General features: G+C 41.0%; 63 protein-coding genes and 1 tRNA gene. 32 read left to right on the plus strand and 32 right to left on the minus strand.

What is annotated here, in order from left to right:
* Positions 1-220 precede the first annotated feature (220 nt).
* Genes UYC_RS0118360 through UYC_RS0118370 form a run of 3 tightly spaced genes read left to right on the plus strand, consistent with a single transcriptional unit; the run spans position 221 to position 1,875 of the window.
* Positions 221-961: a prolipoprotein diacylglyceryl transferase gene (locus tag UYC_RS0118360; RefSeq protein WP_016875859.1), complete on the plus strand. Its 741-nt coding sequence runs from the start codon at positions 221-223 to the stop codon at positions 959-961.
* Between the two features lie 3 nt (positions 962-964).
* Positions 965-1,540, plus strand: a complete 576-nt coding sequence (locus UYC_RS0118365) for an ABC transporter permease (protein WP_016875858.1) — start codon at positions 965-967, stop codon at positions 1,538-1,540.
* 26 nt (positions 1,541-1,566) lie between these two features.
* Positions 1,567-1,875, plus strand: a complete 309-nt coding sequence (locus UYC_RS0118370) for a hypothetical protein (protein ID WP_016875857.1) — start codon at positions 1,567-1,569, stop codon at positions 1,873-1,875.
* Between the two features lie 166 nt (positions 1,876-2,041).
* Here UYC_RS0118370 and UYC_RS0118375 read toward each other — a convergent pair whose 3' ends face one another.
* Entirely contained in the window at positions 2,042-4,315 is a 2,274-nt protein-coding gene (locus UYC_RS0118375; protein WP_016875856.1) for a RelA/SpoT family protein, read from the minus strand.
* Between the two features lie 364 nt (positions 4,316-4,679).
* Between UYC_RS0118375 and patD the strand changes: the two genes are divergently transcribed.
* Positions 4,680-5,024 (plus strand): heterocyst frequency control protein PatD, encoded by a 345-nt coding sequence (gene patD / locus UYC_RS0118380; RefSeq protein ID WP_016875855.1) that lies wholly within the window; start codon positions 4,680-4,682, stop codon positions 5,022-5,024.
* A gap of 340 nt (positions 5,025-5,364) precedes the next feature.
* On the opposite strand, the gene UYC_RS0118385 is transcribed toward patD, so the two are convergent.
* Positions 5,365-5,892 carry a hypothetical protein gene (locus UYC_RS0118385; protein WP_016875854.1) on the minus strand — a complete coding sequence of 176 codons (528 nt, stop codon included), beginning with the start codon at positions 5,890-5,892 and terminating at the stop codon, positions 5,365-5,367.
* 207 nt (positions 5,893-6,099) lie between these two features.
* A complete protein-coding gene (locus UYC_RS0118390) occupies positions 6,100-6,387 on the minus strand; it encodes a DUF5132 domain-containing protein (protein ID WP_016875853.1) in 288 nt (95 codons plus the stop codon).
* A 681-nt stretch (positions 6,388-7,068) separates the two neighbouring features.
* Here UYC_RS0118390 and UYC_RS0118395 point away from each other — a divergent pair.
* From UYC_RS0118395 to UYC_RS35615, 3 genes are all read left to right on the plus strand, one after another.
* Positions 7,069-8,745, plus strand: coding sequence for a dipeptide ABC transporter ATP-binding protein (locus UYC_RS0118395; protein ID WP_016875852.1), 1,677 nt, complete (start codon positions 7,069-7,071; stop codon positions 8,743-8,745).
* 14 nt (positions 8,746-8,759) lie between these two features.
* Positions 8,760-9,251: a GNAT family N-acetyltransferase gene (locus UYC_RS0118400; RefSeq protein ID WP_026087535.1), complete on the plus strand. Its 492-nt coding sequence runs from the start codon at positions 8,760-8,762 to the stop codon at positions 9,249-9,251.
* A gap of 128 nt (positions 9,252-9,379) precedes the next feature.
* The gene (locus tag UYC_RS35615) at positions 9,380-9,640 is read left to right on the plus strand and encodes a hypothetical protein (RefSeq protein WP_127011394.1); all 261 of its coding nucleotides are present in this window, start codon (positions 9,380-9,382) and stop codon (positions 9,638-9,640) included.
* 15 nt (positions 9,641-9,655) lie between these two features.
* Here UYC_RS35615 and UYC_RS0118405 read toward each other — a convergent pair whose 3' ends face one another.
* The 4 genes from UYC_RS0118405 to UYC_RS0118415 form a co-directional block, all read right to left on the minus strand.
* A complete protein-coding gene (locus UYC_RS0118405; RefSeq protein WP_016875850.1) occupies positions 9,656-11,716 on the minus strand; it encodes a ribonuclease catalytic domain-containing protein in 2,061 nt (686 codons plus the stop codon).
* A gap of 106 nt (positions 11,717-11,822) precedes the next feature.
* Complete coding sequence (gene rpsR, locus UYC_RS0118410; RefSeq protein ID WP_016875849.1) at positions 11,823-12,038, minus strand: 30S ribosomal protein S18; 216 nt, start codon at positions 12,036-12,038, stop codon at positions 11,823-11,825.
* 6 nt (positions 12,039-12,044) lie between these two features.
* Positions 12,045-12,239, minus strand: a complete 195-nt coding sequence (gene rpmG, locus UYC_RS36645; protein ID WP_071588451.1) for a 50S ribosomal protein L33 — start codon at positions 12,237-12,239, stop codon at positions 12,045-12,047.
* Positions 12,240-12,282: 43 nt separating this feature from the next.
* A complete protein-coding gene (locus UYC_RS0118415; RefSeq protein WP_016875848.1) occupies positions 12,283-12,825 on the minus strand; it encodes an RDD family protein in 543 nt (180 codons plus the stop codon).
* Between the two features lie 311 nt (positions 12,826-13,136).
* Between UYC_RS0118415 and UYC_RS0118420 the strand changes: the two genes are divergently transcribed.
* From UYC_RS0118420 to UYC_RS0118430, 3 genes are all read left to right on the plus strand, one after another.
* Positions 13,137-13,526 carry a C6orf136 family protein gene (locus UYC_RS0118420; protein ID WP_016875847.1) on the plus strand — a complete coding sequence of 130 codons (390 nt, stop codon included), beginning with the start codon at positions 13,137-13,139 and terminating at the stop codon, positions 13,524-13,526.
* Positions 13,527-13,569: 43 nt separating this feature from the next.
* Positions 13,570-14,757, plus strand: coding sequence for a TRC40/GET3/ArsA family transport-energizing ATPase (locus UYC_RS0118425; protein ID WP_016875846.1), 1,188 nt, complete (start codon positions 13,570-13,572; stop codon positions 14,755-14,757).
* 396 nt (positions 14,758-15,153) lie between these two features.
* Complete coding sequence (locus UYC_RS0118430; protein ID WP_016875845.1) at positions 15,154-18,474, plus strand: GAF domain-containing sensor histidine kinase; 3,321 nt, start codon at positions 15,154-15,156, stop codon at positions 18,472-18,474.
* Here the strand turns inward: UYC_RS0118430 and dnaN are convergent.
* Positions 18,464-19,633, minus strand: a complete 1,170-nt coding sequence (gene dnaN, locus UYC_RS0118435; protein ID WP_016875844.1) for a DNA polymerase III subunit beta — start codon at positions 19,631-19,633, stop codon at positions 18,464-18,466. The two genes, UYC_RS0118430 and dnaN, sit on opposite strands and share 11 nt — an antisense overlap.
* A gap of 464 nt (positions 19,634-20,097) precedes the next feature.
* The gene (gene dnaA / locus UYC_RS0118440; protein ID WP_016875843.1) at positions 20,098-21,477 is read right to left on the minus strand and encodes a chromosomal replication initiator protein DnaA; all 1,380 of its coding nucleotides are present in this window, start codon (positions 21,475-21,477) and stop codon (positions 20,098-20,100) included.
* 164 nt (positions 21,478-21,641) lie between these two features.
* Here dnaA and UYC_RS0118445 point away from each other — a divergent pair, with 164 nt between their 5' ends.
* The 9 genes from UYC_RS0118445 (at position 21,642) to UYC_RS0118485 (ending at position 31,429) form a co-directional block, all read left to right on the plus strand.
* Entirely contained in the window at positions 21,642-22,826 is a 1,185-nt protein-coding gene (locus tag UYC_RS0118445) for an HhoA/HhoB/HtrA family serine endopeptidase (protein WP_016875842.1), read from the plus strand.
* Between the two features lie 253 nt (positions 22,827-23,079).
* Positions 23,080-23,613 carry a peptide deformylase gene (gene def, locus UYC_RS0118450; RefSeq protein ID WP_016875841.1) on the plus strand — a complete coding sequence of 178 codons (534 nt, stop codon included), beginning with the start codon at positions 23,080-23,082 and terminating at the stop codon, positions 23,611-23,613.
* 94 nt (positions 23,614-23,707) lie between these two features.
* Positions 23,708-24,949 (plus strand): HMA2 domain-containing protein, encoded by a 1,242-nt coding sequence (locus UYC_RS0118455; RefSeq protein WP_016875840.1) that lies wholly within the window; start codon positions 23,708-23,710, stop codon positions 24,947-24,949.
* A gap of 77 nt (positions 24,950-25,026) precedes the next feature.
* Entirely contained in the window at positions 25,027-26,118 is a 1,092-nt protein-coding gene (locus UYC_RS0118460) for an HMA2 domain-containing protein (protein WP_016879609.1), read from the plus strand.
* Positions 26,119-26,281: 163 nt separating this feature from the next.
* Positions 26,282-28,537 (plus strand): heavy metal translocating P-type ATPase, encoded by a 2,256-nt coding sequence (locus tag UYC_RS0118465; protein ID WP_016875838.1) that lies wholly within the window; start codon positions 26,282-26,284, stop codon positions 28,535-28,537.
* A gap of 71 nt (positions 28,538-28,608) precedes the next feature.
* Positions 28,609-28,905: a DUF5132 domain-containing protein gene (locus UYC_RS0118470; protein WP_016875837.1), complete on the plus strand. Its 297-nt coding sequence runs from the start codon at positions 28,609-28,611 to the stop codon at positions 28,903-28,905.
* Positions 28,906-29,106: 201 nt separating this feature from the next.
* Positions 29,107-29,703, plus strand: a complete 597-nt coding sequence (locus UYC_RS0118475) for an HMA2 domain-containing protein (protein WP_026087534.1) — start codon at positions 29,107-29,109, stop codon at positions 29,701-29,703.
* A gap of 72 nt (positions 29,704-29,775) precedes the next feature.
* Positions 29,776-30,849 carry a dihydroxyacetone kinase subunit DhaK gene (gene dhaK, locus UYC_RS0118480; protein WP_016875835.1) on the plus strand — a complete coding sequence of 358 codons (1,074 nt, stop codon included), beginning with the start codon at positions 29,776-29,778 and terminating at the stop codon, positions 30,847-30,849.
* Between the two features lie 4 nt (positions 30,850-30,853).
* Entirely contained in the window at positions 30,854-31,429 is a 576-nt protein-coding gene (locus UYC_RS0118485; protein ID WP_016875834.1) for a 2'-5' RNA ligase family protein, read from the plus strand.
* Here UYC_RS0118485 and UYC_RS0118490 read toward each other — a convergent pair.
* The 3 genes from UYC_RS0118490 to UYC_RS0118500 all read right to left on the minus strand — a co-directional run bounded on the left by UYC_RS0118490 (position 31,426) and on the right by UYC_RS0118500 (position 34,207).
* Positions 31,426-32,400 (minus strand): N-acetylglucosamine kinase, encoded by a 975-nt coding sequence (locus UYC_RS0118490; RefSeq protein ID WP_016875833.1) that lies wholly within the window; start codon positions 32,398-32,400, stop codon positions 31,426-31,428. The two genes, UYC_RS0118485 and UYC_RS0118490, sit on opposite strands and share 4 nt — an antisense overlap.
* A 1-nt stretch (position 32,401) precedes the next feature.
* Positions 32,402-33,664 carry an AmpG family muropeptide MFS transporter gene (locus tag UYC_RS0118495; RefSeq protein WP_026087533.1) on the minus strand — a complete coding sequence of 421 codons (1,263 nt, stop codon included), beginning with the start codon at positions 33,662-33,664 and terminating at the stop codon, positions 32,402-32,404.
* 159 nt (positions 33,665-33,823) lie between these two features.
* Positions 33,824-34,207, minus strand: coding sequence for a GxxExxY protein (locus UYC_RS0118500; RefSeq protein ID WP_016875831.1), 384 nt, complete (start codon positions 34,205-34,207; stop codon positions 33,824-33,826).
* 130 nt (positions 34,208-34,337) lie between these two features.
* Here UYC_RS0118500 and UYC_RS0118505 point away from each other — a divergent pair, with 130 nt between their 5' ends.
* Positions 34,338-37,349 carry a valine--tRNA ligase gene (locus UYC_RS0118505; protein WP_016875830.1) on the plus strand — a complete coding sequence of 1,004 codons (3,012 nt, stop codon included), beginning with the start codon at positions 34,338-34,340 and terminating at the stop codon, positions 37,347-37,349.
* A gap of 48 nt (positions 37,350-37,397) precedes the next feature.
* Positions 37,398-37,841 (plus strand): hypothetical protein, encoded by a 444-nt coding sequence (locus tag UYC_RS0118510; protein ID WP_016875829.1) that lies wholly within the window; start codon positions 37,398-37,400, stop codon positions 37,839-37,841.
* Between the two features lie 14 nt (positions 37,842-37,855).
* Here UYC_RS0118510 and UYC_RS0118515 read toward each other — a convergent pair whose 3' ends face one another.
* Positions 37,856-39,886 (minus strand): ABC1 kinase family protein, encoded by a 2,031-nt coding sequence (locus tag UYC_RS0118515; protein ID WP_016875828.1) that lies wholly within the window; start codon positions 39,884-39,886, stop codon positions 37,856-37,858.
* Positions 39,887-40,251: 365 nt separating this feature from the next.
* On the opposite strand from UYC_RS0118515, the gene recN reads away from it, so the two are divergent.
* Entirely contained in the window at positions 40,252-42,006 is a 1,755-nt protein-coding gene (gene recN / locus UYC_RS0118520) for a DNA repair protein RecN (protein WP_016875827.1), read from the plus strand.
* 384 nt (positions 42,007-42,390) lie between these two features.
* Here recN and UYC_RS38615 read toward each other — a convergent pair whose 3' ends face one another.
* From UYC_RS38615 to UYC_RS0118575, 11 genes are all read right to left on the minus strand, one after another.
* The gene (locus UYC_RS38615) at positions 42,391-42,531 is read right to left on the minus strand and encodes a hypothetical protein (RefSeq protein ID WP_162139008.1); all 141 of its coding nucleotides are present in this window, start codon (positions 42,529-42,531) and stop codon (positions 42,391-42,393) included.
* A 355-nt stretch (positions 42,532-42,886) separates the two neighbouring features.
* On the minus strand, positions 42,887-43,465 hold the full coding sequence (locus tag UYC_RS0118530) for a hypothetical protein (RefSeq protein WP_016875825.1): 579 nt from the start codon (positions 43,463-43,465) through the stop codon (positions 42,887-42,889).
* An 84-nt stretch (positions 43,466-43,549) separates the two neighbouring features.
* Positions 43,550-44,539: an NAD-dependent epimerase/dehydratase family protein gene (locus UYC_RS0118535; RefSeq protein WP_016875824.1), complete on the minus strand. Its 990-nt coding sequence runs from the start codon at positions 44,537-44,539 to the stop codon at positions 43,550-43,552.
* A 570-nt stretch (positions 44,540-45,109) separates the two neighbouring features.
* Complete coding sequence (locus UYC_RS0118540) at positions 45,110-46,627, minus strand: thioester reductase domain-containing protein (protein ID WP_016875823.1); 1,518 nt, start codon at positions 46,625-46,627, stop codon at positions 45,110-45,112.
* 2 nt (positions 46,628-46,629) lie between these two features.
* Positions 46,630-48,300 carry a PfaD family polyunsaturated fatty acid/polyketide biosynthesis protein gene (locus UYC_RS0118545; protein ID WP_016875822.1) on the minus strand — a complete coding sequence of 557 codons (1,671 nt, stop codon included), beginning with the start codon at positions 48,298-48,300 and terminating at the stop codon, positions 46,630-46,632.
* 233 nt (positions 48,301-48,533) lie between these two features.
* Positions 48,534-53,168: a PfaB family protein gene (locus UYC_RS0118550; protein ID WP_016875821.1), complete on the minus strand. Its 4,635-nt coding sequence runs from the start codon at positions 53,166-53,168 to the stop codon at positions 48,534-48,536.
* Between the two features lie 305 nt (positions 53,169-53,473).
* On the minus strand, positions 53,474-55,213 hold the full coding sequence (locus UYC_RS0118555; protein WP_016875820.1) for an SDR family NAD(P)-dependent oxidoreductase: 1,740 nt from the start codon (positions 55,211-55,213) through the stop codon (positions 53,474-53,476).
* A 482-nt stretch (positions 55,214-55,695) separates the two neighbouring features.
* A complete protein-coding gene (locus UYC_RS0118560) occupies positions 55,696-56,148 on the minus strand; it encodes a carboxypeptidase-like regulatory domain-containing protein (protein ID WP_016875819.1) in 453 nt (150 codons plus the stop codon).
* 114 nt (positions 56,149-56,262) lie between these two features.
* Complete coding sequence (locus UYC_RS0118565) at positions 56,263-61,728, minus strand: type I polyketide synthase (protein ID WP_016875818.1); 5,466 nt, start codon at positions 61,726-61,728, stop codon at positions 56,263-56,265.
* Positions 61,729-61,932: 204 nt separating this feature from the next.
* On the minus strand, positions 61,933-62,211 hold the full coding sequence (locus tag UYC_RS0118570) for a hypothetical protein (protein ID WP_016875817.1): 279 nt from the start codon (positions 62,209-62,211) through the stop codon (positions 61,933-61,935).
* Between the two features lie 855 nt (positions 62,212-63,066).
* A complete protein-coding gene (locus UYC_RS0118575) occupies positions 63,067-64,428 on the minus strand; it encodes a ParB/RepB/Spo0J family partition protein (protein ID WP_016875816.1) in 1,362 nt (453 codons plus the stop codon).
* Between the two features lie 1,107 nt (positions 64,429-65,535).
* Here UYC_RS0118575 and UYC_RS0118580 point away from each other — a divergent pair.
* The 6 genes from UYC_RS0118580 (at position 65,536) to UYC_RS0118605 (ending at position 72,400) form a co-directional block, all read left to right on the plus strand.
* Positions 65,536-66,732 (plus strand): ABC exporter membrane fusion protein, encoded by a 1,197-nt coding sequence (locus UYC_RS0118580; protein ID WP_016875815.1) that lies wholly within the window; start codon positions 65,536-65,538, stop codon positions 66,730-66,732.
* Positions 66,733-66,783: 51 nt separating this feature from the next.
* Positions 66,784-67,962: an ABC transporter permease DevC gene (gene devC, locus UYC_RS0118585; protein WP_016875814.1), complete on the plus strand. Its 1,179-nt coding sequence runs from the start codon at positions 66,784-66,786 to the stop codon at positions 67,960-67,962.
* A 97-nt stretch (positions 67,963-68,059) separates the two neighbouring features.
* Positions 68,060-69,064, plus strand: a complete 1,005-nt coding sequence (locus UYC_RS0118590; protein ID WP_016875813.1) for an NAD-dependent epimerase/dehydratase family protein — start codon at positions 68,060-68,062, stop codon at positions 69,062-69,064.
* A 168-nt stretch (positions 69,065-69,232) separates the two neighbouring features.
* Positions 69,233-69,703, plus strand: coding sequence for a DUF2141 domain-containing protein (locus tag UYC_RS0118595; protein WP_016875812.1), 471 nt, complete (start codon positions 69,233-69,235; stop codon positions 69,701-69,703).
* A 133-nt stretch (positions 69,704-69,836) separates the two neighbouring features.
* Complete coding sequence (locus UYC_RS0118600) at positions 69,837-71,096, plus strand: glycosyltransferase family 2 protein (protein WP_016875811.1); 1,260 nt, start codon at positions 69,837-69,839, stop codon at positions 71,094-71,096.
* A gap of 38 nt (positions 71,097-71,134) precedes the next feature.
* On the plus strand, positions 71,135-72,400 hold the full coding sequence (locus tag UYC_RS0118605; RefSeq protein ID WP_016875810.1) for a glycosyltransferase: 1,266 nt from the start codon (positions 71,135-71,137) through the stop codon (positions 72,398-72,400).
* Between the two features lie 265 nt (positions 72,401-72,665).
* Here UYC_RS0118605 and UYC_RS0118610 read toward each other — a convergent pair whose 3' ends face one another.
* The 4 genes from UYC_RS0118610 to UYC_RS0118625 form a co-directional block, all read right to left on the minus strand.
* A complete protein-coding gene (locus UYC_RS0118610; RefSeq protein ID WP_016875809.1) occupies positions 72,666-75,680 on the minus strand; it encodes a type ISP restriction/modification enzyme in 3,015 nt (1,004 codons plus the stop codon).
* Positions 75,681-75,858: 178 nt separating this feature from the next.
* Positions 75,859-77,400 (minus strand): GMC oxidoreductase, encoded by a 1,542-nt coding sequence (locus UYC_RS0118615; protein ID WP_016875808.1) that lies wholly within the window; start codon positions 77,398-77,400, stop codon positions 75,859-75,861.
* Between the two features lie 703 nt (positions 77,401-78,103).
* A complete protein-coding gene (locus tag UYC_RS0118620; protein WP_016875807.1) occupies positions 78,104-78,937 on the minus strand; it encodes an SDR family NAD(P)-dependent oxidoreductase in 834 nt (277 codons plus the stop codon).
* 774 nt (positions 78,938-79,711) lie between these two features.
* Positions 79,712-80,941, minus strand: coding sequence for a tetratricopeptide repeat protein (locus UYC_RS0118625; protein ID WP_016875806.1), 1,230 nt, complete (start codon positions 80,939-80,941; stop codon positions 79,712-79,714).
* Between the two features lie 197 nt (positions 80,942-81,138).
* Here UYC_RS0118625 and UYC_RS0118630 point away from each other — a divergent pair, with 197 nt between their 5' ends.
* From UYC_RS0118630 to UYC_RS0118645, 4 genes are all read left to right on the plus strand, one after another.
* The gene (locus UYC_RS0118630; protein WP_016875805.1) at positions 81,139-81,729 is read left to right on the plus strand and encodes a chromophore lyase CpcT/CpeT; all 591 of its coding nucleotides are present in this window, start codon (positions 81,139-81,141) and stop codon (positions 81,727-81,729) included.
* A 103-nt stretch (positions 81,730-81,832) separates the two neighbouring features.
* Positions 81,833-81,904 (plus strand) — tRNA-Cys (locus tag UYC_RS0118635).
* Between the two features lie 273 nt (positions 81,905-82,177).
* Entirely contained in the window at positions 82,178-83,374 is a 1,197-nt protein-coding gene (locus UYC_RS0118640) for a tyrosine-type recombinase/integrase (protein WP_321164264.1), read from the plus strand.
* A 566-nt stretch (positions 83,375-83,940) separates the two neighbouring features.
* Complete coding sequence (locus UYC_RS0118645; protein ID WP_016875803.1) at positions 83,941-85,506, plus strand: hypothetical protein; 1,566 nt, start codon at positions 83,941-83,943, stop codon at positions 85,504-85,506.
* 305 nt (positions 85,507-85,811) lie between these two features.
* On the opposite strand, the gene UYC_RS0118655 is transcribed toward UYC_RS0118645, so the two are convergent.
* The 4 genes from UYC_RS0118655 to UYC_RS35620 all read right to left on the minus strand — a co-directional run.
* Complete coding sequence (locus UYC_RS0118655) at positions 85,812-86,327, minus strand: type I restriction enzyme endonuclease domain-containing protein (protein ID WP_016875802.1); 516 nt, start codon at positions 86,325-86,327, stop codon at positions 85,812-85,814.
* Between the two features lie 151 nt (positions 86,328-86,478).
* Positions 86,479-86,826, minus strand: a complete 348-nt coding sequence (locus UYC_RS39945) for a hypothetical protein (protein WP_127011393.1) — start codon at positions 86,824-86,826, stop codon at positions 86,479-86,481.
* 437 nt (positions 86,827-87,263) lie between these two features.
* Entirely contained in the window at positions 87,264-88,661 is a 1,398-nt protein-coding gene (locus tag UYC_RS0118665) for a type I restriction enzyme endonuclease domain-containing protein (RefSeq protein ID WP_016875800.1), read from the minus strand.
* Between the two features lie 60 nt (positions 88,662-88,721).
* The coding region (locus UYC_RS35620) for a hypothetical protein (RefSeq protein WP_235181623.1) at positions 88,722-88,992 on the minus strand (271 nt) is incomplete at its 5' end.

Here is an 88,992-nt window from a genome sequence, read left to right on the forward strand (position 1 = left end):
AACCCGACGCCAGGTGACGCCAGGTGCTACAACGCGCTTAACCCGACGCCAGTTGCTTTATGCCGGGGAACCCGTCCACCGCACTGGCTCCGCAACGCACTGGCTCCTTTATGCCGGGGAACCCTTTCGCCAGTCACCTGCGCTCGTGTTACCCTCCCGCAGTGCTGGCTCACCACCGCACTGGCTCCCCTACTAACCACTAACTACTAACCACCAAAAAATGACATTTCCAGTTTATTTTTATTTGGGATCTTTGCGAATTCACCCGCATATTTTATTTGAATCTTTGGCTTATACTGTAGCGTTAATTTTGATATTGCGTAATGTCCGTAATGATTTTATTACACCAGCGCAACGAACTTTTATTATTGTGGCTGGATTGCTCGGTGCACTTGTTGGTACCAAAGTACTAGTTTTACTACAACATATTGATTTATTGTGGCAACATTCCCAGCTTTTTTTATTACTATCTCTGCAAGGAAAAACAATAGTAGGAGCGCTATTAGGTGCGGTAATTAGTGTAGAAATTACTCAAAAAATTATTGGTATCAATCGCTCTACAGGTGATGTATTTGTTTATCCACTCATTGTCGGAACAGCAATTGGACGCATTGGTTGTTTTCTTACCGGATTGAGCGATCGCACTTACGGAATTGCAACTACATTACCTTGGGGTGTGGATTTTGGTGATGGCATTCTTCGCCATCCCACCCAGTTATATGAAATTATATTTTTAATCCTCTTATTAATATTTATACGTCTTCGTAGTAACTACCAATACAAAGAAGGGGATTTATTTAAATTTTATTTAATTTTGTATTTAATCTTTAGATTTTTGATAGATTTTATAAAACCAGATTTTCGTATTTTTTTGGGGATGAGTGCAATTCAAATTGCCTGTCTATGCGCTATTGTTTATTATTGGCGCAGCATTCCTCAGATGTTACGATTAAAAGCATAAAGCATGGGACATAGTATATTTTTAGACTTTTTATCTAGCTTGCAATTGTTATTTGTTGGCTACATTCCTGCCGCAATTTTAGGGATTTTAATTGGAAGTTTGATTGGAACTCATCCAGTGGTTTATCAAATAAGTAAGCGTTTTTTACAAATCCCTTATAGTATGCCTCCTATAGCTTTGGTACCGCTTGCTTTAATATTATTTCGAGAATTAGAAGTAGCAACAAGTGTGGTTGTGTTCTCAAGTGCTATTTGGCCGTTAACTATTAAAACGGCTACAGGGATGCGAAAATCTCGCATTGAAGGTAATAGTTTTAGGATTGCAATTAATTGTATATTTGATGCTTTAAAAATAGGTGTCTGGGTAGCTTGGTTTACAGTAATTGGCATAGAAATGTTGACAGTTGGGAAAGGATTGGGTTTTTTAATTTGGAATAGTTATAGGTCTGGTAACAACACTAGCCTCATTGAAGGTATAATTTACATCGGCACCATCGGATTTCTACTCAATCAAATACTAGAGGTTACAGGAAATATTCTTTCGCGGCTCGCACCAGAGGGTAAAAAATCTGAACTTTAAAATCTTCATCTAAGCGAGTAACAACCGTGGAAATTATTCATCTCAACTCACTGACTGAATTAGATCAGCTCGTTTCTGAACGCTTTACCTTACCTGTACGCCCCTATTCAAGCGACATTAGAGCAGCCTTGGAACTAAGCGTCTGGCATTTGGAAAATTCTGAGTGGTTTCACTTTGAAGTATTTCGCTCAGAAGTTGCTCAACCAGAAGAACCCTTTTTAGCTAGCTTTGAGCAAGATGCTTGGGATTCAGGTAAAACTGCTCCAATAGCAATTTGTAAATCTGCTCTACGTTACCTGAAAAAAGTCAGAGTAATTATCACAGAACACGATTAATCTCTTTAAAAATTAATTGTTTTCAGTAACGGAGTGATTCAAAAAATATCTGCGCCCCTCGGCGCTTCCTCTGGGTTCCTCTGCGTTGCAAAAAACTACCTATTTTCACGGCACATTGTACCGTCCCTGAAAGCACCCTGTAACTTTAATTAATTAACCAACGAAATTATTCATCAGTTTGCCCGACACGACGGATATTGAGAATATCGCTCATTTTCTTAATTTGAACAAAAGTATGTTCCAATTGAGCGCGATCGCGTATTTCGATCCCCAAATCAATCAACGCCGGTTGACCAAAAGCAGTTTTTACATTAGCATGGCGAACGTTGATACCTTGATCGCTCAACCGCGACAAAATATCTTTTAACACTCCCACCCGATCCAAAGCTTCAATTTGCACGTTTACCTGATAAGTTTGAGGACGACCGTTATTTTCTGCTGCTTGATTCCAACTTACTGGTACAAGGCGATCGCACTCTACTTTTTCTACGTTATGACATCCTTGGCGATGGATAGAAATTCCCTTACCCCGCGTGACTACACCAATAATTTGTTCGCCAGGAATTGGAGTACAACACCCAGCCAAATGATACATTAATCCTTCCACTCCCACAATCGGCGAGTCACTAGAACGGGAAGTTGTTGTACTGCCATCTCGTAGTGCTGCTTTGGCTGTAGTTGGCAGGTTTGGGGGAATTTCAGGCTCATTAACCACAGGCTGTTGTGCTTTGACTATTTCTCGCCAACGGTTAAGTACCAGATTGAGCGTTACTTCTCCATAACCCAAACCAGCGAGCAAATCTTCCACAGAGTGGTAGTTACACTTTTCTGCTACCGCCTGCATTGGCTCTGACTTCAAAAAACTTTCAAAACCTGTTTTTCCAAGTTCTTTTTCTAAAATTTCTCTACCGCGAGCCACATTTTCTTCTCGGCGCGATCGCTTGTACCATTGCTTAATGCGATTTTTAGCTGCACTTGTTCTGACAAAATTTAACCAATCCAAACTAGGATGGCTATTTTTTTGAGTAATGATCTCAACTATGTCACCATTGTGTAGTCGTGTCGAAAGTGGAACCATCCTCCCGTTTACCCGCGCTCCGGCACAGTGATTTCCAACTTCTGTGTGGATGCGATAAGCAAAATCCACTGTAGTCGAACCGGGGTTCAAAGCAACTAAATCCCCCTTTGGGGTGAAGACATAAACATCATCTTCAAATAGATTATCTTTGATGCTCTCTAAATATTCCTGAGCATCCTTGAGATCGCTTTGCCATTCAAGTAACTGCCGCAACCAAGTAAACTTTTCATCTGCCGCATTTAAATGCGTAAGGTTAGAACCTCCAGTTTCTTTATACTTCCAGTGAGCGGCGATCCCGTACTCGGCGATCCGATGCATTTCCAGTGTTCGGATTTGCACTTCCAAAGGTCGTCCCCAAGGGCCAATTACTCCAGTATGCAGCGATTGATAGCGGTTGGGTTTGGGCAGACCAATATAATCTTTAAATCTACCAGGAATTGGGCGAAATACATCGTGAACTACTGCCAAAGCACGATAACATTCCTCATTAGTTTGAACAATAATCCGCAGCGCTGCCAGATCGTAAATTTCGTGAAACTCCTTATTTTGCCGCTGCATCTTTTGATAAATACTATACAGATGCTTGGGACGTCCGCTAATATCGAGACAGCGAATTCCTGCTTCTGCCAGTCGTTCTCGCAAAGTTTCGGAAACCTTCTCCAATCTCTCTTCCCGCGCCGTTCGTTTTTCCGAAACCAGCTGCTGAATTTGGCGAAAAGGCTCTGGTTCCAAATACTTAAACGCCAAATCTTCCAATTCCCATTTAAAACGCCAAATCCCCAAGCGATTGGCTAGAGGAGCAAAAATTTCCCTTGTTTCTAAAGCAGTGCGTCGGCGTTTTTCCTCTGGCATAAATTCCAAAGTCCGCATATTATGCAAGCGATCTGCCAACTTCACCACAATCACGCGGATATCCTGCGCCATTGCTAAAAACATCCGCCGAAAATTTTCCGCTTGGCTTTCTGTTTTACTTTTAAAGTTAATTTTAGAAAGCTTGGTGACTCCTTCAACCAAACATCTGACTTCTGCCCCAAAACGCTGTTCTATGTCCTCAATTGTGACATCTGTATCCTCAACTACATCATGTAAAAATCCAGCTGCTATCATAGCAGCACTGCCTCCTAAATCATGTAGCATCCCAGCAACAGCAATAGGATGACAAATGTAAGGTTCTCCTGACTTGCGGTATTGTCCTTGATGCAATTGATAGGCAAATTGAAATGCTCGGCAAATCAAATCTGTATCATAGTACTTTCGGTCTTCTTCTGTTTCACCACTGCTCGTAGATGGCGCGTACAAACAACTCTTGAGCCATTCTGGAAGAGTAATATCGGTTGGAGGGTTGACAACTGTAGTGCTCATCATAGGATCGGAACTGGAGGTGATTAGTGGTTATTAGGGGCGGGTTTAGCAGAAAAGTTGCTGTTTAATCGAGGTTTGATTACTAAAACCCACTCCTAGAGGGAATTAAACACAATTGACGACATCACTGCCAAAAGAATTTGCTGTTGATACGCAAAGCACAAAGGCGAAAAGCAGAATGATTGCTCGTAAAGTTGGTGGAAATTATCCTGTTCATACTTCAAGCATAATCATCCTGAAAATCGATTGATGATAAATCAAGCCCCAAACTATAATTTCTGGGGCAACAACATAAGGCAAAGGTTAAAATTTTTATTGTATAAGAAAGATTACTTGACATTAATAGTATCTCAATCAGCGCTGAATGTCTTTCCATCGGGATAAATATCAAACCTTCGCAACATTGTTAGAGCAATTCCGCTCTGAGATTGTAACTAAACAACTAGATGCACCTGGAATGCAGCACCACCTTGTGTCATTAAAGCAATTTTTTCAGCTACAAATTTTACCTTTGACAGAAGAAACATCACGAGAGCAATCTTATCGAACAGAAATGAGCAAGCAATTGCGGCTATTAGAAATCGATGTAATGTTTTACCAAGGAGCGCGCCAAGCTGCTACTGCTTCCGAGCGACGCAATACTATCAGCGATCGCCTGTCAACGCTTACGGAGTACTGTCAAGCCATTTTGCAACTACAAGAACCATAGATTTACTAGCGTAGTAGGAGTATCTGTTGTCAAGATTTTTTGATATTTAAGATGAAAATTAAGGTATACAATTTATACCATGATATTGCTAGTTGTGAGAGCAAAAATATTACTTATTAGATTGAAAACAATTAGTAATTTCTAGGAAAATATTTTTTCTCGATGCGTCAATTTTGAGATATCACCAATTTATACCTTTCATTAGCAAAGAATTACTGCTCTGTGGCAAGAAATATTGATGGGATTCAAACATTGGATAAACAAATATATGCCATGTAAACTTAGTACTATAAAGTAACAAATTGCTATTCTCTATCGTTTATCCTCTCAGTAATTTTCACTATCTGGTAGTTTTTTCTAGATACTGACGCACTCCCTCGCTCATTTGCGACAGGTTGGGTTCAATCTTTTTACCAAGAAAATCTTGGACTAAATGCACTACACTGCGAACGAGGAACAGAGGAACTCCCTTGATTTGCTTGGGATCGATAATAAGTTCGCCACGGCTCTCTACAATTGTAGTATCACCGTCTGCAAGGAAACGGTTCTTTCCCATACAATGGACTGCTTCGCTATAGACGTGAGTTTTAATCTGCCACTCCACAATAAACTTATCCTCGTTCCACGTATTATATTCTGTCCAGGAGAGCATATCTTCACTAATTACTGCCCTTGCTGCCACTGGAATTTCTCCACCTCCATGCCACTCATTAACACTGTGAACTAACCCATCCTCCTCACGACGAGATTTCACTTGAATAGAACGCACGTTCGGCATATATGGGATTAGTTCAACTAACTTGTCGCGATAGGTAGCATACACGAGAGAGCGTGGGAAAGGAATGCGCGAATCAGCAGAAATTAACATTGTTTGATTAATTTTGGATTAAATGCCTAATACAACCTAAATAAAACATTATTACCAAGAGTGTAACGCTCGCAACTGGTTACTCTTTTAGAACATAAAAATATCAATCAAAAAAGGATGGGTAAAATTCCCATCCCTCAAAATAATCTTCGATAGTTATGCAAATGTTCACTACAAGATTCGAGATTAGCATGGCTCTTCCTTGAGTTATCCAGCCTGACTCTCTTCGATAGGTTCAGCCCGCTTCATGCGCGATTCACCCAGTTCAGCCCTTGCCTCTGCGACAATATCTTCCCAAGTTTCACCAACTTCTGCGATCGCTCCCCTGCTCCTTTCATAGAAAAGGATTCCGCCTTTAATGATTCCCTTGGCGATCGGCTTACCAACACCAGCTAACACTGGCAAGAACACGGGGAGAAGTACGACTCCTAGAATACCTGTAACACCAAGGTTTTCCGCTACATCTCCAACATCTGGTAAAACTTTAACTCCCATAGTGTTTTTACCTCTCTTATTCTTACACCTTTATTTTATTACTGTTGAAGTCATAAATTTCACAAAATACTTTATTGAATATCGTGAAAATATATTAAATAATATTGTTTGATTAATTTTGAATTCTCAAATAATTATTAATTTTTGTTGATTAAAATATTTATCAAAACAGAATTCAGGAGCCAGGAGCCAGAATTCAGAATAAATTCTTTATTCTGAATTCGATTTAGACAGGACTTACACAACATCATGAAAAAACGAACCACATAGACGCGCAAGCGGCTTCCCGCAGGGTAGGACACCAAGGACACTAAGGAATAAGGCTTTCCCAGAACTTCTGCATAAGTCCTATTAGATAAATTTGGCATTTCTAATTTTCTATCAAAACAATTAACTTTAAATTAAAGAAATTAAATTTAATTTTTATGCTCTTGTTTTTATATTTATAAATTTTGTGAATAATATTTATTAGGTTTATCAAAATCAAAATCTACTTTAATACATCTGATTCTTTTCAGCATATACTGATTTGAGAAATGACAAATCACTTCTCAAGGGGGAATTTTTATACAGAGTATAATAGAAGCCTGTAAAAGAGAGATACATAAACAACAAGCATAATGAATATAATCTGATACATTATCTAAAAACTATAACTTTAGTGCCAATAACTAAATAAATATGAGTGACGCCTTATTTACTATCGAAAATTTGCGGGTTGCCTATCCTCATAGTAGTGACGAAAAAGCGCATTGGGCAGTTGATGATGTTTCTTTTCAACTGCAACCAGGTGAAAGAATGGGATTGGTGGGAGAGTCGGGATGTGGTAAATCAACTTTGGGAAGAGCAGCAATGCGGTTGCTACCATCATCCACCCAAATTGAGGGACAAATCACATTTCAAGGGCAATCGGTGTTTACTTTGACACCAACTCAAATGCGGAAATTTCGAGGAGAGGTAGTGGCATTGGTATTTCAAGATCCCATGACACGTCTCGATCCTTTAATGACTATAGGCAACCACTGCATCGAGACACTAAAGGCGCACTCTCCAAAATTATCAACACGGGAAGCGAAAGAAAAGGCGATCGCTACTTTGGCAAAGGTTAATATTCCTGCTAGTCGCTGGAACCAGTACCCCCATGAATTTAGTGGGGGGATGCGACAACGAGTCGCAATTGCCCTAGCTTTGTTGCTGCAACCAAAGATGATTGTTGCTGATGAACCAACCACTAGCTTAGATGTCACTGTGGCGGCACAGATTTTGCGAGAACTGACACGATTATGTGCCGAAGAAAATATGGCACTGCTACTGATTTCCCACGATTTAGCAATGGTAGCAGAATATTGCGATCGCATAGGCGTCATGTATAACGGCAAAATGGTGGAAATGGGTCAAACAGAATCTGTCTTTAAACAACCCCAGCACGAATACACGCGATTGCTCCTGCAAGCAGCTTTGCATATTCAAGCAGGAGAGGGAACGGACACGGGGAATCAAGAGGACAAGGGGAATGCAAATAAAAGTTTCTCCGCGTCTTCCTCCCAATCCCCAATCCTGCGCGTCGTAGACTTAAAACAGCACTATACAATCGAGCCTAACTTGATAGAACGTCTGTTCCAAGGGCAACCTCAGACAATTAAAGCGGTAGATGGCATTAATCTCGAACTATATCCTGGAGAAATTTTAGGATTAGTCGGGGAGTCTGGTTGCGGTAAAAGTACCTTGTCGCGGACGATTTTGCAGTTAATTCCTCCTACTGCTGGAAAAGTCGAGTTTTTAGGAAAGGAGATAACTCGCCTATCCCGGCAGGAAATGCGCAACCAAAGGCGACAAATGCAAATGGTATTTCAAGATCCTCACGCCTGCTTGAATCCAGCGATGACAGTCGGGCAAAGCATCGCAGATCCATTGTTAATTCACAAACTCGCTACTCCCGCAGAAGCAAAAAAACAGGTTTTTTGGATGCTAGAAAAAGTAGGCTTAAAACCTCCAGAAGTTTATTATCAGCGCTATGCTTCAGATTTATCTGGGGGACAACAGCAACGAGTGGCAATTGCTCGTGCTTTAATTACTCATCCGAAACTTTTAATTTGTGATGAGCCTGTGAGTATGTTAGACGCTAGCGTGCAGTCGCAAGTGTTGGATCTGATGCTGGAATTAAAAGCAGAGTTTGAATTAACCTATTTGTTTATCACTCACGATCTGTGGTTAGCGAGATTTTTGTGCGATCGCATTGCTGTGATGAACGGCGGCAAGATTGTCGAGATTGGCTCCACAAAAGAAATTTTTGCTAACCCCCAGCATCCCTATACAAAAACCTTACTCGCCGCAGCTCCCTTGTTAGCACGAGCATGACACAGAAGGCAGCAATGACTATCCGCCATGCTACCGAAACTGACTTGCCAAAAATTGTGGCAATTTACAACGCTGCAATTCCCAGCCGCATGGCAACCGCCGATTTAGAACCAGTCTCTGTAGAAAGTCGCATCGCTTGGTTTAAGGGGCGATCGCCACTCAAAAATCCACTCTGGGTAATTGAAGTAGAGGGTGTAGTAGCCGGATGGCTGAGTTTCCAATCTTTTTACGGACGTCCAGCCTATCATGCCACTGCTGAAATTAGTATTTATATTGCCCCAGGGTATCATCGCTGTGGGCTGGGAAAGCAACTGCTAACCCAAGCAATCAAACAAAGCCCAACTCTGGGTTTCAAAAACCTAGTGTGTTTCATTTTTGCCCACAACCACCCCAGTTTAAAACTGTTTGAGAAATTTGGCTTTCAGCGTTGGGGATACCTGCCCCAAGTTGCAGAACTTGATGATGTAGAACGCGACTTAGCGATTTTGGGATTGCGAATTATATAAGAAGCAGCGAGCAGTCTCTAACTATATCCTTGATGGCTTGGGGAGTAACGCCGCTCAGGTACTGGGTACTCGTGATTGGGTATTGGGTACTGGGGATCGGGGAAGTTTTTCTCCTCTGCTCACGCCACGTGCTACAACGGAGCGGAGCCGGAGACTCCGAAAGCTCCGGGGAACCTCCCGAAGTTCTGATTGCCATGCAGGTGCGGCGGAAACCGCCGCACCCTGCGGGAAGCCCTCCAGGTACTCTGCGAGAAGGGCTTCGCCCTACGGGGGTTCGCAATCGTGACGGAAACCGCCAAGACTGCGACCCCCTCACCGCCTTCGGCGTCTACAGACTTCTCTGGGCAACGCAGTGGCTCCCCTGCTTTTTCCTAGTCCCTAGTCCCTAATCCCCAGTCCCCTTTTTAATGAACCGCAGTCTGTGCCTCTTGATAAATTGTTTCTTGGAACTGAATTACATCTTTGTGCGGATCGGCATGGGCAACTTTCACCAAAATATGTTCGCCTAACTTGACAAGACGTCGGAAAGACATTGGCAACTGCAAGCCCAAATCTTCTAAGAGAATTAGTGCTAAATTGCTATCTTCCCTTAACCACATCAGCACTGTTGCTTGCCAACTTGTCTCTGGATAGCGGCGCAAATACTCTAAAGCCCAATATCTATTGGTTTGTCTTTCCACCATTGTTGCTTCTTGGGTGATAGTGCTGACAGTCAGCATCACTTCTTTGAGCTGTTCTGCTGAAAAGGGCGGAGCATCGCCTCGCAGGTGGGCTTTCAGTTGAAAGTGAGTCAGCAAGTCACTGTAGCGACGGATCGGAGAAGTCGCTTGTGTATAAGTATCCAATCCCAAACCAGCATGGCGCATCGGTGTAATGCTCATTTCACTCTTGGGCATACAGCGGCGCATCGCACAGGCACGAACAAAGCCTGCTGGCAGTTGCAGCAATTCCTCTTCTCTGGGTAATTCTGGTTGCGGTTGACCGCGAAATGGCAAAGGAATATTATGAGCTTGACCGTAACGAGCAGCAACCTCTCCGGCAACAATCATCATTTCAGCTACTAGTTGCCTGGAGGAAGAGTCATCTAAAACATATATATTAATGTCGTCATCTTTGACTTTAATCATCGCCTCCGGCATATTAATGCTGATGGCTCCTTTGGTGTACCGCCAGTTTTTGCGCTTATTTGCTAGTCTGGCGATCGCAGCAATTTCTGGTTCTGCCTGTACATCCAACTCCAGCATCTCATCTACATCTTCGTAGGTGAGGCGATAAGTAGGCTTAATTAAACTCGCATGGATGCTGTAATCTTCTACTGCACCGGATTCATTTAAAATAATACCAAAGCTGAGGGCGTTACAAACCTTACCTTGTACCAAACTCATCGGCCCGGTTGCTAAAACCTCTGGAAACATGGGGATCATGCCTGTCGGCAAATAGACTGTACTACCCCGCTTTCTTGCTTCCAGATCTAATTCGTCTTCTGGAATTAACCAACGAGTAGGATCGGCTATATGTACCCACAACCTTTCTCGCCCATCTGGGAGTAATTCCCAGCTTAAGCCATCGTCTATCTCAGTGGTACTTTCATCATCAATTGTGTATACCTTGAGATGGGTGAGATCCAAGCGATTTGTGTCTGGATCTGGTGGTGGAAATTCCAATTGCTGTTGCGCCACTTCTAATACCTTGCTGGGAAATTGAACAGGAATTGACGAACGACGCAGAAACAGGTTTTCGTGAGGACTCCACCAACCCAAGTCCACTAATAGTTGAAAGGCTCCTTGGGGAGTTGCAGAACGTCCCAACATATTCATTGTTTCCAGCACCGGTGCTGGTGGTGGATATGCACGAGCTAGAGACTCATAACTAATACCTACACGTACAATGTCAGCAAGCAGCGCTGCATATTTTTCCAAGGCTTCCAAGCGATGGCGATCGTGTCTTTGCCACTCTACTGGTACGCCCTTGAGCGCTTGCTCTACACGAGCCAAGAATTCCTGCTGTCCTTTTGCTTTGAGTGCCTCTACTTCTAACTGGTGTTTGCGTTCTGCTACCTGAGCGGCTGTTCGGGGTTCGTAAGAGTCTCCCTTTTGCTTGAAATAAATTTTGTCATCTGATAACAAGCAATGAGCAGCATAGCATTGAGGCGGTTCTGATTCCGAAAACAGCAAATTAGCCATTTCTTCTGGCGTGACTGTTTCTCCACTTTCCACCAGTAATTCCCAGGCTACTTCTAAGCTAGATGGATCTAAGTAAGGCTTTACGTCTTCCAGAAAGCTGGGAATCTGCAAAGGCTTGTAGGTTTCTTTATTAACTGTGTAGGTGATCTGTCGCGGCATTATACTGTGAGATTGCCCCCGTTCATCTATCACGAACCAACGGGTTTTACCATCTGGACGATCAACTACAGCCAGACGACGATCGCCACCAAGTCTAAATTCAACTAACGTCCCCTTCTCCACAAGCCTTGCATTTTCTTAATAGAGTTTTGAATTTTTCCGTTTTTGAGTTTTGAGTTTTGAGTACAAATCCACTCATCACTCAACACTCAATCATTCATAACTATTATTAGCCTTCTGCGTTGATGAACGGCAACAAAGCCAAAATTCGAGCGCGTTTAATCGCTAGTGTCAAATCTCGCTGTTGTTGAGCCGTGAGTCCGGTAATCCGACGCGGCAATATTTTACCGCGTTCGGTAATGAATTTACGCAATAAATCTACATCCTTGTAATCGATTGGTTCTCCTGGCTTAATCGGAGATAAACGACGACGGTAGTAACTCATGATTGCCTATTTAATTTCCTTGTGAACAGTATGTTTGTTGCAGTTAGGGCAGAACTTTTTCAGTTCTAAACGGTTGGTGGTGTTGCGACGATTTTTAGTCGAGGTATAACGTGAAACACCAGGAGAACGCTTATCTGGATTTGTACGACACTCTGTACATTCCAATGTCACTATGATCCGGACACCTTTAGCCTTAGCCATAATCTTATGAAGAATGAAGCCCGACAATTAACACAAATTGCTATTATCTCACATTTCGACGCACACTATCAACTAATCGCTTAACTTTTAGATCTAGCGAGTAGCCACGACGCGACGAAGCAATCATAGTCCTAGCATAACGATCATGCCAAGTTTGCCGTAGCTGAGTATCAGATACGGCAGCACCACAGTCAATAGCTAGGGGAAGTATTAGCAGTATAGCAGTGGGATTGCGTATGATGTTATTTAAAGCAACAGAAAGCAACAGCGCGCCCAAACCAACAATCGCTTCTCGTTTCAAAAGAGTCTGTAAATCTGGAACTCTTCCCCGTTCAACTTCTAGTACCTTCATGTCAAGAGCATAACGCCCTAGACTTTGTCCTTGATTGTTGTATACCACCACTACTCGCAACAATAGCCAAGCGATCGCAAAAACCAGTATTTGGATCACCTGAATACCAAGCCTATTACTTCCAAGTAAAGAGCTAATCACCCAAATTAAAAGGAAATCAAGACTAAAGGCTGCAATTCGTCGTCCAAATTCTACTTTGGGGTAATTTGGCGGTGGCACTCGTTCAATAGTCATAGAAAATTAGGGAAAATTAGGTGTTTGTATAAAGGCTCAAGTATGTATTTTTTTATCTATCTTTAATATTAAGAGGTTAATAGAGGGAACAGGGAACAGGGAACAGGGAATAGGGAATAGGGAATAGGGAATAGATTGCCCGGAAATAAATTTCCGGGCTATTAGCCCAAGTCCGTTAAAACGGACTGAAACATAGAATCATAGTCGGTTAAAACCGACTTAAGCTATTAGCCAGGAACTTGAGTTCCTGGCTGATTGAAGGTACTAAAGAACCAAATCAACACAGATAAAATACAGTCCTATACTTCACTATGGACATTATTAAAATCCTCCAAGAGGACTATCAAAGATTTCCGGTTAATCAAACCTATAGCATCTACGCCGAAGATGTTTATTTTCAAGATCCGCTTAACAAATTTTCGGGGATTGAGCGATATAAACAGATGATTAAATTCATCCAGACTTTCTTTTTAAACCCCAAGATGGACTTGCACGACATCCAACGAGAGGGAGACACCATTAAAACCAAGTGGACACTCAGTTGGAATACACCCCTTCCCTGGAAACCACGCATTTCTATTCCTGGCTGGAGTGAATTACGCCTCAACTCTGAAGAAATGATTGTTTCTCACACCGATTACTGGAAATGTTCCCGATTAGATGTCTTAAAACAGCATTTCTTTCCCTTAAACAGTCGATAATGTAAATAAATGTAAACTCTTCTCAGACAAGACAGAATCATTCATGCGTGTAATTTTGATGACAGGGAAAGGCGGTGTAGGTAAAACATCCGTTGCTGCCGCTACTGGACTTCGTTGTGCAGAACTAGGCTATCGTACATTAGTTTTGAGTACAGATCCCGCTCACTCCTTAGCAGATAGCTTTGATTTGGAACTGGAACATACTCCTCGACAAATTCGTCCTAACCTATGGGGTGCAGAACTAGACGCACTGCAAGAATTAGAGGGAAATTGGGGTGCTGTAAAACGTTATATTACCCAAGTGTTGCAGGCACGGGGATTAGACGGGGTACAGGCAGAAGAATTGGCAATTCTACCAGGCATGGATGAGATTTTTGGCTTGGTGAGGATGAAACGCCATTACGATGAAGGCGATTTTGATGTTTTGATTATCGACTCTGCACCCACAGGCACGGCATTGCGACTGCTGAGTTTGCCAGAAGTTAGCGGTTGGTATATGCGCCGTTTTTACAAGCCGTTTCAAAATATTTCAGTTGCACTTAGGCCTTTAGTGGAGCCTCTTTTTAAACCAATTGCTGGTTTTTCTTTGCCTGATAAAGAGGTGATGGATGCACCTTATGAGTTTTATCAACAAATTGAAGCGCTAGAAAAAGTATTAACTGACAACACACAAACTTCGGTACGTCTCGTTACCAATCCAGAAAAGATGGTAATTAAAGAATCTCTTCGTGCCCATGCTTATCTAAGTTTGTATAATGTTGCAACTGATTTAGTCATAGCTAATCGCATCATCCCCAGCGAAGTTAAAGATCCATTTTTCCAACGCTGGAAAGAAAATCAACAGCAATATCGTCAGGAAATTCATGAAAATTTTCATCCTTTACCAGTAAAGGAAATACCCTTGTTCTCGGAAGAGATGTGTGGCTTAGAGGCTTTAGAGCGTCTCAAAACAACTCTTTACCAAGACGAAGATCCTACTCAGGTTTATTACAAAGAAACCACAATTAAAGTTGTACAAGACAAAAATCAGTACAGTTTGGAATTGTACTTACCTGGCATTCCTAAAAACCAAATTCAATTGAGTAAAACAGGTGATGAGTTAAACATCACGATTGGAAACCATCGCCGAAATTTAGTCTTGCCACAAGCCTTAGCTACACTACAACCCGCAGGAGCAAAAATGGAAGAGGACTATCTGAAAATTCGCTTTGCTGAAACTGTAAAAAACTAATATTGTCAGGTGGGCATTACCCACCTCTAATATCTTTTTTTAGATAATGTTAATTGATTTACATCCTCAAAATCAAAACTTATCATAAATTGTAAGATTCCCTAAGATCCCCGACTTCTCTAAGAAGTCGGGGATCTGTGTTTTGATTTTTATTGATGTTGATTTACTTAGCAGCTAAGAAAATGATTTATATTCAGATTTTATTTTATAAATATCTTTTTTGTTACTAGAATGTTACGCTTGATAAACATATATTAAAAGTATTTACTTGAGATTTATAAATAAATTATAAAGGATGTTTTTGGTAATCCTACGGAAGACAAACATATTAAACAAATTGAACAATACTTTTTAGTACCGCTAGTTATCTAGCTAATAATTGAATTTGACAAAAAAATGACTATATCTCAAGAATTAAATTTACGGGTAAATTTTGAACAAGAAAACTTGATGCGTCGCATCATTAACCGTATTCGTCTGTCACTAGACTTAGAAGAGATTCTCACAACAACAGTGGCAGAATTACGTTCATTTCTCGGTACAGACCGAGTGATGATTTATAAGTTTAATGTTGATGATAGCGGTCAGGTAATTGCTGAATCTATAAATGATAATCAATTACCGTCACTGTTAGGTTTAAATTTTCCTGCTGATGATATTCCGCCCCATGCCCGTGAATTATTTTTGAAGTTACGGGTGCGCTCGGTTGTTGATGTTAACAATCAGCAGATCGGTCAAAGTCCAGTACGTGACGTGAAAACTGGAGAATTTAGCTCAGAGGATATTTGTTATCGTCCTGTAGACCCTTGTCATGTAGAATATTTGACAGCAATGGGGGTAAAGTCTTCTCTTGTCACGCCGATACTACATCAGGAGAAGCTTTGGGGGTTGCTGGTATCCCATCATTCCCAACCACGTCAAGTTACAGAAGATGAAATCGAAGTAGTACAGCTGGTAGTCGATCAACTTTCAATTGCGATCGCCCACAGTAGTCTGCTGTCTCAAGCCCGTGAAAAAGCCGAACGGGAAGCGATCGTTAACCGTGTCGCTTCGTTATTGCATTCGCTACCAACAATTGCATTACAATCGGCATTAGAAGCAACCGTTGCTGCCTTTAATGGTTCTGGTGGCAGGTTGTGCATGAGATATGACACTTCTAATTTCCAAAATGCCAATACGAGAAGTTTAGTTGAGTGTTTAATACCTGGAAGCGATTGTCTCAAGCTTTATATTTGTGGACAGCAACCTACAATTCCAGAACAAACTATATATCCGCTTATAGAGCAATATAACGTCTGGCAAGAACATTACAAAGGTTGTGAATACGACGTTTGGGCAATTTCAGATATTTATCAAATCTCCAGTTTGCGAAGCTTACAAGCTGCTTTTGGTGAAACTAAAATTCGCAGCATTCTAATCATCCCACTCCACTACCGTCAGCAATTAATAGGTTATCTAAGCATTTTTCGAGATGAAATAGACACAGAAACCTTATGGGCTGGGCACTTTGATCCAGATGAGAGGCAAAGTTTCCCCCGTCAATCATTTGCAGTTTGGCGCGAATCAAAACAAGCCCAAGCTCGGCAATGGACAGTTGAAGAGATAGAACTGGCAAGAGAAATTGGTAAACAATTTGCGTCAGCAATTCAGCAGTATGAACTCTATCAACAGGTGCAAGCCTTAAATACCGATTTAGAAAAGCAAGTCAAACGACGCATGAACCAACTACAGCAGGTAACAGAACAACAACAAGCTGTATTTGGAGTAGTCGCCAAATTTCGCCAGTCTCTTGATGCCAATACCATTTTTCAAACAACCACCAAAGAGGTTTGTCACCTACTACGAGTTGAGCGCGTTTCTGTTTATCGTTTCAATCCTGATTGGGGTGGTGAATTTGTAGGTGATTTTGAAATTACTAGTCCCAATTGGTCAGGTATGTCTAAATTAGGTGTAAATACGGTTTGGAATGATACCTATTTACAAGATACAGAAGGAGGGCGCTACCGTCACAACGAAACATTTGCAGTTGATGACATTTACAAAATGGGTTTTGCTCAGTGTCACATCGACAATTTGGAGCAATATGAGATTCGAGCTTTTGTACTTGCTCCCATCTTTGTTGGAGAAAAACTTTGGGGTTTGCTGACAGTTTATCAACACTCCAATTCCCGCGAATGGAAAGACAACGAAGTTAACTTCATTACTCAGATAGCAGCTCAACTAGGGGTAGCATTACAGCAAGCTGAATTACTTGCGCAAACACAACAACAGGCGATCAATTTACGACAGGTGGCACAGCAACAGCAAATACTTTTTGAAGTCGTGGCTAAGATGCGGGGTTCACTTGACCTAGATATAATGTTTGCAGCTACTGTTAGTGAAGTCCGTCGCTCTTTAAATGCCGATCGAGTTGTAATTTATCGCTTCGATCCTGATTCTGAATTTGATGAAGGTGAAATTGTTTCAGAAGATGTCGTATCAGAGTTCACTTCTGCTTTGACCTTAAAAATCCAAGATAACTGCTTTAAGAAAAAGTATGCTGCTTTATATCGGCAGGGAAGCGTTCATGCGATCGCTGATATTCACAACGCCAATTTGAATTCTTGTTACGTGCAAATGCTGGATCAACTTCAGATCCAAGCCAATTTAGTTGTATCAATAGCTAAAGCTGATAAACTCTGGGGCTTATTGTGCATTCACCAGTGCGCCCATACCCGCCAATGGCAGCTTTCAGAAATGCAGTTTGTTACCCAAGTCGCAGCGCAACTGTCTGTCGCCCTGGAGCAAGCTGACTTACTAAATCAAACCAGACAGCAGACAGAGCAACTTGCTCAAACTTTGCAAAATATGAAACAAATGCAGACTCAGTTGATTCAAAGCGAGAAAATGTCTTCACTGGGTCAGCTGGTAGCAGGTGTTGCTCATGAAATCAACAATCCTGTTAATTTTATACATGGCAATATCAGTCATATCAAGGAATATACTGGGGATTTGCTGGAGATGCTGGCTCTCTATCAGCAGTCTTGCCCTAACCCTAATCCGAATATTTTGGAGCGAGCAGAAGAGATAGACTTAGATTTTATTGTCGAAGATTTACCGAGAATCCTATCTTCGATGCAAATTGGAACCGAGCGTATCCGGCAGATTGTCCTATCTTTAAGGAATTTCTCCAGACTTGATCAAGCCGAAATGAAGCCGGTTGATATTCATGAAGGAATTGACAGTACACTGCTGATTTTACAGCATCGCCTTAAAGCCAAAGCTGACAGTTTTGCTATTAACATCGTTAAAGAATATGGCAATCTTCCCTTAGTTGAGTGCTATGCCGGACAAATCAATCAAGTCTTCATGAATGTTTTGAGCAATGCCCTTGATGCCTTAGAGCAGCACAAGCAATCTGGATCAGAAAATTATTCCCCTCAAATTAAAATTAAAACAGCTGTTGGTGAAATTTTCCCCGACAATATTCCCAGTGTCGTAATTCGCATTGCCGATAACGGCCCAGGAATACCAAAAGATTCCTTAGCACGCATCTTCGATCCATTTTTCACCACTAAGCCAGTAGGGCAGGGTACTGGCTTGGGATTGTCAATCAGTTACCAAATCGTTGTCGATAAGCACGGTGGTGTCTTTAAATGTCACTCACAGCCAGGAGCGGGCACAGAATTTTGGATCGAAATTCCCATGTCACAATCTGCGATTAAGTCTAAGTCCTAAGTTGTACCGGCATAGCTAAATAAGTCATCTTCAACTCACCCAGTGGTTTAAAAATGACTGGAGTCAAATTTGTATTTAACTGCATTTGAATTTCCGAAGATTGGATATTTTTTAAGCCATCCATCAAATACTTGATGTTAAAAGCAATGTCTAAATCTTCTCCAGAAACTTGTGCTGGCATTGACTCCATCGCACTACCTACATCTTGAGCTTCCACAGATAAGGTGATTTCTTGGGCTGCATTGTCAATTGAAAGCTTAACTAAATTATTCTTCTGATCGGCGAAGACAGCAATTCGCTCTAAAGCGCTTAAAAATTGTCGTCGATCCAAAATTAATTCTCGCTGAAATTGCTTAGGGATGAGTAAATGGTAAGCGGGATATTGTCCTTCTAGAGTGCGGCTAGTCAAGCGTTGATTTTGCCATTCAAACACAACTTGACCTTGATCGAAATATAAGGCTACTGGTTCTTCGGATACAGCACTATGCGCTAACAACCTCTCTAGTTCGCGCAAAGCCTTTGCTGGCACTGTTACCTCTAGGCTATCTTCACCGCTTGCATCCGGACTATCATTTGTAGTCTCTACAACTGCGAGGCGATGTCCATCAGTAGCAGCAAATTCGAGAATATCTTGTTTAACTGTTAAATGCACGCCAGTGAGTACCTGTTTCGTTTCATCAGCACTGGTAGCAAACAGTGATCCCCGTAAACCCTCTATCAAGGCATCAACTCTAAACTCCGTAGCTTGAGTATCTTCAATCATAGGTAGTTCCGGAAACTCTTCCGCTCCCATAGCCCGGATTTGATAGCGTCCGCTCTTAGGTGTAAGTGTAACAATTAAACCATTATAGCCTGGTAAATTATCTGAGTCGGGGGATGATTGAGCATCCAGAGTAATTTCTCCCTCGCTCAAACGGGAAACAATATCATTGAGGAGTTTAGCAGGTAAAGCGATCGCTCCTCCTTCTAAAACCTCAGCACTAAAACTGGTGCGGATACCCAAGCTGAGATCAAACGCTGTGAGGCTAACAGAGTTAGTTTCAGCATCTGCTTGTAAGAGCACATTAGCAAGTACCGGATGAGTTGGACGTGTCGGTACAGCACGGCTAGTTAGTGAAAGATGAGTACTCAGATCGCTTTGGGTGCAAACTAATTTCATGGTCGGATTCAGCTTGTGTGTTGGATATGGTAGCACCCTTGTGTCAGATTGTGTTCACCCTGAAGACGCGGAGAGGGAAAGACGCGGTGACGCAAAGAGAAATGAAGACGAGGAGATCGAACCTGATTCACAATTCCCCTTGTCCCCGTGTCTTCTTCATTCCCCTTGTCTCCCCTGATCCTTGTCCTCTTCTACTGTGGAAATTGTGGAAAATGTGATATACGTTTATTTGATTGATTATTTTGTAAGTGTCTACCTGTGGAAAACCTGTGGAAAAACCAGAGTATTTTTCCACAGCCGTAGTTATTATTGATTAAAATCATGAAGTTTTCCACAGATTGCGTGGGAGTTTTCCACAAAAAATCATGATTTTTTCCACAAGGTAATGTTCTCTTAATATTTTTTTATACTTTACTTAAAAAAATACAACTTTGGTTGTGGAAAACTATCAAGAGTTTTTCAATTTATGTTTTGTGGGAACGGCTAGTTATATTAATGCGATCGCTCAATTTACGAATAGTTTGGGCTAAATCTTGATCTGTTTGTTTTAATTGAGCCATTTTTTCACAACTGTACATTACGGTTGTGTGATCTTTACCACCAAACTCTTCTCCTATTCTAGGCAAACTTAGCTCCGTATGCTGTCGCATGAGATACATTCCAATCTGACGTGCCCAGCTAATTTCCCGTCGTCGCGAGTTACCCTTTAAGTCGTCAATTGTCACACCCAACTCTTCGGCGACAATCGTCAAAATTGCTTCTGGGGTTGTGTTTACTTTCTCGATTGGCGGCTCTAAAACTGGGGCAATATTTTCTACCGTCATAGACAAGCCCCAAATCGAAATATATGCCAGCGCCCGAATTAATGCTCCTTCTAGTTCTCGAATATTGGAAGTGTAATGATAAGCAATATACTCAATTACATCCCTCGGCAGACGGATATTTTCATACTCAGCCTTTTTTTGGAGGATTGCCATTCTAGTTTCTAAATCTGGTGGTTGAATATCAGCAATTAGTCCCATCGAAAATCGAGAACACAAACGTTCTTGCAGGCTGGGAATTTGATTTGGCGGGCGGTCAGAAGCTAACACGACTTGCTTACCAGCTTCATGTAGAGTATTAAAAGTATGGAAAAATTCTTCTTGGGTGTATTCTTTACCTTCAATAAACTGGATGTCATCCACTAAAATTACATCAGCAGCACGATAATGTTCGCGAAAACTTTGCATACTGTCTTTACGAATGGCAGTAATTAAATCGTTAGTAAACTGCTCGGTAGAGACATAAAATATTTTTGAATCAGGATAAATTTCTAGGCGATAGTGTCCGATCGCTTGCATGAGGTGAGTTTTTCCCAAACCCACGCCACCGCACAAAAATAAGGGATTAAATTCTCTGCCTGGAGATTCGGCAACTGCCAAGGATGCAGCGTGAGCCATGCGATTGTTAGCTCCCACCACGAATCGAGAAAATACATACTTGGGATTTAAGTCTGTAGCCTTTGGTCTATTTTTAGCCGTGTTCTCAGCAATACTATTTTGAGTTTGTACTACCCAACTAGTTTCTCGTTCATTGAATTGAGAGACATCTTCACCTTGGGCAACAGTAATATAAATTCCCACAGGATGGCCAAGAATATCTTGAACGACATTGGCAATGGTTTTAATGTAATACTTTTGCAACCAATTGCGAGCAAAGGGATTAGGAGTACGAATCACTAAGCAATTATTTTCTAACCGCTCGGCACTAGCAGTTTTGATCCAAGTCTCAAAGGTGGGGCGAGACAACTCTAGCTGCAATCGCTCCAGAACTTGACTCCACAGGCTTTCTATGGGAATTGTCATGATCTACCACCTTTGCTGGTAACCGTCACAATAATATTAAGCAAGCACCAATTTAGCAAAATGTACTCTAGACCAGGGATGAGCTTTAGGTTGTTATCTTTTTTGGACTTTCCTGGTAGGCAATATCCTACCACTCAAGGATTCACACGGAGAAGCGAAGACCGATGAAGACAAATTTACTGTTCGTGCTACTGAGTGGCGTAGTGGTATCTGTTGGGGGCTGTTCCCTACCCATCAACACTTTGGAGACTCAAAGGCCCAACCCTCAAACTCAAAACCCAATTAATACGCCGATCGCTGCTCCTGCTCCTCCCCCCATTTTCCAATCTTCTGGAGATCCTAACTTTGTAGTTAAAGTTGTGCAAAAGGTGGGGCCTGCTGTAGTTAGGATCGATGCTGCTAGGACTATAATGTCTCGCTCGCCAGATGAATTTAGCGATCCATTTTTTCGGCGCTTTTTTGGAGATTTACCATCTCGCTCTAGACCGAGAGTAGAAAGAGGTAGCGGCTCTGGATTTATTATCAGTGGTAATGGTCAAATTTTGACTAATTCTCACGTCGTCAATGGTGCTGATGTTGTTACCGTTCGGCTCAAAGATGGCCGTACTTTTGACGGAAGAGTGCTGGGTGAAGACCCAATCACTGATGTAGCTGTGATTAAAATTGATGCAAATAACTTGCCGACGATTCCTTTGGGCAATTCCGAGGTTTTACAACCAGGAGAACCAGTGATTGCGATCGGTAATCCTTTGGGTTTAGATAATACTGTAACCTCTGGTATTATTAGCGCTACCGGTCGTTCTAGCAGTGCTATTGGTGCTAGCGATAAGCGTGTCGATTACATTCAAACCGATGCTGCGATTAACCCCGGTAATTCCGGCGGGCCTTTACTAAATGCTCGCGGTGAAGTTATTGGTATGAATACCGCTATCCTCCAAGGTGCTCAAGGATTAGGATTTGCTATTCCCATCAACACAGCACAACGAATTGGCAAGGAATTAATTGCCAACGGCAAAGTAGATCACCCTTATTTGGGTATTCAAATGGTGACGCTGACGCCAGAACTAAAGGAAAGAATAGAAGATAGATTAGGACTTAATGTCACAAGCGATCGCGGCGTTTTATTAATCGATGTTGTGCCAAGTTCGCCAGCAGCAGCAGCAGGATTGCGAGAGGGTGATGTAATTCAAAGCATCAATAATCAATCTGTTGCCAACATAGAAGAAGTGCAGAAGCTAGTGGAAAACAGTAAAATAGGAATTCCCTTACAATTACAAATACAGCGTAATGGGCAAACTCAACAAGTAGCCGTTAGACCAGCGCCTTTACCAATTCAACGAGAAGGTTAGTTGAACTATAAAAGTTAGAGTTAGGAGTGAGGACTTAGCATAAAATCCATCACTCGTAACTCTTGTAAGTAGTAGTCTGTCAAGGTGATTGTTATGGATAAACCTATTTTTTATTTTCTTAATTTTTCTCTTTCTACCCTGCGGGAAGCCGTACCTACTTCTATCCGCTCTGCGTCTACCGCGTCTTCGCGTTCTTAGTGCCCTTTGTGGTTCGTTTTATAAACATTTTCATATATCAAAGATAAATTTTATTATGGCTGAACAACTTTCTGTAATTCAATTAGGTAATCCGAGCTTACGGCAAAAAGCAGCTGTAATTGAAAATATCCAAGACGAGAAGATTCAAAAATTAATTGATGATTTAATTGCCACAGCGATCGCGGCTAATGGTGTTGGCATTGCTGCACCGCAAGTCGCTCAATCGTACCGCTTGATGATTGTAGCCTCTCGCCCCAACCCCAGGTATCCTAACGCCCCACAGATGGAACCTACTGCCATGATTAATCCCAAAATCATTAATCATTCCACTGAAGTTGTCAAAGGTTGGGAAGGTTGTTTAAGTATTCCGGGCATCAGAGGATTAGTACCCAGATACCAAGCAATAGAAATTGAGTACACGGATAGAAATGGCAAGTTGCAAAAAAAACTACTAACCGATTTTGTCGCTCGGATATTTCAGCACGAATATGACCATTTTGAGGGGTTAGTATTTTTAGATCGGCTGGAAAGCAATCTAGATATTATTACTGAGCAAGAGTATCAAAAAATGATTGTTAAGAATATTTGACAATAAATATTTCTAAAGAACTATACAACATCCGGAAAAGTAAGTTACATTTTATCTAATGTTAACCTTTTGGCTTGAGGTCGTTATCGGGTAAATGACAAAGACCACTAGTAGTCGCGGGAGATTAGGTCATCCGCCACAAATCTTGTCTGACTTAATCTTGGCTCAACAGCACAGCGATGAAGCAAACAATGACACTGGCAAGGAATCTGTGCATTCACCAACACAACCAATGTTTGGTAGTTTGAAAGTCGTCCATGCAACGGCAGGGCGTGTGCGTATTCGCGCTACTGACGGTAGTCATAACTCGACACTACATAGTATCTCTGAGCATTTACGACAGCAAAAGGGAGTCAAGAAAGTTGCTATCAATCAGCAAACTAGCAGCTTAGTAGTTACATTTGATGAAAATCAAGTGTCCTTGTCTCAGATACTGGCGGTACTTGAGGAATTTGGAATTGGACAGCAAAATTCGTCTGATTCCGCAAATCATACAGATCCTTTTGCTGCTTGGAAATCTGTAGATTTTTGGACAGAACAGGGAATATCTTTTATTCCTTTGTTTACCGGACTAGGAGTAACAGGTGCATTAGGAATCAGCGGATTGGTATCAATTCCTGTATACATGATTACAGCAGATGCAACCCGTCGCGTGATTGACTATATACAGCCGCAAATATCGGCATTCAAAAATCACAAACAACTTCATACTATTTCGGCAAAAAAAAGCCAGGTAAATACTGAGGCTTCTTTAAAAAAAGTGGAGCAAACAACAGCTTTCAAACAGGAAATTTCTGCAACAAATACTGTAAACAGGGCTAATAATTTAGCAGTGCAATCTGCAAAGATTTCTTACAGTATTGTTCATTCAGTTCCAGGGCGTGTGCGGTTACACGTACCTCGGATCGGCTTTGATCGCGCCTATGCACGACGACTGGAAAAGTTGCTTAAAAGCGATCCCCAAGTCACAAACGTGCGTGTAAATTGTGATGCGGTATCAGTAGCGATCGCCTATCAACCAAGTAACATTCCAGTATCTCACTGGGTTGGCTTAATGAATTTGGCCGATCAAACTGTGCCTCAGGTAATTCCGATTAAGACAGCAGAGCATACACCAAAACAAGAACTTCAGTATTATCAACCTCAAGAATTTGCAACAGCAACGCAAACTTCAAAAGAGGAAGTTAGTCAACTGTCTCAATCTCAAGAACTAAAGACAGCAAGTGAAGAAATCACTCCAGAAGCATCTACTTTATGGAGTAACTTCAAAACACCTGCTTTGTCTTATGCTCTCGCCTTTATGGCGAAATTCCCTTTAAATGCAGGCCCCGACTGAGGAGGGAAAGTAATGGTTGGATCGATTTCGCAATTGCAATTGGCAACTGCTAGAGAAAAAAAACCCAGGCAGTTGTTATGCCCGATACAAATTATGTCGGGAAGCGGTCGTCGAAGGAAGTTTATAGCATTACTTATGCGCTTCCAGGGCAAGTAGGATTTTGTGTACCTCGCATAACTAAAGAACCAAAATACAGTCAAAAGCTGGTAGCCTTGCTCCAGGCAGAAAATTTAGTTACGAGAGTACAAGTTAATAACACTGCTGGCTCAATCGCGATCGCCTACAAGCCTGGAACCATGTCAGATTTTGAGATGCGATCGCATCTCATCGATCTGATTCATGCTGCTAGCGATGCATTAATTGCAGATCGAAAAGCACAGATACAACCAGCTTTTCCACATTCAGTAGCAAATCAAACCAAAATCAAGCAAAAGCAAGACAAAGTAGCTTATAGTATTGCTCATGCCATTCCAGGGCAAGTGGGATTTTGCGTACCTCGCATCACCCAAGAACCAGAATACAGTCAAAGACTGGTAGCGTTGCTGAAGGCAGAGAGTTCAGTTACAAAAGTGGAAGTAAATAACACTGCTGGCTCGATTGTGGTAACTTATCAGTCTGGGATAATGTCAGATTTGGAAATGCGATCGCATCTAATCAATCTGATTCAGTCTGAGCGTAATTCAGTAATTGCAGAACCAACTCCCAAACAAACTGCAAGTAAAACCAAAAGTAGACAAGAGCAAGACAAGGAAACAAGCACGAAAAAAACCAAGGAGAAAATAAAAACTCCCCCCGTTTCTTCTAGTGCCAACCATTCCGTGTCCTCGTCTCGCTCTCAATCTGTGACTCCTCCAGTAAAAACAAAAGAGCAAGCAAAGCAGCCAGCAAAGTTAGCTTATAGCATTGCTCACTCAATTCTGGGACGAGTGAGATTTCACGTGCCTCGGATTGCCCAAGATCCGAAATACGTGCAACGTTTGGAAGCTTTGCTCAAAGCAGATCCAACGGTAATTAGCGAACGAGTAAATCGCTGTTGCGCATCAATTGTGATCACATATAAATCTGCGTTCAATCTGAAGACTCAAAATCAGAAACGCAGTGTTATGGAAGCAGCAATATCGCATTTAGTGAGTTTGCTTCAAGATGCGAGCATCAGCGCGATCGCCTAACTGCATATATCTATCAGCCTTTCACAACTCACAAATCAAGACCTGAAGACATCTAGCCAGTCTAGCAGGATGGGGAATCTTTTGCTCTTTTCACTATCCTTGTCGAACTGGATAGCCTTCTTGTCGCCTTAAGTTCAACAATCATCTGTATGAGAGAGAAGCAATGGTACAAGTTAAGGTGGGTTTACCATCCTCCGCAAGTCAATTGTCTCAAGTGACAGCGGCTCAAAAGAATGGGAAAGCTCATTTAGTCGAACTCAACACACACTCACGCACCCATCTTCCGAAAGTTACTCACAGTGTTGTTCATGCCATTACAGGCAGAATCCGCTTGCAAGTGCCGCGCTTGCGCTACGATCCTGGCTATGCACAGCGCCTCCAAATTCTGCTAGAAGCAGATGCACTAGTTACAAGTATCCGGCTCAAGCCTGCGGCAGCCTCGGTTGCTATTACTTACAACCCCAAAAAAGTTTCAGAATTCAAGTTACGCCATCATCTCAGCCATTTAATCCAGGCGGCTGGTGAGCTTGTTGTTCTCAAATCTGCAACACTGCAAACAACGGAACAAACAGAGAAATTTTGGCCGGGAGTACAACTTTCTGGTGCTATTACCACCTTAGCCGTGTTGGGTGGGCCTTTGGGATTACCCATTCCATCAATGTTGATGGTAGGAACCATTACTCTTGCTACATTGCCAATTTTCCAACGCGCTTGGAAGGGAATAATTGTAGAGCGAAAACTGAATATAGACTTTTTGGATTTGATTGCGATCGCCATTACCACCTTCCAAGGTCAATTTATCACGCCAGCATTGATGCTGAGTTTAATTGAGATTGGCGAGAAGATACGCGATCGCACAGCTCGTTCATCGGCACAGCAAACCCTGGATCTATTAAGTTCTTTAGGGCAGTTAGTGTGGGTAGAACGAGACGGCGAGAAGCAACAAATTTCCATCCAAGAAGTACAGTGTGGGGATACAGTCATTGTCTATCCCGGAGAACAAGTACCCGTTGACGGTATAATCCTGCGAGGTAAAGCGCTGCTAGATGAGCAAAAACTAACTGGCGAATCCGTGCCTGTTTTCAAAACCAAGGGGCAACAAGTATTTGCTTCTACCTTAGTGCGGGAAGGAAGAATTTATATCCTGGCAGAAGGAATCGGCAACGATACTAAGGCTGGGAAAAGCTTGCAGTTATTACAACAAGCCCCAGTTCACGATACCCGGATGGGGAACGATGCGGTGAAAATTGCCGAGAAAGCAGTATTGCCAACTTTGTTACTAGGAGGGGCAGTACTTGCCATAACCCGCAACCCGGCGCGTGCAGCTAGTATTCTCAGCCTCGATTTTGCGACTGGGATTCGAGTGTCTGTGCCGACAGCAGTTTTGGCAGCACTTACCCATGCAGCCCAGCGTGGTGTTCTGATTCGCAGTGGCAGAGCGTTAGAGCTACTAGCACAGGTAGATACTGTCGTCTTTGATAAAACAGGCACCTTAACTAAAGGTGAAGCAGCAGTAGTCAGGGTTGAGAGTTTCAATCCAGCAATTTCAAGTATGCGGGTACTGCAACTAGCAGCTACCGCCGAACAGCGTTTGACTCATCCAGTTGCAGAGGCAGTCATGCGTTATGCCGAAACACACAACGTAGAAATTTTGCCGCGTAGCAAGTGGGATTATCAACTTGGCTTGGGCGTACAAGCAGAGATTGATGGAGAGCTTGTTTATGTAGGCAGCAAGCGTTTTCTGCGTCACAAAAATGTGGATCTGTCGGGATTAGAAGGAAAACACAAACCCGCTTCTGCAATTTATGTTGCCACCAACGGCGAACTTCAAGGTATAATAGAATATTGTGACTTGCTCCGTCCTGAAAGCCGGGAAGTCATTAACACACTGTTGACGGTCGAGGGTGTAGAAGTGCACATGCTCACCGGAGACAACAAGCGCACTGCTAGCACTGTAGCCGCGCAACTTGGTATTAGCCCAAGTAATACCCACGCAGAAGCATTTCCCGAACAAAAAGCAACAGTTGTACGCGAATTGCACGAGCAAGGAAAGACTGTTGCATTCGTTGGCGATGGTATCAATGATTCGCCAGCTTTAGCCTACGCCGATGTTTCTGTATCTTTTGCCAACGGTTCCGATATTGCCCGTGAAACAGCTGACTTAGTGCTGATGAAGAATGACTTGCATGGTTTATTGGAAGCGATCGCGATCGCCCGCCAAACCAAGCAATTGGTTCAGCAAAACACGGGTATTGTTGCCATTCCCAACCTAGCTGCATTGGCGATCGCCGTTTTCTTCGGCTTAAATCCCCTCGCAGCAACGGTAGTCAACAATGGCTCCACAGTGGTTGCAGGAGTAAACGGTTTGCGTCCTGTTTTGAAAAGCCGCAAAATAAAAACTCTACCAGCAGTAAGATGAGATATCTATCTTTACTGACATATGATAGAGAGTTTTAGTGGAATTTACTGATTTACGTGAGGTAAAGAATTATGGCACCCAAAATAACTGACTTTGTTGAAGAAGCTGGCGCACCTGGAATTATAGCCGGTATTGGTGCAGTCCTTTTAGCACCTGTAGTAATTCCAGTCGTAGCTGGAGTAGGTAAACCCATAGCCAAAACCCTGATTAAAGGTGGAATTAGCATCTACGAAAAGAGCAGAGGAGCCTTTGCAGAGTTGGGTGAAACCTGGGAAGACATTGTCGCTGAAGCAAGAGCAGAACTCGCCGAAGCAAAGCAACTGCCAGCCGTTGAAGCTGGTGTTGATAATGGAGACAATGGAGCCTAAACTTCAACAACCATAGCTGTGAATTTTTAATCGCTGGGATGGGTAAATTACCCGTCCTCAAAATTATAATTCAGGCAATGGATTCTGAATTTGGATTTTTGAGAGAGCATTTTAGCTCTAGTTTTCGTTACTAGGTTTAACCTGGTAACGAGAATTTATTGAATTCTGATGAAATTTGTAATTGCTAAGGAGAGTGGTGACGTGTGGAAAAATGGTTATGGCAACCTTAGCTACATCTCAAAAAGTATGCAGGAAACAGCCTTAGAAAAGCCATCTAAACCAATATTGACAAAAGTTGTAAGTAATACTCCAGGGCGGTTGCGTTTGAGAGTTGCTCAACCCCAACGTTGCAAAGCGAAAATGCAACATATGGTCAAAATTTTAGAAGCCCAGCCTAACATTAGTCAGGTACGGATGAATTCTCATAACGGAAGTATTACTATCCAGCATGATGGTAATGAGGATAGCCTCAAAAATGTTGTCACTACATTACAGGATTTAGGCGTAATTTTCGCTGATATTGCAGGTTTTGCTGAAACTAGAGGAGGAAAATCTGAAGTAGCAGCAGAAGTATCCGATGTAGTTGTCGATTTGAATAGACGAGTCAAAGAAGCAACCAACGGTGTAGTAGATCTGCGCTTCCTTTTTCCTTTAGGACTTGCTACGCTTTCAATTCGACAGTTAGTTGCTAAGGGACTGCAATTAGAAATAATTCCCTGGTATGTTTTGGCATGGTATGCCTTTGATAGTTTTATTAAATTGCACGGTACAAATCAATCCCAGTCTACAAATGAGTAAAACTGATGCCTCCCAAATAGAGTAACTTGAAAGCAGGAAGGAAGTATAACCTTCAAAAGGGAGGGCGAGAGGATGAAAAAACTAATCAACAAGCCAGAAGACTTTGTGCGCGAAAGTTTAGAAGGCATGGTAGCGGCTCATCCAGATTTAATCAAGGTAAATTTTGATCCCAACTTTGTCTATCGTGCTGATGCACCCATCAAAGGCAAGGTAGCAATTATTTCTGGAGGTGGTAGCGGGCACGAGCCAATGCACACTGGTTTTGTGGGGATGGGAATGCTCGATGCTGCTTGCCCTGGAGAAGTATTCACTTCACCCACCCCCGATCAGATGCTAGCTGCGGCGAAGGCTATGGATGGTGGCTCTGGTATTTTATACATCGTCAAAAATTATTCTGGCGATGTGATGAATTTTGAGATGGCAACCGAGTTAGCCGAGAGTGAGGGTATCCGGGTGCTGAATATTTTAATTGATGATGACGTAGCGGTAAAAGATAGTCTTTATACGCAAGGGCGTCGTGGTGTCGGAACTACAGTACTAGCAGAAAAAATTTGTGGAGCCGCAGCCGAGCAAGGATACGACTTGCAGCAGATCGCTAATTTGTGCAGGCGAGTTAACCTGAACGGAAAGAGTATGGGCGTGGCATTAACTTCCTGCACCGTACCCGCCAAAGGTACGCCGACATTTGAGCTTAGTCATCAAGAAATCGAAATGGGTATCGGCATTCACGGTGAACCCGGAAGAGAGCGCATGAGTATAAAATCAGCAAATGAGATAGCTGAGATGTTGGCGCTATCGATTATTGAAGATAAATCCTATAATCGTACAGTACGGGAGTGGGATGACAATAAAGGCGAATGGGTGGATGTAGAACTAATAGATCCAGCTTTTGCAAAAGGCGATCGCGTGCTAGCTTTTGTGAATAGTATGGGTGGCACTCCTGTTTCCGAACTTTATATTATTTACCGCAAACTAGCAGAAATTTGTCAAAAGCATGGATTGCAAATAGTACGAAACTTGATTGGTGCTTATATAACTTCCTTGGAAATGCAAGGTTGTTCAATTACCCTACTCAAGCTCGATGATGAAATGATTCGGCTGTGGGATGCACCTGTTAAAACACCAAGTTGGCGATGGGGAATTTAGGGTTATGCAGAAAACACAACACCTCTTTTTCATCGCCCTGCTACCACCACAAGAAATTCAAGACTACGCCAACCAAATTAAGCAATACTTTGCAGATAAGTACGCTAGTCGGCACGCCCAAAAATCTCCACCTCATATTACCCTGCAACCACCTTTTGAATGGGCAGATGAAAACGTGCCAGCATTAGAAGAATGTTTGCAAGAATTTGCCAGTCAGCACAAGGCAGTAGCAATTACCCTAAATGGTTATGCTGCCTTTGTACCTCGTGTCATATATATTAATGTAGTTAGAAGTCCAGAACTCCTGGCTTTGCAAGCTAATTTAATGGCGCATCTAGAAAGCAAACTGGGAATTTTTGATAAAGTTTCTAAAACTCGCCCCTTTGCTCCCCACATGACAGTGGCATTTAAAGACTTAACAAAACAGAACTTTAAAGCTGCTTGGCCAGAATTTGAAAAGCGGGAGTTTTATTTTGAGTTTACTGCAAACAGTTTAACGTTATTGTTTCACGACGGCAAGCGCTGGAATATTAAAAGCGAGTTTCCCTTTGCTCAGAACGAAAAGGCGATCGCCTCTTAAATTTCCTTTTCACCTACTAACTTCTTTAACGCCAATAAACAAGCCCCATAAGCAGGTTCATGCCTTGGTAAAATCACCTTCACGGCAGGAAATTTTGTGACAATAGATGCTGTAAATCTTTCCCGCATCTTGCATTTACTTTGCCACACACTTCCTGTTGTTACTATTTCGATAAATTCCCTTGGGCTAAAAATAGCATTTATAACTGTAGAAGTAGCTTGAACTAGTTCTTCTACAGCCTCATTAATAATTTTATTTGCTACTTCATCTCCTTCTGCGGCTGCAACATCAATAATTGGTGCCAAAGCCGCTATTTCTTTCACACCCCATCCTCGTTGATAGATTACTTCTATTAAATCTTCTATGTTTGATAAACCAAGATGTTGCTTCAAATCTTCTATAATTCTCGTTGACATCTCACGCCCATCATAAGATTTTAATGCAGCTTGCATACCAGCCACAGCAATTTTATAGGCGCTACCTTCATCCCCTAAAATATAACCCCAACCACCAACTCGCTTAGTTACTCCCTGAGAATTTCGCCCAAAAACTATAGAACCTGTTCCTGCGGCAACTACAATTCCAACATCATTACCAATTCCGCCTACTAGAGCAATCAGAGCATCATTACAAATCACGATATTAGATAGACTTACTGCCCAATGAATAGGTAAAAATTGACTAATTTTTAACTCTTCAAAAATATTTTTTACTACTTCATTATCTTGAGAACGACCTACACCAGCTAAACCAAAGCAAATAGCTTCAATTTTAATAGTATCTGTTAACTTTAATCCTTCAATTACGGCTGCGTTAACTGCACATTGAATTGATGTTAAAGCTGCTTCAACACCGATGCTTTGATAATTAGATGCTCCAGCTTCACCACGTCCTAAAACTTTTCCAGAGCCATTCATCAAGATACAGACTGTTTTACTTCCTCCACCATCTATGCCTAACACATAACTCATATTACTTGTTGGTTCCTTCCTTTAAAGGAATAAACAACATAGAAATCATCCCAGGAATTGTGAATAAACAAACTAAAATAAAAAATATAGGATATCCGACTGCTTGTTGAAGATAACCACTAATTAATCCGGGTAACATCATTCCTAAAGACATAATGCCTGTCGAGATAGCAAAATGAGAGGTTTTATATTCACCTTGGGAAATATACATTAAGTACACGCTAAAGGCTGTAAATCCAAAACCATATCCAAATTGTTCTAAAGAAACCAATGGATATATCAATGTCAACGAAGGTTGAGTATAAGCCATATATACATAAAAAATATTAGGTAAATTCATAGCTATAGCCATAGGCCAAAGGCATTTTTTTAATCCGTATTTGGAAATAACTGTACCTCCTAAAACACCTCCTAAAATTAGAGAAATGACTCCAAAAGTACCATAAACTAAACCTACATCTGATGTTGATAAACCTAGCCCCCCAGCTTCTAGTTTATCTAATAAAAATAAAGACGCCATCTTAACCAGCATTGCTTCACCAAATCTATAGAGTAAGATAAATGCTAAAATAGCTATAATCTTTTCTTGAGTAAAATATGAGGTAAATATCTTTACAAAGGGGATTTTTTCTCTTGCTGTTTGCTGATGGGTAGTATCTTCATCAGGAAAGGGTAAAATTAGGCGATGAAAAATAAAAACTATTAATAGAATTAAAGCAGCTAGACCGATAGTAAGTGACCAAGCTACAGAAATATTTGTGAGATAAACTTCTAAATTACCAGCTAAAAATACTAAAATCCCAGAACCAAAAATAACAGCTAGTCGATAAAAAAGCGAGCGAATTCCCACAAATAAAGCTTGTTGTTCTAGGTTTAAAGCAAGCAAATAAAAACCATCTGTGGCAATATCATAAGTAGCAGAAATAAATGCCCCTAAGGTTAATGCAGCTAAGGAGATAAAAAAGAAATTTGGCAGTTGTAACGAAAAAGCTACTAAAAATAAACAAAAGAACATAGCAAATTGGCTGGTAATTATCCATGTTCTTTTGGTAGAGTAAATATCTACTACAGGCCCCCAAAACATTTTAATTACCCAAGGTAAATAAAGAAAACTTGTCCACAAGGCAATTTGAACATTATCTACACCCATTCGTTTGTAAAATATTACAGAAACAGTGTTGATAATGACATAGGGTATGCCAGAGGCAAAATATAAAGTCGGGATAAAAGTCCAAGGAGAACGAGATATGCTTCTTTGTGTCATAAATTGGCAAAGAGGCAAAGAGTGTGAAGCAGTTCTTTTATACCTTAACAACTAATTGAACACCAAGATATTTATGAATTAACGAACCACAAAGTACACAAAGTACACAAAGAGAAAGACACTGACGTAGGCAGTGGATGTCCGTCCCAAAGAAAGTATTTAAAGGATTATGCGTTTGATGCCGTCTTTGAGAAGAGTAACGTTAAAGTTGATGAGAAGGGCGAGAGGATATCCGGTAATTTTGAGATAAGAGAGGACTTGGGCTTCATGAATTGGGGTTAAGTTTTGGACAGCTTTCAATTCCACAATTAGAGAATTCCCAACCAAAAAATCTAATTTGCCTTCACCTACTGTACGACCCTTGTAAGTGACTACTACTGGATGCTCAAACCTATGAGGTATTCCTCGCAGCAAAAATTCTTCTTGTAGTGCCCTATGATAAACCTCCTCCAAATATCCAGAACCCAACACTCTGTGCACTTCAATAGCGGCACCAATCACAGCATAAGCTAGTTGCTCAACCTCATCTGTTAACTGTCTCATCTCTACTAAATCCTTTTTTCTTCGTGTCCTTTGTGTCCTTTGTGGTTCGTTCCCATAAAACCCTCTCCAACCCTGTGGCAAAATTTATTAAAGTCCTTCTTAGAAACCTTCCACACTTAGATTTCCCAGCATGATCGCAACAATTACTAACCTCCCTAGTCAATACGAACCCTTTACCACTGAAGCAAAGTGGCAAAAATTTTGGGAAGAAAACCAGATTTACAAAGCAGATCCAAACAAAGGCGGTAAACCCTATTGCATAGTCATTCCACCGCCCAACGTCACTGGCAGTTTGCACATGGGACACGCCTTTGACAATAGCCTGATTGACGTTTTAGTGCGCTACCACCGGATGAAAGGGCGCAATGCTCTTTATCTGCCAGGAACCGATCATGCCAGCATCGCTGTACACACTGTTCTAGAAAAGCAACTCAAAGCAGAAGGCAAAACTCGCTACGAATTGGGGCGCGACAAGTTTCTAGAACGTGCTTGGCAGTGGAAAGAAGAATCTAAGGGGACAATTGTCGGACAGTTGCGACGTTTAGGCGTTTCTGTAGACTGGACGCGGGAACGTTTTACTCTGGATGAGGGTTTATCTAAAGCTGTTTCGGAAGCTTTTAACCGTCTCTACGAAGAGGAGTTGATTTATCGCGGAAAATATTTAGTAAACTGGTGTCCAGAGTCACAATCGGCAGTTTCAGATTTAGAGGTGGAAGCCAAAGAGGTGAATGGTAATCTCTGGCACTTCCGCTATCCGCTTACGGATGGTTCGGGTAATGTGGAAGTGGCTACAACCCGTCCGGAAACGATGCTAGGCGATACAGCAGTGGCAGTAAATCCCAGTGATGAACGCTACAAGAATTTGATTGGGAAAACAGTCACCCTGCCAATTATGAATCGGGAAATTCCCATTATTGGCGATGAGTTGGTTGATCCCACTTTCGGAACGGGTTGCGTGAAGGTGACGCCTGCTCACGATCCAAATGATTTTGAAATGGGTCAACGGCATAATCTGCCGTTTATCAATATTATGAATAAGGACGGCACGCTGAATGAGAATGCCGGGGAATTTCAAGGACAAGACCGTTTTGTAGCTAGAAAGAATGTTGTTGCTCGCCTTGAAGCTGATGGCTTTTTGGTGAAGGTGGAAGATTATAAGCACACAGTTCCCTATAGCGATCGCGGTAAAGTTCCCGTTGAACCTCTGCTGTCAACGCAGTGGTTTGTCAAAATTCGCCCGATGGCTGATCGATGCCTGGAATTTCTTGAGCAGAAGAATTCTCCCCGGTTTGTGCCTCAACGCTGGACGAAGGTTTATCGTGATTGGTTGGTGAAACTGAAGGATTGGTGTATCTCCCGCCAACTTTGGTGGGGACATCAAATTCCTGCTTGGTACGCAGTAAGCGAAACGGGTGGTGAAATTACTGATAATACGCCGTTTGTAGTGGCACGCAATCAAGCTGAGGCTGAGGAAAAGTTAAAGTCTCAATTTGGTGAAGGAGTCAAGATAGAACGAGATCCAGATGTTTTGGATACTTGGTTTTCTTCTGGATTGTGGCCTTTTTCGACTTTGGGCTGGCCTGAACAAACGCAAGATTTAGCAACATATTACCCCACCAGCACTTTGGTCACAGGTTTTGACATTATCTTTTTCTGGGTTGCCAGAATGACGATGATGGCAGGACATTTTACTGGACAAATGCCATTCGAGGATGTTTACATTCATGGTTTGGTGTTGGATGAGAATGGCAAGAAGATGTCTAAATCCGCTGGTAATGGCATCGATCCATTGTTGTTGATGGATAAATATGGCACAGATGCTTTGCGGTATACCCTGATTAAAGAGGTAGTCGGTGCTGGTCAAGATATACGGTTGGACTACAATCGCAAATCAGATGAATCGCCATCGGTAGAAGCGTCTCGTAACTTTGCTAACAAGCTTTGGAATGCGGCGCGGTTTGTGATGATGAATTTGGATGGGCAAACTCCGCAACAATTGGGAGAACCATCCGCTACAGAATTAAGCGATCGCTGGATTCTCTCTCGTTATAACCAAGTTGTCCAACAAACCAATAATTACATGGACAATTACGGATTGGGGGAAGCAGCAAAGGGTTTGTATGATTTTATTTGGGGTGATTTTTGTGACTGGTATATTGAACTGGTTAAATCTCGGCTGCAAAAAGACGCCGATCCGGCTTCTCGGCGCGTAGCTCAACAAACACTGGCATACGTTTTGGAAGGGATTTTAAAACTACTCAATCCCTTTATGCCTCACATCACCGAAGAAATTTGGCATACTCTCACTCAACAAGCCGCAGACTCTAAGCAAAGTTTGTCTTTACAACCCTATCCAGAAGCGAAAACAAATTTAATAGATTCGGCTTTGGAAGAGGAGTTTGAACTGCTGATTAATACAATCCGCACAATTCGCAACTTGCGAGCTGAGGCGGATGTGAAGCCAGGTGTGAAAGTAACTGTGAATTTGCAAAGTGATAGCGAACAAGAACGGCAAATTCTCACTGCTGGGCAGTCTTATATTAAAGATTTGGCAAAGGTTGAGAATTTAACGATCGCGGCTAGTGAGCAACAGCAACAAACATCTACCAATCAAACATCTCGGATTGGTTGGGCAAAAATAGCAGCCATAATCGGAGCTATTTACTTGTTCAGAATTGGGCTGGCGATCGCCGACGCCATTGATGATATTCCCTTGATCGGAACTTTCTTTAAAATAGTCGGTCTTGGTTATACAATGTGGTTTATTGCCCGCTATTTGCTGTCTACTGAAGCTAGACAAAAGTTCTTTGCAAAGGTGATCCAAACAACTAATGACAAGAGTCTGCCCCAGGTAGAATCACAACAACCACAAGAACCGGAAAAAGCGATTGCTGGAGTTGTGGGTACTATACAAGTTGTACTTCCTCTGGCTGGAGTAGTAGATATTGAGGCACTACGCACCAAGCTAGAGAAAAGCCTTAACAAAGTAGAAGCAGAAGTAAATTCTCTGAGTGCGAGGTTAAGCAATTCTAGTTTCGTGGATAAAGCACCAGCACAAGTTGTACAAGGAGCGCGGGATGCTTTAGCAGAAGCCCAAAAACAAGCGGAGATTTTGCGCGATCGCCTGCGTCAGTTAGCATAACTTTAAGTATCCAATTCTTGTAGAGCCGCAACCAACAAAACAAAGGTCATGCTATATCTAGCCCAGGTTCATAAAAATGAATTTTTAGATCAACTTCAGTTGCGGTTGTTGGCACGGCAGGAAGCTGAACATATATGGGCAATCATCCCAGAAGAAGCTTTTATTCTTCTGGGAACGAGCAAAAATCTGGCTGAGAAATTGCTCGTTTTAGTCGAGCTTTCTCCTACGGGTGACATTGAAAAGCTCGAAGAAGCCACAAACTGGGTGCTGGAGATGGTAAAAACTTACCTTACTACTGGCATCACTCCTGAATTTTTGCGCCAAGAAACAGAGCGAGCAGAACAATGGCGACAAAACCTGACTTTGCAAACTCAAGACTTGGCGCGTCGCAGTTTGGAATTGGAAGCTCGTCGAGAACAAATTCAAGCCTTAGAAGAAAGTCTCAAACGAGAGAAAAACGGTACTAATAAAAGTGATAGTACTGGCTGTTAGCTCTTAATTACTTGCTACACTTTTGCAGGCAAAGAAATTCTCGGCGGTTGTTCTAACCTAGTATCTTCACTTTTTCCCAGTTCCTCTGCTGTCAATAACTCCCGAATTAATCTAGTAACTGCTTTTTGTGCCAACTGAGTAGCAATTTGTTGTCCTAAACGTTGTACACCTGGATTTACTAACATTTGGGCAACTTGCGGCGCTAGCTGCACCGGATCAAAGCCACGAGTTTCACGGAGAATATTCAAAATTCTCTTAATATGCTCCAAGGTTTGCTGTTGCTCGCCTGTAGCGGCAGGAGTTTCGTTGATTGCTGTGACGCCAACTCGTTCCCGCAGTAAATAGGTAAAGTTGTGCAAAATATTTTTACCCAAAGCTTCCGCACTTTTGACAACTTCATCCAATAAGCGATCGCGAATGAAAGCGCCACGTTCAGAAGATAGAAAATCTACTGCTTGATTCAAGACTAAATTTAAGTCATAGTCTTGATTGCTACGGGCATTCCGTAACAAATTTTCTAAGCGATTCCAGCGGAAACTTCCTTCTTTAAAAAGTAAATCTCGTAGTGATGCTCTTAATTCAGGTGAGGGATCTGTTAACAACCTTTTAGCAACATAAGGATAAGCTTCACTCAAGACTTTAAAGTTGGGATCTATATAAATAGCAATACCTTCCAGCGTTACTAAAGAACGAATAATCAAAGCATAGTAAGGAGGCACGCGGAAAGGATACTCATACATCAAAGCCGATAGTTCATCAGTAATGCTTTTAATATTTAACTCGGCTACACTAGCTCCCTGAGCATTAGCAAATACTTTCGCAAATGCTGGAATAATCGGTGTTAAATCTGTATCTGGCGATAAAAAATCTAACTTGACATAATCTTGTGCCAAACCTTCAAAGTCGCGGTTAACGACGTGGACAATGGCTTCAATTAAACCATAGCGCTGTGGCGGTTTAATTTCACTCATCATGCCAAAGTCTAGATATGCCAATTTGCCATCGGTGGTGGCTAACAAATTACCGGGATGGGGATCGGCGTGGAAAAATCCATGTTCAAGCAATTGTCGCAACGAACACTGTACTCCCACCTCGATTAAATATCGGGCATCAATACCTTGAGCGCGGATTTTTTCTGGCTCAGTTAATTTCGTACCGTTAATCCACTCCATCGTCAAAACGCGACGATTAGTATATTCCCAGTAAATTTTCGGTACGTAAATGTCCTTAATGTGACCATATAGCTGATAAAAGCGCTCGGCGTTTTCTCCCTCGTGAATGTAATCCATCTCTTCAAAGATGCGATCGCCTAATTCATCAAGGATGCCAACCAAGTCACTGCGGATGCGTTTAAAGTTTTTCTGTGCCCATCCTGCTAATCGACGGAGGATATATAAATCAATAGCGATGCGTTCTCGCAAGTCGGGACGTTGAACTTTGACAGCAACTTCTTCACCAGTTTTAAGTTTTCCTTTATAAACTTGCCCTAAGGAAGCCGCAGCAATCGGTTCTGGCGACAAATCGGCATATACTTCTTGGGGAGGTGCGCCTAATTCTTCTTCTATAAACTGATAAGCTATCTCGTTAGCAAAGGGGGGCAATTTATCTTGCAGCTGAGTTAGCTCCTCCAGATACACTGGTGGAACTAAATCAGGTCTGGTAGATAAAGCTTGACCGATTTTAATATAAGCTGGGCCTAGCCTCGTCAGTAATTCTCGCAGTTGAATTGCTCGGCGGGAATCATTTTTAACGACAATTCCCCGTTTGCTATCCCACCATATACCCAACGCGAAGCGAATCGTTGGTGTCAAAACTGCGATAATGCGTTGCAAAACTTGCAGAGGACGGCTTTGATAATAAGACTTGATCGCCAGAGGATCATAATGCAATGCCGCTTCCGGTTCAGTTTTGGCGATCGCTAGCGATTGATGTGTTTCGGCTTCCTCCAGCGCTGATAAATTCACAACAGAAACTATTGCAGTATCTTCTGTTACTGCTTCAGGAGCTACTTGCAGGGAAGTAGGGGAAGATGTCTTTACATTCATGAACTTACCACCGCATCGGAGTCGAACTGTTAAGTATTGTAACAATATGTTGAGAACTTGGGTTCTCGATCAAGGCATAAATCTAGTAATAGATGCAATTTTGATTTACATCTACTACCTACGATAATTTATCGCTCACTACGCGATCGCCATTAAGAAAGTCTATCGCCCTCATCTAACTAGATAAAAGTCACATTAAACTAGGTTTGGTACACCCAAATGGGCGTGCTAGTTCAGGGGTAACCGAGTAGCTTGCAAAAGCTCAAAAGCTAGATAAAAAAGGGATTTTTGACTTTGGCTAAGTCATACCATTATCCCTGAAATTGGAAGTAGCCGGCGTCTACCCTCACGGAGAATTTAGCTTGATGTTGTCTCTGTTGCGAATCGAAAATTTTGCCCTGATTGACAAGCTGGAACTGGAGTTTGGCTCTGGACTAAATGTGTTGACAGGTGAAACTGGCGCGGGCAAGTCAATTATTTTAGACGCCATTGATGCGGCATTAGGAGGTAAAGTCTCTAGTCGAGCCATCCGCACTGGCAGCAGTAGGGCAATGGTAGAAGCAACTTTCACCTCTAATTCTGCTTTAGCTGCTTGGTTAACCGAACAGGAAATCGACTTAATCGATGATAACTCAGTAATTGCCAGTCGAGAAATTACATTATCCTCCGGAAAAGCTCGTAGTCGCTCGCGGGTGAATGGAGTATTGGTAAATCAGCAGTTAATGGCGGGATTACGCGATCGCTTAGTGGAAATTACCGCCCAAGGACAAACTGTTTTGGTGGGACAATCTGCCCAAATCCGCGACTGGCTGGATTTGTATGGTGGGGAATCGATGTTGCAACAGCGACATTTTGTTGCCAATATCTACAATGCTTACCAACAAGCCCACCAATTACTAGAAAAACGCCGCACATCAGAACGGGAGCGCCTGCAACAACTGGATTTGCTGACATATCAAGTTAAAGAACTGGGAGATGCCAGCCTGAGTGAAGCCGATGAATTAGAGCAACTCCAGCAAGAGCAGCAACGCCTGAACCATGTCGTCGAACTGCAACAGATGAGTTACAAAATTTACCAAGCGTTGTACCAGAGCGATGGCGAAACTCCAACTGCGGTAGACTTGCTGGGAGACAGTGAAGCGACTCTAACCGACATGGCGGAATATGATGCCCAGCTGCAAGTGCTATTGGACTTGGTAAGGGATGCTCAAGCAACTGTGACAGAGGTAGCAAGACAAATTAATACCTATGGAGAAAGCTTAGAAGCAGATCCCCTGCGATTGGAGGAAGTAGAAGAACGGATTCGGGAATTAAAGCAAATTTGTCGTAAATATGGCCCCACCTTGAGTGAGGCGATCGCATATTATCAGCGCATCCAAGCAGAATTAGCCGAACTTAACGACAGCGAACAATCAATAGAAAGTTTGGAATTGCAAGAACGAGAGTGTTGGGAAAAGCTCACTCAAGCTTGTAACAAGTTAACGCAGTTACGTCGCACTGCTGCTGTTGAATTAGAAGCGGAACTACTCAAGGAACTCAAACCCTTGGCGATGGAGAAAGTGCAGTTTCAAGTCGAAATTGTGCCGACATCCCCAACCAGCGCCGGAGCAGACAAAATTACATTTATGTTTAGCCCCAACCCCGGAGAACCGCTCCAACCTTTATCGGAAATTGCCTCTGGTGGGGAAATGAGCCGTTTTTTGCTAGCTCTAAAAGCTTGTTTTTCCCAAGCAGACGCGACGGGAACCCTGGTATTTGATGAAATTGATGTCGGTGTTTCTGGAAGAGTAGCACAAGCGATCGCTGAAAAATTACATCAGTTAAGTCAAAGTCATCAAGTATTGTGTGTTACCCACCAACCCTTAGTTGCAGCAATGGCAGACCGTCATTTCCGCGTGGATAAGCAAGTAGTTAATCAAGTTAAAGGCAAAAAAGAACACAACGGTTATAGCGAAGAGCGTACAGTCGTCCGTGTTATAACCCTAGATAACTTAACCAAACGTCGAGAAGAACTGGCACAATTGGCAGGAGGCAAATCAGCACAAGAAGCGATCGCCTTTGCAGAGTCTTTGTTAATGCAGGCAGCAAATCATCGACGCAGTGGTTCTGGGCATGATTGAAGTTAAGGAGAATAGCTATGGTTTGCGTTTCTAAACCAAAGGTATCATGTACCTTTTTTGACTCGCGTCACGTAAATTGTGCCACCATTCCAATCTATTTCCAGCGCAGAGATGCCACCTCTGCCACTCGCAATCCGTGACGGTAGATCAACCAAATTAAGGTTGAGTCTCGATGAGTATGACTACCCTTGGATTTTTTAATATCTGGTAGTTGAATGCTAAAGGATGGCGGTTATCAATAGGTGATAAGGCTTGGTATTGCCCTTTAGAAAAAGCATTAGAGGTTCTAAATCTCTTTAAATAGCGATCGCACTAACTCATATTTCGATTCTGCAATGCCAAAAATATTACTTGGCTTCAAATCATAGTTGCGATGTCAAAACACTAACATTTCCATTTTCTCGCCAATTGTTCCACAAACTCCCCATGTTCAGGCGAACTTAATCCCAACTGCAACACCTCTAATACCCGCGCCATCTGATTATTTAATAATGCCTCTAAACACTTGAGGGCGAATGATGCCATCCCCATCAGCTAGGAGTGCTTGATACTCTCCTTCTACCAAACTAAACCAATCCAGTTGATTTTCAAACGATAGTCATGAGTTTTTGAATGGGGCTGACGAGGCAGATGAGCCGTCATGGCGGCATTCTCAATCTTTTGGTTCTATCTTAGAACAGGAAGTCAGATGTGGTGGAATCTCAAATCAAGTTGGCTGAGGATAGTCAAAATTAAAAATTAGCACAAATAAAACTTAACTAATTTCCAGAGCTAGCAACCATGCAATGGCTAGTTACTGAACAGATTACAAGTCAGACTCCCACGAGCAATTCTACACCCATAATTATTGGTGTATCCCCTCGATATTCAGCAAGGCTAATCAGTCAGGGAAAGCCAAACCAGTCAGTGGATCGCGGATATACAACCCTAGTGTGAGACTGCGCATCACTTCATCCCAAACAGGTGTTAGCTGCTCTGCTTGATCTACCCAAAAATCGAATGTAATCAAGCACTGAATATTCGATCCCAAACCAATGCAAGTCCGCGAAAAAGCTTCCCGTGGTTCTGCTTGGGTGTCGATAAACTTAATCTCTGTCCACACAATCCTGGCAGTTTGACGCTTGACAGTAAAGATTTCTCCCTTTTCAATGACATTGCGATCGTCGTCTTCTACCACTTTCTTCAAAGTGGCTTTGAGCGGAAACTGGCTCCAGTCATTGGGTGGCAGACGATTGAAAGACACTTCTAGACAGCAATCATCTTTCGGCGGTTTTTTGTCGAGGAACTTGAACGATTTTTCTTGGGGCTTCAAAATCCAATTCTGAGGAACATTAAAGCGAACAGCCCCCCGATCGCCGACAAAAATTTTGTAGCCTGGTGGAGCTTCCCAGTGATGATCGGGTTTGAGTTCAAGCGTTTCTTTAATCCATTGGAGATTGCTTTTCTTACGCTTTGCCATAGTGTGTTTTGCAAATCAGCTGCTTTGCGATCGCCCACTTTGTCAATAGTATCAAATTCCTCATGGGGTGCATTGTCGCTGGTGTCAAGTTTCTGTGTTTTTCAGCCATTGCCGTATATATTCCATTCCTTCTTCTAGAGTTACCTTTGGCTTATAACCTAACTGACTTTGTGCTTTTTGGATTGAATAAGCGTGGGGGCTAGTGGAAAAATCTACAGCGGCGGGAAAAATTACGGGTTCTTGACCCAAAAATTTCATTCTTAACCACTCCAACCGAATCAAAACCTTGACTATCGGTGCTGGTAGCGAGGAGGGTGCAGGCACGTTTCCAACTTCAGCCAAACGTGTATAGTATTCTTTCCAAGAAGTTTCTTGCCCATCGGAAATATTGAAAGCTTCTCCATATGCTTCCTTTTCTATAGCGAGAAAAATCCCATCTATTAAATTGTCTATGTATACGTGGTTCATTACTCCCCGCCCAGCATCAGGCATCACAAATCGTTTTTGGCGCATTAGTTTCAGAGGGCGGATTACCCAAGGGTTGCTTCTTGGCCCATAAACAGCCGTCGGTCTAATGATAATTACACCAAAATTCGGTGGTGCGTTTAGCTTCAATATTTCTTGTTCACTTTCTATTTTTGTTAGAGAGTAAGGATTATCCTCACTCCGGAATGGCCCTTCTTCTGTAATTTTATTGGCGTAGGTAAAGCCATAGACTATGACGCTAGAGAGGTGAATAAAAGTCTTGACACCAGCATTTATGGCTGCTCTTGCGATGTTGAGGGTGCCACCAACATTAACTTTACGAAACTCCTCTAGGGAGCCTCCTTCTTTGACGAGGGCGGCTGTATGCAGAACAATATCTGCTCCTTGACAAGCCTGTTGTGCCACAATCGGATCGCAAACGCTACCAACAATTACTTCTGCACCTAGACTCTGCGCTATTGTTGCGTTAGTAGGATCGTTTTCTATTCCTTTAACGTGCATTCCTTGGGCGATCGCTAATTCTGTAGTACGCAAGCCAATAAATCCACCTATCCCTGTAATTAGAATAGTTTTATTTTTGAGGTTCATAAATCTAGATACTCTTGGTGACAACAGAGAATATTTGTTCTTAATCTCACACACAAATATTCCAGAAGTTAATTTACAAATAGTTTGAGTTTTATGGTTTGAGCAGCTGAGATAAGCAAGCTCTCATCCGAAGTGGTAATCTCAATGCCCCCACGCCCATGTTAAAGAGAGCTTATCATTTCTGAAATCTGTCAAGCGACATAGATTTTAGATTAGTTTTTGAATACCCTAGTTACCAGGTTGAACCTGGTAACTAGAACTAGAGCCTCTGGCTCTTATAGAAAATGGTGCATATTTGCCATTAATTGAGTTTGCATTGATAAGTATTTGAACGAACCTAAATTTCTAATTCAGCAAGCAGGATTTTTTAATAGGATATTTACCTATCAAAAAAGTTTTTTCTAATTAAATGAGTATAAACACTTGAGTATGAATATACAAATTATCAGTTTTGTTGCCATAAATTAGATCCCCCCAGCAATCCTGCCTAACAAAGATGCATAGGGGGATCGTAAGATACAAAAATAGTTATGACACTTTTTAGTTTGGAACTAAATTGTGTAGTCTGTACTAAGCAACATTCAGAAAACCATTCTGGATTAGGTAAGCAGAATATGTCATAAACAATTGGTTGTCCATTCCTGGGCAAACGATACCGCTACCTGCAAGTGCATTGAGGGTAGCTTGACAATTAATTATCGGTCTTCTACTTTGTAGATACAAATCGGGAATAGTAATTTGTTCTTCTGACCAGCGCTCTAGTAAGAAAGGCCGTAGGGTATAGAGAGGATTTTCAGCAGAAGAGATATCGTTAATTAACTTTGCTTGCCATTGTTCGTAAGGAATTACTTCGATAGGAAAACCTAAAGAATTCATCCACTCCAGTAAATTAGTTAAAGGCACAGGTTCGGGATGCTGTAAGTGAAAAGCCTGACCTAGAGATTCTTTTTGTCTGGAGAGATAAACAACAGCTTTACTAACATAATCTACAGGCGATGCATCCAACATATAATCAACATTTGGAAAACATCCCATTTGAATGCAGCCTTTAATTACCAAGTTGATAAAGTCATCTGTATTGCAGACACCTGTTTTGCTATCTCCTGCAATTAGAGGAGGTCTATGAATCGTCACAGGCAATCCGCGATCGCTAGCAATTTTAACTAGCTTTTCTGCTACCCATTTTGTTTGTGAGTAACCGAGAAAAATACCTTGCCAATGCTCAAAGCTATCATCTTCTTTGACAACTTTACCAGCATAAAAAGGTGATTCAAAAACCGCTACACTAGAAACATAATGTACAGGTTTGACTTTAAACAAACACGCCAAACGCAAAATTTCTTGTGTTCCCAAAACATTGGGAGCCTTCATAGCTGAATATGGATAAACATAATTCAGCGTGGCAGCACTATGATAAATGCTATCAAGATTCATAGCTAGCATATCAAAGCCTTGGGGGCTAATTCCTAGCAAAGGCTTTGATAAATCTCCCAAGATAGGGATAATTCTAGAACTGAATTTTTCATCCCAAAGAGCATAATTTTGGAGATTTTTCTTCAGTTTTTGCTTGCCTTCTTCAGAATTAGCAGCACGTACTAAGCAGTAGATATCTGCATTAGTTTGCTGTAGTAGTTCGTGGATTAAAAAAGCTCCTAAAAATCCTGTACCACCTGTTAAAAAGACATTTTCTGGTTGAGATGTAAAGTGAAAAGATGTAGATGCAGGACGAATACTTGGATCGAGAACAGCTTCAGCACTTAAATCCAAGATAGGCTTAATTACAGAGACAGAGGCTTTTTTGGCAGTGGGACTATCTTTTACCTCTGATTCCTCTGATTCTTCACCTAAACGCTGAGAGAGAGTAGCAACTGTTGGATAATGCCACAACAGTGTGGGAGACACTTTAAATCCCAGCATTTTTTCTAATTTGCCGACAATCAGCATCGCTTGAGTAGAATCTAAACCATAGCTATCTAATGGTTGCTCAATATCAATTTCCTCAGGTTCAACATTTAATGCTTCCGCTAGCTGAGATACCAACCAAGCTTGAACTTCTGCTGCTGTTAAAACTTTTTTTGATGCCATCATCTTTACGCTTCCAATGTAGAACGAACTGGGCAATATTGACTGTAGTAATCAGGAATTTGCATTCCTTGAATTCTCAAACTTTGAATGCGATATAAAAATGCGGCTCCAGTCATGATGTGATGAGCTACATCTACAACTCGACGATTATTTGGATCTGCTAGATAAGAACCTTGCACCCAGTTATTAAAGCTGCCGATCGCCGGGCCGCACCAAATCTGATAATCTACTTCTCTACCCTTTTCTCCAGAGTTTGACCAACGTGAAGATAATCCTAAATACCAGCGGAAAATCAACGCCATTTTCATTTTAGGATTATTAACTGCCTTACCCAATTTTTCTGGATTTTTCTGAGACAAATAAGTAACAGTTTCTTCCCAAACCTGAGCCAGAGTTTTACGGAAAATTTGTTTTTCTAATTTCTCTCGCTCCGGAGCAGGAATTTCTTCAATCGAATTATAGTTTCTATATATTTCGTACAACTTTTGAGCGCGGAGAGGGAACATCGTACCGCGTTTAAGAACTTGCAGTTTTACTCCCATTTCAAACATATCTGCTGCTGGTGCCATCATCACATCAGCCATATCTGCTTGTGCCAGCAATTGCTTGGTATGTTGACAAGAACCAGATTCAATACATGACTGATTAATTGAACCAGTAACAATATAAGCAGCACCCATCATAAAGCCTGCTAAAGCAGATTGTGGAGTGGCAATTCCACCTGCTACCCCAACTCGAATGGGTTTTTCGTAGCAATATTGAGCTTGAATTTCATCCCGCAAAGCCACCATTGAAGGTAACAAACAAACTAGAGGACGATTATCTGTATGACCACCAGAATCTGCTTCAACAGTAATATCATCAGCTAAGGGAATTTTTGCTGCCAAATTCGCCTGTAACTCACTAATTAAACCTTGCGCAACCAATTCCCGCAGCATTTTTACTGGTGCTGGTTGCATAAATTTAGTAGCAACTTCTCGGCGCGAAATTTTAGCAATGACTTTATTTTTAATTTCAATTTCATTAGCAGAATTTACACCCAATCCTGCCGCACGATAGTAAACAATATTAGGAGTCAAGTCTAAAAATGCCGAAGCTTCTATTGTTCTCACCCCATATCTGAGGTATAAATCTACTGCACCGCGCTCAATAGCAGGTTCATTGGGACTGTGAATTAAATTAAAAGCATAAGGCTCTTGAGGTAAAGCTTCTTGAATACGATGAATAGCTGCTTCTAACCGATTGGGAGTTAAACCGCCTGCACCAAAAGAAGCTAAAATTCTCTCCTTCCCTAGAGCAATTACCATTTCTTCGGAAGCGATCGCACCAGCCATTGCGCCAGTAGTATAGGCATATTTGACATTATGAAAAGAGAGAAAATTCGGGTCTCCCAATTGTTGCAAACTGATAGGTGGAACAGCCATCAATAATTCAGCTTGTCCTGTTTTGCCATTCTCAGCAGGAGACAAATAACCATCATGGCTGATACCAATTCTGCCGTCAACTCTAACAATATAACAAGGCTTATCTAATGCTAAGAGTTTATCTTTGATGATATTAGAGTCAAAACTTATACAATCTAAAGAACCTTTCCAGACTTGATTGAAATTGCAGGGAGAGCCAAAAAAGGCAAGACCATTATCCTGTTTATTTAGCACTGCATCTACAGTTGTCACGGAAGTTATCCCTCGATTTGATGATTAGCAGATGAAAGAAAGAACCACAAAGAACACGAAGGACACCCGGAGGGTGGCTTCCCGAAGGGTAGGGCACGAAGAGAGGATTATTTTTGATAACTCTTATTTCCTTCTGGTTGGCATATTACTCATGAAATTCTTTGTGCCCTTTGTGCCCTTTGTGGTTAGTTAAATACATATTCTGAATGCTAAAAAATAGCTCTCAAGATACTTTACTCACTCAGCAAATTTTCAGCGCACATTAACTGTAATTGAATCAACTCACTCATTTGCTTACTAAACTCTTGACGGGATTTTAAGAATGCTGCATGAGTTTTATGAACCTTCAAGTTATTAGCATTCAACTTTTGATAGTGAGAGGTGCTTATATTTGACAAGCTGAAATTATAAGTAGGATGGGGATGATTAGCAACCAACTCCCGAAATTGTACTTCTTTTTTTGGCTCTAAGCTGTTATCCATGATATTTTGCATTGATATTTCCTCTTGCTTAGTCTCGGATGGGGGAATAGATTTTTCATTACTACCTTTGTTGAGAATTTTGCTCTGAGACTTTTGAGCTAGATTTTGGAAGAGTTTTTTATTCTCTTCAGTCAAGATTTTGTCAGTAAAACTTTTACCACCCAAGGTAACTTTTCTCAGGGTAGGTTTTTTGACTGCTTCTGCTACTTGAGTGTACAGTGGCGATAAATCTACAGAAACTTGATGGCTGACAAGTTTTGCTAGTGCTTTGACAATACCACTATGGTCGTCTAAACCTCTTCTATTTAGAGATATGGTGATATGCTCTTTGTCGCTGAGAATTTTATCAATCCAGCGCGAACAAACATTACCAGCACCAGTTTCAATAAATATCTTGGCTCCATCTTCGTAAACTCGGTTGACTAAGCGCGGGAAGTCAAGGGGTTGTGACAAACCTTTGGCTATGCTGTGGGCGATCGCTTGACTTTCTAATTTCACCGGGCCATACTCAGCTGCGCAGTAAAGCACAACGTCTGGTAGATTTTTCCGGGTGGGTAAGGTGTTAACTCTGGCTATTTCTCCGTACTCAGAAGCCATCGCTTCACAGTGGATTACATGGTCGAAGGGAGCGCGGAAAGCGTTGCAGCCTAAAATTTGAATGATTCTTTCACAAGCTGCTGGTTCACCGGCAATGACGACTTCTTCGGGTGTGTTGATTTGAGTTAAAAAGACGCGCGGCTCATGTTGGAGGTATTCTCTCAACTGAGATGGGGTAGTCATGAGTACATAGTTAGCCCATAAGTCATTGTTCGGTGATTGCTGAGATGATGGCATTTGCCAATACTGGCGCACAGCATCCTTGGCACCGGATAACCTGTCAGCAAATAGTGGTGAGGCGTGTAGGGCAACAATTCCTTCGGTAAAGTTATCCCATACCTCAGCCGCAGACATCATACTAGTTTCACCCAGGCTGTAACCAAAGACCATTTTTGGCTTAACTTGGAATTCATCTCGCATAATTTGCGTGATGAATCTGGTAAACAACATATCTACGTCGAAGATGGCTAGAGGATCGTCTAAGAATTGCTGTTCGAGAGTCTCTAATTGCCGGGATGAAAGCTTGTTCAAGCTTCTGGGAAATACGATGCGGGATATGTCAGCAACAAGATTTTGTAGTTTGGTAACAGCAATATCGTCGAGGGTTTCGGGGAATAAACGGAAGAGGTTGCGGGCGATACCTAGATAAGAATTGACTGCTGCTGGATAGACGTAAGCGACTTCTCCTTTTTTACCCAGTGGCTTGGCTGTGAAGTAACTACCTAGTGGCGTTTGCCAATCTACCCCACGTTCAAAAGCTTTGTTGATACCTTTACGGGCAGCTTCGATTTCTTTGGTTAATTCTTTTTGATTGTGTGCCAGAATTGCTAGAACGTAATTAGGATCGGAACACAATTTAAAGTTAGCAAAGGCTAAATTGGCAGCATTGACTAGGGAAGTGCCATTGTTGACAGATTTTTCGAGGGCATCGATTTGTTCAAATAAATCAGCGCGATCGCGTCCGGCAATCGGGAACAAGTAAAATGGGGTTTGCTCCAAAAATCGGCTGTTGCGTGTTTTTTGATCGGGTTCTTCTGATAAGATGACATGGGCGTAAGTGCCATCCATACCGATGCTATTGATGGCAGCGATTCTTTTAGTCGCTTGTTTATCCAAAAACCAAGGTCTTGATTCGGTGGCAACATAAAAAGGGTTATGATGCCATTGTTCTTGATTTTTGGCTCCAGACCATTTAGGTACACCTGGAATATATCTGTAATAAAGGCACAAAGCAGTCTTGATTAAACTGGCAATTCCCGATGCTACATAGGTGTGTCCGATGTTTGCTTTGACGCTGCCAATGGCACAGCTTAAATCATTGGCACTACCAGGATAAGCTTGCAGTAAACCTTTGATTTCTGCTTCATCTTCTTTGTCAACACCGCTACCATAAACTTCCAGATAGTTAACTTCTGAAGGTTTGACACCCGCCATCAATAAAGCTTGCTGACAAGCTTGAGTTACGGCTTTGTCATCCGGGGTTCCCAAACCAGTGCCTTGCTGTTGCGCAAAACTGATGGCATCGACAACTGCGTAAATGCGATCGCTTGCTTTTTGAGCAGTTTCATGTAGCTTCAATACTACTGCGCCTGCTCCTTCCCCTACCATCCAGCCATTCGCTTTTTGATCGTAAGAAAGGGTATTTGCGCCTGTATTAATTGCAGCTAGTTGGTTGCGCAATAAAACATTTTCTAAAGTGCCAGCTAAATCAACGGCACCCACAAGTACGGCTTCTGCTTCTCCAGTCGCAAGTAAATGCTGTGCTATTTCCAAAACCTTGAAAGTGGAATTCTCTCCAGCGGTGATAGTAAATACAGGAGCGGTAAAATCCCACAGCGAAGAAATGCGACTCGCCATAATGTTGGCGATGTAACTCACATATTCGCTACTTTCGACTGGATTGTGAATGCCATCTTTAACAATTGTTTCTAATTGGCTGACTTTATCGGGTGGTAGAGAAATTTCTCCAGCAATTAAGCCTTCTTTTACCTGCCAGGATAAATTCCATCTTTGCTGCAATTGATGCACAGATAATTGTGTTTCTGTCGCCATCACAACTGCGACATTTGCACCTTCTTTAATACCCGCATCCCTCAGAGCACGCTCGGCAACTTTTAACATTAACAGTTGTTGCTGATTGAGCTTTTCTAGTTCATTTGGGGGAATTTTGCTAGAAACAGTATCAATTTCAAAATCTGTGATGTATGCCCCTTGTGGCGGCTTCCCATCAATTAACCCGTATTTTTTCAGTAATTCCTCTTGCTTTTCGACACCGTGCCATCTTTGGGGTGGTAGGGGAATAAAATGCTGTGTACCTTCGTAAATACTACGTTCAAAAGCTTCTAAACCATCGCAAGCACCAAAAAAGGCATCCATACCAACAATGGCGAGTTTGGCAGGATGGAGAGGTTCACTTGTTTCTACTGGTTCTGGGGTATTTACTTTTTCTAAAATCATGTGGGCGTTAGTTCCGCCCAAACCAAAAGCACTGATGGCTGCGCGTTTTATTAGTGTATTGTTAGGCCAATTCGTGGTACTAGTAACAATGCGTTGTGGGGAAATGACATTTTCTTCACTTCCCATCGGTTCTGTTATATTTATTGTCGCTGGAATAACGCCTTTGGACATACTCGTTAGCACTTTAATCAGGCTAACGCTGCCAGCGGCAGTAAGTAAATGACCGACATTAGATTTTACAGAACCAAGTAAAGGAGTTGCTTGATACTTACCAAAGAAAGTTTCTACAGATTGAAATTCTGTGGAATCTCCCAACAAAGTACCCGTGGCGTGGCACTCCATGTAATCAATATTTTGAGGACTAATTCCGGCTTCTTGGTAGGCGCGTTCAAAAGCAAGAGTTTGTCCTTTAGAATTGGGGCTAAGTAAATGCTTACCTCGTCCATCATTAGATAAACCGTTACCGGAGATAGTAGCGTAAATGCGATCGCCATCTCGAACTGCATCGCTATATCGTTTCAACACCACCATTCCAACGCCTTCAGCAGTCAGCATTCCCCGCGACATCTTATCTAAGGGACGACTAATATCATCTTCAGGATATCCTTGAATACCAGAAAACAGCATTCGCAAGAACAGTGGATCTGCACAGCTGATGCCTCCGGCTAACATCAAATCAGCTTTGTGCGTCCATAAATAATGGGATGCTAGCTTGGTAGCGTACTGTGGTGAAGAACAAGCAGCATCAATACAAAAATGAATATTTGATAGAGAAAAAGCTTTAGCAATGATAGCTGCTGGTAAGCCTGATATCATCGCATTGTAGGATGAGGCTTCTTGTGATGCTCTTAAAGCAGCTAAATCGAATTCTGGTTGCTGTAAAAGTTCTTGAACAGCAGATGCTAAAACTTGCTGATAAATGGGTGCAAATAATTGGTTAGAGGTTTTGGTGGGGAGAGAAAGATTACCTAATATGACTCCGCATCTAGAGAGAATAGATTCTTGCTCTAAATAACCGCTATGTTGTAAAGCTTGTTTGGTAACGTACAATGACCATTGAAAGGTTTTATCTAGAGATTCCAGAAATTTTGGTGGTAGCTTATATCCTGTGGAGTCAAATTTAAAATCACGGATAAATGCTCCCTTCAAAGAATAGACTTTATCTGGCTTACCTTTAGCTGGATCGAAAAATATTTGTGGATCTACTCCAATTTCCTCAGCACTTAAAGATGATGTAGAATCTTTTTTTTGGATGAGATTTTGCCAAAATTCATCAGGATTTTTAGCATCAGGGAATAAGCATCCAAATCCGATGATTGCAATTTTTTCCATAGTCATTTGTTCCTTGTTATTTATCATTTTTTATGGAGAAGTAGTTAGTGGTAAGAGCCAGAGGCTCTAATTATCGTTACCAGGTTGAACCTGGTAACGAGGGTTTAGAGTTTCTCGTTTCTAGGTTCAACCTAGTAACGGAGATACGAGGCTCTGCCTCGTAGTTATTAAAAACGAACCACAAAGTACACAAAGCACACAAAGAAAAGAAAATAAACTGCAACAGACACAGAGGGAACAAAGAGAAATTATCAGTTTGAACGGCAAGATTAGCATCAAAATCCGCCACTACTAACTACTAATCACTAACCTTTTGGTTGCATTAATTTAGCTGGAAAAATAATTCCTCTACCTCCTAGAAGTTGCGAGTAAATTTTCCCTTGTTTATCATGTATAAAGAAATCGGCAACAACACTTGTTTGTGTTTTACTTTTGACTTCACAAGAAACGTAAAATGGTTCGTTATAGGGAGTTTTGGCAAACTGTTCGTATCTTTCTTGTTGCCCTGGTAAGCAAATTTCTTGATGGTAATGATGTAGCCAAATCCATAAAGGATGAGTACTCAAGTCAGTGGTAAAAGCGTTAACCCAGTAGGCTGGAAATTGTCCTTGTTGTATTTTGTTGATTGCTTGCCAAAAACATTCAGTTGTAATTTTTTCGGAATTAATATTTATTACTCTTCTCAGTTGTTGAAATGCGGAGCCATGAAATAGTGCTGCTTCTCCTGTTTGATAAAAATCTTTACCGATGGTGGTAATGATGTTATCTTCTGTCAGGTTCAGTCTTTCGTAGATAGGAGCAGGAGGAACATCACGCAGAAGTTTGATGTTAGTGCTGAAGTGATATATGGTTTTGCCTTCTGGAGTTTGACTCGAAATTTTGCAGGAAAAATTTACTTCATGAGCGTCAAGATTTTTGGATGTTTCTTGTAAGTCAAGAATATATTCTTCCGCTAGAGTTTCATTAAAGGTAATTCCCTTGAATACTCGAAAATCTGTGCTACTAAAAGCTTTGTATCCTGGATAAAGCTTCTCGCAAGCATCCGACATCCACGATACTGCACAAGTAGCAGGTAAAACAGGATTACCAGCAATGACGTGATCCAGTAAAAAGGGATTTCCTTCCAGTGTTAATTTACGACGGATGCGATAGCTGCGCAGATCTGGATCTAAAAGTGCAGCTGGTGGAACCATTGGGCTGCCAATCACAACTTGGGTAGTATTGTGATAAGCGGGGTGTAGTTCGTTAACTAACATTTGTGTTCCAGCTTCTACCGGAATAATGTCAATACCTCGTTTGGCAAATTCTTTTTTCAATTGCGGTGTTACCATGCCGCTATCCCAACCACCCCAATTAATTGCAACTACGTGACATTGAGGATATTTTTGCTTGAAGGAGTGGGCTGATTTGTTGAGGATTTCATTGGCGATCGCGTAATCAGATTGTCCAATATTACCGTAAAAGCCTGTGACGGAAGAAAATAAGACTAAATGCTCAAGTTGATTTGGTTTTACGCACGCTAGGAGATTTTCTAATCCCTGTACTTTGGCTGTGTAAACTTTTTCAAAATCCTGTTCTGTTTTCTTTTCAATCAATTTATCGGCTAAATTACCAGCACCATGAATAATACCTGTAATTTCTCCTATTTGTGCAACAGCACTAGTAATTTTTTGATTGAGAGCAAGAGTGTCTGTTACATCAACGTTAATGTATTTTGCTTGTCCTCCAGCTTGTTGAATTGCTGCTAATGTTTGCTTGATTTCTCGATTGGAAGAAATTTGATTAAAGATTTTTTGTACGCTCATGGGTGTGGGTTTTTCTCCTTTAGAGAGAAGATATTCCATGATGCGTTTTTTTAATGTTGCTTCATCAAAACAATCTTGAGCGAATTCAGGTTCTGTTTCTAGAAGTTCTGAACGTCCAAGTAGGATAAATTTACAAGGATACTGTTGTGCTAATTTGATAGTACATTTAGCTGTAATGCCTTTGGCACCACCACTAACTAGAAAAACTGAGGAAGGATGAATTTGGGTTGGTGTAGTCATAATTTTTGCGATCGCAGAGACTAAAAGGTAAAGGATAGAAATTTATCTGGCAATATTCAATTGAGAGAGCCAGAGGCTCTAGTTCTCGTTACCAGATTGAACCTGGTAACGAGGGTTTCGAGGCTCTGCCTCCAGGCTGTTAGAACTGGGCAAAAATGAAGAAACAAGAATAGTTATTTGTTTGGAAGTATTCACCAATTTATACTCAACATAGCTGTTATGATTTGTGTTCATCTGTGGTAAGAAATACTAAATAATAATTGAGTTTCATTTTTTAATAATAGAAGTTAAGCACAAGTCACTAAAGAATAAAACCACAGAGGCACAGAGAGCACGGAGAAATAAGAAACAGAGAGGTATGGTGTGGAAGTTATAAATAACTAGATTCAGATTAAATTAGTGAATAAAATTTTGAATTTACTTGACTGAGCTATTAATGACATCAATATTGGAAGTTGAAATTTTACTTGTAGTTAATAGTTTTATGGTTGATAGATATTGATTGAATCGTTACGTTTGTTGACAGGGATTTTGGAATTTGAAGTTTGAAGTGCAAGAATTGTAATCATGAATAATCCTGCTAGGATAGTTGCTATGATTGGAATGGGTATAAAGGTATCAGTTTCGGGGTAAGAATTTATAACTTTAATTTCATGAGGCTCTAAAAGTTTAATATCACCAAGGTCTTTTTGCTTAGATGAAACTTTAATAGAAGAGTAATAGGTTTTATATCCGCTAGCTTCTACTGTTAATTTTGCGTGTATGGTATCACTTTTATTTGTGTTAACTTCTAATCGGTAAATTCCTTCTATATCTGTATAGCAAACAATTGAATTACCTTGAGAAACAAACGTAACTTTAGCTCCTAAAATAGGAGCTTGTTTTTTGTGATCAACTATGCGACCAGTATAAGTAATTGTTTGAGGCTTGGGCATATCTTCTGGTGTACGCAGTTCGGCAAGGGCTACTTAGATTGGGGAATGGAGAGACAGGGACAAATTGTTTTTACTCTGTCTCCCCGAATGTCTTTGTCTTCTGTTACGTCTTTGCTATCTGTCGGGGGTGCTGATGAGAGTTACTCTTCCTTGCGAACCGTATGCGACTTCGGTAAGATATCGATTCGGATCGTGAAGTTCGGCAATAATGTGATGTGCAGAGGACTCACTATCAATTTTAGGACTGAGGTCGATCGCCCGACAAAATACTTTTGGCCATTCCCAAATCAGGGTTTTGGTTAATCCAAATAAACCTGCGCCGATCGCTCCATAATTTACTTCATGTTCTAGCCCAAAAGCGCCGTCCAGTCGTGCTACGGTACAGAAACAACTGCGTCCATTATTACCCGCTTCGGTAAGGGATTTTTTCAGGTGTTTCGCCATGAAGAAGACTTGTTTCACAATTGCTTTTTCTTCTGGGAAGTAAGCCACTCTACTATTATCGCTTGCCTGGAAGACAGGGTGAATGTGGATAAATGCTCCTACCGTGCCGTAGTTGGTTGCGATCACTGCTAGTTGTTGTTGCAGATGTTCCTCACTTGAGTCTTGTAAGGTTACGCGATCGATGTCTGGTGGTAAGGGCGATTTTTCGGGAACGAGGGAAGGGGGGAAATTTAAAACTACTACTTTCCGCTCTTGCTTGCTCAGTAACTCAGCTACTTTAGAGGTAGTGAGGGAACCATCATCGGTGATTAAGATAATGTGTCCCTCTGGTAATGAGAATTCCCAAAAATCCGGTGGAGGTAGAATTTGCAGTTGGGCTGGGCGACGTTGGATGTTGTGCTTTAAGCTGTCTGGCTTGTCACTAGATTCAGGCTGGTACTTTTTTTTTTCCGCCCCCGCAGCCAAGCGCTGGAGGTACTCAACAATTTGCCCGATTGTACGCAGTTCTGCTAGTTCTTCGACATTACCCGGTTTGGGCAAGTCGGGGTACTTTTCTTGCAACGCACCCATGATTTCTACTCGTTTAATCGAGTCAATTCCTAAGTCTGCCTCCATATCCATATCCAGTTCTAGCATTTCTACTGGATAGCCTGTTTTCTCGCTGGTGATGGCTAACAAGTCATCTGACAAGTGGCTCAAATCAACATCTGCTACGGGGGCAGACGCTTCGGCAACTGTGACGATAGTTTCTGCTGTAACTGCTACAGTTTCGCTGACTGCGGTTGAATCATTGTTAAATACAGGTTCAGGATTGCTAACTACAGCTGGTGTAGGCGTGGTAACTGCTTCAGTTACCGTTGCTACTGACGCAGGTGCAGAAACCAGAGACTTTAAATACTCAACTATTTGCGCGATTGTACGTAGTTCTGCCAGTTCTTCTACGTTACTTGGCTTGGGTAAATCGGGGTATTTCTCTTGCAACGCACCCATGATTTCTACGCGTTTAATTGAGTCTATACCCAAGTCTGCTTCCATATCCATGTCCATATCGAGCATTTCGATTGGGTAGCCAGTTTTTTCACTGGTGATGGCTAGCAGGCTTTGATCTAAGTCAGATACATCAATGGCTGGTGCTGGAGAAACTGTTGGCTGAGGTGGTGTGCTAACTGGAGTTGGAGGTGCAGAAAACTTACTTTCTTGAATTTCAGTAGCGGCAGGAACAGGAGTTTCTTGTTTTGCGACTTTCGTGCCATTTGTAGCTACAGGTACAACAGGCTCAAACTTGCTTTCCTGGATTTGGGTAGTGGCGGGAACAAAACTTTCTTCCTTGATTGCAGGAATTTCGCGTATAACTGAGGGTTCCGGCTTGCTTGACTGAATTTTGGCTGTGGGGAGAACAGGAGTTTCTACTTTCGCTGTATTCAAAGATGGCAGGGGTTCTTGAGCTATAGGTAAGCTTACCTGAGCAGAAGTGCCATCCCCAACTAGCTGGGCGTACTCTTGCTGGACGACTTGGAAAAAGTTTTTGGTGTACTCTACTTGGTGGTGGAGATATTGTTCATGGATGCGTAAGGTTTCACTTTGTTGGGCGTGAAACTGCATCATGCTGCGATCTAAGCTTTCAATGATGCTCCCTTTAAGCTGGGCTGCTTGGGGTGATTGTTCTCCTTTGGCAAACAAGGAATTCTGCTGCTGCACCAGTTGGAAAAAGGTTCTAGCGTATTCCACCTGATGGTTGAGATATTGGGCGTGAACTTGTAAATTTTCACTTTGATTTTGTTGAAACTGCGTCAACACATACTCTAAGCTTTCTAAAACTCTTTGGTAATTTACAAGTTTATCTGGTACGTCATTCATTTTCGACCCTAGAACTGGTTGAGAGGAAGTAGGAGGGAGGGGAGGAGTGGGGAAGGGGGAGAGTGGGAGAGAATTTTTCTCCTTGTCTGGTTGTCTCCTTGTCTCCTTGTCCTCTTCAAGAACAGGTTTTTTACTATGTCCGTTATTTCCGTTCAGCTTGTTGTGTCCGTTACTCTCTGGCATTGTTGAAATGGAAGTAGCTACTGTTGCTGTCACCAGAGACTTTGATGTAACTAGCATTTCCTCAGATTCGCTTTTGTGTAGTTTCACCTGATGCCCATCCTGCAACGCTTGCTCAAACCCCTTTTTCACTTTTTCTGATACGTAGTTAGTACCGTTTAACTTGACGCTCAACCCCTTGTTTTTCTGAGGTTCAGAGATAACTGGTGGCAGTTGGTAGGGATCGAGGTTTTTCAGAGACATACCAGCGACACGCAATTGTACAGCCGCTTCTCGTAGGGAACGATCGCTGTTCTTTTGGGCGCTGGGGTTGAGTGCGATCGCAATGTGGGGGCGATCGCTCAAGATTTCCCGTACTAAGTTAGTAAGTATGTTCCTCGGCCCAAATTCTACAAAGCAGTAACCCCCCGCCGCATAGATATTTTCTATTTCCTGCTTAAACAGTACTGAGTTCGAGAGGTGAGTTTCGAGGATTTTTTGAATTTCTGCTGGTTGTTTGGGATATTCTTTGCCAGTAACGTTCGTGTAAACAGGTAGTTGCGGATTTTGGAAATTAACGTTCTTGATGGCGATCGCAAAGGATTTTTGAGCAAAAGCAATTAGCGGTGTATGGAATGCTGCTGAGACTGGTAGCAAAATCGCAGTATATCCCCGTTGTTGCAGTGCTTCTCGCACTTTCGCTATTTCCTCGGTGGGGCCTGCTAGTACCACTTGTCGAGGAGAATTGAGATTAGCGATCGCTACTTGTGGATAATTCTTGAGAACTCCTTCCACCTTTTCGAGTTCTTCTTTTACCGCCAGCATGGCTCCCGTATCGTAATTCGGATCTTGGGGAGCTGCCATTGCTTGCCCCCTAGCTTTCACCAGGAAACAATAATCTGCGTCGCTTAACACCCCTGCTGCCCACAAAGCTGTAATTTCACCGAAACTGTGCCCGGCAACAAAATCTGCTTTAAATCCAGATTGTTGCAGTAATTTGTACATCCCGGCGCTCAACATCCCAATCGCAGGCTGGGCGTATTCTGTGCGCTGCAATGCTGCCACTTGGGCATTCTTTTCCGCCTCTTCAAATACGGGATGGGGAAAAACTATTTCCGATAGCGGCTGAAAATTATCTTTGCGTAGTAAGCTATCCATGTAGCCATAAAGTTGCCGCAGTTCGGGAAAATTCATTACCAATTCCCGTCCCATATTCAAGTATTGCGAGCCTTGTCCGGAAAATAAAGCGACTACTTTTCCAGCTAACTCCATCCCAGAAGCGCGGTAGTAAATGCCTTGGGGATGTTCCCAAGCTGGGGCAGAAGCTTTATTCTTCAGCAAGTCGATACTGATTTGCAGGAACTTGCAAGCTTCAGTAAGGGTTTCTGCCACAAAACCTATTCTGGCAGCATTTTGAGGAATTTCTTTAGTTTTGCAAGCTTCTACCAGTTCCAGATAATGTTTGTCACCTGCTTCAGACTGCAACTGGCTTAAAACTTCTTCACAACTGCTCAACAATTGGGCTGGAGTTGAAGCAAACAACAGCACCTCACCGGGAGCTTTGTGCATCCGATAAGCATTGTTGTGTTCGCCTTCGTATTCTTCTAGAACCACGTGGTAATTTGTACCGCCAAAGCCAAAGGAACTTACTCCCGCCCGCCTTGGTGGTTCTCCTTCCGATCGAATCCAAGGCCTAGTTTCGGTATTCAAATAAAAGGCAGAATTTTTGATGTTAAGCTTGGGATTGGGTTCGGTAACGTTAATTGTGGGCGGTAAAATCTTGTGGTGCAGTGCCAAAGCTGTTTTGATAATACTAGCCGCACCCGCAGCAGCTTTTGTATGTCCGATTTGGGATTTGACAGTACCAAGAGCAACTTGATGCTTTTTGGAGTTATGTTCCCCAAAAAAGTCCCGTAAAGAGGCGAATTCTGTGGGATCGCCAGCCATTGTACCCGTACCGTGGGCTTCAATCAGGCTGACAGTTTCTGGAGCAAAGCCTGCATCCTCATAGGCACGGCGTAGAGCTTGCACCTGCCCTTCTTTGCGGGGAGCATAAATGCTCTTATAGCGCCCATCACTGGATGTGCCAATACCTTTGATGACTGCATAGATTTTATCGTTGTCCCGTACCGCATCTTCTAGGCGTTTGAGAACAATCATGCCAATGCCTTCACCCAGCATCATCCCATCAGACTTGGCATCAAAAGGCTGAACTTTTTCGCTAGGAGATACGGCTGGTGTTTTACTGAAACTGATATAAGCCGTAATTGAGTTGTCAGTATCTACCCCACCACTGAGCATCATATTGCAGCGATGCTCTACCAATTCGCTAATCGCCATTTTCAGGGCAGCGAAGGAGCTAGCACAAGCAGCATCAACTGTACAATTTATTCCGCCTAAGTTTAAACGGTTGGCAATGCGCCCGGAAATTACGTTAGCTAACATACCGGGAAATGCATTTTCATCCCATTTCACATAGGCGCTTTGGATTTTTTTGATAATTTTTTCTGTATCCTCATCGGATAAGCCGCTACTTTTAAGTGCTTTTTTCCAAATCGGATATTGCAGGCGAGCAGCAAGGGGAATTCCCAGTTTCAATGCTGCCGAACCCAAAATCACTCCAACAGTTTCACGATTAAATTCCCGGCTTTCCCCATAGCCAGCATCTTCCATCGCTTGTTTGGCGACTAACAAGCCCAACAGTTGCGAAACATCTGTAACTTCTAATATATTTGGTGGTATTCCAAACTCCATTGGGTTAAAATCAACGTGGGGAAGAAATCCACCTTTTTTACAGTAAGTCTTATCTTCGGGTGTTCTGGGGTTTGGATCGTAGTAGTCTTCTACATTCCAGTGGGTTGACGGAATATCAGTAATGCAATCGAGTTTGTTAACAATGTTTTGCCAGTACTCTTGTACGTTTTTAGCCTGGGGAAATAAAGAAGCTATGCCAATAATGGCAATAGGATTATGTTGCAATTTTCTGTTAATCTTTTCGACTGTCATTGATTGATCTGACATCTGCTTTTTGTCCTCAATAAACCTCACCAAAGCCTTTTCACAATCGTTTATCTGTTCTTCCAACTGCGTTAAGGCAATATCAATTGAATGAGCAGACATAAAAACTAGACTAATGTTTGGTAGTGTGGGTTGATAGAACAACTGCAATTTCTGTAGCGAAGTGATGCAGCAACTATCTTATACATAAAGGTTCAATACTTGTATTGACATTGACTTCAAATAGCAAATGTCACCCCGCTGAGTTAACGCTTTACCTGATCAAAATCATGGCGATCGCGTCTGGTACAATTAGATAAAAAAATATTACACAACGCTCGACTCCTGACATTCTGGCAACAAGTCAATCACGTTGTTGTAACTGCTAAAATAGTCTTGCAGCGCGTTAGCTGCCTGACCTGTGAACTCAATCCATTCGTAATGATGGAGATTGGGTGAGATGCTTTCCAACTGGAATAATGGAAACTTGGGAGTAACTAAAAGAATAGAAACGCTTTTTTCTCCAGAGCCAGTTTGATTATCTAGCTTAACTGCGGCAATGTGACTGGTGTTAATGACAACGTTCTGGATCTTGATGAATGCCATAGCAGTTTCGACTTCCAAGATAATTTATTCTATGAATTTTGTCAATTTGTATTTGACAAATTAGCTACACTCCAAACACCACGTTTCATCCGAATTCATGAGTCAATGCGAGCAATCGTAGAACTAGTAATTGACGATAAGAGTAGGCGATTTTTGGTTGTCATTACTTAATCGACTAAAAGAATTGACCTTGCCGCTTTAAAGAATGAGAATTAATACCAAACTAGCATAATTGGCATCAACTAGATTGTTCGTAGAAGGCAATTTTAAAAAAAATCTGATGTACGCCTTGGACTATCTAAAAAAAGTAGCATTTCTGACTGTGAATTAGTATCAATAGTCTTTCCACTCAAACCCTTTAAGATAAATATACTCTTAATAAATAAGAGAAGTAATTTTTTTGATTTATTCATTTCACAATGCTTTGAGTACATTGAGCCTGTAAATGAACGTCAGTAGATTTTTTAGAGATACATGATAATTCAGGCAGAAATGGTGTTGACTTTTTCAGAAAAATTAATTTGAGATATTCAACGTAGATTTAAGTCAATAATAATTGACATTATGTTGATTAGCAGAAATTAAATTAGTGAATGTTAATAAATAACAGAAATTTCTATTTATTGCTCTAATAAACAACTGTCTCCTGATATCTTGCACCCTTAAATTGCGAGAGCCAGAGGCTCTAATTCTCGTTACCAGGTTCAACCTGGTAACGAGAGTTTGTGGGCTGCTATCTTAGGCTGTTGGAACTGGTGCAAGATCGTGGATGTGAATCTCTTAAACCTCGAATAGAGTGGGTATTGAGACTGCTGTGAAATTGTAATATATAATTTCTCAATATTCAGATTGCAATTATACGAATATTGAACTTATTGAATTGGTTTTTTCTGCTTGCTTTCCTGTCCATTTCTCCCAGCGTGTAATTCCCCGACTCACAAATTCAGGATTCTCATCCCCAATAAAACAGATACGTCCCATCCTTTCGCAATTAATCAGGATTTCAGCATCTCCCATAAAAGGGGCAATGACAAAATTATCTTGATGACTGGTATAGAAATTAATTAGATAATTGACTATTCCTTCTACACCTTCAATATTAATTGGTATCTGGGGCTGGGATTTGGGCTGATGAGAAAAAATGCTTACATACAAGTTGTCAATCACTAATTCATATTGAAACGGCATCCGCACTCGACTGCAAAATTCATAGATATTACCCCCAGAACGCAACACTGCCACAACCCGTGCTTCATCAATCAAATAGTCATGATTCCAAGTTGGTGAAACTGTCGCGATCGCCAAAGCTGCATTTGAGGGTAGCATTTCCTTAAATTCTTTGCTGCTAGTATCGCCACAATATACTAAATGCCGACCAAGCATCAATTCGTCGCCCAATTTTACTTGCGCCGAGTGCTGGGCGATCGCTCTTTTGTCAGGAGTTTTTTGTGCCTGTGGAGGAACTTTCTTGAGAGCCGACTTTGTTTTCTTTTGAGCCATCGCACTTTGGAAGGCGACAAGCTGTAACTCTTTTTGCTTAGTTCGTGCTTGTTCGGCTACTTTTGCTTGCTTTTCGGCTTCTTGTTGCTTTCCCATCGCCTTAGCTAACTCGGAAGCTTTTTCTGCTTGTTCTGCTACAGCACGTTCTTGAGCAGCGGCTCTGGCTATCTCTAATTGGACTGTAGTACTTTTAGCGATCGCTGTACCTTTAATTAGCTGTTTAACTTCTGGATGAATACCTTTAGCAATCTGTAAACCTTGCTGGAGAGTACGTTCAGAAAAACCAGCTTTTTTAGCCATCTCCTTAGTAGTCTTGGGAGGAGGTGCAACCATTGCACTACCTTTGAGAGTGTGTTGGTTATCTCCTGGTTTTGCCCTCAGTCCCAACTTTTGCAGAATTTGTTCTCGTTCCAGCCAAAGTTCATGGCGCTCCAGAGGTTCTAGCTCATTGCGGATCAAATTCTCATCAATCTCCGCTAAACGAGCTTGCTCAGTATCTTCGTAATTAACGACATTGCATTCTATTTCCTCGAAACCCAGCATTTGACAGGCTGTTAAACGGTGCAGCCCAGCAATCAATTTATAATCTCCATCTACCGTGATTGGGTTCAATAAACCCATCGCCTGAATAGATTCTTTCAACTCCTTCACTTTTTCGCCGTTTAATGGACGACGATTCACACCAATTTTAATTTTGTTTATAGCTATTCTAGGCATAATTACTGTTTTTTATGTCGTCAGTGAAGTCATCAGCAAGACGATAAACCTAATATATTGCACCAGTATTCTCAAAAACGGAAATTTTGTGAGAATTCTGATGAGAATGTCTTATGACTTACAGCCAATTATTAACTGATTATCAATTGAGAGCAGCATCAATTGGCTTAGTAGCTCTATGAACTCACTCAGCATCCAAATGTTCCCTGTCTGAACTAGGGTTATGATAACGAAAACTGATTGTTAGGTATCAGTTGTTAGTTAAAGCGCATGACTGAAGCACTGTTTACTAAATTACTGTTCTAACCCCTAATCCCTAGCCCCTAGTCCCTAGCCCCTAGCCCCTAACCTCTAGTGAATAACTTGACAGCATCAAACTTTTTTGCCATACTGGAAAGCGAGTTTTTCAATTTTATTATCTGTAGTCGCTTCGTTACTACTTAATTTTTTCGGAACAGAGAGTTTTTTATTTTACCTTAGTTTTTAAGTCGCTTTCTTTGGTGCAGACCAAGAGTAAATTTGAGAAGATTTTGGCATCAAGCCATCATTGATTTACCAAAAATTTACTCATACTAACATCCGCCTTGTTATCCCTTTGACTTTAATACTAGATAAAACCAGTCGCGTGCCTACGGTTACATAAATACATTCAACTTTGAGTGAGAATTGAAAAAGGGGTAACTTGAAATCGGATTTAGTATTATTGATAAGTAGGTAGGTATTATTAAACATAAAACGCTTATTCGCAAAAAATAGATAGAATAAGCATTTTTTCCCTTCTGCCATCTGCCTTCTAATTAGTGACTACTATTTTAAACGCATTTTAACGGGTGTAGCTACCCACACGAACTTTACGAAAAGGCAAAAGTAAACTTAAGTAAGCGCCACTACTTATTGCCATCAAAACTTTTGTCATATTTGCTATTTTCACAATGACAAAATTGAAAGCTGAAATATTTTTTGCAATCAAAATGACGAAAGAGAGATAGGTAAATAACGTATTTATCTATGTATTTGTTAATGGTTAATAGCTAATGGCAAAGAATAATTATCTATTAACTATTAGCAATTAACATCCAACAACTAATACCAAATTGGGATGAAAATATGTCAGCAGACAAGAGAAGCTTTTTATTTGTAAAACCTGCAGGCAAGTGGCCAATTTTTTTGGCAGCTTTTATAGCTTTAACTACAGGGTTAGTATCTTTCTTCAGTTTGTTACTATTTCGCTCCAATGTGCAAACTCAACCACAAAAGCCTGTTAAAGCTGCGCCTGCGAGAGTTGCTGTTACTGCTTTGGGGCGTATAGTACCTGACGGCGAAGTGACTCAGTTGTCTGCTCCGAGTTCGCTAACTGGTGTGCGAGTAGAAAAGCTGTTGGTGAAAGAAGGTGAAAAGGTTAAAGCAGGGCAGGTAGTAGCGTTACTAGAAGGATATGCTCGCTCTCTAGCAAACGTGCAGCAGGCTTTAAGTAATGTTGATGTTGCTCAAGCTAAATTAGCACAGGTAAAAGCTGGAGCCAAAACAGGAGATATCAATGCCCAAAAAGCAGCGATCACCCGAATCGAATCGCAGTTACGAGGAGAAGTAACTGCCCAAAAAGCAGTGATCGCTAGCTTACAAGCTCAGGCTGACAATGCTCAAACAGAGAACAGCCGCTATCAGCAGCTATACCGAGAAGGCGCTGTTTCCGCCTCTACTGCAGCTAGTAAAGCTCTACAGTATCAAACTGTGCAACAGCAGCTTGTTGAAGCCAAAGCCACCCTCAACCGTACAGTAGACACCCTAGAAGAACAACTCAGCGAAGCAAGAGCCAAACTGGGAAGTATTAAAGAGGTACGCCCGACAGATGTGCAACTCGCCCAAGCTGAACTCAAAAGTGCGATATCTGCTGTCAAACAGGCAAAAGCAGAACACGATCTCACCTACGTTAAAGCTCCCATAGATGGTAAAGTTTTGAAAGCTCACGCCAAATCAGGAGAAGTAGTCGCTACAGCCGGAATTGTTGAAATTGGTAAAACTTCTCAAATGTCTGTGATTGCAGAAGTTTATCAAACCGACATTCAGAAAGTTCGCCCAGGGCAAAAAGCCGTTATTACTAGCACAGCCTTCTCCAAAAAATTGCAAGGAACAGTCAGCGAGATTGGTTTATTAGTTGATAGACAAAGCATCTTAAGTATCAACCCAGGAGCAGATACAGATCGCAGAGTCATCCAGGTAAAAATCCGCATCGATAACCCAGCAGATAGTGAACTAGTCGCTGGTTTAACCAACTTACAGGTGGATGTCGCCATTAAAATTTAACCGCCGTAGGCATTGTTAAATTGCTCACACACGATCGCATTATCTTGAATCATGGTGTTTACAACTCCCGTAGCTTGGCTACAACTAGCCAGAAATAAAATTCGTTCTCTAGTGGCTATAGCTGGCATTGGTTTTATTGTGATTTTGATGTTCATGCAACTTGGATTTCAAGATGCCCTTTACTCCAGTGCTACCCAAGTGCATCGCAATCTCCAAGGAGATTTATTTTTGGTCAGTTCTCAATATAAATCTTTGACTGCGATTCAAAGTTACTTTCGGTCTCGATTGTATCAAGCTTTGGGATTTGATGGTGTAGAATCCGTTAGCCCAATGTATTTGGGATTTGCTAAATTTAAGAATCCTGAAAACGGCGAGAAATATTCAATCTATGTGATTGGATTTGAACCCGGTAGACCTGTAATGAATATACCAGAAGTCGAGAAAAATATAGACAAAATTAAAGTTCCTGATGTAGTACTTTTTGACCGTAATTCTCGACCCGAATTTGGCCCAGTTGCTCAAAAATTTACTCAAGAAAAAACAGAACAGATACTTGAAATTTTTCCCTTTGATTCGTTAAGAGGATACAGAGTTAGAGTTGGTGGATTATTCAGTTTGGGGCCTTCCTTTGGCGTAGATGGTAATTTGATGGTTAGTGACACAACTTTCCTCAGAATATTTCCTAATAGCCGCCCTTCAGAAATGATAGACGTGGGTGTAATCTCACTAAAATCAGGTGCTAATCCTGAGCGAGTTTTAAAAGAATTACAAGCTAACTTACCCGACGACGTAAAAGTTTTCACCTACCAGGAATTCATAGATTTTGAGAAAAAATATTGGGCGACTAGAACACCCATTGGTTTCATACTTAATCTCATGCTAACAATGGCTTCTGTTGTTGGTATAGTGATTGTCTATCAAATTCTCTACAGTAATATTTCTACTCAGTTAATAGCCTATGCAACATTAAAAGCCATAGGCTACGCAAATAATTACTTCTTGCACTTAGTCTTTCAACAGGCTCTAATTCTGTCATTACTAGGTTATATTCCGGGATTTCTTATTTCCTTACTTTTATATGATTTTGCGATGGATGCAACCAAATTACCCATCATGATGAGTCCTCATAATGCAGTCATTGTCTTGATATCGGCAGTTTTAATGTGTATGACTTCTGGAGCACTTGCTATCAACAAACTTCGTTCTACAGATCCAGCCGATATTTTTTAGAAAGGCAGAAGGCAGTGGTTCGACTTCGCTCACCAATCGGCAGAGGGCAGAAGACTTAATCTTTGAGTACCATAATTTTCTACATTGCTATCTCGATATGAACTTCAACAACAAATCTCTTCTCATCACTGGAATTGGCGAATTTGTAGGCTTACGCGCAGCTGAAAAAGCTATAGCCAAGGGGATGAAAGTCTCTGGACTACAAAGTTCAGCAGATAAAGCTAAAAAAGCACAAAACATGGGTGCAAAAGTGATGATTGGCAATATCACCAATCCTGCTATTACTGAGTCAGCTTGCCAAGGAATAGATATTGTTTTACATACAGATGAGATTGCCAAAGAAGGTGGTTCAATAGAAGAATTTCGTGAAGTAAATGTTGGTGGAACTCTTAACATTGCTAAAGCAGCCAAAAGTCATGGTGTTAAAACCTTCATTTATATTTCAAGTGCCTTAGTCTATGGCTTTAACTATCCCGATCGCGTGACAGAAGACGGGCCACTTTCAGGCGAAAATAATCCCTACTGTCAAACAAAAATAGAAGCAGAGAAAGCTCTTTTAGAACTTAATGATCCATCCAATTTTGGCGTTATTATCATTAGACCGGGTGATGTTTACGGGCCTGGTAGTATTCCTTGGATAGTTCGACCATTATTGTTAATGCGACAAAAATTATTTGCTTATGCTAATGATGGGCAAGGAGTCATCAATCACTTATATATTGACAATCTCATTGATGCTATATTTCTCGCTCTAGAAAAAGAAACTTACGGAGAAATTTTTAATATTACTGACGGGCAAGAAACTTCCTGGAAGGAATATTTTACTTACTTAGCAGAGACAGCTGGTTTACCAGCGCCATTCTCTTTGCCAAAAGATGAACTCAAATTATTCCTTAAACTGCGCTATCAGGGGCAAAAACTATTTCGCAAACAAGCCGATATTTTACCAGAAGTAGTAGACTTCATGACTCGCCCCTATGCTTATTCAATAGATAAAGCTCAGAAAATATTGAATTATCAACCAACAATTAACTTACAAGAAGGAATGCATCTTACTCAAGAGTGGCTCAAGAAAACTGACCTCAAAAAAATGATGCCCTAGCAAAAAATTTCCTTAATTCGTAGCGAATTCCCCATCAAAAAACTCTGCGTTACTCTGTGCTAACTTTGCGCCTCCACCGAAGCTTTGAGCGCCGGAAGTCGGCGATCAAACTTCTCTCTGCGTTTAATTTCGCTACGCTACCGACATTAAAACCTTATCAGGAAACATATGTTACTGAAAGTCTCCAAAATTGCTTATTTCTTACTGCCTGCTCTACTTAGTATAAATTTTGGTTGCAAAGCAAATGCAGAGCCAACATCTACACTAACTGTAGTAGTAAAAGGCATAAAACATCAAAAAGGTCAGATTTGTATCCGAGTATTTTCGAGTGAAAAAGGATTTCCTTTAGATAATACCAGCGAAGTAAAAAGTGGGTGTACTCAAATTGCTGGGAATTATGTGAAAAAACAATTTACTGGTTTAAAACCAGGAACCTATGCAGTTGCCGTCGTTGATGATCAAAACGGAGATTACAAACTCAACAGAGACTTTTTAGGTATTCCCAAAGAAGGATTTGGTATTTCCAAAAATCCAACTGTTTCACTCATAACTGGTACGCCAAAGTTTAGCGATGCCAGTTTTTCGCTACAAAAAAATAAAACAATCAACATTTTTATGAAGTATGGACTCGATCCATAAGGTAGGGGATAGGTGATAGGGGACAGGGAACAGTAATTCCCTCGTTTCCCCTCGTTACCAGGTTCAACCTGGTAACGAGAACTAGAGCCTCTGGCTCTCTTGAATAGACAGAATGGGGCATGGAGAGAAATAGATGACAGAATTGGTGCTATTGCTGTTTAGATTTTTAGTGGGTTGGTTAGCGATTCAGGCGTCTATAACACTGGTATTTTTATTGTTTTTACGATCGCCTCAAAAAAATTCCTTACCAGACGAAGAATTACCGAAAGTAGCAGTGATTCTTTGTCTGCGGGGAGGCGATCCGTTTTTACCCTATTGTTTGCGATCGCTCCTCCAACAGAACTACCCGCAATACGATCTGAAGCTGATCGTTGATAGTAAAGAAGATCCAGCTTGGAAAATTGCTAATGATGCGATCGCCTCTTTAGGAGCTACTAACGTCCAAGTCAGCCCATTGAGCATCAGAAGATACAACTGTAGCCTCAAATGCAGTTCACTGGTACAAGCAGTCTCAGAACTGGATGACTCCTACAAAGTAGTTGCCCTAGCAGATGCTGATGCAGTAGTTCATCCCAATTGGCTGCGTGAATTAGTCACCCCTCTGAACGATCCTAAAGTAGGCGCAACTACGGGTAACCGTTGGTACTTACCCACTGGCAAGTATTGGGGAACCACGGTGCGGTACTTGTGGAATGCCTCCGCAGTTGTGCAGATGTTCTTTTACGGAATTCCTTGGGGTGGCACATTAGCTGTCAAAACAGAAGTTATCCACCAAACAGGACTGTTAGATAGATGGGCAAGAGCCTACGGTGAAGATACAATGATCCGTAGAGTCTTGGGACAACATGGGTTAAAAGTTAAGTTTGTACCTTCACTGCTAATTCTCAATTGTGAAGAGACAGACTTACCCCGATTACTAGAGTGGATGAAACGCCAACTAGTTTCTTCGCGCCTATACCATCCTCAGTGGTGGGCTGTAATTGCTGACGCGATTCAAACTGTGATGCTTCCTAATTTACTCTTGGTATTATTTTTAGTGGCATTATGCACCCAACAATGGGATGCTGCTATTTTAGCCATATCTACCTTCACTGGCTATATTGCGGCATTACTCTTGCTGGCGATCGCATTAGAGAAAGGAGTACAGCAAGTCATCAGCAAACATGGTGAACCGACAGCCAAATTGTCACCTGCCACAGTCGTAAAAATACTAATTGGCATTCTCCTCACAAATTGGACTCACGGGTTTGCGCTCCTATCTTCCCTATGGATGTCAACAGTTAACTGGCGCGGTGTCATCTACCGAATTAAAGGCCCTTGGAACATCAAGCTCATCGAATATCGCCCTTATCAACTGCTAGATCAACCTGTTGATAGTAAAGTTTCTCTTTAATTTTTCTCCCAATAAATATAATCACCTCCCTTGCAGCTATGAAAAAACAACCTCTTCGCATTGCGCTGATTACAGGATTGTATGCGCCATTCTTAACAGGGGTTTCGGTTGCAGTGCATCAACGGGTGCGCTGGTTGCTACAACAAGGACACGAAGTTTTTCTCATTCACCCAGAAATTAACGATCAGTATCCCAAAGAGGTTGGTAGCCGTCCCATGCCAGGGCTGCAAGAATTACAATCTTTTCCCAACTTTTCCTCTTATGCATTTCCTACCCAACCGCTAATATTCTATAAATCTCTTCCCCAACCATTAAGCTATCGCCATTGGAGTGATTCCAAAGTGTTGGAGAGTTTTCAGCCAGACATCATAGTGGTTGAAGAAGCGCCACAAATGAGGGGATTTTATTCAATTTTCTTGCAAGGTTACGGACGCCCCGTGGGCTCAGAATACGCTCGGCGAACTGGCACACCGATTATCTCGCTATTCCACACCGATATAGTTGCTTATATCCGATATTACATGGGCAACCAATTTTTCAGCTTTATTCGTCCCATGTTACCAATGTTTATCAAGCAATTCAGCGAAGCTTACGACTATAATTTCTTTCCTTCGCGAGAACAGCTTGAGAAGTACAAAAATCTGCAATCTCAACGTAGCGAATACCTAGCTTATCAAGGGATAGATTGCCAAAAATTTAATCCTGCTAATATCTGTCATAACCCCATCCCCGACGATAATCGCCCAACTCTACTCTTCGTTGGACGAATTGCTCCAGAAAAAAATGTTACTCAACTCCTAGACATATACCCACTTGTTGCCGCCAAAATACCTGACGTGCATTTAGTAATTATAGGCAGTGGGCCTTTACAGGAAGAAATACGCCACCGTGCCGCCAAATTTGGGCCGGGTGTAACTGTGTGGGGAGAATCCCACGGCACAGAACTGTTAGGTTGGTATGCACGAGCCGACGTATTTGTCAATCCCTCCATTACCGAAAACTTTTGCACCTCAAACAACGAAGCCTTAGCTTCCGGAACTCCTGTAGTTGCAGTCAAAGCACCCTCAACATCAGAACAGATATCCTCAAGTAGCAACGGCTTCCTTGCCGAACCCAACAATCCCTCAGATTTTGCCGACAAAGTGATTAGAATTCTCCAAAATCCTGAGCTTAAAGAAGAAATGTCTATGCACGCTCGCTTTTCTATACTTGAATATGATTGGTCTATGTGTATGGAAAAATTTGAAGAGAAACTATACGAGATAGTTAAAGAGCCAAAAAACTTGACAGCAACAACTGTTTAATTAATAGATTACTTGCACCTACCACCTAACAAGCCAGAGAATCAATTCTCTGGCTAACAGCACAAGTCCGTTCAAACGGACTAAAGCTTTATTGCAATTTTTGTAGGGTGGGCACTCTCTAACTTTCCTCAAACCCTTATTTTTACATTGTCAACAGTGCCCACCTTAGGCTGATTGAGAAGGATGCAAGTTATCAGTTAATAGTTAATCAGTAGGGTGCGTTGTCACAAAGCGCAACGCACCGCCTATTACCAAAACACAAAGTTTAATTATTCATATCTTGAATAATCCGCATAGTTTCTACACTCACCGTGCAGACTCGTTGCAGTAAATCTATCACCTGTTCTTTGTAATCTGCAAAACGGTAAGTATTGAATTTTTCAGCAATAGTCGGATCTTTTGGTTTCTTTTCCTTATATTGATCCAAAATCCACTCTAAAGCGCAGCGGTTGCCAAGGTGATATTCCCAAGCAATTTTAGGGACACCTTCTAGGGTAGTCAATTCATCTAAAATTATCGTTCCCTTAGTTTTATCAGCTTTGAGTTTTGCCTTAGGAGTTATTTTGCTGGATTCATCAAAAGGCAAATCAATTGGTTTTAAAGGATAGAGTGCGACAGTTTCATAATTGATGTGCAAATCCATCAACTGTTTACCCCAGCTAGCCCATCGGTGAAAGTCATCGTAGAGGGGTAAGCGGGGGAATTCTCGTTTGAGATTGAGTTCGTATTTTTGTCGATAAGCGGGATTGTTTAAGACGGCGTAGGTGTAGTGAAAAATATCTAATTTAGTGATTGTAGAGCCTTTGTAATGGTTTTGGAATTGTGCTAATCCCCAATCGGTGATGTTATCGATGCGGTTTCCGTTTTTATCGTAGCGGTATAGAGGAAGACATTGAGAATCTCCAGTTAGGTGTAAATCAATGATTTCATTACTAACTAAGCAATGAAATGGCTTTGTATTACCCAAAGCAGAGAAAGCTATATATTTGTTAGTTGTATCGCTATCGTGATGAATATCAAACCATTGATAAGTCATCCCATTGAAATGCTTATCGAAATAAATCTTTATTTTGAAGAAAGGTCTATATAGACTAGGCTTAATATTCTGACAATCAAAGTATTTATTTACACCTTTTTTTAAATACTTAGTCAGTTCTCGATCCCACTTTATATCAAATATTTCTTTATCTAAACCTAGATTTTCTCTACTATATACTCCTATCAAAAACTTCATCTTATTAACTAAGCTTTTCTCCGAGATATCATATACCCATTCATCTCTCTGAGTTTTTATACCTGAAGAGAACAATTTAAACACCGCTTCCTCTGCTTTACCAGCTTTTACATCTTTATCAACTAGTGATAACAAAGTATCAAAGTCATTATCAGCTTGATTAATCCAGTTATAATTTTTATCTGGTATAATGTGTTCAAAAACAAAATTTTGAAAAGTATTTTCTCTTAAATAACTAAGCTTATTCTCTCTCAGTTCATGAAGATGAAACGGATTAGAATAAAAAATCTTACATCCTGGTGATTTGCTATCTTTAATAAGAAAACAAATTACAATACCAGTCATAGCGCTTTTTCCAAAAATTGTATGTTTCTCGGAAATAAATATTCCATTTTTTCCTGATATTGCTCTAACATTACCTCCTAAATCAATGAAATATGCAAAAGAAAAATCATCTTGAATACATTTTCTGAATCCATCAAGTGCTATACCATCTAAAAGAGAAGAATTAGTAATAAAACATATAATGCCATCTTTAACTCTATCGGTAGCCCAGCGATAGAAACGTGTATACATATCATAAACAACATTCCTATTCTGAGCCTTACTATATTTTATATAAGTTTCTTTGATAAGCTTATCTATCGCTGGATAAGCACGATTAGCATTATTTTGATTAAAATTCTCTTGTTTGGCATTATAAGGAGGATTGCCAATAATCACAGAAATATCACACTCGTTCTGCCGCCTAATCCTCTCTGTATTCTCGACTGACATCGCAAACAAATCTAATTGCTTGCCATCAAATGAGGTATGCTCCAACGTATCAACAAAACAAATATTCTCAAACTCCTCATACACACCCATCTTTTGCTTATAGGTGTATTCAATATTTAAATTAGCAATGTAATAAGGCAAAATCGCTACTTCATTGCAATGGATTTCATGCTTATATTTATATACCAAACTATCCTTAGGTAAATATTCAATTAATTCAGTAACAAATGTTCCTGTTCCTGTAGCTGGATCTAAAATTTCCACCCCTTTATCGCCAAGCAGCTTCCCAAAATGCTTATGAGTTAAATAATCTACACTTTCAATCATGAAGCGCACGATTTCGTTAGGCGTGTAGACAATGCCTAGCCTGTCAGCAGCTTTAGGATTATACGCTTTATAGAAATTCTCATAAATAACCTTTAAAAACTTCTGCTTTTCATGATGATTGTAAATATTCGCAGCAGTTCTTCTAATCACTCCATAGTAACGCTCAATTGTACTGAGAGTATTTCTTTTCGTACTACCTGTAAAGAAGGTATCTATGACTCTTTGTAATTCTCGCGCTACATTATTTTCTTTATGAAACTGAGACTCACTGAATATATTTATAAAAATATCTTCTGTCAAAATATGCTGAATCATCATTTCCCGAATATCCAGCAAACTGATTTCAGGATTTATTGATTCCTTACAAATATCCCAAAACTTCTTTCTTGTCTTTTGAAATTCAACATTCGTTTCAGCTTGATTGTCGATTAAATCCCGCAATGCCTCTAGAATAATTGGCAAGTCTTCTTTAAACTTCTCAATAGCCTGCCGAAAATCTTTAACTTCCGGGCGAACATAGTTAATAAAAGTAGTGATTACTTCATCCAAACCGTCCGTATCTTTCATCAGGACGCGTTTAGTTTCTTGTCCACTTTGAATTAAAACTGCTGTTTGTGAATCTTCAAACAGAATATTACTATCTGGGTAGCCTTGGAGGAATTTCTTTTCAATTTCTTCGTCTAATTTATCGTATTGGTCTTTACTTTCCCAATAACCCCAATCTAAACGTAATGCATCTTTAACTGTACCATCTGGATAAACAACTTTACCCTTTGGCGTTTTATAATCTAACTCAGGAATCAGTCTAAAATCTCTGGGCTTACAATATTCATTGAGCAAATTCTGAAAAGCAACACGAATAGAAGTTTCTTTTCTAGAACCACCATAATATATAATTTTTTCTACTTCTGCATGATATTGACTAATCAGAAGCTTGGACATGATTATAATGATTTAATATTTATAATCCGTCCAATTTAGCCACCATTAAATCATGACGTCCTCAGAATAACTAATGAATAAAAACAAGTATCTATTGATGATGTCCGTAAAAATACAGGTTCGTAGTAAGGACTTTAGTCCTTGAATTTTCAAGCGCTAAAGCGCTTACTACTAACTACTAACTCATCCTTTCTAACAAATGCTCTCCCACTCGCAAAGCATTCGCCATAATCGTTAATGATGGATTCAAAGCAGTACTAGACGGGAAAAAACTACCATCAACAACATAAAGATTATCCACATCATGAGTACGGCAGTTAATATCAAGTACTGATGTTTCTGGATTTTCACCAAAACGACAAGTACCGCACTGATGCCCAACATCTTTTAAAGACATTTTTTGAGGCATAAATACAGAAAAATGCCCTTTTTGAGAGTTCAATTTTATTGATTTTAAAACAGAAATCCAGCGCTGAATGAAACGATTAAATGGCTGTTCGTTGTTATTTGTATATTCAATAGTAATTTGTTCACCCTTAACCTGCACGCGATTTTTTGGATCTGGTAAGTCTTCAGTAATCAACAACCAAGAAACAGAATGATTTGCTATTTTCTCAGCTATTATGCCAGGTGTAAAAGGTGGTGCATTAGCAGCTACTCTATCTTTATTAATATTGCCGAGTAATTGTATGCTGCCCATTGGATAAGGAAAATCCTTCTCTCCCCAATAGAAATCATTGACACCTATAGTTTTTTGAAAAACTGTAGGGTTGGCTTTTGTTGACAAAGCTATGACTACCCCAAATTTATGAGCCATGTAATTTCGTCCTACTAAGTTAGAACTATTAGCTAAACCATTTGGGTGTGTGTCGTTAGCAGATTTGAGTAACAATACGGCTGAGTTGATTGCACCACAAGCAAGAACAACGATATCTCCAGAGAATATATACTGCTTACCTGCAATTTCTGTTTCTACTCCTGTTACTTCTCGCCCAGATGTATTTGTGTGCAGGCGTATAACTTTTGCTTGAGTGATTAAAGTCAGATTTTCATAAGCTACAGCCGGGCGAACACAGTTAATGTCAGCATCAGATTTAGCATTCAGAAAACAAGGAAAGCCATCGCAAGTCTCACAACGAATACAAGAACTTAAAAAACGATTAGCTTCATTCAGTTTGATACCAAGTGGCAGATAGAATGGATGCAAGTTTTTGTCTTTTAAGGCATCATTAATTTCTTGAATGTATGGTTCGTGGCTGATGGGGGGAAACGGATAGCCTTCAGTAATCTGAGGTTCGGTAGGATCTAAACCTTGCTGGCTGTGTACTTCGTAAAGTTTTTCTGCTTGGGTGTAGTAAGGGGCAAAATCCTGATACTTTAATGGCCATTCAGGAGAAATGCCTTCTTTATGAATAACTCTGTTAAAATCATTTTCGCGAAATCTAAATAACGCACCACCATAAAATTTTGTGTTACCACCGACATAGTAGTGTGTTAACGGACGAATTGCTTTACCGTGTTTGTCGTACCAAACTTCTGTTGTGCGATAGCGTTCTTTTTTAAAGATTTGGTGAGAATCCCAATTGGCTTTTTCTCTTGGCAGAAAATTACCCCGCTCTAGAACTAAAATCTTTTTCCCACTAGGTGCTAATTTATATGCCAGTGTTCCACCACCTGCACCTGTACCAATGATGATAACATCATAATGACTATCAACCATTTTTTCTCCGTTTGTTGAGTTAGTGGTGATGCACCAGGTGTAAGGAGATAAGAAATAAGTTTGAGAATTTTGATGAATAAAGTTAATACAAAAAACTCCCTGAAGAGTATCAATTGCATCTGCGTAAAAACATCTAAGCAAGTAGAAATAGTTAACCGAAAATACTTTTGAGCTTATAGTTGGCGTTGTCTTCACTAAAGCGCAACAACTACCAGCTTAAATTTATGTCTAGCTGCTTAAATGGATTTGGGTTGATCAGCCGCTAATGGTATTAGTCAAGTGCAGTCTATCAATGGGAGTAAATTAATCAAAAAGCAAAATTTTAGAGTTTTCAGTTATAAAGTTTGCAGTTTTAAATGGAAAAATGATTAATTTTTATTTAAAATTCTGTGTTTTAGTTGCTAAATTAGTAAACTCGCATCTTGCAACAATCCCAACAGCCTGGAGGCAAAGCCTCGAAATCCTCGTTACCAGATTCAACCTGGTAACGAGAACTAAAATCTGTGTTCTAGTCAAGATGCCTTAAACATTATCTTCTCAAAATGCCCTCACTCTGGAAGAGTGGGGCTAGACAAACAAAGGCTGCGGAGGCAGCCTCTGAGAATTTCAGCCCACGCAGGTGGGCTTTGTACCAATAGCCCCAGGCTAAAAGCCTGTGGTGGCTTCACAAAATGGGCGAAGGTATTATTGGAGTAGCAAAAACTTAGTTAGGCAAGCGCTTCTCGGCACGCATTTGATTTTCTGCGCAAGTTAGGTTCAAGTTGGTTAAACCAATCCAACGATAAATTGCATCTCCAAATTCTGGAAAAAGTTGGATGTTAGAAAATAAAAGTCTTGTCAAAACTCCATCCAGCATAACTTCTGCTTTATTTTGCTTGATTGCTTCCACAACAGCGATCGCCACCGCTTTTGGTTCAGAAACACGGGCTAATTTAGGTGCTGGCAAGCCAAACTTTAGAAACATCCCCGCTTTTGTGTATCCTGGACAGACTGCTGTAATCCCTACATTGGTACTTGTTAATTCTTGCCGTACTGCATCTGTCCACATAATCAAACCTGCTTTACTAGCAGAATATATGCTGTTGTAAGGTGCTCCTTTTTTCCCAGATCCAGAGGCAATATTTACAATATGACCGCTATTACGCTCTAACATACTTGGTAATATCAACCGGGTTAACTCCATGCCAGCCATTAAATTAGTTACTAATATTGACTGGATATCTTTAAAGGAGTAATTTTGGAATGGTCGGTATTTTTCGATGGCAGCATTATTAATCAAAATATCGATTGCCCCTGCAACTTCGTTAACCTGCTGCACAAGAGATGGTAATTCTTCCACTTTACTAATGTCAAATGGAATAGTTATACTTTTACCACCCGCAAATTCAACCTCAGCACCTATTTGATCTAGCTTGTCTTGAGAACGAGCAATACAAATTACTGTTGCTTTTTCTTTTGCCAGCGCACGAGCAATAAATACTCCGATGCCACCGGACGCACCAGTCAATAGTACTGTTTTACCTGCTATACTTTTCATTGTTACTTGTGACTAATTTGCTTGTGTTTGTGGTGAATTTTTAGGAGCAGGGGTGGGTTTATTGTAGATACTGTCATCATTCTGAATACAAAGTTCTTTCAAACCCCCCATACAGAATTTAGTAGAGACACTATTCATCGCCTCTCTACATTATTGGTTTAGGTGTTAGTTCACAGAAAATGTCACCATACCCCAGCAAAGTTAAAAGTGGGGTAAGTGTATGTGCTTTGCAATTTGTACTTTTTTTGATTAAGCTGTCATTAGTTAGATAAATAACAAAGGAAGTACGGCATTTCTAAAGACAGCTATAGCTCTACTTCTTTCCGTAGAGCTTTTATATCGTTCGTTACTCACAGATTTTGAGAACAGGTGCAATCAACAAAATATCAAGTGTCTGTTTACGCTTAATTCCCCTAAATACTCTTAGCCCACTTCCTAAAATTGACACTCAATATTAAATGCAGTATTATTTCTGCACTCTTGTAGGAATTAATTGCTAATTTAATTTAATTAAAGCATAAGTTATTTAGTTTCACACCTTTTTTAGCTAATAGATTTAGTTAATATATAAAGCTTTTATTCTTATCAAAATCAAATTTTCTCTTTTATATAACAACATCATAGGCTAAAGTTAAAGCAAATTCTCATAAATAAATTTATCAATATTTTTTGACAAACAAACTAAATTTTTAAACTAGCAAACTAAAAAGAATTTTTCATCGGTAAAGTGGAAAATTATCCGGTATAGTGGAATTACTATACCGAGTTATCAAACTACTGAGGCATCTGTCCATAAACTTTTTTAATTTGCTCAGAAAAGTAATTTTCCTCATGCTTTAATTGTTGAGCTACCTCCAATCCTTTATGAAAAGCAGTTAGGGCTTGAGGATAATTCTTACGCTCTAAATAAATTTGCCCAATTAAGTCGTAAGCATTCATTAAACCATAAAAGTTTGAGGCTAGTTGTTGAGATTGTATTAAAATTTGGCTAGCTTGCAACGCCTCCTCTATCTGTCCTTGAGAACGGTACAGCGCAATTAACTTTTGCAAAGCTTCTCCTGCACGTACATACTGCTGTAATTGCCAAGCCGTTGTGTAAGCTTCTTGATAGTTGTTGAAAGCCTCTCGCAGCAGATTGGGATTTTCCCGTGCTAAAGACTCGTAATCAGAGCCGATCGCTTGCTTCAAGGCTGGGATTTGGGTAAAAGTATTTTGATTTTGGTAAATCTGTACTAATTGATTGCGTATTTTGATTGCTTGCTGGGGTTGTTTTCCCTGTTCATAAATATAAGCTAGCTGTTGTAAGTATGTTAGCTGGCTTGTAGTATCACCCCTAACGGCAGCAAGTTTTAACAATTCTTCATAAGTTGCCGCAGCTTTAGGATAATCAAACCAATCTAGATGTAAATTTCCTATTGTCAGGAGGGTTTCTACTTCTTTTGCTGCATTTTGTTGCTGTCGGACAATTCCTAAAATTTGGTTGTAAACTTCCACAGCCCTTTGAGGCGATCGCACTTGTTGATAAGCTTGTCCTAGTGCTTGTAGTAGTTCTAATTCGGGCGGTTTTTGAGATTGTGCCTGCTGTTGAATCGCTTGTAGTCGCTGAGTAATATATTGCACTTGTGGACGTTCGTTTTTTTGATAAGCGATCGCGCCAACTCGCCCTAGTGCTTGTACTTCTTGTAGCGCCCCCAAGTAGCGACGCAGCCTCAGTTCTCGGTTCCAAGTATCAAAAGCTCCTTGTGTATCACCTGCTTGCAACTTCGCCGCAGCTTGTTGATTCAACTTATCCAGCGCCGCCTCTAACTGTTGACGTTCTTGGGCAGATAACGGCTGTTTTTCAGGTTTAAGTGGAAGCAGCGGATCGACTGTATTAATTTCTAGCGGTGATGGAGGAAACCGATCTGGTGATTGAGATTTCTCAGTCTTTGCCAGTGCCACCGAATTGCAAAGCAGCAAAAACGTAGTAGTGGCAGTAATAATTTTGCTTAAGTGCCGTAACATGGGAATTTTACCTTTGAAAGGGTAGAGGATAGGAGATAGGGGACAGGGTAAAGGTTACAGTTTTCTCCTGTTCCCTGTAACCTGTAACCTATAACCTAATCTGACGCAAGTAACTCAAAAATTCTCCTGCCAAACAGGTAGCTACAAGTTTTACAATACTTGCAGATTCTTTTTAAGCAACTGGTGTATTGTCTGTAATGACTCATTCCACAGATCTTGCCACCTTAGCCCAGTGGATGGCAGCAGATTTTAGCAATCAAGAACAAGCTTTTGAAAATCCGCCCTTATTTGCCCATATTCGTGTTTGTATGCGTCCCCTTCCCCTAGACTTACTCTCAGGAGTGAGTTTTTATGTGGAACAAGCCTATGACTATATGCTTAACGATCCCTATCGTGTAGCGGTAGCAAAGTTAGTGGATGCAGGAGATCACATCCAAATAGAGAATTACAAGGTTAAGGATGAACAAAGATTTTACGGTGCATCTCGCAATTTAGAACGCCTTAAAACTTTAACAGCCGATGATTTAGAAAAATCCTGCGGCTGTAACATGATTTTAGAGTGGACAGGCTCCGGCTTTAAAGGCAAGGTGGAGCCAGGAAAATCCTGTTTTGTGTATCGCAAAGGGAAAAAAACTTATCTAGATAGTGAATTTGAAATCGACGGAGAAAAATTTATCAGTCGCGATCGCGGACGCGATCCAGAAACCGATGAGCATATTTGGGGTTCTGTCGCTGGTGCATTTCACTTTGTCCGTTGGCACACTTTTGCCGATGAGGTAAGAGTTTAAGGTTTCCACTCCCGTGTCTTGTGGCGACGGGAGTGTGAAAAATTTACAGTTGTAAGGATGCAATTTTAGATAAAATTCTGGTAATATAATATTTCGTGGGTATGGCGGCATAGCCAAGTGGTAAGGCAGAGGTCTGCAAAACCTCCATCCCCCGGTTCAAATCCGGGTGCCGCCTTTAAGAATATCAAGTATTTCAGGGCTTTCAAGCCCTTTTTTATTGGACGTTAAAGTGCTTATAAAACAAGCCTTTAGAGATTTTTGGGGTTATTTTGGGTAGTTTGGATAAAGAACTGGGGTAAAACTGGGGTAAATTTGTAAGGTAAAGGTGTTTACCCCAATCACTGTTTCTGGGGTAAAACTGGGGTAAAGTAAAAGGATAAAGGTGTTTACCCCAGTCAATTACCTTATGGAATCTCAAAAATCTCAAAGTATTGCCCCTAGGCGTTCAGTGCAGATCAAGAACTCTAACGGCAGTCTCCAATTAGTTTTTTCCCACCCTATTATTACGCCGACGGGAGAGCTAAAAACCAAGCGTTTCTACCTTTCTACAGGACAATATGATACGCCTTTAGGAAGACATCAGGCATCGACATTAGCGGCAAAAATCCAGAGGGATATTGATTACGGTGAGTTTGATGCCAGTTTGGTTAAGTACAAACCAGCAGCATCATTAACTACTGTTACCCCAATTACCTTAGTTCCACCTTCAGCTACCCCTCAATTTGACTTGGGAGAATTATGGGAAAAATACACTGAGTTTAAAAAACCACAAGTTAGCCCTTCGACTTACGCTGTTGATTATCGAAAGTACCGCAATCACATCGCTAGTTTACCAACTAAAAATTTGGATGATGCGATCGCAATTCGAGACTATTTAGTACAAAAGCTCAGTGCTAATGCAGCTAAACGTACTCTGACAAATATCAATGCTTGCTGTGATTGGGCACTCAAGAGTCAGCTGATTGAATCCAATCCCTTCCAAAATATGGCAAAAGATATTCAGACACCGAAGTCAGAATCGGCAGAATATGAAATTAATCCCTTTACCAAGGAAGAACGGGATAGCATAATTAAAGCGTTCGAGGAGAGCAAACTCTACAGCTACTATGCTCCGTTAGTAAAATTCCTATTTTTTACTGGGTGCAGACCATCAGAAGCGATCGCCTTACAATGGAAGCATATCAGTGATAAATACATTACTTTTGAACAAGCAATTACCATCAGTACTAAAGGGTTAGCCCTCAAAGATGGGTTGAAGACCCAAAGCCAAAGACGTTTTCCAATTAATAATCAGCTACGTAAAATTTTAGACTCAATCAAGCCAGAGAACTGTAATTCAGAAGATTTTCTCTTTAGAAGCAAGAAAGGCGGCATAGTAGACTTTGGTGATTTTCTTAACCATGCCTGGAAAGGCTACAAAAATCAGCGTGGAACACATATAGATGGAATCGTAACTCAACTTGTAAAACAAGGTGTAGTCAGCGAATATCGCAAACCTTACCAATGCAGACACACTTTTATTACTCTTTGCTTGGAAGCTGATAATGATGCGAAGGATGTAGGAAGGTGGGTTGGCAACTCTCCAGAAATTATTTACAAGCATTACGCAGGTAATAAACGTAACCTACAGGTGCCAGAGTTATAAATTTGTTGAATTCAAAGATAGGTGATCGCTGACAAAGCAATTGTGTCAATTAAAAAATACGGTGATCTGATAAAAGTAGCTTTTTGCACCGAATGCTACCACTTATGATCACCTTGTTCATTAACTCTTAGCACTTGTGTAAATAGGACAAGGATGCGATCACGCTTTATTCGGTGTCTGCCTTTATACCTCTGTCCGAATCAACGTAAGTTGTACTTTGCTCAATGGTGATGTCATCGGTACCAGGGGTGTTAGATCCAAGTTGATCATTAGGGCATACAACACTAAAGGTAAGCAAGACACCAGAGAAATTCAGGTACATCGCCGACTCAAGGAATTTTCTCGGCTCAACATCTACTGGGGATCATCGTGCCAATTTAAGTTTTTTGCACGCTAAGGAATATACTCATTCTGCCAAATGCTTACTATGCCTGATTTCTGGCAAGCGACCCCTAATACTGCTCTTCAGATGTGTTATGCACTATAGCTAGATGGGAACCATAACACAACAAGCTCTTACCATGTTTTTGGTCTGAAGCCAAGGAACTAAAAAAAAGCAGTTATTTATGGCAAAACATCGTTTATGGTCACCTATTGCAAATGCTTTTGATGCCTATCGTCGGCGTCTTATCGCTGACCCTACAGCATTCTATGAGCATACTTGGCGATTAATTCATATCCAAGAATCTTTAGTAGTAACACTTGGTTCTGCACTGGTAAGTAGGTTGTTATATCTCTGGAAAGATGAACCAAATTATATTGAGGATTTGAACAAATTGCGAAAGATGGTTATAGACTGTCTTGAAAATGGAAGTATTGGTAACTGGAATGATATACTCAGCCGTTTTGGACGGCTAAATCCTGATAAATATCCTCCATGTACATTCATTGCTGCGGTTAAAGAATATCTTGAAGAGATTCCTACTATAAATCCAAATAAATCAGCAAGTAAACAGCAGGGAGTTCCATTAGCTTTCCTTACAACTTGGCAAAGTATAGCACCAGTAACTTCAAATTACGAAGATAACAATCTTTCACGTCTAGGACGATTCTTCGCTATCAATTCACTTCGCAATAAAATAGCTCATGTTCCGATTTCAGGGGATACATTTCGGAAACTACACACAGGTCTTCGTAGAGAAGTGCTATCGTTACTTACTCCGTCAATAGACTGGCAGGCAGAACCTCCTACAGCTAATCCAAATATTACGAAATGGCATCCGCCTCTATGTGGACAAATTGCTAACAAACGTAGTTACGTAACCGGCAGTGGTGATTATGGACAAGTTGTTGGCATTGATGATGATAAAACATATTGGGAATGGCAAAAAATCGGTAATCAAGATTCAGAAAGGTGGTTAGCTTCTCCATTTGTATATATAGACAATGATATAAAAGTTTCTCTCCTGTTTAAGTTAGAAGGGTTGAATGGTGAACCAGATGAAAATCTCACTGGTCAGTATCATCGCTTTGCTGCTGAGGTAGAACCAGTTCGGGAAGAATCAATCTCACAAGAAATGATCAAATCCTGGATAACAGTAGAAATACCTTCATCTATTACAGAGCCACTGAATGGCAATAACGGAAATGGTATAACAACTGAACCTACTGAGCTTGTAGAAAATATACAGATCAACTTAGGACAATTGGAATCAGCTGAATTAAGAACTAAAGCGGAGGACGCATATCAGAAGCGTAAGTATCCCCAAGCCGTAACCTTTTTTGATGAACTAGAAAGGCGTGCGGATCGGCAATATACCGATGTTGCAAAAATTCACCACGGAGCTGCTTTGTGGCGTAAAGCTAATCGAGATTTAGATAAAGAGGAAAAGGAAAAACAGTTTGAGCGTGCAATTAAGTTACTTGAAGCTGCTTCGCAACATAGAGATATCATTTATGCTGCTGAGGCTCGCTATGAAAGATCGAAAGCTTTTTATCACCTATCACTACTTCGGGGTGACCGTAACCTTTTTGAAGAAGCTCTCAAGGATGCTGAAAGGGCTGCAAAATCTGGTTATAAAACAGAACACGCCAATTGGGAAAAGTTTTTGCAAAGAAAACGCGATGAAGAAGGAATTGAATCTACCATTTCCGGCGTAAACCAAAACGAAAACAGCATTCAAGATTTGTAAGTTTTGTATTTTAGGTAGATATTCAGTTTCAGTATCTATGTTATGCGTTGAGCCGGGATACAACCAGAAAGCTGGAAAATGAAGTGAAAATGTTTGATTTTACTTTATAAATACTAGCTTTTTGAGTTTGATATAGTAATTTTCCAAAATCACGCAGGATAATGGTTAAGAGGCTATCTTGCCAAAACTTACAAACATCTCGGCTCAACATCCTTCAGATGTACGGAGTTTTTTCAAAAATAAAATAGGAGTCGTATATGGCAAATAATGAATCGCTTAAGAGTTCCAATTAAATTGTGGAGCATTCACGCACCAGTATCATAGATACTTCCTTGCCCAGAGTAATTTTCATAAATGTGCTGATAAACTTCCTGACACTTCTGTTCATACAGTTCAGCAGAATAACTCTGAGGCAAGCGATCCAAAACATCCTTGATCGCCACTTCCACCGATGCTTTGGTTTGCTGTATCTTCTTCCAATCCAAAACTAACTTCTCTTGTTTGAGAGTTTTCAATAATTCTTTAGCAACTTGTTTTACTTCCTGTTCCTCTTGCTTAGTCAGTTGAACTTCTGGTTTAGTCAGTAAATCAAAAATTGCTAGTTCTTCTTCAGTGATATTTTTGGCGATCGCTCTTTTATCTTCAGCACCCAATTCCTGAGCAAAGTTAATCAAATCATTCAAGAACATCTGCACATTGAGGAAGTCAGCATTGTACTCTGCAATCATCTGTTGGAATTTCTCCAGGTAGTCGATGCGAGTTTTATTTAACTCCACTATCTGCTGGAGTTTTTGCGCGATCGCAGCAAGGAGAAATGCCAAAATCTGCAATGGACAGATTTACTGGCAAGAAAGCAAAAAATAAGAAACGCTTGTGGTATGAAAGCTACAACTTTTTTACCACAAGCATTTAAATATGAAAATCAATCGCTTTGACAATGCAGAAATCCTTTACCCACATGAAATCACCTTACTATTTAGCGTAATAAATTGGAATTGTTATTCCAGTCTCAGGATCTCGGCATATATCATTATCACACTTAAGATTGTACTTACCTAATATCTGCTTGTAATTTAATGGATCTCGTATCCAAGCGACTCCTTCCCCATGCCTCATTCCGTTTTTCCAGCCACCCACATAATCTGCGCGATCTGTATATATTATTCCGTTGCGTGGGCAATGTATTAAACCATGTCCATCTGGGATATTATTGCGACGCTCACCTTCGTATAAACACCCTCTATAAACTGGAGCAGAGCAAGAAGTTAGAAATAAAAGGCAATAAGTTGTTGTAAATAGAGATAGTAATTGTAGTTTCATAATCAATGGTGAACAATGAAAACTAAGATTTTACATATATGTCATTTTAATATTCATGTAATTAGCATAACCTCAGTAATAATGCTAGGAAATTCGATTCGATGGTTCAGTAGGTTATTAATAAATAATACGATTATTAATAAATATCAAATGGGTTGCGATTCTTTTACGAAGATGAAAATAAAGTACAGAATTTGCATGGCATTTGTACGTTAGCTTATTTTGAGAAGATCAGAGTAATTCATGTGATAAGGGGAAAGGAAACGAGCAAAAATTAGCAACCAAATGGTACTAATAGCACCATTTATCACAAGTCTGGAGGGCATATTATAGAGACGGATTCAAAGAATGAATAGTAGCTCAATCGATATTTACCTATACCAAGGAAACTACTGCTGCATTATCTTGTTTGCCAGCAATTTAAATTTTTGCAGCATTCACGCACCACTATCATAAATACTCTCTTGCCCGGAATAATTCTCATAAATGTGCTGATAAACTTCCTGACACTTCTGTTCATATATTTCAGCAGAATAGCTCTGGGGTAATCGATCCAAAATATCCTTAATCGCCACTTCCACCGATGCTCTAGTTTGCTGTCTCTTCTTCCAATCCAAAACTAACTTCTCTTTCTTAAGAGTTTTCAATAATTCTCCGGCAACTTGTTTGACTTCCTGTTCCTCTTGCTTAGTCAGTTGAATTTCTGGTTGAGTCAGCAAGTCAAAAATTGCTAGTTCTTCTTCAGTGAGATTTTTGGCGATCGCTCTTTTATCTTCAGCACCCAAATCCTGAGCAAAGTTAATCAAATCATTGAAGAATATCTGCACGTTGCGTGAGTCAGCATTGTACTCTGCAATCATCTGCTGGAATTTCTCCAGGTAGTTCATGCGAGTTTTATTTAACTCCACCATCTGCTGGAGTTTTTGCGCGATCGCAGTTTTGAGTTTTTCTGTCTCTGTTCTCTGGTAGTCAGTACTAGCAAATTTATTTTTTAACGCTTCAAAGTCGATTTGGCTCAAGTCGATGAGTTGAGAGTGGGATTGTGCGATCGCAAACTCTCCAGCAGTGATCGACAAATCCAACAATTCCTCCACTTGTTCCATCACTTCGGAGACATCAACTTCTGGTACTTCTGCCAGAATTTGCTTCTTGATTGTCTGCAAGTAAGCATTGATAGCAGTAAATTCATTGGCAGCAGGATCTGGGAGAATCGCTTTGTAGAGTTTGTTAACGTTACCTGCTAGAGAAAGATAAGTTTTTTTGGCATCATCATTAATAATGATGGATTCTACTGCATCTGCCCAAAATTTAGTGCGTGCAAAACCATGTGCTGACTCAAGTACAGCAAAATCAATGCCTTTTTGGGTACAGAATGTTGTAGTTTCTGCGATCGCTTCTCTCAATTGTGCCACTAAAGCAGTTTTCGCTTTAACTGGGGTATCCCCTTCTTGAACACCACCACCAGATGCGGAACCATAAATAGCTAGTGCTTTCTGTAAATCGCGGAAGACACCAATGTAATCAACAATCAGTCCATTGACTTTACCTGGGAAAACACGATTTGCTCTGGCAATGGTTTGCATGAGAGTATGGTTCTTCATCGGTTTGTCTAGGTAAATGGTGGAACAACTGGGGACATCAAATCCCGTGATCCACATAGCGCAGACAAAGATGATGCGTAGGGGATGAGATGGATCTTTGAATTTCTCATCTAGTGGCGGAGATTCACTGACTAACCTTTGGCGGTGAGGAGTGATATCTAATTGTTTTTGCTTGAATGCTTCTACTTCATTTTGAGATTGAGATATGACTACTGCCATATCTGTTTCTGCCATATATTTAATAGTGACCGATAATTTTTTTTGTTCAAATTCGCTTAAATTAGACTCAGCAAGTTAATTTTTTAATTGTTGCAGATGTTGTTGCCAGTGGTGCTGAACTTTGTTGTACATTTTGACAGCAGTAAATCGGTCAATGCTGACAACCATTGCTTTCCCCTGGTATCCTCTACCCAGCAAGTGGGTGACAATATCTTCAGCGATTTTCTCTAATCGGTCATCTCTAGTAATTAATTGATATTCTCTGGCGCATTGTCTTGCTAATTTCTCCTCTTCTTCCTCGTCCAGTGTTGCTGACTCAATGATTTCTGCCATATCTTCATTGAGA

This window comes from Chlorogloeopsis fritschii PCC 6912 (assembly GCF_000317285.1).
GTDB lineage: Bacteria > Cyanobacteriota > Cyanobacteriia > Cyanobacteriales > Nostocaceae > Chlorogloeopsis > Chlorogloeopsis fritschii.

Bases quoted from the DNA above. Each gene is read 5' to 3' on its own strand.
- UYC_RS0118360 (WP_016875859.1), top strand. From the start codon at position 221: ATGACATTTCCAGTTTATTTTTATTTGGGATCTTTGCGAATTCACCCG.
- UYC_RS0118365 (WP_016875858.1), top strand. From the start codon at position 965: ATGGGACATAGTATATTTTTAGACTTTTTATCTAGCTTGCAATTGTTA.
- UYC_RS0118375 (WP_016875856.1), bottom strand. From the start codon at position 4,315: ATGAGCACTACAGTTGTCAACCCTCCAACCGATATTACTCTTCCAGAA.
- patD (WP_016875855.1), top strand. From the start codon at position 4,680: ATGTCTTTCCATCGGGATAAATATCAAACCTTCGCAACATTGTTAGAG.
- UYC_RS0118385 (WP_016875854.1), bottom strand. From the start codon at position 5,892: ATGTTAATTTCTGCTGATTCGCGCATTCCTTTCCCACGCTCTCTCGTG.
- UYC_RS0118390 (WP_016875853.1), bottom strand. From the start codon at position 6,387: ATGGGAGTTAAAGTTTTACCAGATGTTGGAGATGTAGCGGAAAACCTT.
- UYC_RS0118395 (WP_016875852.1), top strand. From the start codon at position 7,069: ATGAGTGACGCCTTATTTACTATCGAAAATTTGCGGGTTGCCTATCCT.
- UYC_RS0118400 (WP_026087535.1), top strand. From the start codon at position 8,760: ATGACTATCCGCCATGCTACCGAAACTGACTTGCCAAAAATTGTGGCA.
- rpsR (WP_016875849.1), bottom strand. From the start codon at position 12,038: ATGAGTTACTACCGTCGTCGTTTATCTCCGATTAAGCCAGGAGAACCA.
- rpmG (WP_071588451.1), bottom strand. From the start codon at position 12,239: ATGGCTAAGGCTAAAGGTGTCCGGATCATAGTGACATTGGAATGTACA.
- UYC_RS0118415 (WP_016875848.1), bottom strand. From the start codon at position 12,825: ATGACTATTGAACGAGTGCCACCGCCAAATTACCCCAAAGTAGAATTT.
- UYC_RS0118420 (WP_016875847.1), top strand. From the start codon at position 13,137: ATGGACATTATTAAAATCCTCCAAGAGGACTATCAAAGATTTCCGGTT.
- UYC_RS0118425 (WP_016875846.1), top strand. From the start codon at position 13,570: ATGCGTGTAATTTTGATGACAGGGAAAGGCGGTGTAGGTAAAACATCC.
- UYC_RS0118430 (WP_016875845.1), top strand. From the start codon at position 15,154: ATGACTATATCTCAAGAATTAAATTTACGGGTAAATTTTGAACAAGAA.
- dnaN (WP_016875844.1), bottom strand. From the start codon at position 19,633: ATGAAATTAGTTTGCACCCAAAGCGATCTGAGTACTCATCTTTCACTA.
- dnaA (WP_016875843.1), bottom strand. From the start codon at position 21,477: ATGACAATTCCCATAGAAAGCCTGTGGAGTCAAGTTCTGGAGCGATTG.
- UYC_RS0118445 (WP_016875842.1), top strand. From the start codon at position 21,642: ATGAAGACAAATTTACTGTTCGTGCTACTGAGTGGCGTAGTGGTATCT.
- def (WP_016875841.1), top strand. From the start codon at position 23,080: ATGGCTGAACAACTTTCTGTAATTCAATTAGGTAATCCGAGCTTACGG.
- UYC_RS0118455 (WP_016875840.1), top strand. From the start codon at position 23,708: ATGACAAAGACCACTAGTAGTCGCGGGAGATTAGGTCATCCGCCACAA.
- UYC_RS0118460 (WP_016879609.1), top strand. From the start codon at position 25,027: ATGCCCGATACAAATTATGTCGGGAAGCGGTCGTCGAAGGAAGTTTAT.
- UYC_RS0118465 (WP_016875838.1), top strand. From the start codon at position 26,282: ATGGTACAAGTTAAGGTGGGTTTACCATCCTCCGCAAGTCAATTGTCT.
- UYC_RS0118470 (WP_016875837.1), top strand. From the start codon at position 28,609: ATGGCACCCAAAATAACTGACTTTGTTGAAGAAGCTGGCGCACCTGGA.
- dhaK (WP_016875835.1), top strand. From the start codon at position 29,776: ATGAAAAAACTAATCAACAAGCCAGAAGACTTTGTGCGCGAAAGTTTA.
- UYC_RS0118485 (WP_016875834.1), top strand. From the start codon at position 30,854: ATGCAGAAAACACAACACCTCTTTTTCATCGCCCTGCTACCACCACAA.
- UYC_RS0118490 (WP_016875833.1), bottom strand. From the start codon at position 32,400: ATGAGTTATGTGTTAGGCATAGATGGTGGAGGAAGTAAAACAGTCTGT.
- UYC_RS0118495 (WP_026087533.1), bottom strand. From the start codon at position 33,664: ATGACACAAAGAAGCATATCTCGTTCTCCTTGGACTTTTATCCCGACT.
- UYC_RS0118500 (WP_016875831.1), bottom strand. From the start codon at position 34,207: ATGAGACAGTTAACAGATGAGGTTGAGCAACTAGCTTATGCTGTGATT.
- UYC_RS0118505 (WP_016875830.1), top strand. From the start codon at position 34,338: ATGATCGCAACAATTACTAACCTCCCTAGTCAATACGAACCCTTTACC.
- UYC_RS0118510 (WP_016875829.1), top strand. From the start codon at position 37,398: ATGCTATATCTAGCCCAGGTTCATAAAAATGAATTTTTAGATCAACTT.
- UYC_RS0118515 (WP_016875828.1), bottom strand. From the start codon at position 39,886: ATGAATGTAAAGACATCTTCCCCTACTTCCCTGCAAGTAGCTCCTGAA.
- recN (WP_016875827.1), top strand. From the start codon at position 40,252: ATGTTGTCTCTGTTGCGAATCGAAAATTTTGCCCTGATTGACAAGCTG.
- UYC_RS38615 (WP_162139008.1), bottom strand. From the start codon at position 42,531: ATGGCATCATTCGCCCTCAAGTGTTTAGAGGCATTATTAAATAATCAG.
- UYC_RS0118530 (WP_016875825.1), bottom strand. From the start codon at position 43,465: ATGGCAAAGCGTAAGAAAAGCAATCTCCAATGGATTAAAGAAACGCTT.
- UYC_RS0118535 (WP_016875824.1), bottom strand. From the start codon at position 44,539: ATGAACCTCAAAAATAAAACTATTCTAATTACAGGGATAGGTGGATTT.
- UYC_RS0118540 (WP_016875823.1), bottom strand. From the start codon at position 46,627: ATGATGGCATCAAAAAAAGTTTTAACAGCAGCAGAAGTTCAAGCTTGG.
- UYC_RS0118550 (WP_016875821.1), bottom strand. From the start codon at position 53,168: ATGGAAAAAATTGCAATCATCGGATTTGGATGCTTATTCCCTGATGCT.
- UYC_RS0118555 (WP_016875820.1), bottom strand. From the start codon at position 55,213: ATGACTACACCAACCCAAATTCATCCTTCCTCAGTTTTTCTAGTTAGT.
- UYC_RS0118560 (WP_016875819.1), bottom strand. From the start codon at position 56,148: ATGCCCAAGCCTCAAACAATTACTTATACTGGTCGCATAGTTGATCAC.
- UYC_RS0118565 (WP_016875818.1), bottom strand. From the start codon at position 61,728: ATGTCTGCTCATTCAATTGATATTGCCTTAACGCAGTTGGAAGAACAG.
- UYC_RS0118570 (WP_016875817.1), bottom strand. From the start codon at position 62,211: ATGGCATTCATCAAGATCCAGAACGTTGTCATTAACACCAGTCACATT.
- UYC_RS0118575 (WP_016875816.1), bottom strand. From the start codon at position 64,428: ATGCCTAGAATAGCTATAAACAAAATTAAAATTGGTGTGAATCGTCGT.
- UYC_RS0118580 (WP_016875815.1), top strand. From the start codon at position 65,536: ATGTCAGCAGACAAGAGAAGCTTTTTATTTGTAAAACCTGCAGGCAAG.
- devC (WP_016875814.1), top strand. From the start codon at position 66,784: ATGGTGTTTACAACTCCCGTAGCTTGGCTACAACTAGCCAGAAATAAA.
- UYC_RS0118590 (WP_016875813.1), top strand. From the start codon at position 68,060: ATGAACTTCAACAACAAATCTCTTCTCATCACTGGAATTGGCGAATTT.
- UYC_RS0118595 (WP_016875812.1), top strand. From the start codon at position 69,233: ATGTTACTGAAAGTCTCCAAAATTGCTTATTTCTTACTGCCTGCTCTA.
- UYC_RS0118600 (WP_016875811.1), top strand. From the start codon at position 69,837: ATGACAGAATTGGTGCTATTGCTGTTTAGATTTTTAGTGGGTTGGTTA.
- UYC_RS0118605 (WP_016875810.1), top strand. From the start codon at position 71,135: ATGAAAAAACAACCTCTTCGCATTGCGCTGATTACAGGATTGTATGCG.
- UYC_RS0118610 (WP_016875809.1), bottom strand. From the start codon at position 75,680: ATGTCCAAGCTTCTGATTAGTCAATATCATGCAGAAGTAGAAAAAATT.
- UYC_RS0118615 (WP_016875808.1), bottom strand. From the start codon at position 77,400: ATGGTTGATAGTCATTATGATGTTATCATCATTGGTACAGGTGCAGGT.
- UYC_RS0118620 (WP_016875807.1), bottom strand. From the start codon at position 78,937: ATGAAAAGTATAGCAGGTAAAACAGTACTATTGACTGGTGCGTCCGGT.
- UYC_RS0118625 (WP_016875806.1), bottom strand. From the start codon at position 80,941: ATGTTACGGCACTTAAGCAAAATTATTACTGCCACTACTACGTTTTTG.
- UYC_RS0118630 (WP_016875805.1), top strand. From the start codon at position 81,139: ATGACTCATTCCACAGATCTTGCCACCTTAGCCCAGTGGATGGCAGCA.
- UYC_RS0118645 (WP_016875803.1), top strand. From the start codon at position 83,941: ATGGCAAAACATCGTTTATGGTCACCTATTGCAAATGCTTTTGATGCC.
- UYC_RS39945 (WP_127011393.1), bottom strand. From the start codon at position 86,826: ATGAAACTACAATTACTATCTCTATTTACAACAACTTATTGCCTTTTA.
- UYC_RS0118665 (WP_016875800.1), bottom strand. From the start codon at position 88,661: ATGGCAGAAACAGATATGGCAGTAGTCATATCTCAATCTCAAAATGAA.